Source organism: Blastocatellia bacterium (genome assembly GCA_025055075.1).
In the GTDB taxonomy this organism is placed as follows: Bacteria; Acidobacteriota; Blastocatellia; order HR10; family HR10; genus HR10.
The window spans coordinates 1-115,343 of the sequence record JANWYV010000020.1 but is presented as its reverse complement, the minus strand read 5'-3'; the positions used below and the strand labels follow the sequence as shown (position 1 = coordinate 115,343).

At 60.6% G+C, this 115,343-nt stretch carries 81 protein-coding genes, 6 tRNA genes and 1 pseudogene (1 of these 88 running past the window's edge); 34 read left to right on the top strand and 54 right to left on the bottom strand.

Features of this window, described 5'->3' with window-relative positions; genetic code table 11:
• The 4 genes from NZ746_05535 to NZ746_05520 form a co-directional block, all read left to right on the top strand.
• A protein-coding gene (locus tag NZ746_05535) for a CusA/CzcA family heavy metal efflux RND transporter (GenBank protein ID MCS6816824.1) crosses the window boundary here: on the top strand, positions 1–5 show its 3' portion. Its footprint begins 3,259 nt before the window's first position; only the last 5 of its 3,264 coding nucleotides appear in the window; its start codon lies beyond the left edge, outside the window; it ends in the stop codon at positions 3–5.
• Between the two features lie 2 nt (positions 6–7).
• Positions 8–808 (top strand): hypothetical protein, encoded by an 801-nt coding sequence (locus tag NZ746_05530; GenBank protein MCS6816823.1) that lies wholly within the window; start codon positions 8–10, stop codon positions 806–808.
• Positions 809–871: 63 nt separating this feature from the next.
• Positions 872–1,261 (top strand): hypothetical protein, encoded by a 390-nt coding sequence (locus tag NZ746_05525; protein MCS6816822.1) that lies wholly within the window; start codon positions 872–874, stop codon positions 1,259–1,261.
• 152 nt (positions 1,262–1,413) lie between these two features.
• Positions 1,414–3,876: a heavy metal translocating P-type ATPase gene (locus NZ746_05520; GenBank protein ID MCS6816821.1), complete on the top strand. Its 2,463-nt coding sequence runs from the start codon at positions 1,414–1,416 to the stop codon at positions 3,874–3,876.
• A 99-nt stretch (positions 3,877–3,975) separates the two neighbouring features.
• Here the strand turns inward: NZ746_05520 and NZ746_05515 are convergent, their stop codons facing one another.
• Positions 3,976–4,275 carry an HU family DNA-binding protein gene (locus NZ746_05515; GenBank protein MCS6816820.1) on the bottom strand — a complete coding sequence of 100 codons (300 nt, stop codon included), beginning with the start codon at positions 4,273–4,275 and terminating at the stop codon, positions 3,976–3,978.
• Positions 4,276–4,333: 58 nt separating this feature from the next.
• On the bottom strand, positions 4,334–4,957 hold the full coding sequence (locus NZ746_05510; GenBank protein ID MCS6816819.1) for an ATP-dependent Clp protease proteolytic subunit: 624 nt from the start codon (positions 4,955–4,957) through the stop codon (positions 4,334–4,336).
• Between the two features lie 130 nt (positions 4,958–5,087).
• Between NZ746_05510 and NZ746_05505 the strand changes: the two genes are divergently transcribed.
• The 7 genes from NZ746_05505 to NZ746_05475 all read left to right on the top strand — a co-directional run bounded on the left by NZ746_05505 (position 5,088) and on the right by NZ746_05475 (position 17,858).
• Positions 5,088–6,626 carry a sigma 54-interacting transcriptional regulator gene (locus NZ746_05505; protein ID MCS6816818.1) on the top strand — a complete coding sequence of 513 codons (1,539 nt, stop codon included), beginning with the start codon at positions 5,088–5,090 and terminating at the stop codon, positions 6,624–6,626.
• A gap of 175 nt (positions 6,627–6,801) precedes the next feature.
• The gene (locus NZ746_05500) at positions 6,802–8,880 is read left to right on the top strand and encodes a S9 family peptidase (GenBank protein MCS6816817.1); all 2,079 of its coding nucleotides are present in this window, start codon (positions 6,802–6,804) and stop codon (positions 8,878–8,880) included.
• Positions 8,881–8,918: 38 nt separating this feature from the next.
• A complete protein-coding gene (locus NZ746_05495; GenBank protein MCS6816816.1) occupies positions 8,919–10,472 on the top strand; it encodes a serine hydrolase in 1,554 nt (517 codons plus the stop codon).
• 78 nt (positions 10,473–10,550) lie between these two features.
• Complete coding sequence (locus NZ746_05490; GenBank protein MCS6816815.1) at positions 10,551–14,411, top strand: carboxypeptidase-like regulatory domain-containing protein; 3,861 nt, start codon at positions 10,551–10,553, stop codon at positions 14,409–14,411.
• 453 nt (positions 14,412–14,864) lie between these two features.
• Positions 14,865–15,071: a hypothetical protein gene (locus NZ746_05485; protein MCS6816814.1), complete on the top strand. Its 207-nt coding sequence runs from the start codon at positions 14,865–14,867 to the stop codon at positions 15,069–15,071.
• Positions 15,072–15,158: 87 nt separating this feature from the next.
• On the top strand, positions 15,159–16,544 hold the full coding sequence (gene glnA / locus NZ746_05480) for a type I glutamate--ammonia ligase (protein MCS6816813.1): 1,386 nt from the start codon (positions 15,159–15,161) through the stop codon (positions 16,542–16,544).
• A 222-nt stretch (positions 16,545–16,766) separates the two neighbouring features.
• Positions 16,767–17,858 carry a radical SAM protein gene (locus tag NZ746_05475; protein MCS6816812.1) on the top strand — a complete coding sequence of 364 codons (1,092 nt, stop codon included), beginning with the start codon at positions 16,767–16,769 and terminating at the stop codon, positions 17,856–17,858.
• A gap of 96 nt (positions 17,859–17,954) precedes the next feature.
• On the opposite strand, the gene nadA is transcribed toward NZ746_05475, so the two are convergent.
• The 4 genes from nadA to NZ746_05455 all read right to left on the bottom strand — a co-directional run bounded on the left by nadA (position 17,955) and on the right by NZ746_05455 (position 24,673).
• A complete protein-coding gene (nadA, locus tag NZ746_05470; GenBank protein ID MCS6816811.1) occupies positions 17,955–18,995 on the bottom strand; it encodes a quinolinate synthase NadA in 1,041 nt (346 codons plus the stop codon).
• A gap of 196 nt (positions 18,996–19,191) precedes the next feature.
• Positions 19,192–21,312: a prolyl oligopeptidase family serine peptidase gene (locus tag NZ746_05465; protein MCS6816810.1), complete on the bottom strand. Its 2,121-nt coding sequence runs from the start codon at positions 21,310–21,312 to the stop codon at positions 19,192–19,194.
• A gap of 103 nt (positions 21,313–21,415) precedes the next feature.
• Positions 21,416–23,500 (bottom strand): S9 family peptidase, encoded by a 2,085-nt coding sequence (locus NZ746_05460; protein MCS6816809.1) that lies wholly within the window; start codon positions 23,498–23,500, stop codon positions 21,416–21,418.
• 78 nt (positions 23,501–23,578) lie between these two features.
• On the bottom strand, positions 23,579–24,673 hold the full coding sequence (locus NZ746_05455; protein MCS6816808.1) for an alanine racemase: 1,095 nt from the start codon (positions 24,671–24,673) through the stop codon (positions 23,579–23,581).
• Between the two features lie 176 nt (positions 24,674–24,849).
• Between NZ746_05455 and NZ746_05450 the strand changes: the two genes are divergently transcribed.
• A complete protein-coding gene (locus NZ746_05450; GenBank protein MCS6816807.1) occupies positions 24,850–25,584 on the top strand; it encodes an MBL fold metallo-hydrolase in 735 nt (244 codons plus the stop codon).
• A 355-nt stretch (positions 25,585–25,939) separates the two neighbouring features.
• On the opposite strand, the gene NZ746_05445 is transcribed toward NZ746_05450, so the two are convergent.
• The 14 genes and pseudogenes from NZ746_05445 to tsaB all read right to left on the bottom strand — a co-directional run bounded on the left by NZ746_05445 (position 25,940) and on the right by tsaB (position 37,036).
• Positions 25,940–26,017, bottom strand: a tRNA-His gene (locus NZ746_05445).
• A 31-nt stretch (positions 26,018–26,048) separates the two neighbouring features.
• Positions 26,049–26,231, bottom strand: coding sequence for a hypothetical protein (locus NZ746_05440; protein MCS6816806.1), 183 nt, complete (start codon positions 26,229–26,231; stop codon positions 26,049–26,051).
• A gap of 59 nt (positions 26,232–26,290) precedes the next feature.
• Positions 26,291–26,587, bottom strand: coding sequence for a hypothetical protein (locus tag NZ746_05435; protein MCS6816805.1), 297 nt, complete (start codon positions 26,585–26,587; stop codon positions 26,291–26,293).
• Positions 26,588–26,674: 87 nt separating this feature from the next.
• Complete coding sequence (gene purH / locus NZ746_05430) at positions 26,675–28,267, bottom strand: bifunctional phosphoribosylaminoimidazolecarboxamide formyltransferase/IMP cyclohydrolase (protein MCS6816804.1); 1,593 nt, start codon at positions 28,265–28,267, stop codon at positions 26,675–26,677.
• A 221-nt stretch (positions 28,268–28,488) separates the two neighbouring features.
• Positions 28,489–29,445 (bottom strand): VWA domain-containing protein, encoded by a 957-nt coding sequence (locus NZ746_05425; protein ID MCS6816803.1) that lies wholly within the window; start codon positions 29,443–29,445, stop codon positions 28,489–28,491.
• Between the two features lie 30 nt (positions 29,446–29,475).
• A complete protein-coding gene (locus NZ746_05420; protein MCS6816802.1) occupies positions 29,476–30,384 on the bottom strand; it encodes a site-2 protease family protein in 909 nt (302 codons plus the stop codon).
• Between the two features lie 51 nt (positions 30,385–30,435).
• A complete protein-coding gene (locus NZ746_05415) occupies positions 30,436–30,696 on the bottom strand; it encodes an integration host factor subunit beta (GenBank protein MCS6816801.1) in 261 nt (86 codons plus the stop codon).
• A gap of 149 nt (positions 30,697–30,845) precedes the next feature.
• Complete coding sequence (locus NZ746_05410; GenBank protein MCS6816800.1) at positions 30,846–31,388, bottom strand: hypothetical protein; 543 nt, start codon at positions 31,386–31,388, stop codon at positions 30,846–30,848.
• A gap of 459 nt (positions 31,389–31,847) precedes the next feature.
• Positions 31,848–33,263, bottom strand: a pseudogene (locus NZ746_05405) (S8 family serine peptidase).
• A 563-nt stretch (positions 33,264–33,826) separates the two neighbouring features.
• Positions 33,827–34,750, bottom strand: coding sequence for a CDP-diacylglycerol--serine O-phosphatidyltransferase (gene pssA / locus NZ746_05400; protein ID MCS6816799.1), 924 nt, complete (start codon positions 34,748–34,750; stop codon positions 33,827–33,829).
• Positions 34,747–35,367: a phosphatidylserine decarboxylase family protein gene (locus NZ746_05395; protein MCS6816798.1), complete on the bottom strand. Its 621-nt coding sequence runs from the start codon at positions 35,365–35,367 to the stop codon at positions 34,747–34,749. Before NZ746_05395 ends, pssA begins: the two co-directional genes overlap by 4 nt.
• A 78-nt stretch (positions 35,368–35,445) precedes the next feature.
• Positions 35,446–35,682, bottom strand: coding sequence for a DUF465 domain-containing protein (locus NZ746_05390; GenBank protein ID MCS6816797.1), 237 nt, complete (start codon positions 35,680–35,682; stop codon positions 35,446–35,448).
• 132 nt (positions 35,683–35,814) lie between these two features.
• On the bottom strand, positions 35,815–36,285 hold the full coding sequence (gene rimI / locus NZ746_05385) for a ribosomal protein S18-alanine N-acetyltransferase (protein MCS6816796.1): 471 nt from the start codon (positions 36,283–36,285) through the stop codon (positions 35,815–35,817).
• A 4-nt stretch (positions 36,286–36,289) separates the two neighbouring features.
• Positions 36,290–37,036 (bottom strand): tRNA (adenosine(37)-N6)-threonylcarbamoyltransferase complex dimerization subunit type 1 TsaB, encoded by a 747-nt coding sequence (gene tsaB, locus NZ746_05380; protein MCS6816795.1) that lies wholly within the window; start codon positions 37,034–37,036, stop codon positions 36,290–36,292.
• A gap of 173 nt (positions 37,037–37,209) precedes the next feature.
• On the opposite strand from tsaB, the gene mutS reads away from it, so the two are divergent.
• The 3 genes from mutS to guaA all read left to right on the top strand — a co-directional run bounded on the left by mutS (position 37,210) and on the right by guaA (position 42,001).
• Positions 37,210–39,879, top strand: coding sequence for a DNA mismatch repair protein MutS (gene mutS / locus NZ746_05375; protein MCS6816794.1), 2,670 nt, complete (start codon positions 37,210–37,212; stop codon positions 39,877–39,879).
• A 68-nt stretch (positions 39,880–39,947) separates the two neighbouring features.
• Positions 39,948–40,451 (top strand): transcriptional repressor, encoded by a 504-nt coding sequence (locus tag NZ746_05370; GenBank protein MCS6816793.1) that lies wholly within the window; start codon positions 39,948–39,950, stop codon positions 40,449–40,451.
• Entirely contained in the window at positions 40,448–42,001 is a 1,554-nt protein-coding gene (gene guaA / locus NZ746_05365; protein MCS6816792.1) for a glutamine-hydrolyzing GMP synthase, read from the top strand. The genes NZ746_05370 and guaA overlap by 4 nt, the downstream gene beginning before the upstream one ends.
• Positions 42,002–42,025: 24 nt before the next feature.
• Here guaA and NZ746_05360 read toward each other — a convergent pair whose 3' ends face one another.
• The gene (locus NZ746_05360) at positions 42,026–42,835 is read right to left on the bottom strand and encodes a prephenate dehydrogenase/arogenate dehydrogenase family protein (GenBank protein MCS6816791.1); all 810 of its coding nucleotides are present in this window, start codon (positions 42,833–42,835) and stop codon (positions 42,026–42,028) included.
• Between the two features lie 372 nt (positions 42,836–43,207).
• Here NZ746_05360 and NZ746_05355 point away from each other — a divergent pair, with 372 nt between their 5' ends.
• The 9 genes from NZ746_05355 to NZ746_05315 all read left to right on the top strand — a co-directional run bounded on the left by NZ746_05355 (position 43,208) and on the right by NZ746_05315 (position 59,449).
• Positions 43,208–45,475, top strand: coding sequence for a VWA domain-containing protein (locus tag NZ746_05355; GenBank protein MCS6816790.1), 2,268 nt, complete (start codon positions 43,208–43,210; stop codon positions 45,473–45,475).
• Positions 45,472–46,482: a C13 family peptidase gene (locus NZ746_05350; protein MCS6816789.1), complete on the top strand. Its 1,011-nt coding sequence runs from the start codon at positions 45,472–45,474 to the stop codon at positions 46,480–46,482. The genes NZ746_05355 and NZ746_05350 overlap by 4 nt, the downstream gene beginning before the upstream one ends.
• A gap of 5 nt (positions 46,483–46,487) precedes the next feature.
• Positions 46,488–49,160, top strand: a complete 2,673-nt coding sequence (locus NZ746_05345) for a tetratricopeptide repeat protein (protein MCS6816788.1) — start codon at positions 46,488–46,490, stop codon at positions 49,158–49,160.
• 18 nt (positions 49,161–49,178) lie between these two features.
• Positions 49,179–49,934 (top strand): DUF4159 domain-containing protein, encoded by a 756-nt coding sequence (locus NZ746_05340; GenBank protein MCS6816787.1) that lies wholly within the window; start codon positions 49,179–49,181, stop codon positions 49,932–49,934.
• Positions 49,935–50,003: 69 nt separating this feature from the next.
• Positions 50,004–51,032 carry an AAA family ATPase gene (locus NZ746_05335; protein ID MCS6816786.1) on the top strand — a complete coding sequence of 343 codons (1,029 nt, stop codon included), beginning with the start codon at positions 50,004–50,006 and terminating at the stop codon, positions 51,030–51,032.
• Positions 51,029–51,946 carry a DUF58 domain-containing protein gene (locus NZ746_05330; protein MCS6816785.1) on the top strand — a complete coding sequence of 306 codons (918 nt, stop codon included), beginning with the start codon at positions 51,029–51,031 and terminating at the stop codon, positions 51,944–51,946. Before NZ746_05335 ends, NZ746_05330 begins: the two co-directional genes overlap by 4 nt.
• A gap of 10 nt (positions 51,947–51,956) precedes the next feature.
• Complete coding sequence (locus NZ746_05325) at positions 51,957–54,059, top strand: BatA domain-containing protein (GenBank protein MCS6816784.1); 2,103 nt, start codon at positions 51,957–51,959, stop codon at positions 54,057–54,059.
• Positions 54,056–57,637: a hypothetical protein gene (locus NZ746_05320; GenBank protein MCS6816783.1), complete on the top strand. Its 3,582-nt coding sequence runs from the start codon at positions 54,056–54,058 to the stop codon at positions 57,635–57,637. Before NZ746_05325 ends, NZ746_05320 begins: the two co-directional genes overlap by 4 nt.
• Positions 57,638–57,814: 177 nt before the next feature.
• Complete coding sequence (locus NZ746_05315) at positions 57,815–59,449, top strand: D-aminoacylase (GenBank protein MCS6816782.1); 1,635 nt, start codon at positions 57,815–57,817, stop codon at positions 59,447–59,449.
• A 133-nt stretch (positions 59,450–59,582) separates the two neighbouring features.
• On the opposite strand, the gene NZ746_05310 is transcribed toward NZ746_05315, so the two are convergent.
• The 4 genes from NZ746_05310 to NZ746_05295 are packed head-to-tail and all read right to left on the bottom strand — an operon-like array spanning position 59,583 to position 66,803.
• Complete coding sequence (locus NZ746_05310) at positions 59,583–61,364, bottom strand: acyl-CoA dehydrogenase family protein (protein ID MCS6816781.1); 1,782 nt, start codon at positions 61,362–61,364, stop codon at positions 59,583–59,585.
• A gap of 23 nt (positions 61,365–61,387) precedes the next feature.
• Positions 61,388–62,569, bottom strand: a complete 1,182-nt coding sequence (locus NZ746_05305; GenBank protein MCS6816780.1) for an acetyl-CoA C-acyltransferase — start codon at positions 62,567–62,569, stop codon at positions 61,388–61,390.
• Positions 62,570–62,591: 22 nt separating this feature from the next.
• Complete coding sequence (locus NZ746_05300) at positions 62,592–64,997, bottom strand: 3-hydroxyacyl-CoA dehydrogenase NAD-binding domain-containing protein (protein ID MCS6816779.1); 2,406 nt, start codon at positions 64,995–64,997, stop codon at positions 62,592–62,594.
• A 6-nt stretch (positions 64,998–65,003) separates the two neighbouring features.
• A complete protein-coding gene (locus NZ746_05295) occupies positions 65,004–66,803 on the bottom strand; it encodes a long-chain fatty acid--CoA ligase (GenBank protein MCS6816778.1) in 1,800 nt (599 codons plus the stop codon).
• 233 nt (positions 66,804–67,036) lie between these two features.
• On the opposite strand from NZ746_05295, the gene NZ746_05290 reads away from it, so the two are divergent.
• Positions 67,037–68,278, top strand: coding sequence for a S41 family peptidase (locus NZ746_05290; protein MCS6816777.1), 1,242 nt, complete (start codon positions 67,037–67,039; stop codon positions 68,276–68,278).
• 21 nt (positions 68,279–68,299) lie between these two features.
• Here the strand turns inward: NZ746_05290 and lpxK are convergent, their stop codons facing one another.
• The 4 genes from lpxK to recO all read right to left on the bottom strand — a co-directional run bounded on the left by lpxK (position 68,300) and on the right by recO (position 74,283).
• Positions 68,300–69,364, bottom strand: a complete 1,065-nt coding sequence (gene lpxK / locus NZ746_05285) for a tetraacyldisaccharide 4'-kinase (GenBank protein ID MCS6816776.1) — start codon at positions 69,362–69,364, stop codon at positions 68,300–68,302.
• The gene (locus NZ746_05280) at positions 69,361–70,680 is read right to left on the bottom strand and encodes a glycosyltransferase (protein MCS6816775.1); all 1,320 of its coding nucleotides are present in this window, start codon (positions 70,678–70,680) and stop codon (positions 69,361–69,363) included. The genes lpxK and NZ746_05280 overlap by 4 nt, the downstream gene beginning before the upstream one ends.
• Before the next feature lie 60 nt (positions 70,681–70,740).
• The gene (gene ppdK, locus NZ746_05275; protein MCS6816774.1) at positions 70,741–73,455 is read right to left on the bottom strand and encodes a pyruvate, phosphate dikinase; all 2,715 of its coding nucleotides are present in this window, start codon (positions 73,453–73,455) and stop codon (positions 70,741–70,743) included.
• 90 nt (positions 73,456–73,545) lie between these two features.
• Entirely contained in the window at positions 73,546–74,283 is a 738-nt protein-coding gene (recO, locus tag NZ746_05270; protein MCS6816773.1) for a DNA repair protein RecO, read from the bottom strand.
• 105 nt (positions 74,284–74,388) lie between these two features.
• Between recO and NZ746_05265 the strand changes: the two genes are divergently transcribed.
• Positions 74,389–74,464 (top strand) — tRNA-Phe (locus NZ746_05265).
• A 120-nt stretch (positions 74,465–74,584) separates the two neighbouring features.
• Here NZ746_05265 and purL read toward each other — a convergent pair.
• The gene (gene purL / locus NZ746_05260) at positions 74,585–76,825 is read right to left on the bottom strand and encodes a phosphoribosylformylglycinamidine synthase subunit PurL (protein MCS6816772.1); all 2,241 of its coding nucleotides are present in this window, start codon (positions 76,823–76,825) and stop codon (positions 74,585–74,587) included.
• 123 nt (positions 76,826–76,948) lie between these two features.
• Between purL and efp the strand changes: the two genes are divergently transcribed.
• Complete coding sequence (gene efp / locus NZ746_05255) at positions 76,949–77,509, top strand: elongation factor P (GenBank protein MCS6816771.1); 561 nt, start codon at positions 76,949–76,951, stop codon at positions 77,507–77,509.
• A gap of 3 nt (positions 77,510–77,512) precedes the next feature.
• On the opposite strand, the gene NZ746_05250 is transcribed toward efp, so the two are convergent.
• Genes NZ746_05250 through NZ746_05230 form a run of 5 tightly spaced genes read right to left on the bottom strand, consistent with a single transcriptional unit; the run spans position 77,513 to position 84,693 of the window.
• On the bottom strand, positions 77,513–80,059 hold the full coding sequence (locus NZ746_05250; GenBank protein ID MCS6816770.1) for an LptF/LptG family permease: 2,547 nt from the start codon (positions 80,057–80,059) through the stop codon (positions 77,513–77,515).
• Entirely contained in the window at positions 80,056–81,252 is a 1,197-nt protein-coding gene (gene lipB / locus NZ746_05245) for a lipoyl(octanoyl) transferase LipB (GenBank protein MCS6816769.1), read from the bottom strand. Before lipB ends, NZ746_05250 begins: the two co-directional genes overlap by 4 nt.
• A 5-nt stretch (positions 81,253–81,257) precedes the next feature.
• Positions 81,258–82,622, bottom strand: coding sequence for a dihydrolipoyllysine-residue succinyltransferase (gene sucB / locus NZ746_05240; protein MCS6816768.1), 1,365 nt, complete (start codon positions 82,620–82,622; stop codon positions 81,258–81,260).
• A gap of 51 nt (positions 82,623–82,673) precedes the next feature.
• Positions 82,674–83,648 carry an alpha-ketoacid dehydrogenase subunit beta gene (locus NZ746_05235; protein ID MCS6816767.1) on the bottom strand — a complete coding sequence of 325 codons (975 nt, stop codon included), beginning with the start codon at positions 83,646–83,648 and terminating at the stop codon, positions 82,674–82,676.
• 16 nt (positions 83,649–83,664) lie between these two features.
• Positions 83,665–84,693, bottom strand: a complete 1,029-nt coding sequence (locus NZ746_05230) for a thiamine pyrophosphate-dependent dehydrogenase E1 component subunit alpha (protein ID MCS6816766.1) — start codon at positions 84,691–84,693, stop codon at positions 83,665–83,667.
• Positions 84,694–84,943: 250 nt separating this feature from the next.
• On the opposite strand from NZ746_05230, the gene NZ746_05225 reads away from it, so the two are divergent.
• The gene (locus NZ746_05225; protein ID MCS6816765.1) at positions 84,944–85,438 is read left to right on the top strand and encodes a transcription elongation factor GreA; all 495 of its coding nucleotides are present in this window, start codon (positions 84,944–84,946) and stop codon (positions 85,436–85,438) included.
• Between the two features lie 53 nt (positions 85,439–85,491).
• Here the strand turns inward: NZ746_05225 and thiC are convergent, their stop codons facing one another.
• The gene (gene thiC, locus NZ746_05220; protein MCS6816764.1) at positions 85,492–87,333 is read right to left on the bottom strand and encodes a phosphomethylpyrimidine synthase ThiC; all 1,842 of its coding nucleotides are present in this window, start codon (positions 87,331–87,333) and stop codon (positions 85,492–85,494) included.
• A gap of 272 nt (positions 87,334–87,605) precedes the next feature.
• Here thiC and NZ746_05215 point away from each other — a divergent pair, with 272 nt between their 5' ends.
• From NZ746_05215 to NZ746_05205, 3 genes are all read left to right on the top strand, one after another.
• Entirely contained in the window at positions 87,606–89,225 is a 1,620-nt protein-coding gene (locus tag NZ746_05215; protein ID MCS6816763.1) for a radical SAM protein, read from the top strand.
• A 64-nt stretch (positions 89,226–89,289) separates the two neighbouring features.
• Complete coding sequence (locus NZ746_05210) at positions 89,290–89,787, top strand: adenosine-specific kinase (protein MCS6816762.1); 498 nt, start codon at positions 89,290–89,292, stop codon at positions 89,785–89,787.
• 225 nt (positions 89,788–90,012) lie between these two features.
• Positions 90,013–90,089: transfer RNA gene (locus NZ746_05205), tRNA-Glu, on the top strand.
• A 198-nt stretch (positions 90,090–90,287) separates the two neighbouring features.
• Here the strand turns inward: NZ746_05205 and NZ746_05200 are convergent.
• The 8 genes from NZ746_05200 to NZ746_05165 all read right to left on the bottom strand — a co-directional run bounded on the left by NZ746_05200 (position 90,288) and on the right by NZ746_05165 (position 101,584).
• Positions 90,288–90,366 (bottom strand) — tRNA-Glu (locus NZ746_05200).
• 91 nt (positions 90,367–90,457) lie between these two features.
• On the bottom strand, positions 90,458–91,594 hold the full coding sequence (locus tag NZ746_05195) for a hypothetical protein (protein ID MCS6816761.1): 1,137 nt from the start codon (positions 91,592–91,594) through the stop codon (positions 90,458–90,460).
• A 10-nt stretch (positions 91,595–91,604) separates the two neighbouring features.
• On the bottom strand, positions 91,605–92,981 hold the full coding sequence (locus tag NZ746_05190) for a cytochrome ubiquinol oxidase subunit I (protein MCS6816760.1): 1,377 nt from the start codon (positions 92,979–92,981) through the stop codon (positions 91,605–91,607).
• A gap of 151 nt (positions 92,982–93,132) precedes the next feature.
• Positions 93,133–94,140 carry a dihydroorotate dehydrogenase-like protein gene (locus NZ746_05185; protein ID MCS6816759.1) on the bottom strand — a complete coding sequence of 336 codons (1,008 nt, stop codon included), beginning with the start codon at positions 94,138–94,140 and terminating at the stop codon, positions 93,133–93,135.
• Positions 94,133–97,780: a pyruvate:ferredoxin (flavodoxin) oxidoreductase gene (nifJ, locus tag NZ746_05180; protein MCS6816758.1), complete on the bottom strand. Its 3,648-nt coding sequence runs from the start codon at positions 97,778–97,780 to the stop codon at positions 94,133–94,135. Before nifJ ends, NZ746_05185 begins: the two co-directional genes overlap by 8 nt.
• Entirely contained in the window at positions 97,777–99,177 is a 1,401-nt protein-coding gene (locus NZ746_05175; protein ID MCS6816757.1) for a 4-hydroxybutyrate CoA-transferase, read from the bottom strand. Before NZ746_05175 ends, nifJ begins: the two co-directional genes overlap by 4 nt.
• Positions 99,161–100,309 (bottom strand): alanine dehydrogenase, encoded by a 1,149-nt coding sequence (locus tag NZ746_05170; protein ID MCS6816756.1) that lies wholly within the window; start codon positions 100,307–100,309, stop codon positions 99,161–99,163. The genes NZ746_05175 and NZ746_05170 overlap by 17 nt, the downstream gene beginning before the upstream one ends.
• A gap of 567 nt (positions 100,310–100,876) precedes the next feature.
• Positions 100,877–101,584, bottom strand: coding sequence for a Crp/Fnr family transcriptional regulator (locus NZ746_05165; protein MCS6816755.1), 708 nt, complete (start codon positions 101,582–101,584; stop codon positions 100,877–100,879).
• A 137-nt stretch (positions 101,585–101,721) separates the two neighbouring features.
• Between NZ746_05165 and NZ746_05160 the strand changes: the two genes are divergently transcribed.
• Positions 101,722–102,966 (top strand): radical SAM protein, encoded by a 1,245-nt coding sequence (locus NZ746_05160; protein ID MCS6816754.1) that lies wholly within the window; start codon positions 101,722–101,724, stop codon positions 102,964–102,966.
• Here the strand turns inward: NZ746_05160 and NZ746_05155 are convergent.
• The 5 genes from NZ746_05155 to NZ746_05135 all read right to left on the bottom strand — a co-directional run bounded on the left by NZ746_05155 (position 102,960) and on the right by NZ746_05135 (position 106,984).
• Positions 102,960–104,492: a cytochrome c biogenesis protein ResB gene (locus tag NZ746_05155; GenBank protein ID MCS6816753.1), complete on the bottom strand. Its 1,533-nt coding sequence runs from the start codon at positions 104,490–104,492 to the stop codon at positions 102,960–102,962. The two genes, NZ746_05160 and NZ746_05155, sit on opposite strands and share 7 nt — an antisense overlap.
• Before the next feature lie 41 nt (positions 104,493–104,533).
• Positions 104,534–104,776, bottom strand: coding sequence for a hypothetical protein (locus NZ746_05150; GenBank protein MCS6816752.1), 243 nt, complete (start codon positions 104,774–104,776; stop codon positions 104,534–104,536).
• 266 nt (positions 104,777–105,042) lie between these two features.
• A tRNA-Asp gene (locus NZ746_05145) sits at positions 105,043–105,121 on the bottom strand.
• A gap of 53 nt (positions 105,122–105,174) precedes the next feature.
• Positions 105,175–105,249: transfer RNA gene (locus tag NZ746_05140), tRNA-Val, on the bottom strand.
• Between the two features lie 307 nt (positions 105,250–105,556).
• Complete coding sequence (locus tag NZ746_05135) at positions 105,557–106,984, bottom strand: sigma-54 dependent transcriptional regulator (GenBank protein MCS6816751.1); 1,428 nt, start codon at positions 106,982–106,984, stop codon at positions 105,557–105,559.
• Positions 106,985–107,120: 136 nt separating this feature from the next.
• On the opposite strand from NZ746_05135, the gene NZ746_05130 reads away from it, so the two are divergent.
• Positions 107,121–108,905, top strand: coding sequence for an ATP-binding protein (locus NZ746_05130; protein ID MCS6816750.1), 1,785 nt, complete (start codon positions 107,121–107,123; stop codon positions 108,903–108,905).
• Positions 108,906–109,417: 512 nt separating this feature from the next.
• Here the strand turns inward: NZ746_05130 and NZ746_05125 are convergent.
• From NZ746_05125 to NZ746_05105, 5 genes are all read right to left on the bottom strand, one after another.
• Positions 109,418–109,858: a WG repeat-containing protein gene (locus tag NZ746_05125; protein ID MCS6816749.1), complete on the bottom strand. Its 441-nt coding sequence runs from the start codon at positions 109,856–109,858 to the stop codon at positions 109,418–109,420.
• A 184-nt stretch (positions 109,859–110,042) separates the two neighbouring features.
• Positions 110,043–111,677, bottom strand: coding sequence for an FMN-binding glutamate synthase family protein (locus NZ746_05120; protein MCS6816748.1), 1,635 nt, complete (start codon positions 111,675–111,677; stop codon positions 110,043–110,045).
• Positions 111,674–112,393, bottom strand: coding sequence for a 2Fe-2S iron-sulfur cluster-binding protein (locus tag NZ746_05115; GenBank protein ID MCS6816747.1), 720 nt, complete (start codon positions 112,391–112,393; stop codon positions 111,674–111,676). The genes NZ746_05120 and NZ746_05115 overlap by 4 nt, the downstream gene beginning before the upstream one ends.
• A complete protein-coding gene (locus tag NZ746_05110) occupies positions 112,390–114,237 on the bottom strand; it encodes an NADH-quinone oxidoreductase subunit NuoF (GenBank protein MCS6816746.1) in 1,848 nt (615 codons plus the stop codon). Before NZ746_05110 ends, NZ746_05115 begins: the two co-directional genes overlap by 4 nt.
• The gene (locus tag NZ746_05105) at positions 114,234–114,710 is read right to left on the bottom strand and encodes an NAD(P)H-dependent oxidoreductase subunit E (protein ID MCS6816745.1); all 477 of its coding nucleotides are present in this window, start codon (positions 114,708–114,710) and stop codon (positions 114,234–114,236) included. The genes NZ746_05110 and NZ746_05105 overlap by 4 nt, the downstream gene beginning before the upstream one ends.
• A gap of 441 nt (positions 114,711–115,151) precedes the next feature.
• Here NZ746_05105 and NZ746_05100 point away from each other — a divergent pair.
• A partial coding sequence (locus NZ746_05100; GenBank protein ID MCS6816744.1) for a citrate (Si)-synthase occupies positions 115,152–115,343 on the top strand: 192 nt, incomplete at its 3' end.

Sequence of the window (115,343 nt, the reverse complement as noted above, 5' to 3'; positions counted from 1 at the left end):
GATGAGCATGATGCGGAGTGGTCATCTCTCGTTCGCGATGAAGAGAAGGCGATCCTTCGTTCGTCCCTTCTATGTCTTCGGAGAGGTGGGAGCCTTATGTTCTCGGTGGCGAATGATCGCTGTCGTCGCGCTCTTACTGATGGGACGCGCGGCAGCAGGAAGCAGTCAGGAATTCCGCCTTCCCGCCCGGCATGATCACGCGATGCGTTCATGTCAGGGAGAGTTGATCCTCACCTCCGAGGGCATCGAATATCGGACTGCCCATTCTGAGCATGCGCGACGTTGGGCATTCGAGGACGTTCGCCTGATCGTGCTCGCCTCTCGCCGAGAGATCACCCTCCATACGTATGAGGCTCACTGGTGGACGTTAGGACGAGATCGAGTCTTTCGATTCACGACGCTTTCGGAGATCCCAGAGGAAGTGAGCGCGTTCTTGTTAGCGCACATCTCGCGACCTCTGGCGACGAGCTTCGTCGTTGTTGAAGAGAAGTCACTTCACGAATTCCCAGCGCGCCATCGCCATCGTTTGGGCGGATGCCAAGGGACGATTCGCGTCTACGCCGATCGAATCGTCTACGATTCGCGCGATCGTCCTCGGGATTCGCGCTCCTGGCGGTGGTCGGATATTCAGCGCGTGGGACGCTTCGGTCCGTATCTCTTGGAGATTGTGACGTACGAACCCGAGTTCGGTGGGCCGACGCGCGCGTATGTGTTCGACCTGAAGGCGAGCTTGCCGGACGAAGTGTATGACTTCGTGTGGGGGAAGGTCTATCGAATAGTTCCTCGCGTCGGCGAGGAGGGCCGGTGATGGAGAGCCGTTGTTCGCCTTCGCGAGCGCGCGTCGGTATTTCTTCTGGATGGGAGGGAGGAGATGAAGACGACACTGGCGTTGCTACTTTTCAGCACCGCGATGATCGTCGGCGTGAATGCGTGGGGACAGCACGCGCATTCGAGACAGGGGACAAGCCGCGAGACGACGATCGTCGGCGAGGTGATTGATCCCGTGTGCTATCTCAGCCACGGCTCGACGGGGAAGGCGCATCGCCGATGCGCCGAGTATTGCGTGCGGCAGGGGATCCCCCTCGCCATCTTGGAGGAGAAGACGGGGCGGGTGTACCTCTCGCTCCCCGTGGACCACTCCAATCCCAACGCGAAGTTGCGCGACTTCATCGCTGAGAGGGTGAAGGTAACTGGAGTGATCTATAGCAAGGGAGGCCTCACGGGCATCCACGTGAAGCGCGTCGAGCGCGTCGGATCATAGACGTTCGACGGCTTTCGGGAAGATCTCGGCTGAGCGATCGCGCCGAGCGGTAGGGGGATCGCTCCGAGATCGCGCTTTTCGGTTGCTCCTCGTCGGAGGGGCGGGGAAAATTATAGCCTTCGCCCGATGAGGTGGGAGCGAAAGGAGGGAGCATGCACGAAGTGATGGGTTCGGGTCGCGGATCTGAAGCCGTTGCGAGAGACCCGGTCTGCGGCATGCGGGTGAATCCGGAGCAGGCGGCGGGTTCTCAGGAGTATGCGGGGCGGACGTACTTCTTCTGCTGCCAGCATTGCTGGGAGCGGTTTCGCGCGGAGCCGGAGCGCTATGTGGCGTCGGCTGGCCCTCCCATCGCCCTCAAAGTCATTCGAAGACGGCCAGAGCCGCTTCGCGTGGGAGGAAATGCATACACCTGTCCCATGCATGCGGACGTGCGACAAGCGCAGCCCGGAGCCTGTCCGGAGTGTGGGATGACTCTGGAAGCATTCTCCAGCATCGCAGCGACTTGGGAGTACACCTGCCCGATGCATCCGGAGGTCATGCGCCGCGAGCCCGAAGCGTGTCCGATCTGCGGGATGGCGCTGGAGCCGAAGATGGCGATCGGTGAGGAAGCTCCCAGCCCGGAACTCAAAGACATGAGCCGCCGATTTTGGTTCAGCGCCATGCTGACAGCGCCGATCCTCTTGCTGGCGATGTCGGAGATGATCGGTGGAATTCCCGGCCTCTCGGTCCGTCGGGCGATCGCGGTTCAACTCGTTCTAGCGACGCCCGTTGTGCTCTGGGGAGGATGGCCCTTCTTTCAACGCGCGTGGGCCTCAGTGCGGAATCGGCGCTGGAACATGTTCACGCTCATCGCTTTGGGCACGGGAACGGCGTATCTCTACAGCGTGATCGCTGCGCTCCTTCCGGGGATCTTTCCCCCCTCATTCCGCGGTCCGCACGGTGAAGTCGCCGTATATTTCGAAGCGGCGGCTGTGATCACGACGCTCGTTCTCCTTGGGCAAGTGTTGGAGCTGCGCGCTCGTCAGCGTACGGGCAGTGCGATCCGGATGTTGTTGGGGTTAGTGCCTAAGACGGCGCGCGTGATCCACGAAAGCGGAGAGGAAGAGGACGTCCCGCTCGAACGCGTGCGCGTGGGCGATCGCCTTCGGGTTCGTCCGGGAGAACGCATCCCCGTGGATGGCCTCGTGCTCGAAGGTTCCAGCTTCGTGGACGAATCCATGGTGACGGGCGAGCCGATGCCGGTCGAGAAGGGACCGGGCCATTGGGTCATCGGGGGGACAGTGAATGGGACGGGCAGCTTCATCATGCGCGCCGAACGCGTCGGTCGCGAGACGCTGCTGCAGCAGATCGTGCAGTTAGTGAGCGAGGCGCAGCGGAGCCGCGCGCCGATTCAACGGTTGGCCGATCGCGTGTCGGCATACTTCGTCCCAGCCGTCGTGTTCATCGCCGCAGTCACCTTTGTGATCTGGGGCCTCATTGGGCCGGAACCGCGCATGGTCCACGCGTTGGTGAACGCCGTCGCTGTGCTGATCATCGCTTGTCCGTGCGCCTTGGGATTGGCTACGCCAATGGCAATCATGGTAGGAACGGGGCGAGGGGCGATGGCGGGCGTGCTCATGCGGAATGCCGAAGCGCTGGAACTGCTAGAACGTGTGGACACGCTCGTCATTGATAAGACGGGGACGCTCACGGAAGGGAGACCGCGCCTGGTCTCCATCGTCGCGTTGGCGGAGTTGACTGAGGCTGAGATATTGCGCTTCGCCGCGAGTCTTGAGCGAGGGAGCGAGCATCCTCTGGCGCGCGCGCTCTTGGAAGCCGCCGAGCAACGTGGGATCTCCCTGGCTCACGTGAGAGATTTTCGTTCATCTCCCGGGAAGGGGGCGATGGGAAATGTCGAGGGACACACGGTCATGGTCGGCAGCGAGAAGGGAGCCGTGGACCTCGGTTTGGAGACCGAAGTTGATATGGTGCGCCCGCAAGTGGAGGCGATGCGGCGCATTGGACAAACGGTCCTGTTCGTCATTGTGGATGGAACGCTCGTCGGACTCTTAGGGATCACCGACCCCCTCAAGGCTTCAGCGCGCGAGGCCATCACGGCCTTGCATCGGGAGAAGTTGCGGATTGTGATGGTCACCGGCGATCATCGCCAGACGGCCGAAGCAGTAGCTCGCGAGCTCGGTCTCGATGAGGTGATTGCTGAGGTCTTGCCGGACGAGAAAGCCGAAGTGGTGAGGCGCTTGAAAGCGGAGGGACGCCGAGTAGCCATGGCCGGGGATGGCATCAATGACGCTCCGGCGTTGGCCGAAGCGGATGTGGGGATCGCGATGGGGACGGGCACAGACGTCGCCATCGAGAGCGCTGCCATAGTCTTGGTGAAGGGCGACCTGCGCGGAATTGTGCGGGCCCGACGATTGAGCCGCGCGACGATGCGCAATATCCGGCAAAATCTCTTCTTCGCCTTTGTGTACAATCTCCTCGGCGTGCCGATCGCCGCTGGCGTCTTCTATCCGGTCTTCGGTCTGCTCTTGAGCCCGATGATCGCGGCGGCCGCGATGACATTCAGCTCGGTCTCAGTCATTGCGAATGCCCTGCGCTTGCGTCGGCTCGTTCTCTGAAGCCGAGATCCCCTCGTGGGCCGGGAAGGCTATCGAAAACCAAAAGGCGCGTGGAGTAGAGATCTCCCACGCGCCTTCATTGCAAGGCGTCAGGCAACGTCACTTCTTCGCCGGGAGAACGGAGTTCTTCAGCGCCCTTGCGATCCGGAATTTCAGGACCGTCTTGGCCGGGATCTTGATGGGTTCGCCAGTTCGAGGGTTGCGACCCATTCGGGCTTTCCGTTTGGAGAGAACGAATTTCCCAAGTCCCGGCAAGGCAAAGACGCCCGCCTTTTTCACCTCTTTGGCCACGAGCGTCGAGAGCTCGTCGAGGAAACCTCGCGCCGTCGCTCGATTCACTCCAAGCTTCTCAGCCAGATGTCCCACCAATTCAGCTTTCGTCAGTCCCTTTTTCGCCATATCTTCCTCCTCACGCGTGAGATGCTCACTACACGGACGCCCTTATCTTAGCACGAAATCACGAGCGCGTCATCGAAATTGTTTCCTCCTCGGGGACTTCGCGCCGGTGCAGGACCTTGTCGATCAAGCCGTAGGCAACGGCTTGATCGGCCGTGAGGATGAAATCGCGCTCCACATCCCGCTCGATCTGCTCGATCGAGCGCCCCGTGTGTTTGGCCAGGAGCGAACTGATCAAGCGGCGCAAGCGCATCAGCTCCTCAGCATGAATGCGGATATCGGTGGCCTGGCCCGAAACGCCATAGATGTACGGTTGATAGATCACGATCCGAGAGCTGGGGAGCGCATACCGCTTTCCTGGCGTCCCGGCCGCCAAGAGCAAAGCGGCAATGGCCTCTGCCTCTCCCGTGCAGATCGTGGCTACGTCAGGGCGAATGAATTGCATCGTATCGTAGATGGCAAGACCTGCGGTGAGGGAGCCGCCAGGACTATTGATGTAGAGATTGATATCCCGATCCGGATCCTCCGCCTCCAAATAAAGCAATTGGGCGATGATCAGGTTGGCCACCTGATCGTCAATCGGTGTTCCGAGAAAGACGATGCGCTCTTTCAAGAGGCGAGAGTAGATATCGTAAGCGCGTTCCCCGCGACTCGTCGTCTCCACAACAATCGGCACGAAGTGCATAGTCTCACCTCCCGCTCTGCAATTTTAGCATGAATTTTCGTCCTGGCAATCACTGTCGTGCGTTTCTGAGGCGTGGTGCCTTGCTTTTTGAGAGGAAATGGACTATCACTCACAACATAACGAAGTGACCATGAGAGGCGACGTGAATCAAGAGGTACAGAAGCTGGCGACGCTGCTCAACATCAGTCAGACATTGGGGACGACGCTCAACTTGCGGCAGGCGTTACTGCGGGTGCTGGAGATCTTGGAGGAGAATCACGGCGTCGTCTCCGGCGTGATCGCCCTCTTTGAGGAAGGGGGCGATGAGGTGGCGATCGAGGTCTCGGTGGGGTTGACGCGCGAGGCGCAGCAGCGCGGGCGCTATCGAGTGGGTGAGGGGATCATCGGACGCGTGGTCGAAAGCGGCAAGCCCATTGTCGTCCCAAAGGCGAGCCAAGAACCCCTCTTCCTGAATCGCACGGGTGTGCTCAAGGCATCTCGCGAAGAATTGACCTTCATCTGCGTGCCCGTCTCCGTGGATCAGCACACCATCGGCGCCATGGGCATCGTGCTGCCCTATCGTCCGGATCGGGATTACGATCAAGCCACGAAGTTCTTCAGTATCGTCGGCTCCATGGTGGCGCAGGCTGTGAAGGTGAACCAGCTCATCGAAGCGGAGAAGCGCCGCCTGTTGGACGAGAACCTCGCCTTGCGCCGAGAACTCAAGGAGCGCTATGACTTCAGCAACATCATCGGCACGAGTCGGCCGATGCAGGAGGTTTACGCTCAGGTCGCGCAGGTCGCTCGGACGAATACGACGGTCCTCATTCGTGGAGAGTCAGGAACGGGAAAGGAGTTGATCGCGCGGGCGATCCATTACAATTCGCTGCGGGCCGATCAGCCGTTCATCAAAGTCAGTTGCGCCGCTTTGCCGGAGAGCCTCATTGAGGCCGAGCTGTTCGGGTATGAGAAAGGGGCCTTCACGGGAGCGTATGCACGAAAGAAAGGACGATTCGAGCTGGCCGATCGCGGGACGCTCTTTTTGGACGAGGTCGGCGACCTCCCCCTCTCAGTACAGGTCAAGCTCCTGCGCGTGTTGCAGGAGCGAGAATTCGAGCGGCTCGGCGGGACGGAGACGATCAAGGTGGACGTGCGGCTGATCGCGGCTACGAATCGCGATCTGGAGCAAGCGATGCGCGAGGGGGCATTCCGCGAGGACCTCTATTATCGCCTGAACGTCTTCGCGATCTACCTGCCGCCGCTGCGGGAGCGAAAATCGGATATTCCACTTCTGGCCGATCATTTTCTCGAGAAGTACGCGCGCCTGCACGGCAAGGACATTCGACGCATCTCGACGCCAGCCATTGATATGCTCATGAGCTACCACTGGCCGGGGAATGTCCGCGAGCTGGAGAATTGCATCGAGCGCGCGGTCCTCGTTTGCGAGGGGAACGTGATCCATAGCCATCATCTGCCGCCCACGCTTCAAACGGCCGAGGCTTCGGGAACGGTCCCGCGCCTCTCCCTGAGCGAAGCTGTGGCCGCGTATGAGAAGGATCTGATCCTGGATGCCTTGAAGACAGCGCGAGGAAACATCTCGCGGGCGGCACGTTTGCTCAATACCACTAAGCGCATCCTCGGCTACAAGGTCAAAAAGTACGGGATCAATCCCCGCCGCTTCAAAGAATAGCTCGATTTCCCTTACCCCTCGTGAAATAGAGCCCCTTGTGGGAGCGAGCCGCGGATGCTCTCGTGAGCGCTTTTGAAGCGAAAAGGAGAGTTGTGCACGCGAGCTTGTTGACAGAGGGAGATGGGCTTTGGTATACGTGTCGCCTCCTGTGAGCGATCATCGAGGAGGAGGTCGTATGAACGAGCGTTCGTGGGTGCGTCGCGTTTTCGTCGGGGTGAGCCTTCTGGTCGTCCTCATGGTTGGACTTCCGGTGATCGCACAAGATCGAGAGGATCGGCTCACCCCGATGGATCTCTTCGAATTGGAGTATGCCAGTGATCCGCAGATCTCGCCCGATGGGCGCTTCGTCGTCTACGTGCGACGAGCGAGCGACGTCCTGACAGATCAGCGCTATTCCAATCTCTGGATCGTCTCCTTCGATGGGAAGGAGCATCGGCCGTTGACGACAGGCCTCTCTCGGGACGTTTCGCCACGCTGGTCGCCCGATGGCACACGAATCGCATACGTTTCAGATCGAGAGGGCTCGCCGCAGATCTACGTGCGGTGGATGGATACAGGGCAGACGGCGCGGATCACGAACGTACCGTTTCCACCGGAGGGAATCGCCTGGTCTCCGGATGGACGCTACATCTCGTTCGCGATGTTCGTCCCAGAGCCGCCGCGACAGATCGGCCGTTTCCCCTCACCTCCTCCCGGAGCCAAATGGGCGGAGCCTGCGATGGTGATTGATCGGCTCGTCTATCGCTTCGATGGGGCGGGGTATTTGAAACCCGGGTACACGCATGTGTTCATCGTGCCCGCGGAAGGGGGAACGCCTCGGCAAATCTCCAGCGGGAAGTTCCATCACGGCGGCGTCGGCTTCCGCGCGAGCGAAGCTGTGTGGACGCCCGATGGGAAAGCTCTGCTCATCTCGGCCAACCGTCGGCCGGATTTCGAGCTGGAGCCGCTCGACACGGAGATCTACGAGTTCTCCATCGCCGACGGCTCGGTTCGAGCTTTGACCAATCGAAGAGGACCGGATAACGCTCCGGCGATCTCTCCCGATGGGCGTTATATCGCATACGTCGGCTTTGACGACGCCTATCAGGGGTATCAAGTGACGCGCCTCTATGTGATGAATCGGGATGGAAGCGGCTCGCGCGTTCTCTCCGCCGCGCTCGATCGAGACGTCGTGCGGCCGCGCTGGACTCCGGATGGGCGCGCGATCCTCTTCCTCTACGACGATCAAGGCACGACGAAGCTCGGCCTCTATACGCTCGACGGTGCTTTCCGAACGCTCGCCGCTCATATTGGGAGCGGAGACTTGGCCTACAGCATGGGCGGCGCTTTCAGCGTAGCGAGCAATGGGGCTTTCGCGGTGACCTATACGCGCCCGGATGTGCCGGGAGACATCGCCGTGGGAACGCTCGCCAATCCCGCACTTCGGGTGATCACGGCCTTGAACGCGGATCTCTTCGCGCGAAAGAAGCTCGGACGTGTCGAAGAAATCTGGTACACGTCTTCGCTCGATGGACGAAAGATTCAGGGATGGATCCTCACGCCTCCCGATTTCGATCCGTCGAAGAAGTATCCCCTGATCTTGGAGATCCATGGCGGGCCGTTCGCCAATTACGGCGACCGATTCGATGTGGAGAAACAGATGTGGGCGGCGCGCGGATACGTCGTCCTCTATGTGAATCCGCGTGGGAGCACGAGCTACGGTCAGGAATTCGGGAATCTGATCCACCATGCGTATCCCGGGGACGATTTCTACGACTTGATGTCCGGCGTGGACGCTGTCCTCGCGCGCGGCTATGTGGATCCGGAGAATCTCTTCGTCACAGGCGGCAGTGGGGGTGGCGTCTTGACCTGTTGGGTGATCGGACGGACGAATCGGTTTCGAGCGGCGGCGGCCGCCTATCCCGTGATCAACTGGTACAGTTTCGTGCTGACGGCCGACATCGCCGCATTCGCCATCAAGTATTGGTTCCCGGGCTTTCCGTGGGATCACGTTGAGCACTATGAGAAGCGATCGCTTCTCTCGGTGGTCAAGAACGTGCGCACCCCGACGCTCATCATCACAGGAGAAGAGGATTATCGCACGCCAATGTCCGAATCCGAGCAGTATTTCACGGCGTTGAAACTGCTGGGCGTCGAAGCGGTGCTCGTCCGCGTTCCCGGAGAACCGCACGGGATTATGAGGCGGCCGAGCCACCATATGGCCAAGATCTTGTACATCGCGAATTGGTTCGATGAACACCGAAAGCGTGAGTGAGCGAGCGCGCTCGCTGAAGACACAAGGAGGAGTGTGAGATGAAAACCGTGCGAAGGATCATCGTCCCCATCCTTTTGCTCGTCCTCATGAGCTCCTTCCGCGTCGGTCTCGCTTATCCGAGATCGCCGCGGGAGGACCTCCAGGATCTGGAGGCCTATATCGTTCGCGCGATGCGCGAATGGGAAGTCCCAGGGCTGGCGCTGGCCATCGTCAAGAATGACGCCGTCGTGCTCGCGAAGGGCTATGGCGTCAAGCAGCTCGGGGAGAGCGCTCCGGTGACCGAGCGCACGATCTTCGCCATCGGCTCGGCCTCGAAAGCGTTCACGACGGCCGCGCTGGCTATGCTCGTGGAGGAGGGGAAGCTTCAATGGGATGATCCGGTCGTGAAGTATCTCCCCGACTTCCAGTTGTTCGATCCCTACGTCACCCGCGAGTTGACGATCCGCGATCTAGTCACCCATCGCAGCGGGCTCGAGCGCGCGGACCTGCTCTGGTATGGCTCGATGTATGAGCGGGAAGAGATCGTGCGGCGGATTCGATTCTTGAAACCGCGCTGGAGCTTTCGCAGCCGCTTCGGCTATCAGAACATCCTCTATTTGGTGGCTGGTCAGGTCATTCGTGCCGTTACCGGAAAGACATGGGATGAGGTCATCCGCGAACGCATCTTCCAGCCTTTGGGCATGACGGCGAGCACGACCAGCGTGAAGGCGCTGCGCGCGGCCACGGATGTCGCCACGCCGCACGCCAGAGTCGAAGACGTCGTCCGACCAATCCCCTGGCGGGACATTGATAACATCGCTCCAGCGGGGTCTATCAACTCCAATGTCCTGGAGATGACCGAGTGGATTCGGTTGCATTTGAACGAGGGGACGTATCGTGGGCGGCGGTTTTGGAGTGCGGCCATGGAGCGCGAGATGCAAACACCGCAAACGATCGTTCGTCCCGAGCCGCCATATTCCGTGCTCTTTCCAGAAGCGCGATTTCTGACCTACGGGTTGGGCTGGTTCCTCCACGATTATCGAGGCCGCAAGATCGTCGAACACGGAGGCAACATTGACGGGATGAGCGCGCTCGTGGTCCTCGTCCCGGAGGAGAAGTTCGGCTTCGTCATTTTGACGAACATGAATGGAACGCTGCTTGTGCATGCGCTCAAGTACCGAATCCTGGACGTCTTCTTTGGGGCCTCACCGCGAGATTGGAGCGCAGAGTTCCTCCAGCGGGCGAAGGCCTTACAAGAACAGCAGCAGGCCGCCGTGAAGCGGATCGAAGAGGCGCGCGTCACGGGGACGCAACCGGCTTTGCCGCGAGCGCAGTACATCGGGACGTATGAGAACGATGTGTATGGCCAGGTGAGCGTTGAAGAGGAGGCGGGAAAGCTCGTCCTACGATTCGGTCCGACTCGCGTGGGCGACCTGGAGCATTGGCATTACGAGACGTTTCGGGTACGCTGGCGTGATCCTCTCTTACCTCGGGCCTTCGCTATCTTCGTGCCGGATGTCGAGGGGAAAATCAGCGAGCTGCGGATGAGGATCTCTGGACTCTTCGAGGACCTCGCGTTCAAACGGATTTCGCCGAGAGAAGGGGAGCGCTAGCGCTGAAGGGCTTGTCTTCGGATAAGCCATGTGCTATATCTGCAGGGCGTCGAACATCCAAACGGGGGAGGGAAAGCTATGGCAAGGCGAGGCTATGTCGTCGGGGTGATCGTACTCTCCTTGTGCGCTCTTTGGAGCGCGGCTTTGGGACAGACGGCGGCGACGGCCATCGTGAGCGGGACGGTCACTGATCCGGCCGGAGCTGTCATCGCAGGCGCCGAGGTCACGGTGACCGAGACGGCGACGAATATCAGCCGGACGGTCAAGACCAACGAAAATGGGCAGTACGTGGTGACGAATCTTCCTCCTGGGGTGTACAAGGTTGCGGCGACGGCTCCGGGATTCCGTCAGGCGGTTGTCTCCGCGTTGAAGATCGATGTCGCGAAAGGGTACACGGTGAACTTCACGCTCGAAGTCGGAGAGATCGCCGAGACGGTCGAAGTCACGGCCGGAGCCGGTGTGGAATTGCAGACCGTGGACGCGACGGTTGGGAACGTCCTCAAAGGGGAGACGCTTTTGCGCCTGCCCAACATCAATCGGAGTGCGGTCTCGATCTACTTGCTGCAGCCGCTGACGATGCCCTATCGCGGTGTCGGCGTCAACGATAACATTGGGGGACAAGTCGCCGGTGCGCGAAGCGATCAGAATACGTTCATCCTGGACGGAGTGGACATCACAGACAACACCGTTGGGACGCATCCGGTGAAGCCGCTCTCCAGCGGACCTGAACCCATCATTCCCGTTCCGGTCGAGAGCATCGAAGAATTCCGCGTGGGGACGACGAATCCCAATGCGACCTTCGGTCGCAGCTCGGGCGGACAGATCGCCTTCATCACCAAGCGCGGGACTAACGAGTTTCACGGTTCGGCCTACTGGTACCATCAGAACGATAACCTGAACGCGAACACGTGGACGCGGAACCGAACGCGGCAGCCGGATCCGGAATTGAAGGATAATCGATTCGGATTCTCGGCCGGGGGGCCGATCTTCAGGAATCGCACGTTCATCTTCGCCAACTACGAGGGACGGCGATTCCCGCAATCGCAGGACATCGTTCGCATTGTGCCGACTGAGACGCTGCGCGCTGGGATTCTGCGCTTCCGCGATGCCACGGGTCAGATCGTCAGCTATGATCTGAGGACCTCGCGACTCTGTGGCCCGACGAATTCCGATCCGTGCGATCCGCGAGGGATCGGGTTGAATCCGGTGGTCAGAGCCCTGTGGGACTTGCTACCTCCGGGCAACGATCCTTCGGCGGGCGATGGGCTGAATACGATTGGATTTCGAAGCGTGGCCGATGCCTCGATCACGAACGATTTCGCGGTCGTTCGCTTGGATCACCATCTGAGCGACCGCTGGCGTTTCGAGGGGAGCTATCGGTACTTCCGGCAGATCTCAGCCTCACCGACGCAGTTGGACATCGGAGGACTCTTGAAGGGGAACACCAAGGGCGTTCCAGCTTCGTTGGCCAAAGTGCCGGTGCAGCCGCGTCTGGTGACTGCCGGAGTGATCGGGCAGATCACGCCGCATCTGACCAACGAATTTCGATTTTCGTTCCAGCGGAACTTCTGGTGGTTGCAGCGGGTCTCTCCGTTCCCCCAAGTGGCGGGGACGAATGTGGCCCTTCAGGTAGCGGGCCATCCCTCGTTCGGGGGATTGGTCTCCGAACCGATCGACGTGCACGCGCAAGTGGCGCGCACACAGGGCGTCAACGATCATGTGACGCAGTTCGTGGATAATGTGACGTGGATCAAGGGACGGCATACGATGCAGTTCGGGACGTCCATTCGTCGGCTGAAGCTCTACCATCTGCGCGATGACAAGGTCGTAGGATCGCTGACAGCGCTGGTCGCCGAACTGGATGTGGCGGGGGCTGTGACGATCCTGCCATCAAATCGGCCGCCGAGCTGTTCGGAGACCGTGCGGACGAATTGCCTGCAGCCCGGTGATGTGACTCGATGGAATCGGCTCTACGCTGGAGCGCTCGGGATCATTGATAACGTGGGGGTCATGATCGTGCGCGATGGGAAGTTGAATCCGCGTCCCATCGGCGCGCCGCTTGAGGTGGACGCACGAATCAACGCCTACGAGTTCTATTTCAACGACATTTGGAGGATTCGTCCTTCCCTGACGCTCACGCTCGGCGCGAGCTACCAGTGGCAGACACCTCCGGTGGAGAAAGATGGACGACAGACGTTCTTGATCGAGCAGGCGACGGGAAAGATCCTGACTTCGAGCCAATACTTCGCCGCGCGGCGGCAAGCGGCCTTGCGCGGGGAGATTTATAATCCCGCCCTTGCCTTCCAGCCAATTCGGAATTCCAGTCGCGATCGCATCTTCGACGTGGATCGGACGAACTTCGGTCCGCGCGTGGCCGTGGCCTGGAATCCAGCATTCGAGCGCGGCGTGGGGGGAGCGTTGTTCGGGAACCGCAAGGGCGTCATCCGGGCTGGATATGGGATCGTCTACGATCGGTTGAATACCGTTCAGACGATCGTCATCCCACTTCTTGGAGTCGGATTCGCACAAACGATCAACTGCCGCGGACCGCGCATTGGCGGCGTCTGCGCGGGAAACAATGATCCCTCGAATGCATTCCGCATCGGCGTGGATGGACCAGCGCCGATCCCCACAATTCCGGCCGTGACCCCTCCCGTTGTCCCCAGCGTTCCCTTCGGGGAGATCCTCTCGTTTCAGGTCGACCCGGACATCAAGGTCGGACGCTCGCACAGCTTCGATCTGACTATTCAACGCGAGTTGCCGGGGAGCTTCCTCATCGAATTCGGCTATGCTGGGCGATTGGGGCGGAATCTGAATCAGAACGTGCAATTGAGCGCCGTGCCATTCTTCATGCGCGATCGGGCGACGCTCCAAACCTTCGCGCAAGCGTTCGATGCGGTAGCTGAGCAATTGCGGGCGGGCGTGGCCCCGGATCGCGTGACGCCGCAGCCATGGTTCGAAAATCTCCTGGGACCAGGAGGAACGGTTCGTGTGGCCACGGCTCGCACGGCAGCCTTTCGAGACGGATTGTTGAACGATCTCTGGACGTTCATCCAGACATCCTTACTAGCAGCGGGGCAACCAACAATCACCAACATGCAGGTGCTCGACCTCTGGATGAGGACCGACGGTGGGCGGTCGAACTATCACTCGTTCTTCGTGACCGTGCGAAAGGCCTTCTCGCGGAACCTCACCTTCGACATCAACTACACGTTGTCGAAAGCCCTCGATCAGGCCGGACTCATCCAGAATTTCATCGGCACGTTCTCCTCCTCCTACGATCCCGATATCGACTACGGCCCAGCTTTCTTCGATCGCCGTCACGTGATGAACGCGCTGGGATTCTATGAGCTTCCCTTCGGACGAGGGCAGCGTTGGAGCACAGGGACGTGGTTCGATAAGGTCGTCGGGGGATGGTACTTCTCCGGGATCTTCACAGCCAATAGTGGATTGCCGCTCACCTTCGTGCAGAGCAACCAAGTTTGGGGAGGAGATCCGCTCAACTTCTCCGTGGGCGCTGGGGCGATCCCGCTCCGGAAGCCCGACTTCCCGAATAAGGTGCATCGGAATGTCGCCGGATCGGGCGGCATCGGAACGGTCGGTGATCCCAAGCGCGGAGGGACTGGACTGAACCTCTTCGCTAATCCGGAGGCGGTCTTCAACAGCTTCCGAAAGATTCGCATCAGCGAAGACGGACGGCAGGGGCGAGGGGTGCTCCGCGGATTTCCGCGCTGGAACTTCGATCTCTCCATCGGGAAGAAGACGGCGATCACTGAGAGTATGCGCTTGGTCTTCACGTGCGACTTGCTGAACGCGTTCAACCGATTGGAGCTGGCCGATCCCACACTCAGCATGCTCGATCCGGCTTCATTCGGCGTCTTGACCACACAGTTCAATACGCCTCGCTTCATTCAACTCGGGTTCCGATTCGAGTGGTGATGGAAGGGCGGGGCGGAGGAGAAGGCTCCTCCGCCCCACTTGAGATATGGGTTCTGGATTCCCGCATGGGACTTGATCCGGGCGCTTATGGAAAACTGTTCGGATGTGGACGAACTTGTAAAAATTGGCGGAATTCGTGACAATATTAGCCCTATGTCGAGGCCATTTGAATGGCCAGATCTTTCGGATTCGAGGGGAGCCTTGCGAGATTCCCGTGAGGATGCGCGAGGCGGGGCGGCTTGTGGATGAATATCGTGGGGCAAAATTGTCTCTTGATCTTCTCGATGAGACATCATTGTGCCAATCTATGGCTAGTGCACGACTCGGCCGAGAAGTGAAACAAGCATCGCGATTCCAATGGATTATGGTGATCGCGGCGCTCGCTCACTCCTCTCTGGCACGCCGTTTGCTGAAATCCCTCCAGTTAAGCTCTGTTTGAGAGAGGAGCGACCGATGAGAAGCGAGCACGGGGAGATCATGCAATTTCTGCTTCACTTTCGGGAGCGTTTCTCCTCGGAGGAGGAGTTTCGCGTATTCCTGGTCGAGGAAGTGCGACGGTTCGTCAAAGATGCCAGGGCGTATGGCATCGTGATCTCGATTTTACCCGAGTGCCTCACGCCGAGATCAGCGTTCGTTGGGGAAGGACGTCATCGCTTCTGAAGCATCCTTCGGGGAGGGGCTTCGGGATGGCGTCCTGAGGGCTTTCGGGCGCACTCGTGATCTTTTCGTCCCATGAGGAGGGAGATTATGACACCACAGAAAGTCTTCGAATACGCGCGCGCGCACGGAGCCAAGTACGTGGATATTCGATTCACGGACTTGGTGGGGCAGTGGCAGCACATGACGTTTCCCATCGAGCAGTTGAAGGAAGAGAGCTTCGAAGAGGGCTTCGGATTCGATGGATCGAGTATCCGAGGGTGGGCAGCGATCCATGAGAGCGACATGTTGCTCATCCCGGATGCGCGATGGTATTGGATGGATCCGTTCTATGAGGAGCCCACGCTCTGTCTGATTGGGGACATTGTGGATCCAATTACGCGGCAGGGGTACGAGTACGATCCCCGAGGAGCTGCCAAGCGGGCCGAGGCATACATGCGATTCACAGGAATCGCCGACGAGGCCTATTTCGGTCCGGAGGTCGAATTCTTCATCTTCGATGAAGTGCGCTACGAGGTGAATGGCGTGCGGAGCGGATACGAAGTGCGAAGCCAGGAGTGGGGAGACCGAGGCTACCGCATGCGGGGGAAGGAAGGGTATGTGCCGATTCCGCCTGTGGATCAGCTTCAGGACGTGCGAACGGAGATCGCCGAGCGCCTCCGACAGATCGGCATTGAGGTGGAGTGCCATCATCACGAGGTGGCGAGTGGCGGGCAAGGCGAGGTGGATTTTCGCTATGGGGGATTGGTGGAGACGGCCGATCATGTGATGGCGTTCAAGTACATCGTCCGGCAAGTGGCCTGGCGGCGTGGGAAAGTCGCGACGTTCATGCCGAAGCCTATCTTCGGGGATAATGGCAGCGGCATGCATTGCCATCAGTCGCTTTGGAAGGGAGGGCGCCCACTCTTCGCGGGCGAGGGATATGCGGGACTCTCGCAGGAAGCGCTCTGGTACATTGGCGGATTATTGCGTCATGGACCGGCCTTGGCCGCCTTCGTCGCGCCGACGACCAATAGCTATCGCCGATTGGTGCCTGGGTTCGAGGCGCCGGTGAACCTTGCATATTCGCGTCGGAATCGCAGCGCGGCTGTTCGCATCCCCATGTATTCGGCCAATCCCGCAGCGAAGCGGCTAGAATTTCGGCCTCCAGATCCGAGTTGCAATCCCTATCTGGCCTTCGCGGCGATGCTGATGGCCGGATTGGACGGGATCCAGCAGCGGATCGAACCGGGAGAGCCGCTCGATCGCGATATCTACGATATGAGCCCGGAGGAGTTGAAGGACGTACCGAAACTGCCGGGTTCGCTCGAAGAGGCGCTGGCGGCTCTGGAACAGGACCATGAGTTCCTGCTCAAAGGGGACGTCTTCACACCGGCGTTGATTGAGCGGTGGATCCGATACAAGCGGGAGCGCGAAGTAGACGCCGTGCGCTTGCGCCCGCATCCGATGGAGTTCTATCTGTATCTGGACGTGTGAGGCGTTTGAGACCTGCGTGGAAGGGGGAGACTCCGATTCCTCTTCGGGATCGAGTCTCCCGATGCTAGTATCGTCTCGAATGAATTCCCCTGATCCTCGATTCGAAGGTGGCTGTGGGCTTTGTGAACCGGAGGAGGGAGACCACTTGCCGAGGGGGCATGCTGAGGGCGGGGAGGGCATTCGCTCTCATGTCCGTCGCATGGCAGGGTATAATTCGTCGAGATGGGACGATGTGAGAACTGCGGCATTCGCTCTCGTTTAGTGGCCGAGCACCTCGGAGTATGCGGGACGTGCCTTCGACGCGGGAGTGTCGAAGCGCTAGAGCGAACGACGCGCATTCATAGCCTTACGCGGCGCGCGTTCGGACTTCCAGAATCGCCGCCTCGGGATCCACGCGGACGGCTTTGTTCGATCTGCGTGAATGAATGTCGGTTGGTCGACGATCGTCTCGGGTATTGTGGGCTTCCCTTCGCCGGGCGCAAGATGGCTGTCGTTCGATGGTATTATGATCCGCTTCCCACCAATTGCGTGGCCGATTGGGTGTGCGCTGGAGGGACGGGGGCCGGATACCCTCGATTTGCCTATCGCAACGGCCCCGAGCTGGGATACAAGAACTTGGCCGTCTTTTACGGAGCGTGCACGTTCGACTGTCTGTTTTGTCAAAACTGGCATTATCGCTGGGATCGCATGCGGGGGATGAAGTCGAGCGCGAGCGACTTAGCTCAAGCCGTCGATGCCCGGACGTCATGTATCTGCTTTTTTGGAGGCGATCCGACTCCTCAATTGCCTCACGCATTGGAAGTCGCGCGCGAAGCCATGGAACGAGCGCAAAGAGCAGGGCGAATTTTGCGCATTTGCTTTGAGACGAACGGGACGATGCATCCGCGGCTCGCCGCACGGATGATGGATCTCTCGTTGACCTCCGGAGGATGCGTGAAGTTCGACTTGAAGGCGTGGAACGAATCTATCCACATCGCGCTGACGGGCGTGACGAACGCACGCACATTGGAGAACTTCGCCCAGTTGGCGCGGCGCATCTCGGAGCGTCCTGATCCTCCGCCCCTTGTCGCGAGCACACTGCTCGTGCCCGGATACGTGGACGAGGAAGAGGTTCGCGCTCTCGCTCGATTCATCGCCGCATTGGACCGCACGATCCCCTATCGGCTTTTGGCCTTCCACCCCACCTTTTATCTCGCCGATCTTCCTCATACCTCGCGGGAACATGCCGCGCGTTGCTATCGAGCAGCCCGCGAGGCGGGTTTGGAGCGCGTCAGTGTTGGGAATCTTCATCTCTTGCGGGAAGACACGTATTAATCGAGGTTGCCGAAGTGGCGCAACGATTCGTCGATGGCTCGCCGTGGGAGAAGTCCGTAAGGATCAAGGCGATCCTGAGTGGGAGCGCGTCGAGCGTCACGTGATAGCGAGCATGCGCGCGATAGCGCCTCGGGCGCGCGCGGCGATCTCCTCCGGGACGCGGATCGGGTGAATCAACTCTTTGAGCGAGCGCAAGACCTTCGGCAGCGTGATACATTTCATGTACTCGCAGAGCGCATCATGCGAGACGGGATAGAATGTGCGGTCGGGATAGAGCACGCGCAGGCGATAGACCATCCCTTTCTCGGTCGCAACAAGGAAGGTCTTCGCGTTGGAAGTCTCGATGTGGCGCACCATGCCTTCGGTCGAGAGGAAATAGGCATTGCGCGGGAGCTGTCCGGAGACAGCTCGAGCCAGGCACGTCGTCGCGCATCCGCATTCGGGGTGGATGAGGATCTCCGCTTCCGGATGCTCCTCCAAAGCGCGCTCGATCGCCGTCTCAGCGATCTTCGCGTGGACGTGGCACTGGCCAGGCCAAAGCGTGAGCGGGCGTCGAGTGAGTCCGCTGATGACCGCCCCCAGGTATTGGTCTGGAAGGAAGAGGATCTCTCGATCGTCGGGAATCGCCTCGATGACTTTCTGCGCGTTGCGCGACGTGCAGCAGTAGTCCGAGAGGGCTTTGACGTCGGCCGTCGAGTTCACATACGTGACCACGACCGCATTGGGGTTTCGCTCGCGCCACGCGGCCAATTGCGGGGCTGTCACGCATGCTGCCAGGGAGCACCCCGCTTCTAGATCGGGCAAGAGCACAAGCTTATCGGGACAAAGGATCGCGGCCGTCTCGGCCATGAAGTGAACGCCGCAGAAGACGATCACCTGAGCCGAGGTCTGAGCAGCCTGCTGACTGAGCCCCAGAGAGTCGCCAATGAAGTCAGCGATCTCTTGGACCTCGGGGAACTGGTAATTGTGAGCAAGAAGCACGGCGTTGCGCTTCTCTTTCCACTCCAGGATCTCATTCGCCAATTCCGCCAGTTCTTCGCAAAAACTCAAGCTCTCATATCGCCCGGGGTACAGATCTGCCGCATAGCGGGTGAACCGTTCGTGAAACGTGCGGCCGTCGAAACGTTTCGGTCTCATCTCGCCCACTCCTTCGGAAGGAGAAAATTGTATCAGACGAGGCGATCATCTGCGAGCCGTGAGAGAGCCATGAGGCGAGCGGTCAGCTCCCCGAAAGCCAAGCTTCGAAAAGAGCGACGGCGCGCGACCGTTTTTTCATCCCCGGCGGGCGCGCCGTCGCTGGACGAGATGCTCCCTCCGCCAGTGATAGCGCGGATCAGTTCTCCGACATTGGAACGCCGAGCTGCCAGAAGAGGAAGCTCAACTCATCCGTCAAATCTTCGATCTGCTTGCTGAGTGGCAAGCCTCCCGAATGCCCGGCTTTCGTATCGTAGCGGAGGAGGATCGGCCGATCTGAAGCGGTCGCCGCTTGAAGTCGTGCCGTCATCTTCCGCGCGTGAAGCGGATCTACTCGCGTATCAGCATCCCCAGTGATGAAGAGTACGGCCGGGTACCGGGTACCGGGTTTGACCTGATGATACGGCGAATACGCGAGCAGGTATTTGAACTGCTCCGGATCGTCCGACGATCCATACTCCGGGATCCAGAAGCGAGCGACCAGAAACCGATGGTATCGGATCATATCGAGCAACGGGTAGGAGCAAACGACGGCAGCGAACAGCTCCGGACGCTGCGTGAGGGCTGCTCCGACAAGGAGTCCTCCGTTGCTTCCACCGGAGATGGCCAGACGCGAGGGATTGGTGTAGCCGTTTCTGATGAGCCATTCGGCGGCCGCTAGGAAATCGTCGAAGACGTTTTGCTTCTTCTCCAACATCCCCGCGCGGTGCCATTCTTCGCCGAACTCTCCACCACCTCGGAGATTCGGCAACGCGTAGACGCCGCCCATCTCCATCCACAGGACGGCGCGCGCGGAGAAGCCTGGCAGCAAACTGACGTTGAATCCGCCGTAGCCGGTGAGCAATGTCGGACGCGCGCCATCGAGTCTCAGATGACGGGCATGAGCGATGAACATTGGGACGCGCGTCCCATCGCGCGATTCATACCAGATCTGTTTGACTTCGAACTGTTCGCTGCGGATCGGCACCTTCAACGCCGCCCACACTTCTGATGTCCCCGTGTTCATGTCGTAGCGATAGATCGTCGTCGGGATGTGGAAGGAGGAGAAGGCGTAGAAGACCTCGGGGTTCGTCCAACGGCCCCTCACGCTACTGACGGAGCCGATCGTCGGCAGGGGGATTTCGGCGAGGAATCTTCCATTGGGATCAAACATCCGCACGCGCGCTTGCACGTTCTCCAGGTAGTTCACTACGAGTCGCCCTCCGACCAAGGCGAAGCCGTTGATCACCGCGGGCGATTGAGGGATGACCTCGCGCCATCGCTCGCGCGCTGCAGCCTCTCGCACGTCCACAGCCAAAAGACGGCCGCGCGGAGCATTCCAGTTCGTCAAGAGGTAGAGCGTGTCGCCGACGATCTCCCCACTGAATCGCGCCTGGAGATCATTGACGACTACGATGGCAGGACCGCCGCGCGCCACATCCTGGAGATAAAGCTCCGTTCGACGGGCCCCAGCACCATGCGAGACCGTAAAGAGCAAGTACCGACCATCTTCCGAGAGCTCGGCATTGATGATCTTATCTACACCGTAGCCGCGACCGAAGATCTCGCGATCGCGTGCCGGATCCTCGCCCAACCGGTGAAAGTAGACGCGTGGGCCTTCAGGGGTGTGACGCGTGTAGTAGAAACCGCTTTTGTCCGGCGTCAGTGAGAGGCCAAAATATCGGCCTTTGGGAAGGACATCGGGGAGATCGCGACGCGCTTCGACATCGAAGATCCGAATGGTGATCTCATCCTCACCCCCTTGACGCACGCCATAGGCGAGCAGGGTCCCATCGTCAGAGACATCCAGCAGCGTTACACTCGTCGTGTGATCGGGACTCCACGGATGCGGATCAATCAACACCTCATCCGGCCCCTGGCGTCCCTTCCGCATGTAGAGGACGAATTGCTCCTGATCGGCGCGTCGCTTGGAGAAGAAATATCGACCGCCGCGTTCGATGGGAAGTCCGATGGCTTCCACTCTCATCAGCTCGGTGAGGCGCCTTCGGATCCTCTCGCGCCCGGCGACCGTATCGAGCAACGCGCGGGTGTACGCGTTTTGTTCTTCGATCCAAGCCCGCGTCTTCGGACTCCATTGATCTTCGAGCCACCGATAGGGATCGACGATCTCAACGCCGTGCAGGACTTCTTTGACATTGTCCGCCGAAGTCGTCGGCGGCTTTCGAGGAAGTTGTGTCCTCGCTCCTCCCCATGTTGGGAGGAGAACAAAAAGAAGGAGGAAAAGCCCGAAAACCGAACATCGAACTCTCAATCCACTCATAATGACCCCTCCCCGGAGAAAATCTCGAAGAATCCCACGCGGTTCTCACACCGGCGCGTCGTCGACGTCCGAGGCGAGCCCGCGTGGGCCGATCGTTAACGATTCAGGGTTCCCGTCGTGCGCGCCCGCTCTGCGGTTCGGCGCTCTCAACAGGCTCCTCTTTATCCTTTCGCTTGTACTTCTCGAACCAGGCAAGCAGATAAAGTTGCTGAGCCAGTTGGTGAGACGGTCGGCGCCAACTGTGATACTCCTCGGGCATGCGGATGAGGAGCGTCTCCTTCTTGAGCATCTTCAGGGCGCGATAGAACTCCTCGCTTTGACCGATCGGCGTGCGAAGATCGGCTTCGCCCGTCATGATCATCGTCGGCGTCTTCACATTAGCGACGTAGTGCAACGGAGAGCGGAGCGCGTATTCCATCGGGTCTTCCCATGGGAATTTTCGGAACTGATAGTACCAACTGGGGCCGTCGGTCGTCCCCACGAACGAATGCCAGTTAGTGACCGGACGCATGGAGACGGCCGCGGCGAACCGATCCGTATGCCCGACGATCCACGCCGTGAGAACGCCTCCTCCACTGCCGCCACAGACGAAGAGGTTGCGTTCGTCAATCCAGCCCTTGGCGAGCGCGGCATCTACCCCCGCCATCAGGTCGTCGTAATCCTTGCCCGGATAGGCGTACTGAATGCCGTTGACGAACTCTTGCCCGTATCCCGTGCTCCCACGCGGGTTCGTGTAGAGGACGGCGTAACCGTTGGCCGCGAAATTCTGGAAGGCCCAGTTGAACGCCACGCTGTACATCGCCCAGGGACCGCCATGAATCCAGAGCACCATTGGATATTTCTTCGTCGGGTCGAACTCGGCGGGTTTGATCAACCAGCCTTGGATCTTCCATCCATCCGTCGAAGTGAACCACAGCTCTTCGACATCGCCAAGCTTCACGCCAGCGAGCACGTCCTCGTTGACGTCTACGAGTTTCTTCATCGTCGCCGGATCGCGCAGGTTGAAGGTGACGAGCACACCCGGTTCCTTGAACGTTGAGCGGACGGTGGCGACTTGCCCGTTCCTGGCGAGCGAGAAGCCGGAGAGAACGTGCGTTCCTTCCAGGACCTTTCGGATTTTGCCGTCAAGCGAGGCGAAGTAGATGCTCGTTGTCCCCTTTTCCCCAACGAGAAAGTATACGCCCGATCCATCGGGCGCCCACGTCACGGCCATCGGCGAGCTGGGCAGATTGTCGGCGAGGACGCGCTTATTCCCGCCATCCTTGTCCATGAGGTAGAGGTTGGAGATGTGGAACGTGTAGCCCTTCTCATCATAGCCCGTGTAGGCGATCCATCGGCCATCAGGAGAGACCGTCGGATTCGCGTCCGGGCCTCGGCGATCCGTGAGCGGTTTGATGTCGAGCGTCTGGAGGTCAACGGCGTAGATCTCCGTGTCGCCACGCAAGTACTCCCAATCGGGCTTGCGGATGGCCGAGACATAGATCGTCTTCCCATCGGCCGACCATTCGGGATCGGTGTGGTTGTACTTGCCGCTGGTGATCTGACGGGGCGTGCCCCCGAGCGTCGCATCAATCACGAACACGTGGGTGTAGCCGCGCGGCAGTAAGCCTTGGCCATCACGCGCCCACGTGAGCCGATCCACGACGATAGCCGGTCGCGCCCATTGTGCCCCGGCCGGTCGCTCGGGCATCTTGATCGGCAGGATAGGATCGTTATCCGGGACGAGCATCGTGAAGGCGAGATATTTCCCGTCGGGCGACCATCGGAGGTTGCTCGGCGCGCGCTCCAAATGCGTCAATTGGGCGACCTCGCGCGTGTCTACCCACATCACGTGAATCTGCGTCGTGCCATCGCGATTCGAGAGGAAGGCGATCCGCTTCCCGTCTGGAGACCAAACCGGTGAGCTGTCGCGCCAGTTCCCGGACGTCAACTCGCGCACGCGCGTGCCGGCAACGTCCACGATCCAGAGGTTGCTGTTATACTCGTCCCGCATCTTGTTCACCCAGGTTCGAGTGAAGATGATATGCTGGCCGTCGGGCGAGATGTTCGGGTTCCCGACGGATTCCATTTCCATGAAGGTCTCCTTGTCCAGGAGTTTAACCTTCTGTTGGCTGAAGACTGGGGCGATCGCACCGATGAGCCCCAGGGCGAGCGTGAGAGCAAGGATTCGTCGAACGACGTTGGTCATAGGCCCCTCCTTCAAAGTTGGGCTTGAAAGCACATGCGCATCGATGACTACGACGGAAGCGCTATTTTCGGTTTCGCGCTATCGCACGCGGCCTCGGGCGGCGACGCGCCACACGACCTCCACCCGATCGCCTCGAACACCGTAGACCTCATCATGCAGGTTCATGACGGTGCAGACGTGATTCGGGATGATCGTCAAACGCTCCCCCACGCGATAGCGACGAGAAGAGCGCGAGATGTCCAAATGCCCGTGTTCTTCAGAGAGCGCCTCCACCTCGGCTTCCGGATCCTCTCGCACGAGGCCAAAACCACGGCCATCGCCGGCGCGATACCGATCATTGGAGAAGGTCTTTGATCCCCCGTCCACGATGGCGCGTCCGGAGACAGACGTGCTGACAACAGTCACCAAAACCGAGAGAGCGCAATCCTCAAGACGAGCGACGCCTAGGCCGACCATCGTGCGGTCATTGAAGATGTACATCCCGGGGCGAATCTCTGTCACCCCGACGAACTCATGGGAGAGATAGGCGGTTGGGGTAGATCCTCCACTCACGATGGCAATCGGAAGGTCCACTCGATCGAAGGCTTCGTAAAAGCGGAGGAGACGGGCATTGACGTCTTCCAGGAGTCGTCGCCGTTCGGGTTCAGGGACCATAAAATGGCCTGGGTAGAACATCAAGCCACGAAATTCTACGTTCGGCAAATCCTGGATCACGCGAGCCAGAGCGATGGCGTCCTCCGGGCGCGAGACGCCGCATCGTCGGAAACCGACGTCCAGCTCGACGAGCAAACCGACGCGCACACCACGCTCCCGGGCGCTTGTGGAGATATCGCGAGCAGCTTCTTCGGAGTCGAGCGAGACCATGAGCGAGGTTCGCTCGGCCAACGCCGCCACGCGTGTCGCCTTCTCTCGCCCCACGATCGGATAGGCGATCAAGATGTCGGTGAGCCCTGCCTGGCTCATCACCTCCGCTTCCCCCACCTTGGCGACGGTGATACCTGAAGCGCCGCTTTCGATCTGCCGGTGGGCCAGCTCCGGGATTTTGTGCGTCTTCGTATGCGGGCGCAATGCGAGCCCGTGCCGTCGGCAGTATTCGGCCATGCGGGTGAGATTGCGTTCCATCACATCGAGATCAATGAGAACCGCTGGCGTCTCCAGATCCTGAATGCGCATCCCCCCTCCCCAGCCCGGCGATATCTTTCGGCGGAATTCTAGAGGGGGGACACGCACTTGTCAATCGCGGGGAACCCGCGCGCTCTGCTCGTCGGATGGATTCGGCTTGCCCGACGAAAGCGCTCCCCCTAGTATTGAGTCCGTGTGAGCCTTTGGAAAACGGAGGAAAGGGAGCTATGAAGAGCATGATCTCGATCCTCATGCTGGCGATCGCGTTAGGAGGAGTTGGGGTCGTCTGGCCTCAAGAAGAGAGCGTGGACGTCGTGCGCACCGATGAGGGGGAGCTACGGATCCGACCCATTATACATGGGAGCCTGATGCTCGAATTCCGGGGGAAGGTGATCCACGTGGACCCTTGGAGCCGAGGGAACTACGCGGGCTTGCCGAAAGCTGATCTCATCCTCATCACCGACGTTCATTCGGACCACATGGATCGGGCGATGGTAGATCAGCTGAAGAAAGAGACGACGGTGATTCTGGCACCGGTTGCTGTCGCCGAGACCATTCGCGAAGCGCAGGTCATCCGCAATGGCGAGCGGAGGACCGTGGATGGGATCGCTATCGAAGCAGTCCCAATGTATAATCTCGTCCGTGGTCCGGGTCCCGGACAGCTTTATCACACGAAGGGGCGTGGCAACGGGTACGTGCTCACGCTCGGCGGGAAGCGCGTCTATATCTCCGGCGACACCGAGTGCGTTCCAGAGATCAAGGCCTTGAAGGGGATAGACATCGCCTTCATTTGCATGAACTTGCCCTTCACGATGCCGCCGGAAGAGGCCGCTGAGTGCGTGAAGGCATTTCGGCCCAAGATCGTCTACCCCTATCACTACCGCAATTCCGATTTGAACGTCTTCTTGAACGCGCTCAAGGAGGAACCGGGAATCGAAGTCCGCCTGCGAAAGTGGTATTAGGACGCTGGTGCCCGGGGAAAAGGGCGGGGGAGGGAGAACGCCGAGCGAAATGACGTGTCGTCGCGTTGCCTTGAGGAGTTTCGCATCCCCGTAATACCGCGGAGCCCAGCTAGACAGCACGCTCTTCTTTGATAGCCGCCTCGCGTGATCGAGGACACGTCGGCTCCGAGAGCCACCGGCCTCTGAAGCGCGCTCGAGGCCACGTGGTCCTAGCCCCTCGTTTGGGCCGACGTAATTCCTCCTCGTTTTGTACCACCGGAGCGCCATCAGAAGTCGTTCAGACGTTTTGGAGAATAAAAAGCCGTTTCCCCAGCGCGGAGGAGAACTCAGGGGAAAAGAGTTTGGCAGTCTTCAGTGGGGCGAGCAGCGGGATTTGAACCCGCAACCCCTTGATCCACAGTCAAGTGCTCTGACCAGGTTGAGCTATGCTCGCCACCGCTTGCGATAGGAAATTTTACAAAACTTCAGATCGTTTGACCAGTCCCCGAATGGGGCCGCAATTGCGGCACCCAATCCCGCTGTCCAGGAAACGTCATCGTGGTATCTCTCGGTCGTCCTTCCGGGACGAGATCATCCCCACTGGGGATCACCGAATTTTCGGCTTTTTTCGGCCCTTCTTCGCCGATTCGGAAAAAGGCGCCTCTCACCAGTAACTCCCATTCTGATGAGAGGCGAAAGTACATCAGCGATGTCCGCGCGCAAGAGCTTACTTCTTCTTCTTCGCGCTCGCCTTCTTCGTCCCTTTGGCAGTCTTCTTCGCGGCCGCTTTCTTCGCCGCCGGCTTCTTGGCCGCGGCCTTCTTTGCTGGTTTCTTCGCCGCCGGCTTCTTAGCCGCGGCCTTCTTCGCCGCCGGTTTCTTCGCGGCCGGCTTCTTGGCCGCCGCCTTCTTTGCCGCTGCTTTCTTGGCGGGCTTGGTCACAGGCGGCGCTGCTGGAGCAGGTCCTGTTTCAGATGGCATTTCGGGCGAAGGTGTCGTGGTCAAGGCCTCGGGTTCTAGTTGCATAGGCTCTTCTCCTCCTCAACGGGATTTTCGCTTGTCGAATCGTCGTCGGGAGCGCACCCCCGATCGTCCGATGACAACAAGCGGACATCAGTGCTTAAAATGCCTGATCCCAGTGAACACCATGGCCAGGCCATGCTCATCCGCAGCTCTGATCACTTCCGAGTCGCGAATTGAGCCACCTGGCTGGATGATCGCACGCACGCCATGTCGAGCAGCCTCGTCTATCCCATCCCGGAAAGGGAAGAAGGCGTCCGAAGCGAGGACCGATCCTTCCGTAGGAAGGATGGCTTTCATCGCGGCGAGCTTGACAGAGTCCACGCGGCTCATCTGTCCAGCTCCGACGCCAATGAGCTGATCCGGGCGGGCGAGGACAATCGCGTTCGACTTCACGTGCTTACACACGATCCAGGCGAAGCGCAGGGCTTCCATTTCCTCAGTCGTCGGCTCCCGTCGGGTGACGACCCGGAGCGTCGAGGGATCCCAGGAGAGCCGATCGCGCGTCTGCAGGAGAAGTCCTCCGCTGATTCGCTTCAGGTCATAGGGGCTCCATCTCCGCTCAGGCGAGGCGCCATGGAGAGGCAGTTCCATGAGCATCACTCGCAAGTTCTTCTTTTGAGCGAGAATCGCCAGGGCTTCTGGTTCATACCCGGGAGCGATGACTGCTTCCAAGAACAGCTCCACGAGAGCTTGGGCAGCCTCGACCGTGACCGGACGGTTAAAGCCAACGATCCCGCCAAATGCCGAGACCGGATCCGTCGCCAGAGCTTTTCTATAGGCGGCGGCTGGAGTCTCACCCGTTGCGACCCCACATGGGTTCGTGTGCTTGATGATCGCGCACGCGGGTTCTGAGAACTCCGTCACGAGCGCCCATGCGGCGTCTAGATCCAGATAGTTGTTGAATGACAGGTCCTTTCCTTGTAGCTGTCGAGCCGTGGCCACTCCCGGCTCATCCTCAGGCAAGCGATAGAGCGCGGCCTTCTGGTGAGGATTCTCCCCATACCGTAGCCCCTGCTGCCGATATAGGGTGACAGCCAATCGAAGAGGAGTTTCCGTCTCTGGCTCAATGCGCACACCATCCTCTCCAGCAGAGAGCCGGTTGGCGAAGAAATCAGCGATCGCGGCATCGTATTCGGCGACATGAGCGAAAGCTTTTTGAGCTAAACGCAGCCGCGTGGCTAAACTCACGCTTCCCTGGGCGTGCAACTCTTCAAGAAAGGGGGCGTAGTCCGCCGGATCCACCAGGACAGCGACATCATGGAAGTTCTTCGCGGCAGCACGGATCAGTGTGGGACCACCGATGTCAATCTCCTCAAGCGCCTCGGTCAATGTCACTTCATTCCGGGCTACCGTTTGAGCAAAGGGGTATAGGTTCACGACGACCAAATCAATCAGTGGAAGACCATAGGTCTCGACTTGGCGTTGATGGTCCGGATCCTGGCGCACAGCGAGCAGACCTCCATGGATCATCGGATGAAGGGTCTTGACTCTTCCACCCAGGATCTCCGGGAATCCGGTCACTGTAGAGACATCCCGAACCGGGAGACCGGCGGCGCGCAAAAGGGCAGCCGTCCCTCCTGTGGAGATCAACTCAACTCCTTGAGCATGAAGGCCTTGGGCGAGTTCGAGGAGCCCACTCTTGTCCGAGACGCTCAGCAATGCGCGTTTGATCGTCAACGTCATTCGCGACCCTTGCCTCGTGATCCCCCGCGATCACGCATCCCGATCTTCTGTTCCCCCCTCCTTCATCTGCTCGCACAGTGCGACACAATTATAGTGCGATTCATGCGATTTGGGAATCCCCCCTCAGCTTCAAAAATGCAAAATTGCGCACCCAGAAAGCTCGAGAAGGAGATTTCAGGATCCGAAGGCGCGTTCACGATACGTGAAATAGTCGGTGAGACTCATTCTCTGGAGATGTAGGTTTGACGAGCCACCTCGACCCGTAGCCCTCGTCGTCTCACCCGCACCTGGATGCGGTGGCGCGTGCCGCCGGGGGACGTTGGGGCGTAATACCCGATGTAGTACTGGTTCCACAACTCCTCCACAATATCTTGGAGGACAGGGGTGAGGTCGAGGGTCGCTCGAGGATCAAGGATTTGACGGACATCACCAGCGAAGATGAGCCGTCCTCCGGTCCGACGGGCGATCTCGGCCAGGCCAGGAGCGATCGGGCGAGGGCGAAGTCGTCCTTCGACGGGAACATAGATGGGGATGATGATGACATAGAGGGTGATGCCGGTAGCCTCTGCTACCCGCAGGCATTGGTCGGGGCTCACCGTGCTCGCCGTGTCCAGGCCGTCTGTGATCAGTAGGGCGACCTTTCGGACGTGGCCTTCAGGAACCATGGCCAGTTGCTGAAAGGCGAAAAAAAGCGCGTCGAAGATAGCCGTCTGGCGCCACACGGGATGATGGCGTTCCAGAACGCGTTCAAGGAGGGCCTTGTCCGTTGTGAACCCCTCTGTGAGAGACTCAGGGCGTTCGTGGAAGCGGAGGAGGTGTGCCCGAATCTCAGGTCCAAGCCAGCGAAGGAGACTTCGAAGGGCCGATGCTTGGGCGTGCCAGGTCGCAGCGGCGCTTCCACTCGCGTCTAGCAAAACGCTCATCACCAATGGGCGAGAGAGCATGCCCGATGCGGGTTCCCTGGAGAAGAACGCGATGGGCTGCTTGCGACCGTTGTCGAAGACTTCGAAATCCTCCTGCGTGAGATCACGGACGAGGCGGCCTTGTCGATCTCTCACGGTCACCGGCACGAGGACTAGGTCCGAACGTAAGGTGATTTGCGCCGAGCCTTCGAGGACCAGCAGAAGGCTCAATCCATATGCTTCCAAGGAGTGGAGGTTTTGGAGGAAGCGTCGCATCGTCTGAAACTCATCAGGGAACTCTCACCCTCAGGTGATCGTGATGGGGAAGGGCATGAAGCTGAGGGCGAAGACAATCAGGGCGATGATCCCAAGGACTTTCCGTCTTCGGTCGAGGGATTCCTGTTCATCTTCAAGCGGAGGATGCTTCAAGCCGATCAATAGCCCGATGAGACCGACGTAAACGAACCATCCGATCCATCGGTGGCGATCATAGGCGTAGAACGCCAGACCGATCATCAGGAAGAAGATCCCTCGCGCCATCCACCGGTGGCCCCGGGGGCCTAAGAGCGCATAGGCAATGTGGCCACCATCAAGTTGCCCCAGTGGCAGCAGGTTCAAGCTCGTCGCCAGCATTCCCACCCAGGCGGCGAAGTGTACGGGATTCCACTGGATCATGACCGGAAGGTCAAAAACTCGCTGCAGGAGGATGAAGAGAGCTGGGTCATTGAAAGTGATCACTCCTTCGGAACGAGGGATTGGGGGAGCCGGATCGGCAAACCAAAGACCGACGATCGTTGCAGGCAAGGCGACCACGAAACCGGCGAGTGGGCCAGCGATCCCAACGTCGAAGAGAGCACGACGCGAACGAATCGGTTCTTGAATGCGAATGAAAGCGCCGAACGTCCCAATGCCAATGATCGGTGGAGCTGGGATGAAATATGGCAGACTCGCTCGAATCCCATAGCGTTGGCACATGAGATAGTGGCCCAGCTCATGGGCCAGTAGGATCGCCAGAAGGGTGAAGGAATAGGCGAGACCACTGGAGACGACCGCCGGGTGGGTGAACGCCGTGCTCAGTTCCTCCCAGTCTACGTTGCTCAATGCGAAGAACGCTCCAGCCAAAAAGGTCGTCACCAGTGTACTCAACAGAAGGGCGACATGAAGCAGCAAGCGTCGAAGCGGAATACGTGACTCCCGCGCCGGGAGAATCTGCACGGGAAATAAAGGTTCCGTGGAATGCCATGCGCGTCCATTCACGGCGTCTGTTCAACGCAATTCCTTGCTGGGTTTGAACCGAATCGTCTTCCCTTCGGGGATGGGGACCACGTCCCCCGTCTTCGGATTTCGTCCAATGCCGCGCTTGCGTGGTCGAACCAGGAAGACCCCGAATCCTCGCAGCTCAATGCGGTATCCGTTTTTCAACGCTTGCTTCATCGCCTCGAAAAAGGCATCCACCGCCATCTCGACCCGACTCTTGGGTAAGCCCGTTCTCTCGGCCACGCGGTTGACGATGTCTTGTTTGATCACGCTTGGCTGCCTCCTTGACTCAACTCGTTGAACATGGGCCATTTGACTAAAGGGTCATTATAGGGGGCAAGTTCCCCTCTGTCAAGGATCTCGAGCGTGATGCGCGCTCATCGCTAGTGAGCTCTCCGGCAAAACAGCACGGCGCGCGGCTATTTCTTCTTCGGCTTGGCGAAGCGCGCTTCCCCCTCGCGAGCGTCAGCATTCGCCAGCTCCGTCGCTTCGATCGCGCGATCGAGGGTCTCTTGAGCCTCGGGGCTTTTGAGCCCATCTTTAAGCGCCTTCAGGCGGAGCAGATACCGATCGGTCGCCTCTCGGAACGCCTTCAGCGCCGAGTGCAAGAATTCGTTCTCCGGATCCTGGCTATGGGCGTCCTCGATATTGAGGATGGTCTCATCAATGGCCTTGATGTAATGCTGCAGCAGTTCCTCGGGCGTTCCTTTCGGGAGCGGTCCCCAGGCCTCTTCTTCTTTTTTCTTCGAAGGGGATGTCGCCGTTTGTTCGAGAGCCTGAAGGCGACGCTCGGCGATCTTCATGAGCACCTTCACGCGCAGGTCAATGCGCTGTGCCTCCTTCATCTGTTCGATCTCTTTGCTCGTAAGGTACTCGCCGGATTCTTGCATCGGAAAGGCCAGAGGTATGTACGCGAGCACGCTCGCGGTGAACATCACGGGAAGCGTTCTCCAAGCTCGCATAGGCGTTCCTCACATGGTTCACTGGAACCGCAGGAGGCGGATCCAGAATGGGATGGCGATTTCCCCAGGGATCGTCCGATCGCCATCGGAGACCAAAATGTAGCCTTCGGCATCGGAGGTCCCAAGGGGAGGCAAGGAGTCCACGGTGAGCCTCACGGTCACCGTCGTGCTCTCACCGGGCAGCAGACGAAATTCGGTCGTGCTGAGCGCAGCGCGCACAAGTTGAACGCCAGAAGCGAGGGCAATGCGCAAACGATACTCCGTTGCCGTGGCGGATTTGTTCGTCAGGCGGAAGGCTCGCTCGAACGCGGTCGGCGCCGTCACAAGCTGTCGGCCGAAGCTGAGGCTGGCCGGGAGAGCGATGGTTTGTAAGCGCGCGGCAGCCGGGAGATTCAATAGACCCGCTCCGCGATCCATTACGCCCAGCGTCGCGATTTCCGGAGGACGCACCGCAGTCGTCACAAGAGCAGCCTTGATTTCGGCCGGCGTCCAATCCGGATGAAGTTGACGCAGGAGCGCCGCCGCTCCCGCCGCTCGCGGAGCGGCGAAGCTCGTCCCTTGCGAGAAGGCGAATCCCGAGGGGTCATACATGGCGCTCTGCCCAATGTCTGGAGGAGAGGTGGGGAAGCGATTTTCGCCCCGGGGATCGTCATCTTGGACAGCAGCGTAGCTCCCTGTCCCGACGGTCACTAAATCCGGCTTGATTTGATAATCGTTGCTCGGCCCGCGCGAGCTAAAACTCGCTAGAAGGTTCGGTGTGTCCGGAAAGGTCCGAGGCTCTTGGATGAACAAACGGACCGTAGGCCAGCGCTCACGACCGAGGCTTCGGGCGAGCACAGCCTTTAGCCACAACCCGTCAGAGCGTATGATGGAGATGGCAGGAAGTGGAGCGCCCTGTAGGTCCATGCGGAAAAATAGGTCACCGCCCTCTGGAGAGTTGTAAATCACGGCGGCGATAGCTCCCGCTCGAGCAGCATTAGTGACCTTCGTCTGGAAGGTACATACTCCCCTCTGGATAAGAGCGAGTGCATCTTGGAGCGATCCGGCCGGAAGCGGATCGCAAAGGAGCCCAGGCGCCTCGCCATCTATGAGGTCCACATCCACGAGCGGTCCGACGAGCTGTGCGGGAAACGGAGCCGCGCCATTTGCTCCGCGAATGCCAGAGATCTCGAGGCCGTGCTCTTCCAGACGAAGCGCGGCGCGCTGAATTCCATCGCTCACGTGGAGATTGGTCGAGGCCCCGACCGTCAACGCTTCGCTTGATTCTGCCGCCCCACCGACGGTTCCTCCGGCGGAATTGAAAGGGGGCGAGATCCCTCTGTTCCCAGCCGCGATGACTGAGAGGACGCCAGCTCGCGCGGCATTATTCACGGCGATCACTTGCGCATTGAGGGAAGGGTCGCCCGTCGGCGGCGTGCGTGGACCGAAGCTCATGTTGAGAATATCCATGCCGTCTTGCACGGCCTCTTCGATCGCCGCCACAACGTTATCAGTGAAAGCCCGGGGAGCGAAGATGCGGTAGCTGCCGATGTAAGCTTTCGGCGCGACGCCGCTCATAGTGACCGGACGTGCACCGGGGATGTCATGAAGGTTCACCGTCGCTCCAGCCGCGCAACTGGCGACGTGCGATCCATGTCCGACCAAATCTTGCGCCGTTCGGTGTCCTGGATCCAGCCGTGGATCGGTCTCGTCGAAAATCGAACGGATGACCTTAGCCACAATAACCTTGCTCGTGGCGAGCGCGAGATCACCGCGCGGAAATCCCGGTGGGGGAAGGAGCGTGGGATCGTGAAACATTGGATTGCTGAAGTCTATGCCCGTATCGAGGACGCCGATCTTCACTCCGCGGCCCGCGTTCTCTCGGCCGCCGAGCATCTCCCAGACGAGAGGAACCCCCATCAAATCGTTGCTCACATCGAGCATGGGCGGCGGGGCGGGTTCAGCCGTCAGTTCGTACTCGACAATCGGGAGCAAAGCTTTCACGTCCGGGTGACTGATCAAGGCCGGGACGTCCGCGGGGGGAACGAGGGCGACCAAGCCGTTGAGCACGATGTGATAGTGGCGAAAGACCTGTACGCGCGGCAGGCGTTGCTGCAGATCGCGGAGGAACGCCGCATGTCGTTGTTCCAGATACTCCAAGTATCGTTGGCTCGCCAGCGAGCGCACGTCCAGTTTCCCTTCGCGCTGATTATGTGGAGCGGCGCGAAGGCTCGTCGCCTCAAAGCCCGGCACCTCTCCCGCATATGTGGCCAGCGGCTCATCGCGAAGCTGAATAATGAAGGCTTTTCGCTCGCCGAGACCCGTCGTTTGCTCGGCGGCCTGCCAGGCTTGAAGGAACTTCACAGGAAGCGGCGGATTCGCCGACGTGAGCCCTGCCGAGAGCGGCAGGGTGATTCGCAAGAGCAAGCCAATGAGATCGAAGACACTCATTCCACCCATCATGGTTCGGATTTGATTGGAGTGGAGACTTCCGCCGAAGCCGGCTCTTTCCGCCCCAGGCGCAGAAGCGCCAGGCCTTTCATGGCGAGCCCGTGCACAACGTACGCACTGGCCAAGAAGATCAACACCCACTGGGAGTAGAAGTAAATGCCAGCCACAAGCAAAGAGAGCAGCAGCAACGTCCAGCGCGGACTGAGAGCACCAACGCCGAGATCTTTGAAGCTCCGGTATCGGATCGTGCTGATCATCAGACCGCTCAGCGCAGCGACCAATAGGAGCATGAGGAAACCGAGAACTGCGCTGTCCACTAGAACATGATTGCCCCAGACTTCGAACGAGCGGGCCGATTGCGCCAGAAGTGGCGTTGGAGAGAAATGCACGATGGCGGCGATCAAGCCAGCCGCCGCGGGGATCGGCAGACCAACGAACTGACGTCGGTCTTTTGCGGTGACCGTGCGCCGGGCATGCACATTGAATCGCGCCAGGCGGAAAGCCCCGCAGACGAGATAGAGAAAGGAGATGACCCACGCTGCTTTCCCCATCTCCAACCCGTAGATATCCGGCGTCACCCCATAGCCCCACGCGTAGGCGAGCAGAGCCGGAGCCAGGCCGAATGAGAGCACATCAGCCAGGCTGTCCAGCTCCACTCCGAAGTCGCTCGTCGTCTTCGTCATGCGCGCAATGCGTCCATCCAGTGCATCGAAGAGCACGGCGAAGCCAATGGCTTTGGCCGCGTTGTCGAAGAGACGCGTGGCTTCCCCAAGATCCGTTCCGAGCGCCTGATACCCCTTCAGCGCCGCGATCACCGCGTAGAACCCGCAGAAGATGTTCGCCGTCGTGAAGAGACTGGGGATGGCATAAGCGCCGCGCCGTCGCCGCCCTTCCTCCGCCGGGAGATAACCGGGAATTGGATTCTCGCTCATTCGCGTATCCTCGCCACAATCGTGCTTCCGCCTCGGACGCGATCGCCCACGCGCACGAGCACCTCGACGTCCGAGGGAAGAAGGAGATCCGTGCGAGAGCCGAATTTAATCAAGCCAATCCGTTCCCCTCGGTGCACGAGATCGCCTGAGCGCTTCCAACACACGATCCGTCGAGCGAAAATGCCGGCGATCTGCTTGAGGACCACCTCCGTGTGCGCTCCGAGGATCCGAATCTCCGTTTGTTCGTTCTCAATAGAAGCCTCGGCGCGCATGGCAGGAAGGAAGCGACCCGGGCGATGTCGCAGCTCGACGATGCGTCCGGTCATCGGTGCACGATTCACGTGAACGTCCAGCGGGGAGAGGAAGATCGAGAGGCGCGTCGGCGAGCGCGGATCATTCGGATCGAGCTTCGTGAGCGCGACCACACGTCCATCAGCCGGTGAGACGATGGCGCGCTCGTCTTCGGGAGGCGTTCGATCCGGATCGCGGAAGAAATAGGCGAAGAAAAGGGCAAGGCCCAGACCGCCCAGGACCAGGGGCCAGATGTGGAGCCAAGCGCCGATGAGCGCCGGAAGCGAAGCGCCCGCGATGTATGGCCATCCTTCTCGAACGATCACGATGTTCTTCTCCTGAGGAGGCCGGAGACTTCCTCCGTGGCTCTCGATGTCGGCGTTCAGCCAACCGCTGGATCGGAGTTACTTCAACCCCATCTGTCGCTTGTAGCGGTTGAGCATAGCCTCCATCTTGTCCTTCACGAGCAGCTTCTTCTTCTTCAAGATCGTTTCTTCCATCAACTCCTCCGGCGTGGGGTAGGGCAGCGCCGTCAGTTCGCTCAAGCGGGCTTCATACTGCTGATGCTCTAAGACGAGGGCACGGAACTCCGGATCAATAGACATCAGGTGTTCTTTGAGCGACACGGAGTTGGCGTCCATCTCCTCCCTCCTCGTGAAGTGATCGCGGATTGCTGTCGTGCTCGTCCCCATGTGCCGAGCGAATCATAATATGAAACCCACGTGGGCGCAAGAAGAAGCCCCCGCATTTATGGGCGCGCCTGGCCTGAGCGCTCAAGGGGCAATTTCTTCCAATGTCGAAGTCTCAGAGAGGTTGCAGCGCATCAGGAGGGCATCTTCAGGGGGATCCGCGTAATAGCCCTTTCGGCGGTGGAACACGTAGAATCCGAGCTGTTGATACAGTCGTTGGGCTGGGAGATTGGAGGCGCGCACTTCCAGTAGGGCGTACCGCGCCCCGCGCTCTCGGGCCATTGCGCGTCCGTGAAGGAGCAAAGCGCGCGCGATGCCCTGGCGGCGGAAGTTCGGATGCGTCGCCAGGTTGTGGATGTGCCATTCGTCGAGCACGAGGGTAGAACAGAGGAAACCGAGGACGCGGCGCGGAACGTGCGCCTCCATCGGCCGTGCGACGAGAAGGATCGAACGCTCCGGCAAGGCGAGTTCGCGCGCATATCCTTGGGCGCCCCACCGACTCAGATGGGACAGCTCTTCGATCTCGACCACTTCCGGAAGATCGTCCGTGTTCATACGATCAATCCGGAAGGGGACCCGCGCGCAATCGCCATCGGACTTCGGCATCGGCAGGCCTCACATAAAGCGCATCGAGGGTCGCCCCTTCGGAAATAATCCCCTGCGGGAACCGACGCGCGGCCAGTGCAGCGACGGCCGGAGCCAAAAAGGGCGAAGGTTCAACGAACACCCATCCGTACTCGTCGTGCGGCACGCGCACAAGTGGGACGAGGGGATGCCCCTTACGTCTCGCGGCTTCCTCGAGCTCCGCTCTCAGCGAAGCCGTTGCTTCGCAGACGAAGATGAGCGTCCTCTCTTCGAGCGCGGCGACCAAAGCCTCGGGCCGCATGAGTTGAGGCTCACTGAGTGCTCGCAGCTCGCCGTCGGCCATGAGGTGAAAGAGCTGCGCGTACACCTCCCCACGCAGCGCATCGCGACAGGCGCAGATCGTCCCGCTCACGCCCACGCCGTAGGCCAACGCTTCGAGAGCGCCAATTCCCATGACCGGCTTGGCCAGCGCGTGCGCAAGCCCTTGGATCGAGGCGATCCCCACGCGCACGCCGGTGAAGGAGCCTGGGCCGATCGTGACAGCCAAAAGCGAGACGCGTTCGAGAGTCACACCCGCGCGGCGCAGCAAAAAATCTATATCCTCGTGGAGCATCTGCGAATGCGTGCCCGGGCGCCAGCTTCCCAAGACGGCCAGAAGCTCCTTCCCGCGCTGAAGCGCTATGCTCCCTCGCTCCGAGGTCGTATCTATGGCGAGAATCAATGGCGCCTCCCTGGCGGACAGATTCACTCCCTGTGCGAATCCCTCGTTTGACACGTTCGACGGGCAAATTATATATTCTGCTTCCCTATGGGGACAATCCGCGCGCGCGTCGTGCTAGGAGCATCGGGCATCTCCAAGACGCGTTCGATCCTCGTCGAGAAGGAGCAGGTGGGATGAATCCCAATCAATTCACGCCCATGCTGAAGCAGTATCATGAGATCAAGCGACGCTATCCGGGCACGTTGCTCTTTTTCCGATTGGGCGATTTTTACGAGCTGTTCTACGAAGACGCGATCATCGGCGCGCGCGAATTAGAGATCACGCTCACGGCGCGACACAAGGAGCGTGGGACGCCCGTTCCGATGTGCGGGGTGCCGCATCACGCTGTGATGGGCTATATCGCGAAGCTCATTCGCAAGGGGTATCGAGTCGCCATCTGTGACCAGGTCGAAGAGCCGAAAAGTTCCACGAAGCTCGTGCGGCGGGAGGTCGTACGAATCATCACCCCGGGCACAGTTCTGGAAGGGCCATTGTTGGAAGCGAGCGAGAACAATTACCTGGCCGCCGTGTTCGGGACGGCCGAAGCGGCTGCCGTCAGCTTCCTCGATGTCTCGACGGGCGAGTTCGTCGTCGCCGAGTTCATCGGGGAACGCGCGTGGGAGCGACTCTTGGAACAGATGGAGGCATTCGCGCCGCGTGAAGTGCTCTATCCGAGGGGGCTCGAGCCGATCCTGAAAGCTTATGCGGGGAGCGAGCGGACTTCCTCCGAGGACGCCGTGGATCGAGACCTTCCCCTTGGGAGTACGGTCTTCGATCGAGCGGCGCGGACGCCGCTGGAGGATTGGATCTTCGACTTCGCCTACACCCATGCGCTCTTGTGCCAGCATTTCGGTGTCTCGACGCTCGAAGGCTTCGATCTGGTGGGGCATGATCTGGCTGTGCAAGCTGCCGGAGCAGCGTTGCATTACGCGCGAGAGACGCAACGGGCGCAGGCTGCGCACATTACGGAGATCTCCTTCTTCCGGCCTTCGGAGTTCATGATCCTGGACCCGACGACGGTTCGAAACCTGGAACTCGTCGAAGCATTGGATGGTTCGCGCGAACACACGCTCTTTGCCGTTTTGAATGCGACGGAGACGGCGATGGGGGCGCGGCTGCTGCGACAGTGGATTTTGCGCCCGTGCTGTCGGCTCGCCGAGATCATGGCGCGGCTGGATGCCGTCGAGGAGTTGGTGCGCCAGACGATGTGGCGCGATCAAATGCGCGCGCAGTTGAAGCGGATCCAGGATTTGGAGCGCGTACTCGCGCGTGTGAACGTGGGAACGGCCACGCCCCGTGACCTCGCCGCTCTGCGCAATAGTTTGGCCGTCGTGCCGGAGATCAAGGGGCTGCTCGGTGAAGCCACGGCTTCGCTCCTCGAGACTTTGCGCGAGAGTCTCGATGAGCTTCAAGATGTGCGCGCGCTTCTCGATGCCGCGCTCGTTGAGAATCCTCCGGCGGCGCTTGGCGATGGCCCGACGATTCGCAATGGCTTTCATGCGGAATTAGATGAGCTGCGCGCGCTGGCGACCGACGGCAAGAGCTACATCGCTCGCCTCGAGCAACGTGAGCGCGTCCGCACGGGCATCCCCTCGCTCAAGGTGAAGTTCAATCAGGTCTTCGGCTACTTCATTGAGGTGAGCAAGGCGAACCTCCATTTGGTCCCTCCCGATTACGAGCGGAAGCAGACGCTCGTCGGAGTCGAGCGCTTCACGACGCCGGAGCTGAAGGAATACGAGGCGAAGATCCTCGGAGCCGAAGAACGTATCCTCGAATTGGAGCGCGAGTTGTTTCACGAACTGCGCCAGGAAGTGGCGCGCGCCACGCGACGCATTCAAGCCACGGCCCGCGCGCTCGCCCATCTGGATGTATTGGCCGCCTTGGCCGAGACCGCCGTCCGCCGCAACTATCGGCGCCCCGTTCTCACCGAAGGGGACGAGTTATACATCCGCGCCGGGCGCCATCCGGTCGTCGAGGTGCAGCTCGGGCGCTTCGTGCCGAACGATCTCTACATGAACAACACCACCGATCGGCTCCTCATCATCACTGGGCCGAACATGGGCGGCAAGAGCGTTTACCTGCGGCAGACAGCCCTCATTTGCCTCATGGCACAGATGGGATCGTTCGTCCCTGCCGAAGAAGCCCGCTTGGGCATCGTGGATCGCATCTTCACGCGGGTGGGGTCCTCCGATAGCGTGGCCCGAGGACGCTCCACGTTCATGACAGAAATGATCGAGACGGCGAAGATCTTGAACACGGCTACGCCGCGCAGTCTCGTGTTGCTGGACGAAGTGGGGCGTGGCACGGCTACTTTCGACGGTCTCTCGATCGCTTGGGCCGTGGCCGAGTATCTCCACAACAACGCCAATCATGCGGCCAAGACGTTGTTCGCGACGCACTATCATGAGCTGACGGAACTGGCGCGCGTCTTACCGGGCGTGCGGAACTATCAGGTCTTGGTCAAGGAATCCAAGGGGGAGATCCTCTTCTTGCACAAGGTCGTCGAGGGGAGCGCGAACAAATCCTATGGGATCGAGGTCGCGCGCCTGGCGGGGTTGCCGCGCTCAGTCGTCGCGCGCGCGAGAGAGATCTTGGAGAACCTGGAGGCGAACGAGTTAGATCCGATGGGACGGCCGCGATTGGCCGAGCATCTGCCCGGGCACCAGGGCTGGAAGCGACAGCCGACGCTCTTTGAGGCTATCCAACGGTCGTTGTTGGATGAACTGCGCGCCCTCGACGTAGATCGACTCTCTCCGGAAGAGGCGAAACGTTGGTTGCAGGAAGCCAAGCGGAAACTCCTTTGACGAATTCCGCGAAAGGCGAAGGACGGAGGCGATGGATGTGGTAGAATAGCGGAGCGAGGAGATCGCCGATGGTCGAGAAGAAGGAAACGTCGCGTGCGAAGACGACGACCCCTTCGTCCCAAGAGCGCCCGGAGAAGCAGCTCTTCCACGAATACTTGCGGCGCAAAGGATTGAAGCGAACGACACAGCGCGACCTCATCCTGGAGACGTTCCTGGAGAGCGAGAAGCACATCACAAGCGAAGATCTCTATCGCAAGGTCCGAGAACGCGATCCCAGCATCGGCTTCACGACGGTTTATCGCACGCTCAAGCTGCTCACCGAGTGCGGGATCGCGCGCTCCATGCAACTGGGAGATCGCTACACGCATTATGAGCTGGGACTCAATGAGCAGCATCACGATCATCTGATTTGTCTGGAGTGCGGCGGGATCACGGAGTTCTTCAGCCAGCAATTGGAGACCATCCAAGCCGAAGTCGTGCGGCGACACGGTTTTCAGATGGTTGATCACAGTCTTCGCATCTGGGGGATTTGCCGAGAGTGTCAACGACGACGCGCACACCGACGCTCATGAAGGAGCATGGAGTTCCGGGCGAGCCCGAAGTCGTTCTCGTCTTAGACTTCGGCTCGCAGTATACGCAGCTCATCGGCCGACGGATTCGGGAATTGGGCGTGTATTCGGAGATCGTGCCTTTTTCCATTCCCCTCGACCAAATTCGCGCGCGACGCCCGCGTGCGCTCATCCTCTCGGGCGGACCGCGCTCGGTGTACGAGGAGGGAGCGCCGCGCTGCGATCCGGCGATCCTGGAGATGAGGCTTCCCGTCCTCGGCATTTGCTACGGCGTGCAGTTGATGGCGCATCTGCTCGGTGGAGAGGTCGTCCCTTCGGATCGAAGGGAATATGGCGCGGCGCAGCTCACCGTGATGGAGGAGGGCTCGCTCTTCGCTGGGCTCCCTCGGGAGATGACCGTTTGGATGAGTCACGGCGATGAGGTGCGTCGTCCGCCAGACGGGTTCCGCATTCTCGCCCGTACGGACCGATCCATCGGCGCGATCGCTCACCCAGAACGCGGTCTCTATGGAGTGCAATTTCATCCCGAAGTCGCGCACACGCCCTATGGGCGTGAGATCCTCCGTCGGTTCCTGTTTGACATCGCCGGCTGTCGCGGCGATTGGCAATTGAGCGCGTTCATCGAGTCGGCCATCGCGCGAATTCGAGAGGAGGTCGGATCGGGACGCGCCCTTTGCGCGCTCTCTGGTGGCGTGGATTCCTCGGTAGCTGCCGCGTTGGTCGCGCGCGCCATCGGGTCGCGCTTGATCGGTCTGTTCGTGGATAATGGGCTATTGCGAAGGGGCGAATTCGAGGAGGTCTTGTGCGCCTACGAACGTATGGGAATACGCGTGCGTGGTGTGCGCGCTGGCGAACGCTTCCTACGCCGATTGCGCGGCGTCACCGATCCCGAGCAGAAGCGAAAGATCATCGGCGCGGAATTCATCGCTGTCTTTCGCGAAGAAGCCGCTCGGCTCGGTCCCATCGAGTTCCTCGTGCAGGGGACGACCTATCCCGACGTCATCGAATCCACGTCGGTGCGCGGGCCTTCGGCCGTCATCAAGAGCCATCACAATGTCGGGGGGTTGCCCGATCAGCTCGGTTTTCGACTGATCGAGCCGCTGCGCGAGTTGTTCAAAGACGAAGTCCGCGAGGTCGGGCGGCAGTTGGGCGTTCCCCGCGAGATCATCGAACGCCATCCATTCCCCGGTCCAGGGCTGGCTGTGCGCGTGCTGGGCGAAGTCACTCCGGAGCGATTGGAGATCGTGCGCGCGGCCGATGCCATCGTCGTGGAGGAGATCCGACGCGCCGGGCTTTACGAACAGGTCTGGCAAGCCTTCGCCGTCTTGCTTCCGGTGAGCAGCGTCGGCGTCATGGGCGACGAGCGAACGTACGAACAAACCATCGCCATTCGGATCGTCAGCAGCGTGGATGGGATGACGGCCGATTGGGTCCGCGTTCCCTACGAGGTGCTTGAGCGCATGGCGAATCGCATCGTCTCTGAGGTGCGCGGGGTCAATCGCGTCGTCTACGACATCAGCTCCAAGCCCCCGAGCACGATCGAATGGGAGTGAGGCCAATCCCTCCCTGAAGGGCCCTCATCGCTCCAGCTTCGATCTCCGTCGCGCGCGTTGCGCTCGCCGGAGCGCCTTCAACGTCGGATCATCCGGGTAGAGCTTCAGCATGACGTTCGTGAAGGCGCGGATGAGATCCTCTCGCATCTGCGGCGTGTAGGGATTGTAGTGCTGCAAATCGTGGAAGAGTTGCCAGGTATCGTGTGTCGTCTGCTCGATCACGCCGCGGATGGCTTCGAAGCCTTTGGTCGTGATCTCTCCCGGTTCGAGCCGGAGCTCCCCGAGCACGCGACCGACGAAGTGAGTGATCCCTTGTGAATACGCCGCTTGGCGATCGTGTTCGTCCGGGGACATTTCAAGCACGCGGACGCCGCGTCGTTCCCAAAACGAGCGCCAGAAGTTCAGCGTGGTGGCGCTCACGCGCAGCGGACAGAAGACGATGCGCAATCCCCGTATGCCGTCCTTCGCGCTGTCGGGACCGAAGAGCGGATGGGTTCCCAAGACCTCCACATCCCCGGGCAGCTCGCGCCGCATCACTTCGATCGGGTAGAGCTTCACCGAGCAAGTGTCCATGATGACCGTGCCGGGATGCAGGTGAGGGCGCGCTTCCCGAATCGCGGACTCGAGCTGAGAGATGGGAACGCAAAAGAAGAGCGCATCGGCGGCGCACGCGGTCGCGAGCGAGACCACCTCCGCGCCGATCTCTCGAGCGGTCGCGTGATCGGGCTGCCGATCGTACGCGAGGACGGAGAACTCCTCGCGGAGAATGCGCGCGAGCAACTGGCCGAAGCGGCCGAATCCGACGATCGCGCACGTCAGTGCCTCGCTGCCCATCGTCCGGAGGAGCAAGGTAGCAGAGAGTGGACGAATTCGTCCAGGGGAGCATTGTCGAGCGCTCCTCGCTTCATATCGCGATGCGGACGAGCTGTGATATAATCGCCGAGGCATGCGAGAGCGCCGGGATCGAATGTCCATGCGCGATCTGAGGATCGCTGGGACATCGGCAGATGTTGTTTGAAACGGTTCGCTGTCGCCACGATGCGCAGGAAGAGGTGGGCGTTCGCCGAGAGCTTCCAGTGAACAGCACTGAGCGCTGAAGTCCCCACTCCTGCCGCAGGAGCCCAGACGCGCTTCGTGCGAGAGCGCGGGAAAGGCGCAACCGATGAGCGCGCCGGAACGTTCCTTGTGTGTGGAATCGGGGCGCATATGGATCGCGTGTTTGAATGGCTCTTCAAATATCCGCCGGTCGTTTTCGAGCGCGGCGAGTTTTCATTCGCAGCGTTCTCCTCGACGGGCGCATGGGTAGCGCTCGTAGCGGCGACAGTGGGCGGCGCGTATGTGATCACTCGGCGCGCGCGTCAGCCGCTTCCGCGACGGATGAAGATCGTCACGATCGGTCTTCGACTCGGCGCCCTGGCGCTGCTGATCTTCTGCCTGCTGCAGCCGGTAGTGAGCGTCCCTTCGATCATTCCCCACACGGCGACGATCGCGATCCTGGTGGACGATTCCCTCAGCATGCGAATCCCGGATATGGACGGCCGATCTCGCGCGGAGGCCGTTCGGGCCTTCCTCGATCCTGAGGGAGGATTCTGGCGCGGGCTCATGGCGAGATTTGCAGTGCGCGTCTTCACGCTGAGCGGTGAAGAGCTGACGACTCAGCCGACCGTCCCGCGAACGGATCTCGCGATGGGACTCGAACGTGTGCTCGCGAGTCTTCAGGGAGAGCCGCTGGCTGCTGTCATCCTCATCAGCGATGGCGCGCATAATGCGAAGCGAGATCTATCGGCTCTTCTGCCGATGTTCACGACGCGGCGCGTTCCCATCTACACCGTCGGCGTGGGACAAGAGCGGATCGAGCGCGATGTCGAGTTGGTGCGCGTGAGCGTCCCTCGGCGCGTCCTCAAAGGGTCGTCGGTGAAAGCTGATCTCCTCCTCCGCTGCGGACGTGGATTGGAACGTCGCGTGACAGTGCGCGTTCTGGAAGGCGAGCGCACGCTTCAGGTGAAGCCGATCGAGTGCGACGGCGAGGCGGGGACCTCGGCCGTCGCGTTGGAGTTCACGCCCTCGGAGGCCGGTGTGCATCGGTACGCCTTCGTCGTTGATCCCCAATCGCGGGAATTGATCCTGGAGAACAATCGGTTGGAGGCCATCGTGGACGTGCGCGACGAAGTCGTGCGCGTGCTCTACATCGAGGGGGAACCTCGATGGGAATACGGGAAGCTGCGCGCGGCCGTCGCTGATGACGAGCAGCTCAACCTGGTCTCGGTCGTGCGCACGGCCCGAGGGAAATTCTATCGGCAGGGCGTCGAGAGCGGGGAAGAGTTGGTCAAGGGATTCCCGGAGCGTCCGGAGGAACTCTTTCGGTTCAAAGGGCTGATCCTTGGGAGCGTGGAGGCCGGGTTCTTCACCCGGGAACAGTTGGAGTGGATGGAGGCGTTCGTCGCGCGACGCGGCGGAGGATTGCTTATGCTCGGCGGTCGGCGTTCGTTCTCGGCGGGAGGGTATGCGCTGACGCCGCTCGCCGATGTCCTTCCCGTGGAGGTTCGGCGAGAACAATTGGAGAGCTCGCGCGAGGACGAAGTCGCCGTCTATGCGCCGACACTGACGGAAGCCGGACGAGACCATCCGATCACTCGCTTGAAGGAGGATCGCGCGGCGAACGAGCGCGCGTGGCGAGCGATGCCGCGCGTGACCGTGCCCGAGATCTTCGCGCGCGTCAAGCCCGGTGCCCTCGTCTTGCTCGAGGGCACACACGCTTCGCGCGCCGGGAGGCGACCCGTCCTACTCGCCGTACACCGATACGGTCGAGGGGTCGGGCTGGCCTTCACTCCTTCGGATTCGTGGCGATGGCAGATGGAGATGGACTCGAGCGATCTCTCGCACGAGACGTTCTGGAAGCAGATGCTGCGATATATGGTCAGCTTCGCCGAAGATCCGGTCACTGTGCGGACTGATGCGGATGCTTACGAAGTAGGGGACGAAGCTCCTCTTCGCGTGGAGGTGCGGGACGAGCTGTTCCGACCCGTTCTCAACGCCACTGTTGATGTCGAGGTGACTACGCCACGCGGCGCGACCGAGCGCATGCGCGTGGAGCCGTCTTTGGAGAACGAAGGCGAATATGTCGGTATGCTTCGCACGCCGGAGCCCGGCGTCTATCGTCTTCGAGCGCGCGCGCGGCGCGCCGATCGCGAGTTGGGAGAGGCGGAGATTCAGTTGATCGTGCGCGAGCCGGATCGAGAGTACCGAGGAGCCGAGCAAAACGTCGGACTGCTGCAATGGCTCGCGCGCGAGACCGGAGGGGAATACCATCCGATCACCGACGCCAAAGCCCTAGTGCCCGAGCTGGAGTATTCGGCCGGCGCGCATTCGATCCGCGTGACTAAGGAATTGTGGGACATGCCGATCCTCTTCCTGCTCCTTGTGAGCTTCCTCTCGCTGGAGTGGGCGCTGCGGCGGCGATGGGGAGGGATATGATGCGAGCCTTCTTCGAAAAGGTGGGAATCAGCGTGGCGTTGGGATTGCTTCTCCTCGGCGGGGCCCACGCACAGGAGGAGCGACGCGCACCCGATGAACGGTTCGCTGTGCTCGTGCGTGGCCTTGGCGGCGACCCAGCATTCGAGCGTCGGTTTGCCGAATGGACGGAGCGCCTCTGTGGACTCCTCACCGAACGCTGGCGGTTTCGCCCTGAGCATATCTTCGTGCTCACCCCTGACGGCCGCGGGTGTTCGCCGAACGCGGCGCGCGCGACGGCCGATGCCGTTCGCCGCGCGCTGGAGCGCGTTCGCAGCGAGAGCACACCCGAGAGCCTCGTCGTCATCTTCCTGATCGGGCATGGGAGCTTTGATGGCGAGCGCGGATATTTCAATCTGGTCGGGCCAGATCTCTCGGCGGAGGATTTCCGCGCGCTCTTGTCGGAAGTGAGGGCTCGTCACATCGTCTTCGTGAATACGGCTAGCTCCAGCGGCGCGTTCCTCCCGATCCTGAGTCGGCCGGGAACGGTCATCATCACGGCCACGCGCAGCGGGCGCGAGCAGCAAGCGACGATCTTCGCGCAGTATCTCCTCGAAGCTTTCGCCGATGCGCGGGCAGACACCGACAAGGACGGACGCACGTCGCTCGCGGAAGCATTCGCCTTCGCCACCAGGTTGACGGCGGAGCATTATGCGCGGCAAGGAGTCCTGGCGACCGAACATCCGCTCCTCGACGATAATGGCGATGGCATCGGACACGGGGAAATCGGTGAGGGGGATGGACGGTTGGCTCGAACCGTGTATCTGGAAGCGCCCGTCGAGATCGGCGAGGAAGATGAGGAATTGCGCGCGCTGCTTCGCCAACGGCAGGCGCTCCTTGAGAAGATCGAGGCGGTGAAAGCGCGGAAAACCGAGATGTCGCCGGACGAGTACGAGCGGGAGTTGGAACGATGGCTCTTGGAATTGGCCAGGCTCACTGAACGCATCAACGCGCGGAGGGGGAAGCCGTGACCCGAATGCGCATGACGTGGTCGCTGTGGACGCGATCGAGCGTCGGAAACCGCGCGTGGCGGACGGGAGGTCGTCTCCTAGTTCTCTTCGTTTTGCTGGCAGTAGGCGAACGAGCGGCGGCGCAGTCGTCGCTCGACGCGGGATGGGAGAAGCTGCGGCGCGGGGAATATGCGGAGGCGATCGCTCGACTTCAAATGGCGCTCGATCAGCAACCAGCCCGCGCGGCGGAAGGATTGATCACGGCTTATGCGGAGACGGGGCGATATGAGGACGCCGAACGGACCGCCCGCGAGGTCCTCGCGCGTGCGGACCGCGCTCTCACCACCGGCGAAATAGCGCGCTTGGAGATGCTGCTCGGGGAGATTCATCTGATGACTGGCCGATACGAGGACGCGCAGCGAGCGTTCGATCGCGCGCTCGCGCACGAAGGATGGCCGGGCCGCCTCCGCGCGGGCGTGCAAAAGGGGTGGGTCTTGTGGCAGATGGGACGCGTTGAGGAAGCACGCGAATGGCTGCGCCGTCTCACCGCACAAGCTCTCGCGCAAGGGCTGCAATCGGCGGAAGACCTGACGTGGGCGGCGCGCGCGTTCGCCTATTTGGACCGTCCGCATGAGGCGAATGAGTTGTATGCCGAGGCCATCGAGCGCGATCCCGCATTTCGGGAAGCGTATCTGCAAGCCGGCGATCTCTTCGTCGAAAGGTACAACTACGCGGAGGCCGCGAGCTTCTTCCGCGACGCCTTGCGGATCAATCCCCATTGCGCGCGGGCGCATCTGGGGCTTGCTCGGAGCACGCGGATCAACGGTGGAAGCGAAGCATTCGCCCATGTGCAACGGGCGCTCGCAGTGAATCCGCGGCTGGTCGAAGCTCACGATCTCATGGCAGCGCTGTTGCTGGAAGTGGGCGATATCGAGACGGCCGAGCGGCATCTCGGGGAGGCACTTCGCGTGAATCCGCACTCGCTCTCGACGCGCGCGTTGCGCGCTGTGGCCTTTTATCTGGAGGATCGCGCGGCCGAGCTGGCTGAGGAGATTCAGCGCGTGCTGAGATCGAATCCGCGCTATGGCGAGCTGTACGCCACGCTCGCCGATTTCGCTGTGCTCAACCGCCGATATCCTGAAGCCGTCGAGTTCGCGCGGCGCGCCGTTGAGCTGTCGCCGTGGCTGTGGCGAGCATGGGCGACATTAGGATTGAACCTCTTGCGCCTCGGGCGCGATGCAGAGGGGCGCGAGGTCTTGGAGCGCGCCTTCGCCGGAGATCCGTTCAATGTCTGGGTGAAGAACACGCTCGATCTGCTCGACAGCATGCGCGCCTATCGGGAGACGATCACAGAGCATTTCCTCATTCGCATGGCGCCTTCGGAGCATCCCGTCGTCGCGCCGCTTGTGGCAGATCTGCTCGAACGCGCGTATGGACGGCTCAGCGAACGGTATCAGTTTCGACCCGATGGGCCGATCATCGTCGAGCTGTTCCCCAATCACGAGGACTTCGCCGTGAAGACCGTCGGGCTGCCGGGGCTCGGAGCGCTCGGCGCGTGCTTCGGACGGGTGATCGTGATGGATTCCCCTTCGGCGCGCCCGCAGGGATCGTTCAACTGGGCGAGCACGGCATGGCACGAGTTCGTGCATGTGATCACGCTGCAGGCGACGGCCTATCGTATCCCGCGATGGTTCTCCGAGGGCATCTCGGTTTATGAAGAGCGGCGGGCGCGACCCGGATGGGGGCATCAATGGACGCTCGAATTCGCGCACGCTTTCGCGGAAGGGCAGTTCGTCCCCTTGCGCCATTTGGAGGCGGCGTTCCTTCGCCCTTCGTCTCCGCAGGCGCTCTCCCTCGCCTATTTTCAGGCTTCGCTCGTCGTCGAGTTCATCGTGGAGCGATTCGGGTTTGAGCGACTGCGCCATATGCTCGCGCTTTATCGCCAGGGGGAGCGCACCGAAGGAGTGTTTCAGAAAGCGCTGGGCATGAGCGTGGAGGAGTTGGATCGGCTCTTTCGTGAGCATGTGGCGCGAGAGATTGGGCCTTATCTCTCGCGACTCGATCTGCATCTGCTCAGGCGACCGCAGGTCTCGGAGGAAGAGGCTCGAGCGGCGCTCGCGCGTCATCCGGAGAATTTCGCCGCGCATTTGCGCCTGGGGCGGATACTCCGCGCGCGTGGAGATTTGGAAGCGGCCATCGTCCATTTGCGCGAGGCGATTCGCCTCTTCCCCTTCTACACGGGACCCGAGAATGCCTACGAAGCGCTGGCGGCGATCTTCGAGGCGCGTGGGGACGAAGCCGAGGCTTTGTCGGTGCTCCAACAGTGGGCGACTCGCGAGGAGGCGAATGAAGAGGTGTTGCGGCGCGTCCTTCGACTGGCGCTCAAGCTGGGGAAGAAGGACATTGCTGAGAATGCATTGGAGGCCATCCTGGCGATTTCTCCCTTGGATCGAGACGTGCAGGCGCAGGCCGGAGAGTTTTATCTGGAGCAGAATCAACCGGAGCGAGCCGTGCGCGCGTTCTCCGCTGTCTTGCATCTGAACCCGCCGGATCGCGCGGAAGCGCATTATCAGCTCGCGCGAGCTTTGTTGGCGAAGGGCGCGCGCGCGGAGGCGCGACGCGAAATCCTGCGGGCGCTGGAGATCGCGCCCGGATTCGAGAAAGCGCAAGCGCTCCTTTTGAAACTCGTCGAGCATTGAAGCGTGGGAGGGAGAGGGATGAGACATCGAAGCCGTTCTCATCATCCGCGCGTGTGGCTCATCGGGTGCGCGCTCGCGGTGCTCCTGAGCGGAGCGCCGCGCAAAGAGGCGCAGCCGAGCGCGAACCTGGACGCGCATTCGAATCGGTTCACCTTCGCCCGCATTCAGTACGGCGGGCGATTCTCCTCGCGCGCGTTCTTTGGCGGCGTGCCGCCTTGGGCGCACGATTATCCCCGCGGCGGGCGCCACTTGATGAAGATCTTGAGCGAAGTGAGCCTCGTGGACCCCAATCCCGATGAAGTGATCCTCCGTTTTGACGATCCGCGACTCTTCAAATATCCTTTCGCTTACCTCTGCGAGGTCGGATTCATGAGCTTGAGCGATCGAGAGATCGAAGGCTTGCGCGAGTATCTGCTGCGCGGAGGCTTCCTCATCGTGGATGATTTCCGAGAGGAGTGGGCCTTGGAGAATCTTCGCGCGCATTTGCGCCGTGCATTCCCCGATCTGGAGCTTCAGGAGTTGGACATCTCGCATCCCATCTTCAATTGCTTCTTCAGCATCAAGACGCTGGAGGTGCCCCCTCCTTATGGCGAGGGGGCGCCGAAGTTCTTCGGACTCTCGGACAAGAAGGGGCGCTTGATGATGATCGTCAACTACAACAACGATGTGAGCGAATACTGGGAGTGGTCGGACGATCCCTTCGCGCCTATCGAGTATACGAACGAGGCGTTTAAGTTCGGCGTGAATTACGCCATCTATGCCTTGACACATTGAGCGGCATTTCGCCATTTGAGGCGAGCTTCATCGGCTCGCCGGATTTCCGGAAGGGAAGGAGAGAACGCGATGCTCATCAATAAGGCCGTGGATCAAACTCGCGATGAGGAATTGCTGGAGAAGCTCGTCCGAGCGAAGGAGCAGATCCTGCGGGAGATCCGGAAGGTGATCATCGGACAGGACGACGTGATCGAACAGGTGCTCATCTCGCTCTTCGTCGGCGGCCATTCGATCATCACAGGAGTGCCGGGATTAGCCAAGACACTCTTGATCAAGACGATCGCCAATGCCCTCGATTTGAAGTTCAAGCGCATTCAGTTCACTCCCGATCTCATGCCGAGCGACATCACGGGGACGGAGGTCATCGAAGAAGATCGAGCGACGGGCAAGCGGCATTTCCATTTCGTGCCCGGGCCCATCTTCGCCAACATCGTCTTGGCGGATGAGATCAATCGAACGCCGCCGAAGACGCAGGCGGCGTTGCTGGAGGCGATGCAGGAGGGGGCGGTGACGGTGCAGGGCGTGACCTACGAGCTGCCGAAGCCCTTCTTCGTGCTCGCGACGCAGAATCCGATCGAGTTGGAGGGAACATATCCGCTTCCGGAAGCGCAGTTGGATCGCTTCATGTTCAACATCAAGATCGGCTACTTGAGCGAAGAGGAAGAAGTGGAAGTCGTGCGAGCGACGACGGTGCCGCAAGACGTCGTCTTCGAGCGGCAGATCACAGGACGGGACATCATCGAATTCCAGCGCTTGATTCGCCAGGTGCCGGCGGCCGACTCGGTCATCCGCTATGCCGTGCGCTTGGTGGGGGCGAGCCGGCCGGGGAACGGCGCCTTCGACTTCGTCCGCAAGTGGGTCAATTGGGGAGCGAGCCTGCGCGCCTCGCAGTTCCTCATCCTCGGGGGGAAAGCCCGCGCGATCTTGAACGGTCGCTATCATGTCTCGTGCGAGGATGTGCGCGCGCTCGCATATCCGGTCCTGCGCCATCGCATCCTCGTGAATTTCCAGGCCGAATCCGAAGGGGTGAATTCGGAGGAGATCATCCGCCGCCTGTTGGAGGCGGTGCCGGAACCGACATCGGGTCTCTCGGTATGAATCGGTCCGCTGAGGGATCGCGTCCGACATTTCGATTCTTGCGTCCGGAAGTGCTGGCGAAGATCTCGTCGCTGGAACTGCTGGCGCGCACGGTCGTCGAGGGATTCCTCGCTGGCTTACATCGTTCACCCTACATCGGCTTCAGCGTGGATTTCGCGGAGTATCGTCCATATATGCCCGGCGACGATCTTCGGTATCTCGACTGGAAGGTCTTGGCGCGGACCGACCGGACTTACATCAAAAAGTTTCGAGGCGACACGAACACGCGCGTGTATATCCTCCTGGATGTGAGTGCCTCGATGGCCTATCGGCAACCGCCGGCCATCGAGAAGCGTGAGTATGCATGTTATCTGGCCGCGTCGCTCGCTTATCTGGCGACGCGACAGAACGACGCTGTCGGCTTGATCACTTTCGATCGCGGAATTGTGGAGTACATTCCGGCGCGATTGCGACCAGGGCAGCTCCATCTCCTATTGAGCACGTTGGAACGGCTGAAGCCGGGGGGGACGTCAGCGATCGCGGACGCACTGCGGCGCATCGCCGAGCGCGTGCGGCGGCGCGGCATCATCATCCTCCTCTCGGACCTGTACGAGCCGCCGGATGTGTTGGGATCCGCCTTGCGGCTTCTCCGAGCCCAAGGACAGGACCTCATCGTCTTTCACCTCCTGGATGCTTCGGAGGTGGAGTTCCCGTTCACGGAAGCTGCGCGCTTCGTGGACATGGAGACGGGGGAGGAGATTCCCATCGCGCCCGATGCGCTCAGCGCTGACTATCGCGAGGCCGTTCGCCGACATCTGGATGAGGTGGAGCGCTTTTGTCGCGCTCATGGGATCGCGTATCAGCGGGTGCTCACGACGCAACCGCTCGATTGGGCGCTCTACACCTATCTCGGACGGCGGGCGCGCCTTCAGTGAGGGGCATGCGATGTCGTTTCTGAGTCCATGGTTTTTGCTCGGCGCGCTCTCGCTCCTCATCCCAGTGCTCATTCATCTGATGCGGCGGGAGCCGAAGCAGCGCATCCCTTTCGCGTCGGTCCTATTCTTGCGACGACTGCCAGAACCCGTGCACAAGCGGAGACGTTTGAGGCATTGGCTCCTCTTCCTGTTGCGCGCGATGGCTCTGTTGCTGCTCGTCTTCGCCTTCGCGCGCCCGTATCTGCGGGGTCACAGCGGGGAAGGGCGTTTCGGAGCGGCGCTCGTCCTGCTTGTGGATTGTTCGCTCAGCATGCGCTATGATGCGCGCTTCGCACGAGCGCGCGAGAAGGCGGAGGCGATCATAGCGAACGCTCCCCTCGGGGCTCGCATCGGCGTGATCGGCTTCTCCACGCGCGTGGATGTGCGCGCGCCCCTCTCACCCGATCGCGCGAACGCGCGCGCCGCCGTGCGATCGCTTCGTCCCACATTCCGCGCGACCGATTATGCGCGAGGAGTACAAGCCGCCCTCTCTCTTCTGGAAGAGGCCGAAGGCGGGGAGAGGGTCATCTATCTCATCTCCGACTTTCAACGCGCGGGATGGCGATCTGCGGAGTCCCAGATCCGTCTCCCTCCCGATGTGAAACTCGTTCCTGTGGACATCGCTTCCGAAGGCGGCGAAAACCGCGCCATCTTGGATGTGCGCGCGCTCGCGCGGGTCACGACACCGCAATACGCGGAACGACTCCTCGTGCGCGTGGGGAATTTCCATCGTTCGGCGACGTCATCGTCCGTTCGCCTTTTCGTCAACGATCGGCTCGTCCAGGAGAAACGACTGGTGCTCGATCCGGAGACCGTCGCGACCGTCGAGTTCGCTGGATTCCCCCTCGACCCCGGATTCAATCGCGTGCGCGTGGAGCTTGATCCCGATCGATTGCCCGAGGACGATCGCTTCTTCGCGATCATTCGACGCGAGCCGCCGCGACCGGTACTCGTGCTCGAAGGCGCGCGATCGCGCGCATTGGCGGAGAGCGCGAGTTTCTATGTGCAGCAGGCGCTTCTAGCCGATGAAGCGTTCGGTCCCGGGCGCGTCGTCGTGCGAGCGCTCGCAGACGCGACGCCGGAGGAGGTGAAGCGAGCGGAGGCTGTCGTAGTCACAGCTCCCTCGATGCTCGATTCAGCCTTGGAGACGGCGCTGCGCGAGTTCGTCGCAGCGGGCGGGGGAATGATCCTCGCGCTTGGCCCTCAAACGAACGCGAGCACGTTCAATCGAACATTCGGCCCTTGGCTCGGCGTGAGGATCGAAGGTGAGCGCTCTGAGCCGTTCTCTCTCTTGACCGAGATCGAGACCGATCATCCGCTCTTCCGCCTTTTCGCCGATCCGCGGCGAGCGAACTTCTCCGCCGTGCGATTCTCCGGCTATGCGCGGCTTGCACTGGAGCCAAAGGCCGAAGGGAAGCGCGATGCCTCGCCGCTCGTTCTCGCGCGATTCCATGATGGATGGCCGGCGATTCTGGAGGTCGCGCGCGGACGCGGAAAGGTGCTCCTTCTGGCGTTCGGATTGGATGCGCGGTGGAGCAATCTGCCGCTCACACCGCTTTATGCGCCGCTCGTTCATGAAATGCTCGTGTCGGTGAGGGCCGCCTCGCTGCGGTCCTTCTTCCGCGTCGGGGAGAACGTCGCTCTCGCGGATGCGGAGCCCGCCGCTCCACTCGCCGTCTTCGCTCCCGACGGAGAACGCCTCCATCGCGGAGGGGAGGAGGTATCCGAAGATTCGACTCGGTTCATGCCGGAGCGCATCGGCGTCTATCGCATACGACGCGTGGGCGGAGAAGAGCCTGTGGCCGTCAATGTCGAAGCCGGAGAGTCGGATCTCACGAAGATGGACGAAGCCGAGCGCGAGCGCATGATGGCGGCGATGGGCGGAAGGGAGATGAGCCGACGCACTGCCGACCCGGGTGAAGAACGCGTTCAAGCGGAGCGCCAGACCATGTGGCGCGCTTTACTTCTCGCGGCGCTCTTGTTGCTGATCTCGGAGGCCGTCTTGGCCGACCGAACGATGGGGAGAGTCCGAGGAACACTCGGAATCTCTTCGCCGAAGGAGGAAGGACGATGACCATGCCTTCATCGGAGATGTTGCTTCAGTTCGTCCATCGCCTGCGTCGGCGATGGCTGTGGGGATACTGGCTGCGACAGGCAGCTCTTGCTGGCTCGGCGCTCGTTGGGTGGTTCACCTTCGCCGGGCTCATGGCGGCGCGCGTGCCCGTAGCGCCGGAGGTTCTGACAACGCTCCGCGTAGCTACGGCGTTCGTCGTGCTCGGGATCGTCTACGCTTTCGTGTGGCGACCGCTACGCCGAATTCCCGACGAGGTGACCTTCGCGCGCTTCATCGAGGAGCGCGAGCCTCTTCTTGAAGATCGGTTGGTGACGGCCATCGAGATTCTCTCTCGATCGGGCGCGGCTGTCGCGGGGGCTTCGATCGCAGCTTCGGCGCGCTCGTCGGAACCCGTGCAAGGCTTTTCTCCCGCGCTCGTCCACCGATTGCTCGCCGACGCGCTCGCGCAGTGTTCGATGGTGCGCGAAGAGAGCGTGCTTTCGACGCGCCGGTTGCGCCTTCGCGCGCTTCTGGCGGTAGCGCCTCTTGCACTCTTCGCGATGCTCCTCGCCATCGGACCGGAAGCGCTGCGTATCGGCCTGGGGCGACTCTATGTGCCGGGGGGAATCGCCGTGGCCCCAGACCCGGCGATTCGCGTGTATCCTGGTGATGCGCGTATCCCACGCGGCCTCGATCAGGTCGTGACCGCCACACTACAGAATTTCGAGGCTGACTCGGCGCGTATTGTCTTCCGATCGGAAGGCGAATCGAATTGGCAGGAGCAACCGATGGAGGCTTCGGAGCCCCGCACTTTCCGTTTTCTCTTCGCGAACGTCCAACGTTCGATCGAATACTATGTGACGGCGCGCGCCATCCACTCGCCGACTTTTCGTCTGGAGGTTGTAGATTGGCCACGCGTGAGTCGGCTCGAGTTGCTCTATGTCTATCCGGCGTATACGGGACAACCTTCGCACAAAGTCGAGGACGGTGGGGACATCGCGGCCTTGAAGGGAACGCGCGTGACGGTGACGGCCCAGCTCAACGGGCGCGTGCGGGAAGCGCAGCTCGTCTTCGATGATGGGAGCACGCTGGCGATGGCGCCGAGCGGAACGTCGTCGAGCTTCACCGCTTCCTTCATCATCTCTAAGAACGCTCGGTACCACGTTCGGGTGCAACCTCTCGCGGGAGAGGCCTATGCCGCCTCGCGCGAGTATTCGATCGAAGCGTTGGAGGATGCTCCTCCGACGATCGCCATCGAGAAGCCGGGGCGCGATATGAAGGTGACGGCCATCCAGGAGGTCTTCACCGAAGCGCGCGCCGAAGACGATTACGGGATCGCGCGTGTGGAGCTTCGTTATTCGGTCAATGGCGGGCCGGAGCAAACGGTGACGCTCTATCAATCCCGCGGCACGCCCTCGCGATCCATCACTGGATCGCACACGTTCTTCCTCGAAGAGTGGAACTTGCAACCCGGCGACGTGGTCAGCTATTACGTCACCGCCCGTGACAACAATACGGCGACTGGTCCTGGCGTTGCGACGAGCGATATCTACTTCCTCGAAGTCCGACCGTTCGATCGGCGATTCCGCCAGGCGCAGCAAACGCCCACGGGCCAAGGGATGGGAGAGCGCGAGAGCGCGTTCGCCGAACGACAGAAAGAGATCATCGCGGCGACCTGGCGCGTCCTTCGGGAGAAGGATCGCGTCTCGGCCGAGGAATTTCGAGAGAACGTGAATACGCTCGAGCTGGCGCAGTCGAAGCTGCGCGAGGATGTGCAGACGGTCGTGGATCGCATGCGACGGCGACTCGGCGAGGGCTTGGAGGAGATGGAGGATTTCAAAAAGCTCTTCGATGCCTTGAGCGCGGCCGTGGGGGAGATGGGACGCGCCATCGAGGAATTGCGAGCGCGCCGTCTCAAGGAAGCCCTGCCTTTTGAGCAGCGAGCCTACCAGCAACTTCTGCGCGCCGATGCCATCTTTCGAGAGATCCAGGTCGCGTTCGCCGATCGCGGACAAAATGGAGGCAATGCGCGCGCGCAGGATCTGGCTGATCTCTTCGAGCTGGAGCTGGACAAGATGAAGAACCAGTACGAGACGATCCAGCGGGATCGCGGACAAGCGCGCGATCGGCAACTGGAGGAGCTGGAGCGACGGTTGCGGGAGTTGGCCGAGCGGCAGCAGCGGCTTCTGGAGCAGCGCTTGCGGCAAGGGGCCTCCGGTGGGGGCTCTGGGGACGACGGGCAGATGGCCGAGCAAGTGCGCGAGCTGGCGCGACAGCTCGAACGATTGACGCGGGAACGGCGCGACGCGCGCTTGGAGCAGGTTCGGCAGCAATTGGAACGAGCAGCGCGCGAGATGCAGCGCGCGCGCAGCGCATCGGATGGCCGCGAGGCCACGGCGCATCGAGCGCAAGCCTTGGAACATCTGCAGGCGGCGCGGCGTCAGCTCCAATCGGCCCAGCGTTCGCAGTTGGCTGAAGAGATTCGTCGGCTGCGAGACCGCGCTCGCGAAGCGCGCGAGCATCAGGAGCGGATCGCGCGCGAAGTCGAACGCCTCGCTCGTGAATCCGATCGCGCTCCCTTGGAGGCCGCGCGACCGTCGCTCCGCGATCGGAAATCGGCGCTCGCCGAAGAGGTCTCTCGCTTGAGACAACAGATCGAAGACGCCGCGCGACGAGCGCGGCAGGAGAATGACGCCGCTGCGGCGAGAGGGCTCTCGGCGGCTGCTGAGACGATTCAGCGCGAGCGCGTGCCCGAGCAGATCGAGCAGGGAATTCAGTTGCTCGAAAATCGGTGGCTCGAATATGCCGCCGAGCGCGAGCGTGCGATCGCTCGAGCGCTCGGCGAAGTCGCCCGCCGACTCGATGAGGCGGCGCGCAACGCGGGATCGCGATCGCCCGATGAGCGTTTGGCCGAGGCTCAAGAGCGTGCGCGCCGCCTGGCCGAAAATCTCCAGTCGCTCAGCGACCGATTGTCGGCCGAGCGCGGGAATGCTCGTCCCCGCGGAGAAGAGTCGCGAGGCGAATCGCGCGCTTCGGCACAAGGGACTTCGCGCGCGGGCGATCAGCGGGGACGGGCAGATCGCTCGGGAGAGCGAGCATCGGCGACGCCGGAATCTTCGCGAGAGCCTTCGGGCGGACAACGCACGGGAGAAGTGCGCGTGAACCCTCTGGGGAGTCGCGGTCCAGCTCGGGATTCCACAGCCGATGCCACCGCTTTCGGGAGACCGTCGCCCTCGCAGGGCCGCGATCTCGGCGAGGCCCTTCGACAGCTTCGGCGCGAACTCGATGAACGCGTGGAGGAAGCCGAGGAATTGCGTCGCCTCATGCCCTTGCGCGATCTTGTGGATGACGTCAATCGGATCATCGCCGAACTGCGACGCCTCGATGAAGCGCGATTGTTCCACGATCCGGAGGAGATCGAGCGGTTGAAGCGCCAGGTGCTCGATCCACTTCGACGCTTGGAATGGGAATTGAGTCGTCGGCAGCAGGAGCGTCTGGGAGCGGATCGGCTGCGACTGGCCGAGGAAATGGCTGTTCCGCCAGAGTACCGGCGCCTGGTCGAAGAATATTATCGCCGCCTCGCCCGCCAGCCGAAGTAAGCGAGTGCGTGGTCTCAACGTCATCATCCGCCGGCGCCCGGGAGGAACAGAAGGAGCGCCGGCGCGCGGCGGCGAAAATAATATGTGCGAGATTCGGGCTTGCTCCCTTGCGAGAAGCCTCGACGCCAGCTTTTATTCCCTCGGCCCAATGCGCATGTTGATGGGAGGAAGAGGCATATGCGGAGATCGCCCGGCATGTGGATTTGCCGATTCGCTATAAGTGTCCTGGTCGGGATCGTGCCCATCAGCGCCGTGTCACCGGCGTTTGTCGAGCGTCCTTACGACATTCTCATTCGCGGCGGGATCGTCGTGGATGGAACTGGAGCGCCCCGCTTTCGGGCAGATGTGGCCATTCGGGGGGATCGAATCGCGCGCGTGGACCGGTCGGGGATTCCGGCCGATCAAGCTGCTGTGGTGCTCGAGGCTGATGGGCTCATCATCGCGCCAGGCTTCATTGATCATCACGCCCACATCGCGACGAATATCCACGAATATCCGCTCGCGGAGAACTTCCTTCGTCAAGGCATCACGACCATCCTCGCGTCCTTGCACAGTGGCGATCAACCGTGGCCGCTCGACGCATACGCCGCCTCGCTGAAGATCGCTCCGAACGTCGGCTTTTTCGCCGGGCATACGTGGATTCGGAAACAGGTGCTCGGGCTGGAGAATCGTGCGCCCACGCCATCGGAGCTGGAGCGGATGAAAGCGCTCGTCGAAGAGAGCATGAAGCAGGGTGCGCTTGGTCTCTCGACGGGATTGCTCTACGTTCCAGCGTTCTACGCTACGACCGAAGAGATCATCGAGCTAGCGAAAGTCGCCGCGCGGTATGGAGGGATTTACGTCACCCACATGCGCGATGAGGGGCCTGGGCTTATTCGTTCGGTGGAGGAGACGATTCGCATCGCCCGCGAGGCGGGAATTCCGGCGCAGATCAATCACCACAAGGTCGTCGGTGCCGCGCAATTCGGTTGGAGCCGTCGGACGCTCGAACTGATTGATGCTGCGCGCGCCGAAGGCCTCGATATCAAACACGACCTCTATCCTTACACGGCGTCGAGCACGGGCTCGAGCATTCTCTTTCCCCAATGGGCTTTGGCCGGAGGAGCGAGAGCATTCGCCGAACGGATTGCGGATCCTCAAACGCGCGCCCGAATCGAACGGGAGATGCGCGCGATCTTTCGCGAGCGTGCCGGTCAGGACTTACGCAGCATCCAATTTCGCACTGTGCCTTCGGCTCCGCAATATAACGGGAAGACGCTGGCGGATATGGTGCGCGATCGAGGATTGCCGCCGACCATCGAATCCGGGATTCAAGTCGTGATCGAACTGCAACTGGCGGGCGGGTTCAGCGCCATCTACCACAGCATGGATGAAGAGGACGTGAAACGCATCATGCAGCATCCGTGGGCCATGTTCGAGACCGATGGTGATCTGGTGGGATATGGCGAGGGCTTCCCCCATCCTCGAAGTTATGGGGCGTTCCCGCGCGTGCTCGCGCGCTATGTGCGAGAGTTGAAGGTCTTGACGCTGGAAGAAGCGATTCGAAGAATGACGTCGCTCTCAGCGGCGCAGATCGGGCAGTTCGAGCGCGGGGTGATTCGCGAAGGGATGTACGCCGACATCGTCGTCTTCGATCCCGAGAGGATCCAAGACCTGGCGACCTACACCGATCCGCATCGGTATTCGGTAGGAGTCGTGCATCTGCTCGTAAACGGCGTGCTGGTGATCCGGAATGCCGCGCTCACCGGAGAGAAGCCCGGTCGCGTGCTCAGAGGGCCGGCGCGACCCGTGCGCCGTGACTCAAAGGCATGAACGATGTCGTCGCCCTTTGCTTCAGTGAACCGTCGTTCATCGCCGCACTTGCAGAGGCGAAGTCGCCACGGACTCTCGCACGGAGTCCGAAGCTGCGTCTTTCGCAGGCATCGGTCTCTGGCGAGAAGAAGGCTCAGTCGTTGAGCATGTATCGTCCGGCTTGAATGAAGGCGTCGGCGATGCGGCGTCGTGCGGCGACTGTGTTCATCGGAGTGAACTTGGTGAAGCGGCGCAATGCCGCCAGTTGCATCCGCAGCTCGTCGCCTTCAGCCAACGCGCTCACGGCTTGACGAGCGAGTAGCTCGATCCGTCCCATCGCGTCGTGAACATATGTGCGCGCGATATCCAATTGGACAGAGCACGAGTCCGCGCCACGTCGGGCGCTCAGCTTCAGCGCGCGCAGCAGAGCGCTCTCCATGAGGAAGATTTCGATGACCATATCGCTGATGGCCGCGACGATCTCTTGCTCTTCGGCCAATTGCTCTCGGTACTTCTGAGCCGCCACTCCGGCGACCAAGAGCGCGACCTTCTTTGCTTGCGCGACGATGCGCTTCTCGCGTTCCAGAAGGCCTTCGGCCTCCGGTTCCGGCATCGCGGGAGCGAGCACCTCTTGCGTCACGCGCTGGATCGCCCCAAGCAAGGGGAGATGTCCCGAGAGCGCGCGCCGCATGAGCATCCCGGTGATGAGCAAGCGGTTGATTTCGTTCGTCCCTTCGAAGATGCGATTGATGCGGGCATCGCGATAGGCGCGTTCGACGGGATACTCCGCGCTGTAGCCGTTCCCGCCGAAGATCTGCACGGCTTCATCGGCGACATAATTGGCGAATTCGCTGCCAACGACTTTATTGATCGCGCACTCGATGGCATATTCTTCGACGGCCTGCATGCGAGCGGGTTGATCGTCCTCATCGAGTCCGGAGAGCGCAGCATCAATGAGGCCTGCTGTGCGATAGACGGCGCTCTCGGCCACCCACGTCCGAATGGCCATCTCCGAGAGCTTGTGTTTGATGAGGCCGAATTCGCAGATGGGACGACCGAATTGGCGACGCTGTTTCGCGTATTGGAGCGCCGTCGTCAGACCGATCTTACAGCCGCCGACGCAACTGGCGCCCAATCGAAGTCGACCGAGATTCAGGACGTTGAACGCGATCTTATGCCCTTTGCCGATCTCACCGAGCAGATTCTCGACCGGCACGCGCGCGTTCTCAAACAGTAGGGCGCGCGTCGAGGAGCCTTTAATGCCCATCTTCCTCTCCTCCTGACCAATGGTCAGGCCCGGCGTATCTCGGGGAACGATGAAGCAAGAGAAGTGTTCGCCGCCGACTTTCGCGAAGGTGATGAAGAGATGGGCGAACCCGGCGTTCGTGATCCAGATCTTTGAACCGTTCAAAAGATAATGGCGGCCGTCGGGGGCCAAATCCGCGCGCGTCTTTCCGGCCAGCGCATCCGAACCCGCCTCCGGTTCGGTCAGGGCGTAGGCCGAGAGCCATTCGCCGCTGGCGAGCTTGGGGAGATATTTCCGTTTCTGCTCCACCGTACCGAAGAGGACGATGGGCGCTGTGCCGATCCCCGTATGTCCACCGTACGAAACGGCGAAGGAACTATTGGCGGCGACCTTTTCGGAGATGATCATCGCGCTCACCTTGTCCAGTCCGAGTCCACCATAGCGCTCGGGGATCTCGGCGGCGAGCAAGCCCACGTCGGCCGCGCGTCGCAGTAGCTCGGCCATCAATTCCAAGTTTTGATGTTCGATCTCTTCGGCGTTGGGCACGACCTCGCGCTCCATGAATTCCTCAGCGGTGCGAGCGATCATCCGGTGCTCTTCGCTGAAATCCTCGGGGGTGAACACATCCTCAGGGGATGCCTCCCGGATCAAAAAGCTTCCCCCTTTCACGCGCTCATCCTCTCTCGTCATAGCTGTTTCCTCCTGGAATGGACTCATTCCACGCGCTCGAAGATTCCCGCGGCGCCCATGCCACCACCGATGCACATGGTGACCATGCCGTAGCGAGCACCGCGCCGCCGCATCTCGTAGAGCAAGGTCGCCGTCAGTTTCGCTCCCGTGCAGCCGAGCGGATGGCCGAGGGCGATCGCGCCCCCGTTGACATTGACCTTGTTCACATCCAACTCCAGGAGCTTGATGACGGCCAATGCTTGGGCGGCGAAAGCCTCGTTCAGCTCGATCAGATCCACGTCGTCCAAACTCAATCCCGCCATACGCAGCGCCTTGGGAATCGCCGCGACCGGGCCGATCCCCATCTCTTCGGGAGGAACGCCAGCAACCGCGTAGGCGACGAGCTTCCCTAGGGGCCGAACGCCCAAGGCGTCCGCCTTCTCGCGCGACATGACGACGACGGCTGCTGCTCCGTCGCTCATCTGAGAGGAATTACCGGCGGTGATCGTCCCCTCAACGTGGAAAACGGGCTTGAGCTTCGCCAACGCTTCGAGCGAGGTATCGCGACGCGGACCTTCATCCGTGTCGAAGAGGATCTCATGCACGCGCGGGCGACCGCGCTCGTCCATCTCCTCGATGGGGACGCGAAGAGGAACAATCTCCTCTTTGAACTTCCCCGCATCTATAGCGGCGATGGCGCGCTCATGGCTTCGCAGCGCGAACCGATCCTGCTCTTCACGGGAGATGCCGTATTTCCGCACGAGATTCTCGGCCGTCAAGCCCATGCTCAGATACACGTCCGGATAATGCTCGATGAGGTAGGGATTGGGCGCGATCTTATACCCCCCCATTGGGACGAGGGACATGGATTCCGTCCCCCCAGCTAAGATGACATCGGCGAATCCCGCGGCGATCCGTTCCGTCGCGAGGGCGATCGTCTGCAGGCCCGAGGAGCAGAAGCGGTTCACCGTCATCGCGGGCACCGTGTAGGGAAAACCCGCGCGCAGCGCCGCAATCCGCGCGACGTTCATGCCTTGTTCGCCTTCCGGCATGGCGCATCCCAGGATGACGTCATCAATGTCCTCCGGGCGCAATCCGGGGACGCGCTGCACAGCTTCCGTGAGGACAGCAGCCGCCATATCGTCCGGGCGCACATGGCGTAATGTCCCTTTGTGCGCTTTTCCAACGGCCGTTCGCACGGCGGAGACGATCACGGCTTCGCGCATAGCTCCCTCCTTTCTCGATCGCTCAATTCCTGAGCGGCTTCCCCTCAGTGAGCATGTGCCGAATACGCTCGCGCGTCTTCGGCTCGCCGAGCAGTGAGAGAAAGGCCTCGCGCTCGAGATCGAGCAAATACGTCTCGCTCACCGAACGCGGCGCTCGGAGATCACCGCCGCAAAGCACCCAGGCGAGTTTGCGCCCGATATGGGCATCGTACTCGGTGATCTGTCCAGCCCGCTGAGCCAAATGAATACCCAGCTTGAGCGCGGCCAGGCCCGGCTCGCCGAGTACGGGAATCTCGGCGGGTGGACTCGGCGGCTCATATCCCTCGCGCGCGAGCGCCAGCACGGTCTCCTTCGCATCGGCGATGAGCCGATCGCGATTCATCGTGATGGCATCAGTCGGACGCAGCAGTCCCAACTTCTTCGCCTCGTGAGCGCTGCCGGAGACCTTCGCCAGAGCGATCGTCTCGAAAGCTTGCCGGACATAGGGGAACAAATCCACCGAGTCTCCACGGGGTGCGCGCTCGAGCATACGAAGCAGCATCTCCTTCGTTCCCCCTCCGGCGGGGATCAGGCCGACGCTCGTCTCGACGAGCCCGATGTACGTCTCGGCAGCCGCCCGCACTTTCGGCGCGTGCAATGTGATTTCGCAGCCTCCGCCAAGCGTCAAGCCAAACGGCGCCACGACCACCGGCTTCTCGGCGTATTTCAGCGCGAGATTGACCTGTTGAAAGGCACGAATCATCGCGTCCAGCTCTTCCCACTCTCCTTCCTCGGCGGCCAGCAACAACAACACGAGATTCGCGCCCGCCGAGAAATGTTCGCCTTGATTGCCGATGACCAAGCCCTCGAAATCGCGAGCTACTTGTTCGAGTGCGTACTGCAAGAGCTGGACCGTATCGGCGCCGATCGTGTTCATCTTCGAGTGGAACTCCAAACAAACGACGCCATCGCCGAGATCAATGAGACTTGCGCCCGGATTCGAGCGGATGATGCGCCGTTGCGCCTTCAGCGAGGAGAGCAACAGAACGCCGGGCGGCAATTCGATCTCGCGATAGGTCGCACTCGCCATATCGAAGTAGCGCTGGCGTCCGTCATCCTCACGATAGAAGGTCTCGTTTCCCGACTCGAGCAACGCTTGCACAAGCGGCGGAATCGCGCGACCTTCGCGCTCCAACCGTTCGACCATCCAGCGGACACCGAGCGCATCCCACGTCTCGAAGGGGCCGAGTTCCCAATTGAAGCCCCACTTCATCGCGCGATCCACTTGCACGATGTCATCGGCGATCTCCGGAATTCGATGGGCCGCATAGAGCAACGTCTCACTCACGATCGTCCAGAGGAACCGTCCCACGCGATCCGAGCCGCGAACGAGCGTCCGCAAGCGCTCCCGCACATCTTCGATCGTGCGCGCCATCTCGAGCGCAGGAAGAGACGTCTTCTGACGCGGCCGGTATTCGAGCGTCCGGTAGTCGAGGGCGAAGATCTCCCGACTCGCCGGATCCCGGCGGTAGAAGCCCTGCCCAGCCTTTTCTCCGACCCATCCGCGGCGGATCATCTCCAATACGAAATCGGGAAGGGCGAAGATCTCCCGGCGTTCATCGTGCGGTACATTCGCGGCGATATTCTCGACCACGCGCGCGAGGACATCGAGACCAGCGAGATCGGCCGTCCGAAAAGTCGCGCTCTTCGGATGACCAATGGCTGGCCCCGTTACCGCATCCACCTCCTCAATGGTCAACTCATGTTCCAACATCGCGCGGAGCGTGCAGAGGAAGGAAAAAGTGCCGATACGATTGGCGATGAAATTCGGCGTGTCTTTGGCGAAGACGACGCCCTTGCCGAGAATGCGATCGCAAACATCGGCGATCGTGTGCACGACCTCTGGATCGGTCTCCGGCGTCGGGATCACTTCGACGAGTCTCATGTACCGAGGAGGATTGAAAAAGTGCGTGCCCAGGAAATGCCGTCGAAAACCTTCCGACAGCCCCTCTTGCAATTGCGCGATTGGAATGCCCGAGGTGTTCGAGCTGACGATGGCATCAGAGCGCCGATGAGGTTCCAAACGCTGGAAAAGCGCTCGCTTGATCTCCCGATCCTCGACGACAGCCTCGATGATCCAATCGGCCTCGGCGACTTTCGCCAGATCGTCCTCAAAATTCCCCACCGTGATGAGGCGCGCTCGATCCAGATCGAAGAAAGCGGGCGGATGAAGCTGCTTCGCTCGTTCCAGTCCCAAGCGCGCGATCCGATTGCGCACCTCCGGGCTCTCCAGCGTCAGACCTCGCGCCCGCTCCTCTTCAGTGAGAGACGTTGGGACGATATCGAGTAGCAGGACCTCGATCCCGGCGTTCGCCAAATGCGCGGCGATCTGAGCTCCCATCACTCCCGCACCCAGCACTGTCGCTCTCTTGATTCTCCTCTTCGCCATGATGACTCACTCCGCGTACAGGCGTTCGATGACATCTCGGTATTTCTCCGCGATGACGCGACGACGCACTTTCAGCGTCGGCGTCAGTTCTTCTTCGGCGATGGTGAATTCGCGCTCCAGCAAGGCGATCTTCTTCACCCGTTCATAGGGCGAGAAGTCCGCCATCAGGCGCTCCACCTCCTCCTCGTAGAGACGTTGAATCTCCGGATGCGCGCACAGCTCGCGCTCCTCTCGAAACGGAATGCCTCGTTCTTCGGCGTACCGTCGGAGCACAGCGAAATTGGGGACGATGAGCGCGGCTGGGAATTTCCGTTCATCTCCCACAACGACAGCCTGAGCGATCCACGGACTGGCCACGAGCCGATTCTCGAGCGCTTGCGGCGCCACGTACTTCCCCCCGCTCGTCTTGAGCAAGTCTTTCTTTCGGTCCGTGATCGTCAAATAGCCGTCCGCATCCAGGAACCCCACATCGCCGGTGCGCAGCCAACCATCCTCGGTGAAAGCCGCGGCTGTTTCCTCCGGGCGATTGTAGTATCCGAGCATGACGTTCGGGCCGCGCACGAGGATCTCACCGTCATCGGCGATCTTGACTTCGACACCGGGGATGGGGCGACCGACCGTCCCGATCTTGTTCGCGCCAGGGGGATTCACCGTGACGACGGGCGAGGTCTCCGTGAGACCATAGCCCTGGAGGATCTCCAGACCCAGGCCCAGGAAGAAATATGCCACATCGGGGGCGAGCGCAGCCCCTCCGCTGATAAGTGAGCGGATGCGGTCCAATCCAAGCTGGTGGAGAATGCGCGAGAGGACCAAGCGCCGGGCTGCCGAGTACGACCATCGTCGCCACGGAGGGACGACACCCACAGTTCGCCATGTGCGCTGATACCATTCGCCCGTGCGCAATCCCCAAAGCACGAGGTGGCGTTTGAACGCAGGAAGTGCCAGGCTCGCTTCCAGAATTCGCTCGCGCATCTTCTCGAAGAGACGCGGTACGCCAACCAAGACCGTCGGACGGACATCCCGCAAATTCTCGGCCACTTTATCGAAGGATTCGGCGTAATGGATGCTCATCCCGCTGTGCAGATAGCAATAGAACGCCATTCGCTCGAAGCTGTGCGAGAGCGGGAGGATGGAAAGGACGACATCGTTAGCGGAATAGCTGAGGACGCGCATGGCCGCCGTGACATTCGAGGCGATGTTCCCATGGGTGAGCATCACCCCTTTCGGTTCGCCCGTCGTTCCTGAAGTGTAAAGCAGTGTCGCCAAATCCGTCGGGCGAACAGCGCGACGCAAGCGCTCATAAAGCTCCGGCTCGCGCACCGCCCATTGGCGCCCATGCTCGAAGAGCTGAGAGAAAGGGAGCACCCGTTCGTCCGCGATGGGATCGAACGCGATGATCTTCTCCACCGATTCCACACGAGAGATCGCCTCGCGCACGCGCCGCCACTGCTCGCCGGTCGAGATCAGGAGCAAGCGCGCTCCCGAATCGCGCAGGATGTGCGCGACTTGCGCCGGAGCTTGTGTCGCGTGAATCGGCACATCCACGGCGCCCAACGCCAGAAGCGCCAGGTCCGAGAGCGTCCACTCCACGCGGTTCTCCGATAACATCGCGACGCGATCGCCCGGACGAACACCTTCAGCGTAAAATCCAAAGGCGAGCGCGCGCACTTGTTCGGCGAGCGCAGGGGCCGAGAGGGCGATCCATCGACCTTGAGAGCGATAGTTCAGAACGTCGGGCTTCGATCCATAGCGCGCGAGCGCACCGTCGAAAAGCTCATTGAGCGTCATTGGCTCCGCAGATGTCATCACCGTGCCCGCTCCATCAGGTCCTTCGCCCTACGTTGTGCTGCTCTACTATAGTCGGTCCCAAAGTCCTGAGGCAAGCGGCTGAGAGAATCAAAGACCGCTGCATCGAGAGGGAGGGCGCACCGTTCTTCGGCTGCTCGTCCGCAGTTGCCGGGACCTCGCCATGTGGTGTACCATTGCTCCGCATGATGGAGCAAAGTTCGAATTCGAAGCCGTGGGTGAGGAGCGCGCGCATGGCGATGAAATTTAAGGTGAGCGTCCTGATTGTCTCGGTCGTCGTCGCCCTCTACGTGGTGATCGGGGGATTGCTGCCCCGCAGTGGGGTGATCGCCAGCTATAACGACCCTTACTCGCAGCTGACGATCTTTCAAGAAGTCCTCGCGCGCATCATCAACGATTACGTGGACGAACCTGATCTCGAGAAGGTGCGCGTGGGCGCTCTGCGGGGGTTGGCCGAGGGCTTGGATCCCTATAGCGCCTACCTGACGCCGGAGCAGGTCCGACGATTGAACGGAGGGCGCGCGGAGGCTGAGGCCGAGAGCGGTCTGATCCTCTCCAAGGTCGCCGGATACGCTTATGTGGTCTCCGTCGTGAAAGGATCTCCCGCCGAGATCGCTGGTCTTCGCTCCGGCGATATCATCGAGTACATTGGGACGCGCGCGACGCGCGATATGAGTCTCTACGAGGCTCGGGAATTGCTGGTTGGACCTGTTGGGAAAGACATCGAGCTGAAGGTGTTCCGCGAAGGACGATCGGAGACGTTCAAATTCAAACTCGATCGCTTCCCGCGTCCGAAGCCCGAGGCGAAGATCCTCGAGCGAGGAATGGGGTATCTTAAGCTTGCCACCCTCGATGAAGGAGAGTCGCTTCGCATTCGCGAAGAGTTAGAGCGCTTGATCGCTCAAGGGGCGACTCGATTAATTCTGGACTTGCGGGGGGTCGCCACGGGGACTTTGACCGAAGCGCTCACTGTCGCAAACTATTTCATCGGCTCGGGCACGCTGGCGAAGACGATCGGGCGAGAGGGACGAACTTTGCAAACCTTCACGGCGGATCCCAAACGGCAGCTCTATTCTGGAGAATTGGCCGTGTTGATTGATCGGAGCACGGCCGGAGCGGCGGAGGTCGTTGCCGCGGCCGTCTTGGAGAACAAACGCGGCGAGCTCGTGGGGGAGCGAACGTTCGGGGCCGGAGGCGAGCAGAAGCTCTTCCCGTTACGAGATGGTGGTGGACTCTACATCACCGTCGTGAAATATGCGACTCCCTCGGGCAAACCCATCATGGGGAGTACGTCGGCGACCAGTGGCATCGTCCCGACCGTTGAAGTACCACGACCGGACCGTGGTCTGGCACTGGAGGAACTCGAGGAACGGGAGGAGTTGCCTCCTGAGGAGCCGTTGGCGCAACCGCCAGCTCAGCCGCCTTCGGAAGATCTCCCCTTGAAGAAGGCCATTGAGATCCTTCGGAAGAAGTGATGGGGGGGACCATTCGTCCCCTCAGGCGCGAGCCCTCAGGTGGCGAACGAGGAACGTTCGGAAAGCCTCAGCGTCCTCAAATCGGGCTTCAATCCGTGCGACATAAAGCGGAAGGGTCTCTGGCAGCGGAAGAGCATCCAGTCGAACCCAATCCTTCTCCGTCGTCACGAGGAATTCGGCGCCAGCGGATTCTGCCTCTTTGAACACGCGCGCGAGATCCCGCGGTGCATACCAATGGTGATCGCGGAAGGACCGAAAGTACGCGATCCGAGCGCGATAGTGCGCCAGGTCATGCCGGAAGAGATGGGGATTCCCCACTGCGCAAAAGGCACCGATCGTACGCCCATAGAGTTTCTGCGGAAAGAGGGTGTCGCCGGTGCGGGGGGCGAAGAGTTCGACGATCTCATGATAGCTGTAGAAGATTGGGATCGGACCGGCCAATTCCCGTAGGCGCGCTTCGAGGGAGAGCTGATCGAACGGATGATCCGCTCGCGTGACGACAATGGCTGAAGCCCGCGCGATCTCGCTAAGGGGCTCGCGCAAGCGCCCGAGCGGAAGCAGCTCCTCGCCCCCGAAAGGATCGAGGGCATCAATGAGCAACAGATTGAGATCTCGATCGAGCGCCAAATGTTGAAACGCATCGTCGAGGATGTGAACGTCTGGCTGAAACCAATCGTCAAGGTGACGCGCGACGGTATGGCGGCCAGCGCCAACGGCGATGACGACTCCTGGGAGACGACGGGCCAGAAGGAGCGGCTCGTCGCCGGCGTCGAAGACCGTCGCTTGCACACGGGCACCATCAGAGACGAGCACGAGAGGGGCACGAGAGCGCCGGCCATATCCCCGACTGATCACAGAGGGACGATAGCCTTCTGCTAAAAGCAGGCGGGCAATGTATTCAACCAGCGGTGTCTTTCCCGTTCCTCCGACGGTGAGATTCCCAACGCTAATAGTGAAAGCGCGGGCGCGCTTGGGCTTCACGTAGCCCGCCTTGTACAGCGCGAGCCGAAAGGCGACGCCAAGCTTGAACAACAGGGCCAGGCCTTTTCGGATCGGTCGCGGGAGTCGCAACAGCCGTTCGATCATCTCTTTATCCCTGACTCGGCGAAGATCGGTTCGAGATGGGCGAGGATGCGCTCCGTCGTCCCGCGATGCTGCGCGAGAAAGCGCTGTGCGGCTTCCCGAAAGCGCGCTCGCCACCGATCGTCGAGGAGGAATCGGCCAATCGCCTGAGCGAGAGCGTGAGCGAGCGCTTCCGGGTGCGCTTGAGCAGGGATGCGCCACACGCAAGCCTCATAAGCCGGGAAATTCGGATCACTATATCGCGGGCCGACGATCACGCACGCGCCGCGCACAAGCGGTTCGATCACATTGTGGGCGAGAGCCGTAGAGAAGCTCCCTCCGATCACCACCACGGCAGCCATCCGATAAAGAGCGGCCAGCTCCCCAATCGTGTCCAAAAGAATGACTGCCGCCCGCTCGATCTCCTCTCGATCGTGAGCGCGCGTACGGCGGATGAACGACACGCCCGATTTCCGCAGCAGCTCTTCCACTTCGTCGAAACGTTCCGGACGTCGGGGAGCCAACAGGAGACGCGCGGCGTGAAGACTCGTATGCTCGGCTCGAAGGATCGCGAACGCGCGCAGCAGCAGGGCTTCTTCGCCCGGCGCCGTGCTCCCAGCGATAATGAGCGGTCGTTCGGCAGAGAGTCCGAGGCTGCGCGCTAACTCTTCCGCTTTCGCCGCCTCATCGGTCGGAGGGCGCGCGTCCCATTTCAAATTCCCGACGACATGCACGCGTTCTGGGGGAGCGCCTAACGCCCGCATCCGGCGGGCATCTTCCTCGCTCTGCATGAGCAGAAGGCGGAAGTTCTCGAGAACGCGCCGTATGAACGGACGGATCCATCGGTATCGGCGGAACGAGCGACCCGAGAGTCGTCCACTGACGAGCACAATGGGGATGTGGCGTCGGGAGCACGCGCGCAAAAAATTCGGCCAAATCTCCGTCTCGAGGATGAGGACTAGATTCGGATGCACCCGCTTCAGCGCGTGCGCGACGGAAAGAGGCCAGTCGAACGGAAAATAGATGATTCGCGCTCGAGCCCCATAGCGGCGGCGCGCGATCTGTTGCCCCGTCTCGGTCACCGTCGAGAGCACGAGTTGAAATGCCGGAGGACCCTCGGCCGAGGCGACGAGGGCTTCGACGAGCGGCTCGGCCGCGAGGATCTCGCCGACCGAGACCCCGTGAATCCACAGGACCGGCTTCTCCAGCGGAAGCCGTGGAGGGAAACCGAAGCGCTCGCGCCATCCTCGGCGCTCTCCTCTTGCAATCGCCGCGATCAAAGACGGGAGGAGGAACACGGTCGCCAGAAGGAGCAGCAGATTGTAAAGCGCATAGCCCATGTGCGGTGGTCGGGAAAGGGGAGACCTCCCGCCCGAGAGCGCGGGAGGTCGTTCGGCGCATCATTCCAAGACGGCGGCCAGTTCCGTGACGGCCGCTTGCGCAGCGGCGAGCATGGCGATGGGCACGCGATACGGCGAACAGCTGACGTAGTCCAGGCCAATGCGGTGGCAGAATTCGATGGAATTCGGCTCGCCTCCATGCTCACCGCAAATGCCCGTCTTCAAATTCGCGCGCGTGGCGCGTCCGCGTTCCACGCCTATCTTCATGAGCTCGCCCACGCCCGCGCGATCGAGGATGAGGAAGGGATCGGTCTCCAGGATCCCGCGACTCAAATAGGCCTCGATGACAGCCACCGTGTCGTCACGAGAGAAGCCGAAGGTCGTTTGAGTGAGATCGTTCGTGCCGAAGCTGAAGAATTCAGCCGAGCGCGCGATCTCACCAGCGGTGAGCGCGGCGCGCGGCAATTCGATCATCGTCCCCACCAGATACGAAATGTGCACACCCGTCTCGCCCATGACCTCCTCAGCAACACGATCAATGATCTCGCGTTGCGCTTCGAATTCGCGCGCCGCGCCGACCAGCGGCACCATGATCTCCGGCAGCACGCGAATGCCCTCGCGCGCGACCTGACAGGCGGCCTCGAAGATCGCGCGCGCCTGCATCTCGGTGACCTCCGGATAGAGGATCCCAAGCCGGCAGCCACGCAACCCGAGCATCGGATTGAATTCGTGCAATTCCTCGACGCGCGCCAGCAGCTGTTCCTTTTCTTCCAGACCCTCGGTCTCTCCCTTCGCCCGCAGGACGGCGATCTCCACCATGAGCTGTTCCCGTTTGGGCAGGAATTCGTGCAGCGGAGGATCGAGCAGTCGGATCGTGACCGGGTATCCATCCATGACGCGGAAGATCGCTGCGAAATCCTCCCGCTGCATGGGGAGCAAGCGCGCGAGCGCGTCGCGTCGCTCCGCCTCCGTGCGGGCGAGGATCATCGCTTGCATGTGCGGAAGCCGATCCGGCGCGAAGAACATGTGCTCCGTGCGCGCCAGACCGATCCCTTCCGCGCCGAAGGCTCGCGCCAAGCGGGCATCTTCCGGCGTATCGGCGTTGGCGCGGACGCCAAGCCGTTTGACCTCGCGCGCCGTGTCCATCACCCGTTTGAAATATTGATAGACCTTCGATTGCTCCGGCGCCAGCGTTCCATTCAACACGCGCACGATCTCCGATTCGACCTTGGGAACGTCGCCCAGCAAGATCTCGCCCGTCGTCCCATCTATGGAGATAAAGTCGCCCTCGCGAAGGAGGACATCGCCCAGGCGAGCCGTGCCCGCCTCTTCATCAATGATGAGTGCTCCGCAGCCAACGACAGCCGGCTTACCCATCTGGCGCCCGACGACGGCCGCGTGTGAAGTGGCGCCGCCGCGCGCCGTCAGAAAACCTTCGGAGGCTTGCATGCCGGAGATGTCATCGGGCGATGTCTCCATCCGCACGAGCACGACGCGCTCGCCCTGTCGCCGCAATTCGACCGCGCGATGCGCTGTGAAGGCGATGCGTCCGGCTGCGGCTCCGGGCGAAGAAGCTAATCCCCGGCCGATAACGCGAAATTCCTTTCGCTTCACCGGATCGAACGTGGGATGCAGGAGTTGATTCAGCGTCGGCGCTTCGATGAGTCGCAGCGATTCCTCTGGCGTCACCAATCCTTCGTCCACCATGTCGCAGGCAATACGAATGGCCGCCAGCCCCGTGCGTTTAGCGCTTCGCGTCTGCAGCATGAAGAGTTTCCCCTCTTGAACCGTGAACTCGAAGTCTTGCACGTCGCGGTAATGGCGTTCGAGACGCTCGGCGATCTCCTCCAGTTGATGGTAGACGTCGGGGAGGATTTCCCGCAGCTTCTCCAAGGGAAGCGGCGTCCGAATCCCTGCGACGACGTCCTCACCTTGCGCATTCGGTAGGAATTCTCCGAACAGTTCCTTCTCTCCCGTTGCCGGATTGCGCGTGAATCCGACGCCCGAGCCGCTCGTCTCGCCCATATTGCCGAAGACCATCGCCTGGACGTTCACCGCCGTGCCGAGATCGTGCGGGATGTTGTGGATCTGCCGATACGTGATCGCTCGCTCATTATTCCACGAGCGGAAGACGGCATCGCGCGCCTGCCGCAGTTGTTCATGCGGGTCCTCGGGAAAAACGCGCCCCGTTTCTTCCGTGATGAGGCCTTTGAACTCCTGCACCAGCTCCTTGAGATCCTCGGCCGTCAGCTCCGTATCCTGTCGCACACCTCGTGCCCGCTTCTTCGCCTCGAGCACCTCTTCGAACTTCCTTTTCTCGACGCCGAGGACGACGTTGCCGAACATCTGGACGAATCGGCGATAGCAATCGTAAGCGAAACGAGGATTCTGCGTGCGGCGGGCAAGGGCTTGGACGGTCACATCGTTCAAGCCGAGATTCAAGATCGTGTCCATCATCCCCGGCATGCTGAACTTCGCACCGGAGCGTACTGAGACTAAAAGGGGGCGCTCCGGATCCCCCAATCGCTCTCCGCGTATCTCCTCTAGTCGTCGCAACGCGTCCTGAATCTCTTGCTCGATCTCCACCGGCAGGCGGCCCTCATTCTCATAGAAGATGCGACACACTTCGGTCGTGATCGTGAATCCCGGAGGGACCGGCAGTCCCGCGTTAGTCATCTCTGCGAGTCCCGCCCCCTTTCCCCCGAGGAGATCTTTCAACCGGGCCGAACCTTCCGCCTGACCATTCCCGAAGAAATAGACGTATTTTTTCCCCATATTGCCTCCCCCTCCACAAAGATTCTTCTCTGAGTTTCGAGGGCGTGTCCGTCACGCGTGTTCCTTCTCCTCTCTCCGTGCCCTCGAAATTCAAACATTCAATAATAGCTTGGTCTTCAGCTCACGTTCAAGAACATCCTGGAGGAGTCGCGTGAGGAGGCGATGAAGATGGAGAGCTTCCTGCGATATGGGAAGAGACGCCCACTCATTCGGCGGACGTTTGAGCATCTCCGCAAGGAGCGAACGGTAGTGAGCAGAAATCACATGCCCACCGAGAGCCGCGCCGCAGCGCTCGCATCGAGGCGTTCCATCGCGAGCGATCCATACGGGATCCTCGGAGCGAAAAGCCCTTCCGCAAGCAGCGCATGCTTCCAGAGGGGCGAAGAAGCCGCTAAGTTTCAGCATCCACATCTCGACATACACGGCCAGGGGAAGAAGTGGCGCTCCTTGGAGAAAAGCATCCCGCGCCGCCCGAATCAGCCGATAAACGGAAGGGTGGGGTTCCGACGGCGGCTGGAAAGCATCCACAAGCTCCGCCACGTGATAGAGGAAGGCTTCGCCCTCGGGGGTCGCCGCGCGCTCAAACGGCGAGCATAGAAGCTCACACCGTCTCAATACGGCGAGTTCCCGTGCCTCCTTCTCAAAGAAAGAGGCGAAGATCTCCGAGAGAGGCTCCAAGCATGCTCCGAATCGGCTCTTCGGCCGACGCGCGCCGCGAGCGACAGCACGAATCTTCCCGTAAAGGCGAGTGAAGAGAACAACGATCTTATCCGCCTCCGCGAGCGGATAAGTCATCAAGACGAACGCTTCGCTTTCCTTCACGGCCATCGCTGTATCTCGGCGGCACGCCGCGGTGCCGGATCATTCCCGGATTCTCGTTTCGTCGAGTTGACAGCCAGCCCCTTCTCCCATTAAGCTATAGCTCGTGTATGTGGCCAGGTAGCTCAGTCGGTAGAGCAGGGGACTGAAAATCCCTGTGTCGGCGGTTCGATTCCGTCCCTGGCCACCAAAGATCCTCTCGTAAATTCCCCGCGCTCGACGATCGCACAGAAGGGCTTTGGGAGCATTATCGGAGAAGCAAGCTCTTCTATGGAGCGAACCGCGCGGATCTTCTCACTCGATGGGCCACTCATGGGCCGAGATATTCAGGAAGGACGTTCTGCCAGATAGCTTCGAGTTCATGGACTGGGATGCTGATGACCATATTCCCATCAATCGTCACCCTGAAGTGAGATCCCCCGACGCGCCCGAGGACGGCGTAAGGGATGCGAAATTCACCAGCGATGCGTTCCAGTGTCGGCAAATGCTCAGGTTCAAGCGTCACAAGGATGCGCGAGGGCGTTTCGCTGAAAAGTAGCGAAATCGGCGAGCGAACACCTTCGGTCGTCAAAACGAGATCAGCACCGATGGCCTCGCGCCGATGGCTGGAGAAACAGCATTCGACCAGCGCGATGGCCAAGCCTCCATCCGAACAATCGTGCGCGGACTTGATGATTCCCTCAGCGATGGCCCTCAAGCACGCGCGTTGAACGGCGCGTTCCAATTGGAGATCGAGCCTCGGCACGCCTCCCCCGACGAGTCCATGTATCCAGGCTAGGTATTCACTACCGCCCAGATCATCGCCCGTGCGGCCGAGCAGGACGATGAGATCGCCTTCGGTTTTAAACCACGGCGTGATTGGCAACGAGGGACGATTCCTCCGCTCGACGTCCCCGTGATTCGCGGGGAAGTAATTCACGCCTTCAATGAGGCCGAGCATGCCGATGACCGGCGTTGGATAGACGCCGCGTCCTTCGGTCTCGTTATAGAAGCTCACGTTTCCCCCCGTCACGGGCGTCTCGAACACCGCGCACGCCTCGGCCATGCCGTCAATGACCTCGCTGAATGCCCACATGACCTCGGGGCGCTCCGGAGACGCGAAATTCAAGCAATTCGTGCAGGCGATAGGAAGAGCGCCGGTCACGACGAGATTGCGACAAGCTTCGGCAACGGCCAATCGAGCGCCCGCGCGTGGGTTCAGGTGGCAATATCTTCCGTTGCCATCTAGCGTCAGCGCGATCGCTTTGCGCGTCTCCTTGATTCGGAGCACAGCGGCGTCGGCCCCGGGCAGCAGGATCGTGTTCGTCCGCACCATGTGATCGTACTGGCGGTAGACCCATTGCTTCGAAGCGAGGTTCGGCGAGCGGAGCATCTGGCGAAGGACCTCTTCAAGCGGCGCCGGTTCAGCATGAACCCGATCCCATTCCACCTCATCTCCAGTTGCGACTGGCTTCATCGGGCGGTGATAGACGGGAGCTTCTTCAGCCAAAAGACGATTGGGGAGATCGGCGACAAGATGTCCTCGATGGAACACGCGCAATCGGCCATCGTCGGTCACGCGCCCGATCTCGACAGCGTCCAATCCCCATTTCGCGAAGATCTCCTTCACCTCGCGTTCATGGCCGGCACGAACGACGAGTAACATGCGCTCTTGGGATTCCGAAAGGAGAATCTCATAGGCGGACATGCCAGCTTCGCGTTGCGGCACGCGATCGAGATCGAGTTCGATGCCCGTGTGGGCGCGCGCGCCCATTTCGCAACTGGCGCAGGTGAGGCCAGCCGCCCCCATATCTTGAAGACCGACGATGGCGTTGGTGCGCAGGGCTTCCAAACAGGCTTCCAACAGGAGCTTCTCCATAAACGGATCGCCCACTTGGACGGCCGGACGTTGTTCCAGTGCCGATTCTGTGAATTCGGCCGAAGCCATGCGCGCTCCGTGAATGCCATCGCGTCCGGTTTTTGCGCCGACATAGAGGACCGTGTTGCCGGGACCACTGGCGCGCGCGTAGAAGATCTGCTCGCGCCGCGCCAGGCCGACGGCCATGGCGTTCACCAAAGGATTCCGCGCGTAACACTCGGCGAAGAAGACCTCACCGCCGACAGTGGGGACGCCGAAACAGTTCCCGTAATCGGCGATGCCACGTACGACGCCGTCCATGATCGCGCGATTACGAGGATCCGTGAGCGGGCCGAACCGCAGCGAGTCCAAGACGGCGATGGGACGCGCGCCCATCGTGAAGATGTCGCGCAAAATTCCCCCCACTCCCGTCGCCGCCCCTTGATACGGTTCGATGAAGCTCGGGTGATTGTGCGACTCGATCTTGAAGACGATGCACCATCCATCGCCGATGTCCACGACTCCGGCGTTCTCACCCGGTCCTTGGAGGACGCGAGGCCCGGAGGTCGGTAAGCGTCGGAGATGCACCTTCGACGATTTGTACGAACAATGTTCCGACCACATCGCTGCGAGCATCCCCAACTCCACAGGGTTGGGGTCTCGACCCAATCGCTCGACGATCCGTGCGTACTCCTCTGGCGTGAGATCGCTCATATCTTCCGCGCTCTTGGTGATGATCGCTCTAAAGGCGAGATTATAGCGGAAATCTTGACCGAGCCAAAGGCGTGCGCTAATTTTGATCTCCTCGAAAAGGCTCACGATTCCGGAGGACATGCGATGATACAAGCGACGCGTATCCGGCGCGGGATGATCATCATTCACGAAGGCGATCCGTGTCTGGTTCTCGACTTTCGACACGTGACGCCGGGGAATTGGCGCGCGATGGTGCAAACGAAGCTGCGGAATCTGCGGACGGGGATCTCGTTCGAGCATCGCTTCCGCTCGACCGATACGGTGGAGAAGGCCGTCTTGGAGGAACAAGAGTTCGAGTACCTCTATCAGGATGGGACGAGCTATCACTTCATGAACACAGAGACCTTCGAGCAGATCGCGCTCGATGAGGAGCTTTTGGGGGATGCTGTGAAGTTCCTCATCCCGAATCTGCGCCTGAAGGTCGTGTTCTATCAAGGGAAGCCGATGGGCGTTGAGTTGCCCCCTACCGTGGATCTCCGTGTCGTTGAGACGGAGCCCAGTTTGAAAGGCGCTACCGTAACCGCCGTCAACAAACCGGCGACGCTGGAGACGGGGTTGGTCATTCAAGTTCCTCCCTTTGTCGAACCCGGTGATATCGTCCGCGTGGATACGGCCGAAGGGGTTTATCTCGAACGCGTGAAGTAATCCTCACGTCCGAACGCGAAAGAGGAGGTAGAGGCCGAGGGCCAGCAGGAATCCGTTCGGACTCCACGCGGCCACTCGGGGAGAGAAATACTCGTATCGTCCCAGTTGTTCGAAGAGGCCGAGGGCGAGCCAATACAGCAAACCGATCGCAATCCCAAGACCGATCGCGTGACGAGCGCCCTTCCGACCGAAGGTCGCCCCAAAGGGGAGGCCAAAGAGCGCCATGATGAAGACTGCGGCGGCATTGGCGGATCTCCGTTCCACGGCGATGCGAAGATCCGTGGGATCGAGTCCGCGTTCGGTGAGGATGCGAATTTGCGCGCGTAGTTCTCGGGAGGTCATGGCCTCCGGTTTTCGAGGTGGGAGCGTAAGGAGTTCCGATTCGCCTTCGTCGTCGAGCCAGAGCTGATCGAGGTGTCGCTCGGAGAGAAGGTGAGCGCCCTCGAAGTCCCAAACGGAAACGCGCGACAAGTGCCACGCCGCGCGCGCTTCATCCCACTTGGCGAACTCGGCCTCCAGACGACGACGCACCAGGAAGCGATCGGGGGAGAGATCGAGAATCAAGAGGGTGTTCAAGCGTCGCGCCGCGCGGTCGAGGGAAGCGAAGTGCAAGATGCGTCGAGGCATCTGGGCGCGGCTTCCGGAAACGGCGCGAGTCATCGGAGGGAAACTCGATGCTTCAGACGAAGGTTCGGCGATCGCCTCTCTCCTATTCGGCCAGACGACCATCCAATTCACCATCGTGGGCGAGAGCTCCACAGCCGCAGGAAAGCGCCCTTTTTTGATGTAGAAGCGCAGCAGCTCCTGCCGCGCGTTGGCCCGTGGCACGACATGCTCCTGCCAAATGGCGACAGCGCCCGCCAAAAGCGCGCTCGCGACGAGGATGGGAATCGCCGTGCGGGGAATCGAGATCCCAGCCGCCCGCAAAGCCGTGAGTTCCCCCGATTGGCTCAGGATGCTCATGCTCACCAATGCGGCCATCAGCGCAGAGGGAGGAGCGAGATAACTGAGCACCGAGGGTGTGAGGGCGACGAGATATTCGGCCACGAAGCGGGCCGGGATCTGATTCGTGAGGATGTCCGACGATAGTTCGAAGACCGTGAAGATGATGAAGAGCGTCCAGAGGCCAACGAGGGTCGTCAGGTAAAGGCTGAGGAATCGGAGGGCGATGTATCGGTCGCCGATCGGAAGGCGCAGAGGAAGCTCGGTCACCGATCCGAGATGCGTTGGAAATGGGAGAATTTTTGCGCGTGGGCGGAAGAGGCGAGACAAGCGATGGAGCATCTTCTGTTCGACCTGCTGCGCGCGCGCTCGCAGCGCATCCCATGTCAGAGCGATCTGAGCGCGAAGCGGGGGAGAAGCCGTCGAGGTCAACCGAAGCCGCTCAGCTATTCGCTCGATCGTTCGAGTTAGGGAGAAGCGCTCCGATAATCGGAGAGCGCTATAGCTCGCCATGGCGATGTTCCCTAGCCATAAGGCGACGAAAGGCGGAAGGCGTCCGGCGCGAGCCAGATTCTCTCCACCGAGCAGCAAGAGGTAATAGATGGCCGCCAACAAGAGGCTGAGCCAGAAGCCATAGCTGCGTCCCCCTCGCCGTCGGGTCGTCGCTAAGGCAACACCCACCGCGACGAGGACGAGGGGGGAAGCGCTCACGGCCACGCGCTTATGAAATTCCGTGAGGGCTCGCCGGCCGAGGAGCGGATCGTGCCGTGCAGCCCACAACTCGGGAAGCGTCATCTCTTGGATTTTGCTCCGCACCGGGACCGTACCCGTTTCCAATTCCGTGCGAAGTTGCTCGGCCTCTCGCGATTGAGCATCAAAGCGAATCGTCGTGCGCTCGAAAGCTTCCACTTCGTAGCGGGAGCCATTGTCAGTGCGAAGACGTCGGTGAACGATACCATCGTACAAACTCAGGCGCGAATCCTCAGGCGTCTTCCCGAGCTCCAAGCGACCGCGGGAAGCCGTGATGAGCGTAGGACCAATGGCCGAATTCGGATCGGTGCGCTGTCCTTCGAGAGCGAGGAAGAGATAACGCCACAGATCTGCTTGCCGATCCACCTCGCCGATGTAGAGGATCATGCCCGCGAACCGATCATCAAAAGTGCGGGGTTTCACCTGAAGGCGAATCCCTTGCAGGATCAACTCTGCTCGGATCTCCTTCACGCGGCGTATTGCGTGCGGCATATCGAAAGCCGCCAGATAGAAAGTCACGGCGCTTGTCGGAAGAGCCAAAAGGAGCAACGGAGCGAGGAGATGTCGTCGGCCGATCCCACTCGTGAATAGGACCGCCAGTTCATGATCGCCATGTAGACGGCTGAGCCCGGTCATCACGGCGACAAGCAGTGAGAGTGGAAGCGTGAGTACGAGGATGCGCGGAATGAGAGAGGCGAGCAGCGTCCGCACGAGCATCGGAGGAACGTCGCGCTTCACGAAGAGTTCGGCGAACTGGGCCATTTGACTAGCGAGCACCAGGACCGTGAGGACGAGGAGAGCGAGGACGAAGTAGGGGGTGATCTCGACCAAGAGGTACCGCTCGATTCGCCGCGTCATAGGCGCAAGGCCTGAGGCGCATTCGCCGGGTGAACGCTGCCGGTCGTGCAGAAGCGTTCGCTCAAAATCAGCGCGCGACGGTTTCCCTTCCATCGCACGAGGGCGAGCGCCGTGGTCACCTTTTCGAATCGGAAGGCGTCATGCTCCAGTGGGTTGATGCGGATCGCCGGACGCATCGGAAGGACGGCCAGGAAGGAGTACTCGCGAATGAAGGAGGGAAGGGGATCGGTGGACGAGAACGCGAAAGCATGCACATAGGGGAGGGGGGAGAGCGACGAACCGCCAGGCGGAGTGGCATCGGCGAGGTCCAGCCCCGTCTCCTCTCGAACTTCCCGAAGGGCGGCTTCCACAGGCGATTCACCGAATTCGATCAATCCCGTGACGGGTTGCCAAAATCCACCATCGCGCTCAGTGCGTTTCAGAAGAAGATACTCTCCCTCCAGCGTGCGCAGGAGCACTTGGACGGATTCCATCTCGATGGGGCGCTCGATGAGATGACAGTCGAAGACCTCTTGGAAATGGACAAGTAAGCGCTCCTGCACGTGCTCCATCGAGACCGAAGCTCCGAGGAGTTTCGCCATCGAGGTCATTTGCACGTCCGGGAGTCCACACGGGACGATGAGGTCGAAGAATCGAAGATCCGTATTGACGTTGAGGGCCAGCCCATGCGTCGTGACCCAATGGGAGAGATGAACGCCAATGGAAGCGATCTTCTGGCGCCCTACCCAAACCCCCGTCTGTCCGAAAATTCGCTCCGCCGTGATTCCGAAATCATCGAGGGTACGGATAATGACCTCTTCCAAATCGCGCAAGTATCGGTGGACGTCGCGGCGGCGCCCAACGAGCTTCAGGATCGGATAAACGACCAGTTGTCCCGGGCCGTGATAGGTGACAGCTCCTCCGCGATCCGTCTCATATTGCTCCACATCGTAGTGCGCGAGCACCTCGGGAGAGACGCGGAAATGATCGTTCATGTTCCCGCCCAAATGGCGCGTCCTTCGCCCGATGGTCACCACATGGGGATGTTCGAGCAGCAGTAGCTGATCCGGGATGAGGTCGGCCTTCCGGGCCGTCGCCAACAGAGATTGCGCTTCGAGGCCGTCTTCGTACTCGACCAGTCCCAGTCGTCGAACGTGACATGTGCGCGCGTCGGCGAGAGGCATCTGGTCATCTGGTCGGTCGCGGACCGCCATGGGCCTCAAGCTCCCGTCAGCTCGAACGATTCGAGCGTTCGTTTGATGTGCGCCATGAATTGATCGGCGACAGCCCCATCAATGAGCCGATGGTCGAAGGAGAGGGAGAAATATGCCATCGCGCGAATCGCAATGGCGTCATCCTCCACGACGACGGGGCGCTTAGCGATGCGCCCGACCCCGAGAATGGCGACCTGGGGCTGATTGATCACCGGAGTTCCGAAAAGCGAGCCGAAGACGCCCGGATTCGTGATGGTGAACGTCCCTCCCTGGACCTCCTCCGGTTTGAGCTGCTTGTTCCGCGCGCGCGTAGCCAGATCGTGAATCGCTTTGGCCAATCCAACGAGACTGAGCGCATCCGCGTTTTTAATGACGGGGACGATGAGGCCCCACTCCAAGGCGACGGCGATGCCGATGTTGATGTCCTTCTTGTAGACGATCTTGTCGTCGGCGATCGAAGCGTTCAGAATCGGGAAGGCTTTGAGCGCGCTCACGCAAGCCTGGACGATGAACGGTAAATACGTGAGTTTGACGCCATGGCGCTGTTCGAAATCCGGTTGTAGCTGATCTCGCAATCGGCTGACGCGCGTCATGTCGATCTCGAAGAACGTCGTCACATGGGGAGCGACGCGTTTGCTGTAGACCATGTGTTCGGCGATCTTCTTGCGCATGACGCTCATCGGGACGATCTCGACGCGCTCTCCGGGGAGATAGGGAGGATAGAGCGGCGTCTCCAATTCCGGGGCCTCGATCGGCTGCGGACGCGCCTCTGACGGCCGAGCAGCGCGCTCCTCCAGGTATCGCAGGACGTCGCGCTTGGTGACGCGTCCGCCGCGGCCCGTCCCCTCGATCTGCGTGAGATCAATACCGTACTCTTGGGCCAGCTTCTCCACGACCGGCGATGAACGCACAGCCTTTCGCTCAAGGCGCTCGGCCGGGATGGTGATACGGATTTCTTGCTTTTGCTTCTCCCACGGATGAGGGGGAATGATGATCTCGCGCATGGATGGCTCTTCGGCAGCGGAAGGGGCGACGCGCGCCGGTTCGGGCGTCGGTTCTCTCCGCGGTGTCGCTTCTGCCACCGGAGTCGCACGTTCGCTCACCTCGCGCGGCGGAGCCTCGACGGCTTCCTTATCCGTCTCGATATAAGCGACGACAGTTTGAATGGGGACGGTCTCCCCTTCATGGACGAGCACCTCGGCCAAAACTCCTTCGGCCGGTGAAGGGATCTCCGCATCCACTTTATCCGTGGAGATCTCAAAGAGCGGTTCATCACGACGGACGTGCTCACCTGGCTTCTTGAGCCATTTGGTGACTGTTCCCTCGGCGATGCTCTCACCCATTTGAGGCATGATGACTTCGACTTTCATGCCACACCTCCTTTGGAGCGCGCGAACGCGCTCCTCGGCCTTCCTCCTTGATCAATAGTTGGCGACCCATCGGATGGCTTGAACGATCTCCTCCACTTGAGGGAGGAAGAATTCCTCCAACGGGGGACTGAACGGGATTGGCGTGTCCGGAGCCGTGACGCGAACGACGGGCGCTTCAAGATACTCGAAGATGCGCTCGTTAATGCGCATGGCGAGCTCTCCGGCGATCCCTCCCGTGCGCGTGTCTTCGTGAACGATGACGGCACGACCCGTTTTGGCCACTGAGCTGAGGATCGTCTCGTCATCGAGGGGGAGGAGCGTCCGCAAATCCACGACCTCGACTTCAATGCCCTCCTGCGCGACAAGCTCCGCCGCTTCGAGCGACTTGTGGAGCATCCATCCGTAGGTCAGAATGGTGACATCCCGACCAGGGCGCTTGATGTCCGCCTTCCCGATGGGAACGATGTAGTCCCCCTCGGGCACTTCCCCTCGGATGCGGCGGTAGAGATACTTGTGCTCGAAATAGAGCACGGGGTCCTCATCCCGGATGGCGGCCTTGATGAGGCCCTTGGCATCGTATGGCGTAGCGGGCTCCACGATCTTCAGCCCAGGCGTGTGGAAGAAATACGCCTCGACGTTCTGCGAATGAAAGGGGCCACCGTGCACGCCGCCGCCACAAGGGCCGCGCACGACGATGGGGACGCCCGCCCCCCAGCGATATCGGCACTTCGCGGCAAAATTCGTCAATTGGTCGAAAGCGATAGAGATGAAATCAATGAATTGCATCTCAGCGACTGGGCGCAATCCCACCAGCGCCGCTCCGATGGCCGCGCCCACGATGGCCGCTTCCGAGATCGGCGTATCAATGACGCGCTCTTCGCCGAAGCGCTCGAGGAAACCCTCGGTGACCTTGAAGGCGCCGCCGTAGACGCCGATGTCTTCACCGAGCAGGAAGACACGCTCATCGCGCTCCATTTCTTCCCAGAGTCCCTGGCGAATAGCCTCCAAATAAGTCAACACGGGCATAGGTGACGGTGCCTCCTCAAGATCGCGTCTTCGCCGCGTGCTCACGCGGTCGAGGAGCCCCTTCCAGAACGGAAGGGGCTTCGGCATACACATCTTCTAAGGCGATCCGCGGGTCGGGCATTGGCGATTGCTCCGCATATTGAAGATCGGCCTCGATCTCCTCCTCGATGCGACGAGTGATCGCTTCGAAATCGGTCTCGTCGGCCATGCCATGCTCTTTCAGATAGGTCTCCAAGCGCAGGATCGGATCGCGCTTCTGCCAATATTCGAGCAGCTCGCGAGGAACATACCACGCGTCGTCGTGTTCGGCGTGTCCGCGCATGCGAAAGGTCTTGACCTCGAGCAAGGTCGGCCCCAGGCCCTCGCGCGCTCGTTGGATAGCGCGGCGCGTGGCCTGATACACGGCGATGACATCGTTGCCGTCCACTGTCTCGCCGAAGATCCCGTATCCGATCGCGCGATCGGCGATGTTCTCGATGGCCATTTGCTTATGCTTGGGCGTCGAGTAGGCATACCCATTATCTTCGGCAATGACGATCAGAGGAAGCTTTAAGACGGCAGCGAAGTTCAATCCTTCGTGGAACGCCCCTGTGCTCGTTCCGCCGTCGCCGATATAGGTGAGAGCAACCGAACGCTTTCGTTGCATCTTCGAAGCCAGCGCGATGCCAGCCATTACCGGGATGAGATCGCCGAGGTGGCTGATCGGAGGGATGATGCCGCGCTCTACGCTCCCAAAGTGAACGATGTTATCCTTGCCGCGTGTTGGACTCGTTCCTTTGCCCATGTACTGAGTGAAAATCTCCCAAGGGCGGACGCCGCGCACAAAGAGCGCGCCCAGATTCCGGATCATCACCGCCAAGAAATCTCCCTCTTCGAGGGCATAGGCGCTGGCGACGGACTCGCCCTCTTGTCCGAGACTGCGATAGAGCCCTCCCACGATCTTCCCCTGTCGGTAGAGGCGTTGCAGGCGTTCCTCCACCATCCGGGTCAGTTTCATGTAGTAGTACATGTCCAGGAGTTGTTCGCGGGTCAGCGTCGCTTCCATACGTGGCCCTCTCCGTGTGAAAGAAAAACGAGGTTGAAGAGCGGGTCGAAAGACCGCGCTCCGCAGGCCCAGCTTCCCCTGCTTCGCTCATAAAGGCGTGGCGTCATGCCGTCCTCGCGAAGTCGCCTATTACTATAGCGGAGGCGGCAAAGCAGCGACAAGCCGCCCGTTCTCGTTTGAGGAAGCGAACGTCCTCTTGAATTTCCGCGCGGGCGGGCTATACTTAAGATGAAAAATCAGCGTGGGAGGAATGGACGTGCTCACAAAGCTCAAGGAACGGCTTGAGGCCGAACTGCGTGCTTTGGAGAATGAGTTGAAATTCGAACTGCCCAAGGAGTTACAGAGGGCTCTGGCACATGGCGACTTGCGGGAGAATGCGGAGTATCAGGCGGCCCTTCAGCGTCAGGAATTCGTGCGCGCGCGCATCGCGCAGATTCGCAAGCAACTCTCCGATCTCTCGATGCTCAACGTGAGCGCGCTTCCTCGGGATCGGGTGGCCTACGGTTCGACGGTCACGCTCTTGGATCTGGACACGGGTGAGGAGGTGACCTATCGGCTAGCGCTCGGCGATGAGGTGGATCCCGAGCGCGGGGTCATCTCCGTCTCTTCTCCCATTGGTTCGAGCCTCTTAGGGAAACGAGAGGGCGATGAGGTGATCGTTCACACGCCGGCGCGCAAACGCCGGTTTGAGATCATCAAACTCATCACCCTGCCGCAAGAACTGGAAGGGGGAGAAGCCTCCTGAGGCGCGATCCTGCGCGACCGTCGGAAGGTCCTTCACGGCGTCAGATATATCTCCTATATCTCCGCCCCCGACGTCCGAAATTCTTCAGCCTTCTCCCGCAATCCGGCGGCTCGCGCCTCTTCGAGGGAGAGCCCCTTCCGCGCCGCATACTCGCGCAGTTCTTCCGTAATGCGCATGGAGCAAAATTGCGGACCGCACATCGAGCAGAAATGGGCCAGCTTGGCTCCTTCCGCCGGAAGCGTCTCATCGTGATAAGCGCGTGCCGTCTCTGGATCAAGGGAGAGATTGAATTGATCCTCCCAACGGAATTCAAACCGCGCTTTGGATAGGACGTCGTCCCGCAATTGGGCACCGGGATGCCCTCGTGCCAGATCAGCCGCGTGGGCAGCGATGCGATAGGCGATCACCCCATCTTTGACATCCTGCTTGTTCGGCAATCCCAAATGCTCCTTCGGCGTGACGTAGCAGAGCATGGAAGCCCCGTACCAGCCGATGAGCGCTGCGCCAATGGCACTCGTGATGTGATCGTAGCCAGGCGCGATGTCAGTCACCAACGGCCCCAACGTATAGAATGGCGCTTCCTGACAAAGGGCGCTCTCCTTCTCCACGTTCTCCCGAATCAGCTGCATAGGAATGTGACCCGGCCCTTCGATCATGACCTGGCAATCCATCTCCCAGGCAATGCGCGTCAGCTCGCCTAAGGTCTCCAGCTCAGCCATCTGCGCCTCATCGTTAGCATCGGCGATGGAACCCGGACGCAGGCCGTCACCTAGGGAGAACGCCACGTCATAAGCGGCCATAATCTCGCAGATCTCCCGAAAATGCGTGTACAAGAAGTTCTCCTGATGGTGGGCCAAACACCACTTAGCGATGATGGACCCTCCGCGGGAGACGATCCCCGTCACTCGATTCATTGCGAGGGGAATGTGGTGGAGCCGGACGCCCGCGTGGATGGTGAAGTAGTCCACGCCCTGTTCGGCTTGCTCGATGAGCGTATCGCGGAAAATCTCCCAGGTCAGCTCTTCGGGCTTCCCTCCGACTTTCTCCAAGGCCTCGTAAATGGGGACCGTCCCAATGGGGACGGGCGAGTTCCGAATGATCCATTCCCGCGTCTCGTAGATATTCCTCCCTGTTGAGAGGTCCATGACCGTATCCGCTCCCCACCGGATCGCCCAGAGCATCTTCTCAATCTCCTCCTCGATGGAGGAAGCGACGATCGAGGTCCCGATGTTGGCATTGATCTTCACCAGGAAGTTGCGGCCGATGATCATCGGTTCCAATTCGGGATGGTTGATATTGGCAGGAATGATGGCGCGACCCCGAGCGACTTCCTGTCGGACGAATTCCGGAGTGATCTCACTGGGGATGGAGGAACCGAAGGTTTCTCCTCGATGGGGGAGACGGGCTCGGGGATAGCCTCGAGCGATCTCCCACAGGATGTTCTCGCGCAGCGCGACGAATTCCATCTCGGGCGTGATGATGCCTCGGCGGGCATAGTACATTTGAGTGACGCGATGGCCGGGCCGAGCCCGCAAGCGCGGGCGCTGCGAGGAGAGCGGCAGTCGGTCCAAGCATGCCTTCCGGCGCTCGGAGTTCGCGACGACTTCCACATCGCCGCGCTCTTGAATCCACGCCCAGCGAATCGGGGGCAGGCCTTCGCGCACGCTCACTTCGACCAGTGGATCCGTATACGGACCCGTGGTGTCATAGAGGTAGATCGGAGGATTCTCCTGCCGGGTGCCATCTCGACCAATGGTCGGTGTGAGTCGGACCTCGCGCACGGGAACGCGAATATCGGGGCGCGTCCCTTGGATGTACACCTTCCGCGAGGCCGGAAAAGGTGGGATCCGCAACGACACCCCAGTGACCTCCAAGGATTTTGACGCGTTCTTCATGTTCAATGCCTCCAGTTTCGGACTTCGAAAAGGGAAAGTGTATCGAGAGGGCTACCTCGATGCAAGGCGAGCATCCATGTGCGCTTTTTGACGCAGCGGATGCGGGAAATCTCGCTCCGGAGGAGCCGCGCGTCTTTCCCGTATTCACGCGAAGTCCTTGCTCCTACGTAGCTTATTCGCGATCCGAGAGCGCACCGCTTCGGCCCGAAATTTGCTTTCAAGAAATGTGTCAAGGAGTCTTTTTGCCCAAGATATGGAGTGGGAGGAGGCCTATGGCAAGAAGCGTCGTGCGAGAGAGGGCTTGGAGAACCTACTGCGGGGCGCCAGTGGCTCCGCTGCCGAAGGGATTACCGAAGCTCGTCGAGTCTCTCTGTCCGGAGTGTTGTCGCGTCATCCCTGCACGCATCTTCGAGCACGAGGGACGGGTGATGATGGAGAAACGATGCTCGGAGCACGGCGAGTTTCGCGACATCGTTTGGTCTGATGTTCGCCTTTATCTGAAGGCCGAGGAGTGGGCATTTGAGGGGGGGCGAGGCGTCTCCAACCCAGCCGTGCCGGATGCCGTGCTTTGCCCACAGGATTGTGGTCTCTGTCAGATGCATTTGAGCCATACGGGCTTGGCCAACATTGACCTGACGAACCGTTGCAACTTGACCTGTCCCGTCTGCTTCGCCAACGCGAACGTGGCGGGCTACGTCTACGAGCCCTCGCTGGAGCAGGTCTATCGGATGCTGCGGCAACTGCGCGAGATGCGCCCGGTTGCGGCCCGTGTCATTCAATTCTCGGGCGGGGAGCCTACGATTTATCCCCATTTCATTGAGGCCGTGCGGATGGCGCGAGATCTGGGGTTCTCGCACATTCAGGTCGCCACAAACGGCCTCCGATTCGCTACCGAGCCTGGCTTCGCTGAGAGATGTGCCGAGGCCGGATTACATACACTTTATCTCCAGTTCGACGGCGTGAGTGACGAGGTCTATCGCAAGACGCGCGGGCAGCCGCTCTGGGAGCTGAAACAGCGAGCCATCGAAGCCGCCCGTCGGGCGGGATTGAAGATCGTCTTCGTCCCGACGATCGCGCGCGGGGTAAACGATCATGAGGTCGGTCGCATCTTGCACTTCGCCATCGAGAATATTGATGTCGCGTCGGGCATCACGTATCAGCCGGTGACGTTCACCGGGCGAATTGCGCAAAAGAAACGGGAGCAAATGCGGTATACGCTCACCGACTTGGTGAAAGACTTGGCCGAACAAACCGGAATCGTGGACACCTATCATGATTGGTATCCCACACCATGCACCGTCTCATTCTCGCAGTTCTTGAGCGCCCTGCAAGGAGAGGAGACGATCGCCCTGAGCTGTCATCCGCATTGTTCGCTGGCGACGTATCTCTTTGTGGACGCGCGGACGAAGACGGCGATCCCCGTCACGCGCTTCGTGGATGTGGAGGGAATGCTGCGAGCGTTTCGTGAGTGGGCACCACGGATCCGTCAGCTCCCTTCCAAGAAGCTGCGGGCAATGACAGCGTATGTCGTCCTGCAGCGATTCTTCCGTCCGGAGGCGGCACCACCAGGATTGACCTATGTGAAGTTCCTCCGAACCCTCGAAGGACTTGTGGATAAGCGCATCGGGCGCGGAAAGAATGAACAGCAGCTCACCTATCGAACGCTCATGGTCGCTGGGATGCATTTCATGGATGCCTACAACTACCAACTCGATCGCGTCATGCGTTGCGTCATCCATTATTCGGCTCCCGATGGGCGCATCTATCCCTTCTGCACGTATAACTCTGGGATCACATTCCGCGAGAAGATCGAGCAGAGCTTCTCGATCCCGTTGGAGGCATATCTCGCCGGGAAGGAACCGATGGTGACGAGGACCGTCCTGAAGGTGTGAGGCTTGCTTCCAACCTTCGCGCTCGGGCAGAATATGGCTCTATCTTCGAGCGGAGGGGGAGGATATGGAGCTGAAGGTCGTCCCTTTGGAAATCCCATCCGGATGCAACATCATCGTCGGGCATGCGCATTTCATTAAGACCGTCGAAGATCTGTACGAGATCATGGCGACCAGCTCGCCGCACATCAGGTTCGGCGTGGCATTCTGTGAGGCTTCTGGACCATGCCTGATCCGGTTCGAAGGCAATGACGCCGAACTCACGGAGGCAGCGGTCCGAAACGCGCGCCAATTGAGCGCTGGGCATACGTTCGTGATCGTATTGCGGGAAGGGTATCCGATCAATGTCCTCAATGCGATCAAAGCGTGTCAGGAAGTATGCACGATTCACTGCGCGACGGCTAATCCCACCCAGATCATTCTCGTGGAGACCGAGCAAGGGCGAGGAATTCTCGGTGTCATAGATGGGTTCGCCTCCAAGGGGGTTGAGGGGGAGGAAGAGAAGGCGAAGCGGAAGGAGTTGCTGCGAAAAATCGGGTACAAGCTCTCGCAGTCTCATAGCTGATAATTTGGAGAGCTTCTAACTCCCATGGAGCTTCGCGGGGCCGGGTGAAAGAGGAGCCTTAAGCAGCAGCAGGTCTCATCGCCTCGTGAGGCGCCAAAAGAGCCTTCAGGGAACGTTCTCGCCTGCTAGCACGAGAGTGTGGCATGGGGTGATCGTTTTGTGGGGGCTTTGTAGGCGCATTGACGAACAAGAGATGAGACGCTAAAATTTTCTCCCGAAATGGGTGCCGCTATGGTGTAAGTGGTTAACACGCAGGCCTCTCAAGCCTGAGAGTGCGGGTTCAAGCCCCGCTAGCGGCACCAACCCATGCTATCGAGCTCAAATTCCCCGGATAGAAATTTTACGGAGCGCTTCATCAGCTCATGGCCAGCCTCCGGCCAGTTCTTTATGTCCCAAGGCCGTAACACCGTGGTGGTATCAGAAAGGCGGCGCGTGATAGGTTGGGGTGAGAGGGCCAGATCAGAAGGTCATGGGGAATCAACCAGTTCACCAAACATCGGTGGCGTCGCCGGCGGGATTTGAACCCGCGAATCCTGGCTTGAAAGACCAGTGTGTTAGACCTGGCTTCACCACGGCGACGTCAGGATGTATTTTTAGCAAAACTTCACCCTTTTGGCAATCCCCGACCGCGGCGGAGGTATGGTCTTCCTTCTTCGCGAGCGCGACGCACTTATGCGCTCCCGCTCGCGCTCCCGATCACCCTGAGCCTACTGAGCATCCAGGCGACTATACCAAGTCCCATGATGAAGAGCAGGAGAAAGAGGATCAAGGGGCTCCATTCGATCCGAACGGGTTCCGCCGTGACGTCTAGGAATCGGCTGAGCTCCGCGTTTTGCACGATCTGACGGCTGATGGCATTGAGGGCGAGCACGAGGACTTGAGCTAGGGCAGTCACCGCAGCAAGCACCCGCGTCCCTCCCTTTCGCCACTGCCAAAGGATCAAGAGCCAAGGCGCTCCGGGGCTGAGCGCCGTTAATCCCGTGAGCACGCGCAGCGGACTATGGAGCATTTTCTCTTGCAATTCCACAGGCCATGTTCCGAAGACATACCAAGAGCCGGTGATGGCGAATCCGATCACCCCGATCGTGGAAACGATGAAGGCAATGCGTCGAGCGCTGATGCGATAGCTGGCCCCCTCTCGAACGGCGAACCATTCAGCGTCCACGACGATGAAGACCGCCGTCGTCGTCAGGGCCAAGGCGAACATCATGAGCCAACGCGGCCAGAGCGTCGGATCCCCGGTATTCAAGACGGTTCCGAGTGGCGCACCGCTGATGCTGTCACGGAGCCACAGATCAGGCCACGCGCGCAGGTTAGTCATCAAGCTGAAAGCGTTCGAGAAGAAGAAGCCAATGATGAGGAAAAACGCGGCTGTCATCCAGCCGACGCCTTGTCGCCAGCGCGCGATCGTGGCGCTCTCGGTACGCAGTCCAGAGACGTAAATGTATACGCCGTAGTAGGCGAGCGTGAGGAGCACGATGATGCTCACCCAGGGCCAAGCCATCAAGATCGTCGCCGGGTAGAAGACCTTGTAGTAGGCGACTTGGGTGAAGAGTAGGGGAACGATGCCGAAATTGATTCCGAGGGCGATCAAAATCGGCATCGGTCGCATCAAGCGTCGCGAGAGCCGCTGCGCCTCCTCTCCTCCACGCCACTGAAGGAGCATAGCCAGCAGCACTCCCGCGTACCAGATATGCATGGGGATCATGTGGAGCGTAAATCCCAGGACTTTGAACGCGACGAGGAACCAATACGGAGCGGGATATCCCAATGGGCTCGAGGGTCCGATCAAGGTCGTGGGATCCATAAGCCGCCTCCTATTTCTCCTCTCCGAAGTACATCCCAGCCGGGCGCGGCTGGGCGATCCGAATGAGATATTTCGTGAGCAGCTCCGCTTCTTCGGATGTGCCAGCCCAAGGGGGCATGAAGAAATGGGCCTTCTCCGGATGCTTGACGACTGTGCGTACCATGTCCGGCGTCCAACCGCGGATCAACTGCCCGACAGCGGAGAAACCACGTCGTCCTGAGTGACAGTCATTGCAGTGGTAGAGGAAGAGGACTTCGCCAAGCTTCACCTGATCCTCTTCTGGGAGTGTGAGCAATCGCTTAGGATCAATGCGCTCGTCGTTCAAGACTTGAGGATAGTGGTGTCTCACCCACGCCTTCGTCCAAGTTCCTCCTTCGAGATAACCAGTTCGGCGAAGCTCCGGCACCTTCTCCGCGTAAATCTGATTACCCAGAACGACGTTGTAGATGATGTAGGGCTTCCGCACGGCCTCGCGGATGTATTCGCCAGTAGTGATCGCCGTGAGCCCGAAGGTGAAAAAGAGGATGGCGAATCCAGGCGAGAGCCATCCCGGATTTCGATAGGGGCCGAGATAGAACATAAAGAACACGGCGATCGTAACGGCGAAGATGAGCACGACGAGGATGTTCAACGTACTCGCGGCGGCGAGGGCGGCCTTCGCCGATTCCGGGAGGGTGAGATACCATCCGATCCCTCCCAGGATGATCAATAGAGAGCCAAGGAGTGCCGGTCGGGTCGATCGCGCGGCGATCAGATCACGCAGAGCGGGATCCTTCACCTTGAAAGCGGCGTGCAGATAGACGTAGAGCGAGGCGAGCAGGAATGCTCCACCCGTTCGCGCGAGGACTTGCGGGATGAACTGTGGGTTCAGGAAGCCCGTCCAGAACGTGCGCTCCTCCGGCCATCGGCCCGAATGTAACATGAAGGCCGTGATCCCGGTGATCAAGACAAGGCTCATCCACGCCGATCCGGCGTAGATCCATCCTATACGCACATGCGTCTTCGGGTCGAGCCGTCCCCAGAAGTAGTAGAAAATGAACGCCGAGACGATCTCTAGGACGAAGAAGACGTACTCCATCGCCCATCCGAAGACGAAGATGTGGATGAGGGTTTGCGTCGCCAGGGGTGACGCGACGCCAATCGTCCACCAAATGCCGACGCCCGTGATCGCGCCGTAGACGACGGTGATCAGGATGAAGAACCAGGCGTGTTCCTTTAGGTACGCCAGATATTCGCGATGGTTCTGCCGATAGGCGTACTGCGTCTCAACGGCGAGAAAGAGTCCGCCGCCGACGGCGTAGTGGGCGACGAGGACATGGAGGACGGAGATGATGGCGATGAGCATGGGAGCGGTGAGGAAAGGGACATACCACCATGGGTAATGCATCGCTGACCCTCCTTTCTCGTCGCTCTCAGAGGTCCCGCGTCCAATCGGCCCTCCGCGAGCGAACTCCGCTGTGTAATGGTGAGGTTCACATCCCTATATGATCCCGCGACGCCCCAAAGGTTTCAGGATTCCTGCACGCTTTCGCTTCACCTCATTCCGGCAACCGCCAAGCGTAGGAGCTGAGCACGCGGAGATAATTCGCTCTCTCGAAGGCCGCGGGTTCGGCCACGCGTTGTTGGCTCAGGCTCCCCCGCATTTGGTGGAGCGACCCGTATTCGTGCTCCTCCATCCACTGCCGAAGATCGGCCAAAACCGTTCGTAAATATCCGATGCCGTACTTCAAGAGCGCCGATGTCATCATCGCGACATTGGCCCCCGCCATGATGGCCTTCAGGACGTCGTAGACGGTGTGGACGCCTCCAGTGACGGCCAGATCCGCGCGGATGCGCCCGTAGAGGATGGCGACCCAGTGGAGACGCAAAAGCAGTTCGTACGAACGACTAAGGGTCAGTGTCGGAACGACCTCCAGCCGCTCCACGTCGAAATCGGGCTGGTAGAAGCGATTGAAGAGGACGAGCGCGTTCGCTCCCGCTTCATCCAACTGTTGCGCTACGTTCGCGAAAGCGGTGAAAAAGTGGCCGAGCTTGACGGCGACGGGGATAGTGACGCTCGCTTTCACCGCGCGCACCAACTCGATGTATCGGCGCTCGACTTCGGCGCTCGTGAGATTCGGGTTGGTCGGGATGTAGTAGATGTTCAGCTCCAGAGCGTCCGCCCCAGCCTCCTCGATCGCTTTCGCGTAGCGGATCCATCCGCTCGGGGTTACTCCATTGAGGCTTCCGATGATCGGGATGCTCACGGCCGCTTTTGCGCGGCGGATATGTTCGAGATATTCTTCCGGCCCGAGCCTGTAGGACGCCATATCGGGGAAGTAGCTGAGGGCTTCTGCATAGCACTCCGCACCGTGCGAGAGATACCGGTCCAGGAGTTCGCTCTCGATATTGATCTGCTCCTCAAAAAGAGAGTGAAGCACGACGGCGGCCGCCCCCGCTTCCTCCATGCGGCGGATGTTATCCACGCTCTCGCACAACGGGGAGGAGGAGACGACGAGCGGGTTCCGAAGCGTCAGGCCGAGATAGGTCGTCGTGAGATCAGGCATAGCGCACCTCCTTCATCCACTCCTCGACGGGGAGGTTCGCCAGGTGTTCGTAGAGTCGCCAGCGCGCGCGCACGTCCTTCTCAGCTAATTCGAGCAAGGTTCGAGCAGCTTCTGGTCGGCTGTGGACGAGCATCGTATAGCGCGTCTCATTGTAGACATATTGGCGTAAGGGGAGGCTGGGCGCCTTAGAATCGAGGACGAGGGGATTTTTCCCCTCCTTGAGCCGATCGGGATGATAGCGCATCAGGGGCCAATAGCCGGAGAGGACAGCGGCCTTCTGTTGCTCCATGCCGAAGCGCAGATCGTACCCATGAGCGATGCAGTGGCTGTAGGCGATGATGAGCGAGGGCCCTTCGTACGCTTCGGCCTCCAGAAACGCTTTCACCGTATGCGTGTCGTTGGCGCCCATGGCGACGCGGGCGACGTAGACCGTGCCATAGGTCATGGCCATGAGCGCGAGGTCCTTCTTCGGCGTTGGCTTCCCGCCGGCGGCGAATTTCGTTACAGCGCCTCGAGGCGTGGCTTTGGACATCTGTCCGCCGGTGTTCGAATAGACTTCCGTATCGAGCACGAGGATATTGACGTTGTGCCCAGAGGCCAAGACATGATCCAATCCGCCATATCCGATGTCGTAGGCCCATCCATCACCGCCGATGATCCACACACTCTTGCGCACGAGGGCATCGGCGACGCTCAGCAGTTGACGGGCCTCCGGATGGGGGAGCGTGACCAAGTGCTCCTTCAACAGGCGAACCCGCTCGCGCTGGCGCGCAATCCCTTCCTCGGTGGATTGATCAGCTTCCAACAATGCTTCGACCAAGGCTTCGCCGATCTCCGAGGCCAGGCGACGCAGGAGAAGACGCGCATATGCTGCCTGTTGGTCCAAGGCCAAGCGCATCCCAAGACCGAATTCCGCATTATCTTCGAAGAGCGAATTCGACCAGGTCGGTCCGCGCCCCTCGCGATTGAACGTGTAGGGCGTCGTGGGGAGGTTCCCGCCGTAGATCGAAGAACAACCCGTCGCATTCGCGATCAGCAGGCGATCGCCGAAAAGCTGTGTGAGCAATTTGATGTAGGGCGTCTCGCCGCATCCGGCGCAGGCCCCGGAGAACTCAAAGAGCGGCTCTAGAAGCTGGATGTCTTTCACTTGACCGAAATGGAGCTTCTGTCGGTCCACCTCTGGCAAGCGGAGGAAGAATTCCCAATTCGCGCGCTCCGTCTCGCGAAGCGGGGCCTGCGGCTGCATGTTGATCGCTTTATGGCGAGGCTCGCTCTTGCTCTTGGCCGGGCAGACTTCGACGCAGAGGGCGCATCCGGTGCAATCCTCCGGAGCGACCTGCAGCGTGTAGCGCCAGCCCTTGAATTCGATCCATCGTGCCGGTGCCGATTTGAAGGTGGGCGGAGCTTCGGCCAAGAGCGCCGGATCATACACCTTCGCCCGGATGACCGAATGTGGGCAGACGAGCACGCACTTGCCGCACTGGATGCAGAGGTCTTCATCCCACACGGGGACCTCCGTGGCGATGTTTCGCTTCTCCCACCGCGTTGTGCCGCTCGGATATGTGCCGTCCGGTGGAAAGGCGCTCACGGGCAATTCGTCGCCCTCACCAGCGATCATTCGCGCCGTCACGCGACGGACGAATTCTGGCGCCTCCGGAGGCACCGGCGGACGAAGGTCGAAAGCACTCGTCACGCGCCCGGGGACGCGAACCTCGTGGAGATTCTCCAAGGCACGATCAACGGCCGCGAGGTTCTTTTCCACAATCGCCGGGCCACGCTTGCCATAGGTTTGCACGATCGCTTCACGCATGGACGCGAGCGCTTGGTCGAGCGAGAGGGCGCCTTTCAGGTATCCCCCGCGATCGTCTGAACGCGCGGCAGAGTTCGGGTATTCACCGGTCGTGAGCGCGAAGAAGCATGCCTGCATGATCGTATTGATGCGTCCGCCTAAGCCCGCTTCGCGAGCAACCCGATAAGCATCAATGACAAAGAAGCGAAGTCCCTTCTCGATGATCTCGCGTTGGATCGTGCGGGGGAGATGATCCCAGACTTCCTCCGGCCCATACGGGCTGTTGAGCAGGAATGTCGCCCCCGGCTCGGCGACCTTCAGGACGTTGATCCGCTCCAAGAACGGAAATTGATGACAGGCGACGAAGTTGGCCCGCGTGATGAGATATGTCGAGCGAATCGGCCGTGGACCGAAGCGCAAGTGAGAAATGGTCATCGAGCCCGCCTTCTTCGAGTCGTAGACGAAGTAGCCTTGCGCGTAGTAGTCCGTGTGCTCCCCGATGATCTTGATCGAATTCCGGTTGGCGCTCACCGTCCCATCAGCCCCCAGGCCGTAGAAGACGGCGCGCACGGTTTGCGGATCCTCGGTGGAGAAGGTCGGATCATATTCGAGGCTCGTGTGCGTGACATCGTCGTGGATCCCGATGGTGAAGTGATTCTTCGGATGGGCCTTCTTCATCTCGTCGAAGATGCCCTTGATCATGGCTGGAGTGAACTCCTTCGAGGCGAGGCCGTAGCGGCCGCCGAGGATGCGCGGAAGCGCGGCGAAGGGAGCTTGTCCCTCGGCCATTGCTTCGTGCACGGCCGTGACGACGTCCAAGTAGAGCGGCTCGCCGATGCTGCCTGGCTCCTTCGTGCGATCTAAAACAGCCAGAACGCGCACCGTCGAAGGCAAAGCGGCAATGAAGTGCGCGACGGAGAAAGGACGATACAAGCGGACCTTTACGAGGCCCACGGCTTCGCCACGCGCGAGCAAGTGTTCGACCGTCTCGTGTGCGGCCTCCGCGCCCGAACCCATCAGCACGAGCACTCGATCAGCGTCAGGAGCACCGACGTAGTCGAAGAGGTGATAGTGCCGTCCGACCACACGAGCGAACTTCTCCATCACGTTCTGGACGATCGTCGGACAGGCGCGGTAGAAGGGGTTCACAGCCTCGCGGCTCTGAAAATATACGTCCGGATTCTGCGCCGTCCCGCGAATACAGGGACGATCCGGCGAGAGGGCGCGCTCGCGGTGCGCGCGCACCAGCTCGTCGTCAATCATCGCCCGAAGATCATCGGGCGTGAGCATCTCCACCTTCATCACTTCGTGAGAGGTGCGAAAGCCATCGAAGAAATGAAGGAAAGGAATGCGCGCCTCCAACGTCGCCGCCTGCGCGATGAGCGTCATGTCCATGGCCTCTTGCACGGAGCCGGAGGCCAAGAGCGCGAATCCGGTCGCGCGCGCGGCCATAACATCACTGTGATCGCCGAAGATCGAGAGAGCGTGTGTAGCTAGCGAACGCGCCGCCACGTGGAAGACCGTCGCCGTCAGTTCCCCAGCGATCTTGTACATGTTGGGGATCATCAGAAGCAGGCCTTGCGCCGAGGTGAAGGTCGTCGTCAAAGCGCCTGCTTGCAAGGCGCCGTGCACGGTGCCGGCCGCTCCTCCTTCGCTCTGCATCTCGATGACAGTGGGCACCGTGCCCCAAAGGTTTGGTCGTCCTTCGGACGCCCATTGGTCGGCCAGCTCGCCCATCGGCGAGGACGGCGTGATGGGATAGATGGCGATGACTTCATTAAGCTGATAAGCGATGGAGGCGACGGCCTCATTGCCGTCGAGCGTCACCAATGGTCGGGATGATGGCCTCATGGCGTTCTTTCTCCTTCAGATGGCGAAGATTCAGAAGCATGTGTGGGAGACGCTGCAGGTTCTTCGGGAACACGCGGCATCTCCCCGAAGTGGAAGAGAGGAGGCAGCAACCGACGCTCGCGCGCGGCGCGGGCTAATTCCTCGCGGAATTTCGGATGAGCGATACGGATGAGCGCTTGGGCGCGTTCCCGCAGGTTCTTCCCGTGCAGGTCCGCGATCCCGTATTCGGTGACCACATAATGTACGTCCGCGCGCGTGGTCACAACTCCTGCTCCAGGTTTCAAGAGTGGAACGATACGCGAGACCGTCTCCCCGCGCGCTGTCGAAGGCATGGCGATGATCGGCTTTCCGCCGGGGGCGTGCGCGGCGCCGCGCACGAAGTCGAGCTGCCCGCCAAAACCCGAATAAATCTGCGTCCCGATCGAGTCGGAACAGACCTGTCCGGTCAGATCCACCTCGATCGCCGAGTTGATCGCGACCATCTTCTCGTTGCGCGCGATGATGAACGGATCGTTTGTATAATCGCACGGGTGAAACTCAAAGAGCGGATTGTTGTCCAAATACTCGTAGAGGCGTCGGCTCCCGAAAGCGAAGGTGCAAACGACTTTGCCCGGATGGATCGTCTTACGCGCGCCGGTGATGACGCCGGCCTCAATGGCTTCCATGATCCCATCGGAGACCATCTCCGTATGGATGCCCAAATCGCGCTTGCCTCGTAAGGCGACGAGCACGGCGTCCGGAATGCTCCCGATGCCGAGCTGCAGCGTCGCGCCGTCCTCGACCAATTCAGCCACATATTCGCCGATGCGCCGCTCCACTTCGGTGAAGTTCGAACGTGGGAGTTCGGGCAACGGGCAGGAGACTTCGCACAGCCGCGTGATGCGCGAGACGTGCACGAAGCAATCGCCGAGCGTGCGAGGCATTTGGTCGTTGACCTGGGCGAGGATGATGCGCGCGCTCGCGATGGCCGCCATCGTTGCCAGACACTCCACGCCCAAGCTCATGAAGCCGTGCTCGTCCGGGGGCGTCGTCTGAATGAGTGCCACATCCAGAGGCAGACGGCCGCTCTTAAAGAGGCGGGGAATCTCATGAAGGTGAATCGGGACATAGTCAGCACGCCCTTCGTTGACGGCCGCGCGATCTGCCGGCCCGACAAAGAGCGAGTTGTGTCGAAAACGATCCCGCGTCTCCGGACGGGAGAGCGGATCCTCCCCTACCAATAGGACGTGCGTCACTTCGACGCGCTCCAACTCATGAGCGCGTGCCGCCAACGCCTCCAAGAGGACCAGGGGAGTCGCGGCATTCCCGCTCACGAAGAGACGGTCCCCGGACTTCACCAGCGCTACTGCTTCCTCTGCCGTCACGCGCCGCTTTCGGTATTCATCCATCCAGTGCATCATCGGCGTCCTCCACCATGCGTTCCAAGTCGGCTTGCGGAAGGGCCGGAAACGGAAGGGCGTGCGTGAGGTATCCGGCAAATGCGTAGAGGCCGCGCCGCAACGCACTGTTTCGCTTGAGCGCGGACAGAAGCCCACTCTGAACGATCTCCCGCAAGTACGGGAGCACGGCGTTGGTCAACGCGTGTGTGGACGTGCGCGCCACCATAGCCGGCACGTTCGGCGCGCAGAAGTGAGTCACCCCATAGCTCGTGAACAAGAAATCCTCGCTCGGCGTCAACGTCGAAGTCTCCACGCAGCCCCCTTGATCAATGGAGAAATCCATGATCAAGCTCCCCGGACGCATTCGTTGGACCATCTCCTTGGTGACGAGCACAGGGGCACGCTGTCCGGGCACGAGCACAGCTCCGATGAGGACATCGGCGAAGGCCACGAATTTCTCAATATTGCTCGCCGTCGCCAGGGCCGTCACGACTTTCCCCTCGAAGAGCTTGTCCAATTCCATGAGCCGCTTCATATCCTTGTCGAGGATGTAGACGCTGGCTCCGATGCCGAGGAACGACCGCGCGGCGTAATAGCCGAGAGTTCCTCCACCGAGGATCACCACATCTGCTGGAGGAATTCCTGGGATCCCCCCGAGCAAAATCCCACGCCCTCCGAATGTGCTCTCCAGGAGGCGACCGGCGATTTGAACGGCCATCTTCCCCGCGATCTCGCTTGAGGATCTCAAGATCGGGAGGGTACCATCTGGCTCCTGGACGATCTCGAAGCCGATCGCCGTGATTCGCTTCTCCACAAGCGCGCGAAGGAACTCTTTCGGGGCGACGGCCAGATGCAAAAAGGCCATCAACGCCGAGCGCTCCTCGAAGAACTCCCATTCGTCGGAGGTCGGACGTTGCACCTTGAGGATGAGATCAGCTCGCCGAATCGTCTCTTCATTCGAATACACGATGCGCGCGCCGACAGCCCGATATTCCTCGTCAGTGAATCCCGCTCCGAGGCCAGCTCCAGCCGTCACCACGACTTCGGCGCCGAGCGCCGTCAATTCGCGGACTCCGGCTGGCGAGAGGCTCACGCGCTTCTCCTCAACCCCTTTGAGAATCAGTCGCTCCTTAGGAATGCCCACGATCATACGCCCGCTTTCCTCAGAACAGAGACAAGAATATCCGAAAATGGGAGAACGCGGCAAAGGTCGCGGAGATCCCAAAAGCTCAAACCGTGCACCTTTTGTTGGTTCCTTTCCAATAGGGAAAGGTGGGCCTTCTGAACGAGCGGGATATATCGCTTGTTCCAGTGCGCTTGAGCACCGATTAGCTGTCTGCGATCGAACACCATGGAGAGATCGGTCGCGCGCATAGAAAAAGGCCCCTGGTGGCCGGGCCATTTTGTGGTGAGGTCTTTGTGGAAGGCATGCAAGGCGAGGTCGGCCTGCGCCACCAGGCGGCCGATGTCAAAGATCCCAGGATGATGTCCACTTTTGGATTATGCAAGCGGCGTACCAAAGCAGGGAGGGGAAGCCCTCATCCCCCTTCGCCTTGATTTTTCACAACTTGGGGTGTTCGTCTTCGGAGGAAGGCCTCCTGCCAGACGACGCGCTTTGCGCGAAAATCAGCACCGAGTGGGGATTTTCCCCCGCCGCCTTCCTAAGCATTGTGGAGCGGGCACGAATTTGGCTCAGGGCGCTTCCAGAGGAGGAGATTCATTCCCCTTCCGCTTCTTGCTGCAAGCGGTCCAGGTCGAGAAGGACGATCGTGCGGTTCTCAATGGCGAGCAGTCCTTGCTGCTGGAAGCGACGGAGCGTTCGAGAGACCAGCTCGCGTACTGTCCCAATCTGCGCGGCCAATTCGTGATGCGTCACGTCGAGGGCGAATTCCAGGCCACGGGGAGTTCGCTTTCCTTCATGACGGGCCTTTTCCAAGAGCCATCGGGCTAGACGTTGCCCGACTTCCAAGAAAGCGAGGGCTTCGATCAAGCCCACGAGTCGCCGAAACCGTCCAGCGAGTGAGCGGATGATGCCGAAGGCGATCTCCGGATGCTGACGGCAGAGCCGATGAAAATCGCTTTTGGGAATGAGCAGGACCGTCGTATCTTCGACGGCCATGGCGGAAGCCGGGTAGGGACCTTCGTCCAAGACGGCGAGTTCTGCGATCGGGCGCCCTTCGGATTCGATCGTCAGCACCTGCTCGCGCCCTCCAGGCGAAGTCTTGAAAATCTTCACTGCGCCCGAGTGCACCACGAAGAGTCCCGGGCACGGTTCTCCTTCGAGGAAGAGGATCTCACCCTTTTGATACTGCCTCGGCCGACAAGCCTCGGCCAAGGCGCGCAGCATCAGTTCGCTGAGCGTCGAGAAGAAGGTGACCTTGCGCAGCGTGTTCATGCGGGTCGGAATGTCCAATCCCCTCTGCATGGCCGAAGATTATATCATGTCGCGGCCGTGGAAAGCGGCGCACGGCGACCGGGATTCGCGCCGATTCGTCCTCAGGTGGCGAAGGATGGGATCTCCTGATATCCTTCCGAAAGGAAGCTCGACGCCAAGGAGGAACCGTGTACGATACGAACGCCCTCATGATCAGTGCCAAATCGCACTCACTTTCGATCATGGATGACGGTCGGTTCGTCTTCTCTTTCGATCGCGCGGGACGACTGTACGCGGCGTACCGAGACGGGCACACCTTCGTCCGGGGGTTGAGCGGGATCGTCCTGGAGAAGTGGCATGACGAGGGAGCACCTTGGGCTCCCAAGCGCATCCGCGTCCTCACGGAGGAAGAGGCGCGCGCGTTTTTGGCCGAATTGTGGTCGAAGGTGAATGAGATCGTTGTGGCCTTTCGTCGAGGTCGCGTGCGCATCGAAGTCTTTGGGAAGGGGAGGGCGCTCTCGGAGGAGGACCTTGAGTGCTGGCTGGAACGGATCCTCGCGTGGGATATCTATGCCTATGCCCGCGATCGAGAGCGATTTCTCTCCGTTTACAAGCCCGTCAGCATCCTTCCGCCTGATCAGTATCTCGCCCTCGTGCTTCAAGTCACTGAAGGCTGTCACTGGAATAAATGCGCGTTCTGCGATTTCTATCGCGATCGCCGATTTCGGATCAAGACCGATGATGAGGTGCGCCGCCACATCGCAGCCGTGCGGGAATTCCTTGGGGATTCCATCACCCTTCGGCGCTCGCTCTTTCTCGCCGATGCGAACGCCCTCATCATCCCTCAGGAACGACTCGTGCGCCTTCTGGAGATCATTCACGAGGCCTTTTCCTTCGAAGCGAGATCGAACGAGCGGGAGGGAGCACTGGACGGTATCTACTCATTCCTGGACGCCTACAGCGGGATGCGCAAGACCGTCGAGGACTTCGCCGCCCTCAAATCGTGGCATGTCAAACGCCTCTACCTGGGCGTCGAGAGCGGGCATGATGAGCTGCTGCGCTTCGTGAACAAACCGGGCACGGCGCGCGAGGCGCTCGAGGTCGTCTCTCGCATCAAGGCGGCTGGGCTCTCGGTTGGGGTCATCATCCTCATCGGCTTGGGAGGGGACATCTTCTTCGAACCGCACGTCCGAGAGACGATCGCTTTGCTTAATGAGATGCCCCTCGGTCGTGAGGATATCATCTACCTCTCGCCACTCTATGTCCATCCGGGATCGGACTACGAGGAGAAAGCGCGCGCCTTTGGCATTCGCGCGCTCACTCCCCAAGAGCTGAAGCAGCAGATTCGGCGCATCCGTGAGGGGATGCGATTCGCCTCTTCCCTAGAGCGACCGAGAATCAGCCTCTACGATGTACGGGAATTCGTCTATTGAGTCGGTGGGCGCGCGGCGATCTCTTCCGAAAGCTCGCGCACAAGCGCGTGAAAACGCTCTCTCAGGCGCTCCTCATTTCGATTCGCATGAGCGGCGAGATGGATCTTGAGGTCGGACCCTTCTGGTTCCAGGACGGCCCAGACGCGCTCGTGAGCGGAGAAGAAGACGATGGAGAGCGAGAGGGCGAGCAAGGCGAAGCCCACGTAGATGGCGCCGACGCCGGGGTCGTATTGTACGTGAAGGATGTGCTCGAAGCTCACCTTGTCGAAATCCTTGAGGACGAAGCGATATCCTGAAGGGTATCCTTCCCATACCGTCCCGCGCGTCGTCTCCCATCGTCCGGGCGTTTCAGGAAAGACCCAGAACACATGCCGCTCCCCTGAAGCCAAGGTGACCTCAAGCTCCGCCGCTGGATTCTCATAGCCATCTGATCCCGAGGCGGAAGATCCTCGAAAATCGCCAGCGAAGCGAAGGAAGCGAACCTCGCCGAGCTCGGGTACAGTTACAGCTTGGTTCTTCGCGAGAGAGAAGGTGCGCTCCGGTCCCATCTCGGAGCGAATCACGAGCGTGATACGGCTGGCATCGCCCGGACGTCCCGTCCCTGATTGAAAGAAGCGGTACCCGCGATAATCGAATGGCTTATTCACGGCGATGGTCGCCCTTCGCTCATTGCCCGCCTCTTCGATTACGATGTCCGTGTACCAGTTGATGACATTCTGCGGCACGAGCGGACCGCGCGGGTTTTTCAATGCCACGCGCAATGATTCGCATCGGACGGTGAAGGGCAATGGCATCTGGCGTTCCGGGATGCCGCGCCAGCGCGAACCTGGTAGAGTCAGCGATTGGGTTCGCGTGCCCGGCGAGAGGATCATCGTCCCTTCATATCCCCATCGCGCACCGACGAAAGCCGCCCCGAGGATCACAAGGAGCGAACCATGCACGAGGAAGAAGTTCCATCGGCTCCACACCCCCCGCTCGCCGAAGACGGTTGGAAACGGCGTATTCACCGTCTGGCGCGGTCGCCATCCGAACCGGGCGAAGAGATGAGTGAGCCGATCTACAACGTCCGCCGAATGGCGAGCGACCAAGAGCATCTCGTAAAACGGTTGCGACTGGGCGAAGAGCGGGGTGGCCGAGACCTTAGGCTCGCGCAGATATTGAAGCGTCATCGGAAGGCGATCAATCGAGCACAACACGAGGTTCAGGGCGAAGAGAAAGACCGCCGCCGTGAACCACCAGGAATGGTACACATCGAAGAGCCCTAGGTGATCATAGAGGGCGCGTTCAGCCGGCGTCAGTCGTGCGTAGAATCGGTCGAATTCTTCCATATTGTGCTGTGGGATGAGGGTGCCAACGATCGCCGCCACAATGAGAATCAGCATGAGGGCGATTCCCACCTGCAGTGAGCTGAGCCAACGGAGGAACCGATCCACAGTTCCCAGCGCCGACACTGCCGCTGGGCTCGCCGACGGCTCTTGCGGGCTCGCGCCTTCTTGTTCGATCGGTTCGCGCCTTGATTCGTTCATCATTGTTCCTCCGAAGGATCAGAACAGTCTCGACCCTTCGCTCAAGGGAGTCCCTGCTTGTTTGCCCCTTCTCCCACATCGAAGGGGGAATCAAGCCACAACCGCTCGTGCGCGCAGGCGAGCGCTAGGCGGTCGACCACAGAAGGAAGAAGCTGCTTCTGGATCATCCGTTCTTGCTCCGGAGCCAGTCCACGCAGCCATCGGCGATGGCGCTGAAACTGCTCCTCCGCGATCTCCGCCAGCCACTTCCGGAGGTCTTCGATCACTTGGCTCGTTCGTCGCATCGTTTCCTCACCTCCGCCTTCACAGTTTCCTCCAGCTCTCATGGCTCTTGCAAATTGTATGCCGAAGCCTCTCTCCTCTTCGCGAGATCTCCTGCAGAACGCGCTTTGCCACGACTTTCAAAGAAGATGCCGATCTGCGCGCTTCTTCACGGGAAGGCCAAGGAACGAGCATCTTCGCTCCACAAGGTGGGGTAAAACACCCAATGTGAGGGAAACGACGAGACGCATCATGTCATCGCGAGGGGCACTACATCGAGAAGAGAAAGTGGCGGGGCGGACGGGACTTGAACCCGCGACCTCCGACGTGACAGGCCGGCGTTCTAAACCATGCTGAACTACCGCCCCACCGATTCAAAGACCGCACCTTCGAGCTCGGGGGCCTTCCGTCCCGCCTCGCGTGGTGGGCGGTACCGGACTCGAACCAGTGACCCCCTGCTTGTAAGGCAGGCGCTCTACCGCTGAGCTAACCGCCCGCTCACCGAAATGCACATAGTAAAAGGCGCACGCGGCATTTGTCAAGGAGGTCGCTTGGGAAAGTGGTTCGCATCTCCGTTCGATGTCGCGTGAGCAGCGCCGGTGAAGCAGGGACGACATGAGGGCGGCCGAGCGAGATCGCCGAAATCACCTCATTCGCTCCACTCGAAAGGCGAACCTCCAACGAATCGAAATCACCTAAGCTTCCACTACGGGCGCCCTCAACGGAGACGACCGATGTCGGACGTCCGTCCTTCCAAGCAAAGAGGCGAGGAGGGCTCGCGACTTCGCGAACCGACGATCTTTTCACATGGTTCGAGCTTCGCCCGGAAGAGCCCGAGATCGGGCGAGCTTGTATTTCTTGATCTTGTATCGAATCGCATCGCGCGAGATGCCGAGCAGATCGGCGGCGCGCGTCTGATTCCAGCCAGTTGCTTCCAAGGCATGGCGGATCATATCTCGTTCGACTTCTTCCAATGTGAGCTTGCCCACGAGATTCGCCAAGAGCGCGGAGGGATTTTCGTCCTTGCGCGTGAAACCGACCGCGTAAGCGGATGGGCGCAGGATTCGTTCGTGCAGGTATTTCGGCGTGAGATACGGCGAGTCTTCGAAGATCATGGCGTGCTCAATCGTATTCTTCAACTCGCGGACGTTTCCCGGCCAGTGATATTCGAGGAAGAGGCGCTTGGTCTCCGGAGCTAAGCCGAGGATGTTCTTCTTCATCTTCACGTTGAAGCTCTTGATGAGATGCTCAGCGATGAGTAAGATGTCCTCTTTGCGCTCTCGCAGCGGGGGGATCGTGATTTGCACGACGCTCAGCCGATAAAAGAGATCGGCGCGGAAGCGCCCTTCTTTGACCTCCTCTTCGAGATTTCGGTTGGAGCTGGCGATAATGCGCACGTCCACATTAATGTTGCGAACGCCCCCAACGCGTCGGAATTGTTGTTCCTCGATCACGCGCAACAACTTCGCTTGCAATCCGAGCGGCAGCTCGCCGATCTCATCGAGTAGGATCGTCCCACCGTCGGCCAGTTCGAAGACGCCTTTCTTTTGCACGCGCGCGTCGGTGAAAGCCCCCTTCTCATGCCCGAAAAGCTCGGTCTCCATGAGCGTCTCTGGGATCGCCGCGCAATTGACGGCCACGAAGGGGAAATCGGCGCGGCGACTCTGGTAGTGAATCGCTTTGGCGATGAGGTCCTTGCCCACGCCGGATTCACCTTGTAGGACGACGCACGAGGCTTCGCTCTCGGCCACGCGTTTGACGATCGCCAGCAGCTCCTTCATCTGAGGCGATTCGCCGACGATCATGTCGAAGCTGAAACGTTTCTTCGGGAAGGATTGAACGCGCCGCAGCGTGTCGCGTAAGCGGCTCGTCTCCAGGGCGTTACGAACGGCCGCTTCCAGCTCGCCGTAGTTGATCGGCTTGCAAATGAAGTCGAACGCCCCAAGTCGCAAGGCCGCGACGGCGTTATCCACCGTCGTGTTGGCTGTGATGATGATGACCGGAGCATTGGGGTCCTGCTCCTTTATCTTCTGCATGACATCAATGCCGGAACCATCCGGCAGCTTAATGTCCAAGAGGACCAGGTCCGGCATCTCTTCTGCGAACACGCGAAGCGCTTGCTTCGCCGTCTCCGCTTCGAGGGTTTCATGACCCCATTGCTCCAATTTCATGCGAAGCGACCATCGAAGCAAGTCTTCATCGTCCACGATGAGGATCTTTGATTTCGCCATGCTCCTCTCCTCCTGAGGATTTCCAGCTCGCGAAGGGACTGGGAGGAACATTGATCCGGGCATAAGGGGCGCCCAGGCCTTGTCGTCTTGACCACGTCTCCTGAAGCGCGCTACCCTTGTGAAGGTCGCAAACGTTATGGCGATCAAGAAAGCCAGAAGGCAGCAAGGCGTTTCCCGTCGCGTGCCGCCCTCCTCGCCAGTCGAGGGTCGGGAAGAACTCGGCCGCACATCCGATCAAGTGGGATGCCCCGAGGAGGTCACGCGCACGCTGAAGAAGCTGACGGCGCTCAGCTCCTTGGCCGCTGCGCTCAGTCGTGCGCGAGAGCTCGACCCCCTGCTTCAGGAAGTATTGCGGACGATCACCGAAGTCCTCTCGACCGATATGGCCTTGATCATGCTCTTCGATGCAGAGGCGGGAGAATTGCGGGTTCGCGCGGCCCAGGGGGTCTCGTCCGAATACATCGCGGGAGTGGATCGCCTGAAACCTGGTGAAGGTGTGGCCGGACGCGTCTTCGTGAGCGGTGAACCTCTGGTCTTGCGCGATGCGGCCACAGATCCGCAGATCACGCGCCCGATCGTGCGTCAGTCGGGCGTGCATGCTATGGCGTGCGTTCCTTTGCTCGCACACGGGCGGGCGATCGGTGTGCTCGTGACGGCCACCTATGATCCCCAGCGAGAGATCACCAGCGATGTGGACCTGCTCGAAGCTATCGGCCACCAGCTGGGCATCGCGATCGAGAACGCGCGCCTCTTCGAGGAGAACCTCCGCGTGCGCAAGCTCTGGGAGAGCACCTTCAATGCCATTCGGGATGGCATTTCCGTTCACACCCGCGATTTGCGCGTCGTTCAAACCAATGATGCATTCAGCCGCTTGCTCGGGGTGCCCAAAGAGCACATCCTGCAAAATCACTGTTGCATGCTCATGCTCGGGCGGGATAATCCCCTGCCCGATTGCGCCGATCTGCGGGCGACAGCCCAAGTGCCGTGTCAGGTCACTGAGGTCATCGAACGCCCAAATGGTCAAATCTTGCGTGTCACAGTGGACCCGCTTTTGGATGAAGAAGGGCGCGCATATGGAACAGTACACGTCGTCTCCGACATCACCGAACAAGTCCTCCTGGAGCGCCGCATGGCGCGCGCCGAACAGCTCGCGTTGATCGGGGAGATGGCTGCCGGTCTCGCTCACGAAGTGAAGAACCCGTTGGCGGGGATAAAAGGTGCCTTGGAGATCATCTTGGACGACCTTCCCGAGGATAATCCGCATCGTTCGATCTTGCGTCATGTCCTGGAGGAGATTCAACGCATCAATCGCATCATTACTGATTTGCTCGACTATGCGCGCCCGCGTCCTCCAAGTCACGTTCAAACCGATGTGAACCGGTTGATCGAACATGTGGTCTCGGCAACGCGCGTTCAATTGGCGAATAATCACATCGTACTGGAATTTCACCCGGCTCCCGAGCTGCCCTCTCTCATCATCGATCCGGACGAATTGCAGAAGGTCGTCCTCAACCTCTTGCTCAACGCGATCCAAGCCGTGCGCGATCACGGCCATATCCTCGTCCGAACGAGCTATGATCCCCAAGAGCGGGCGATCAAGCTCTCGGTCACCGATGATGGAGAGGGCATCCCGCCGGAGAACCTGGACAAGATCTTCCGCCCTTTCTTCACGACGAAAAAGCGCGGAACAGGCTTGGGATTGGCGACCTGTCAACGGATCGTCACCGGGTATGGGGGGACGATCACCGTCACCAGCGAGGTAGGCAAGGGGAGCACCTTCACCGTTACGCTGCCCTTGCAAGCACCACCAACGCATCGCATCTCGCATTTGGTCGTGCTCTCCTCTTCTGATCCTTCTCCGGATTCGGAGCGATCTGGGGAGACATCCTCCTCCCCCATGCGGGGTCACGAGGGGCGTTGAACCATCTCCACGCCAACCATCCTCGGCAAACCACATCCCTGGCTTCTCGCTCCGGTCTTCACAAGCCATCCGTTGTGGGGAGACTCCTTGAGTCTCCGATCAGATCTCCCTTCAAGCAAGAATTATACCATCGCCGCTTTCGCCTCGAATGCTTCGCTAAGTCGTTGGATGTGACGAGATAAAGGTCAAGAGAGGAGAGCGCGAGCTCTCCTCCGCTCGCTGGGGCATATCCCCCACCTTGGGAGAAATTGCTATCTTCCATTCTCGGGCACAGATGGACTCCTCGGGGGTCATTCTCGGTGAGGCAATGCTCGCTAGGTCCAGGCATCCGTGCAACGCTTTCTGAGCTGGTAAGGAAGAACGCTATGGGCATTCAGCTTCTGAGGCGTTTGTTCATCGTAGTGAAGCATCGGATGATCCGCTTTCCTTGCGGTCTTCAAGTCGCGCTCAAAACCGTCTTCGAACCCCTCACTCGGTGCGGCCCTTTGCTCTCCTAAAAGAACCTCAGTCTTTCACGGAGAGCGAGAGAAATCACTCGCTTCGCTGAATTGAGGAGGGATGACGACCTCCCCTTGACGATTCACATAACCCCATTTCCCCCCGAGCTTCACCCGCGCCAGGCCTTGGGAGAAGTCCCCAGCTTCCTCAAACTGTGGGTTGACGAGGAACCGCCCCGTTCGATCAATGTAGCCCCATTTTCCACCAGTCTTGACGCGGGCCAAGCCTTCAGAGAAATCGCCCGCCTCTTCGAACTGGGGATTGATCACGATCCGCCCCGTTCGATCAATGTAGCCCCACTTGCCAGTGAGCTTGACGCGCGCTAGCCCTAACGGGGCGGTACGTCGTTGGACGAATCGCATCTCGGTCTCCTCTGAAGCAGAGACGATGACCATCGCCAATCCGGCCAAAAGCATCCAGCCGCTGAGCAATGCCCAAGATCGCTTTGTCCCCATAACCCGCCTCCTCGTGGCTGAGGGCCAGAGGCGCTACGTGCGCCATGCCCATTGTGGCAAAGCGCGTAATTTTAGTCGGGGTATCCTGTGAAAGGCAACAATGCTTCCCGCGCTGGGATCTCAGTCAACCTTCACCTGTCTGGCCTACTCCCGGACGTTTTGCGAGGCCGCTCCAGAGCGGCGGTTATCTCATCCCCTGGTGGCCGACCCTGTGCTCGGCGAGCGATTGAGAAACTGGGGAGCCATTGAGGATCCGCTCGGCCACCGCTCGGTCAACGTCCATAACGTATGGGATGCCGCTGATGCGGGCGGCTTCTTCGGTGAGCGCCGCAATGTCGTCACGGCTGATATAGTCAAGGGCGAATTTTCGGCTCCCGCACATGAGCTGTCGCAAGCCTTGGGCCAGGCGCTGCAAATACGTGTACAAGCCGATGGCTCCTGGGGGAATCCGCTTGAAATCCGCGCCGAACCGTCGCTTGAGCTCCGGCGCCGTGATGAAGATCTCCTCCACTGTCTCTCCGAAGCGAGCGATATAAACGGGAAGGTCGCCTTCCTCGATGCTTCGTCCGATGGTTTTGCCCACCATCGCCGCCGCCAGCGGTGCGCGCGCCATGCCGATGAGTTTGAAATAAGGAGCGCCTAGAGCCAAGCCCTTGAAGATCTGGTCCTCGAATGCGAATCCGCCGGCGATCGCGATATCGGGCACGTATTCACCCCGCTGCGCCAGTTGGTCAGCATACCGATAGAGTAGTGAGTGCAACTCGACCGGCGGAATGCCCCATTCGTTCATCATGCGCCAAGGGCTCATGCCGGTCCCCCCGCCCGCAGCATCCACCGTGAGCAGATCAATGCCCGCGAGCGAAGAGAACTTCAGCGCGCGCGCCAGATCGGCGGGCCGATACGCTCCCGTCTTCAGGAAGACGTACTTCGCTCCCGCGCGCCGCAGCTCTTCGACCCGTCGCACGAAGCTCTCCTCATCCACCATACCGATGCGCGAGTGGCGCTCGAATTCATGGAACGAGCCTCGCCGGAATGCTTCAATGACCTCCGGATCCTCGGGATCTGGCAGCACAATGTAGCCGCGACGCTTCAACAGTTGCGCCTTCGCCAGATCCTTGATCTTCACCTCGCCGCCGATGTCCTTGGCCCCTTGCCCCCATTTCAACTCGACGGCTTCCACTCCCAATTCCGAGATGACGTATTCGTGAACGCCGAGCCGTGTGTCTTCCACATTGGCTTGCACGATGATTGCTCCGTATCCGTCCTGCTGCCACTCTTTGTAGAGTTTCACCCGGCGGATCATCTCCGGAGAGCGCACGACGCGTCCGTTCTTGAATTCCGCCGCTTCATCCATTCCACAGATGTTCTCGCCGATGGTGAGGGGGATGCCCGCGATGGCAGCGCCGATGGCCAGACCTTCCCAATTGTTCTTCGCGATGGCCGTTGAACCCAATCCAGGGATGATGATCGGCAGCTTCACCTTGATCCCTTTGTCCCGACCGATGCGCCGCTCCAGCGAGACGGCCGGGAAGATCGCGACGTCGGGATCGGGCGGTACCCCCCAGGCTCCCACGACCGTCCCGAGGATCGTGAAGTGCGACAGATCGACCGGATACCGCTTCTCCGAAGCCGCCGTGATGATCCCGAACGGCTGCGGATAGATGACTTCGGCCCCGCGGTACGCTGATTTCCCGATCTCGCACATCCCGATGCATCCATCCAGGCACGTTGCGCACATCCCACTCAGGGAGACGATCGCTCCCTCCGTGCGATTCTTCGTGAGCGTCGCCGCCGAGGCATTCAATCGTGAGAAGCTCATACGCTCTCCCTCCTTCCTTTAAGATCCAACAGGCGAAGATCAGGCGTCTGCGGTCCTCTCACGCATGTCCCGCATTCGCCCGCCGCCCCCATGTAACACGCGAGATCCTCGTACACAGGGAGGCATGTCGGAGCCGGAGTTGCGCACGAGCCGCAGACGGCGCTTGGGGCCTCTGACCCTTGGCACCGCAGCTCGCACACCGGGCAAATGTAGAGACATCCGCCACACCGGCGGCACACCTCCGACGTCATATCAAAGGGGGTCGTGATCCGGCGTCGGTATCCGCGACTGACGAACCCGATGGCATGAGCCATCATCTGTTCGGCGCACATTCGGACGCAAAGGCCGCAGAAGATACATCGCTCGTCGCGGATCGAAAAGCGTACGCGCTCGACCTGATGCTCGGTAGCCAGATCCTGAAGCCGTTTCGAGCTCGGACAGATCGAAAGGAGCAGCTCGATCAGCATCTGGCGAGCCCGTCGGACGCGTGGCGAGTGTGTGCGCACCCGCAACCCCTCTTGGACAGGATAGGTGCACGCAGAGACGAGCCGACCATCGCTCAACTCAACGACGCAAAGGCGGCACGCTCCATACGGGCTCAACCCCGGATGAAAGCAGAGCGTAGGGATCTCGATGCCCAGATGCTCGGCCACCTCCAGGAGGGTCATTCCCTCCTCGACATCCACTTCGATGCCGTTAATGTAGAGGCGCGTCATATGATCTCCACAGCTCCGAATTGGCAGACCTCATAGCACATGCCGCACTTGATGCAGCGCTCTTGGTCAATGACATGAGGCTGCTTGAGTTGCCCCTGAATGGCTTGTTGCGGGCACGGGGACAGGCACGCCAAACATCCCGTGCAGCGCTCGGCATTGATCACATAGCGAATGAGGGCCTTACACACACCGGCCGGACAACGCCGTTCTCGGATGTGCGCCTCGTACTCGGGACGGAAATAACGCAACGTCGTGAGCACGGGATTCGGCGCCGTCTGGCCGAGCCCGCAGAGCGACGTTTCCTTCACGACCTGAGCCAGCTCTTCGAGCAAGGTGAGATCGGCCTCGGTCGCGCGCCCCTCGCAGATCGCCGTGAGCAGCTCATACATGCGGTTGGTTCCTTCGCGACACGGGAGGCATTTTCCGCAGGATTCATCGCGCAAGAAGTCCATGAAGTATCGCGCGACATCCACCATGCAGGTCTGATCGTCCATGACGATCAGACCGCCCGAGCCCATCATCGCGCCCGCTTCGGTCAAGCTCTCGTAATCAATGGGAAGATCGAAAAGGTCCTTGGGCAAACAACCGCCCGAGGGCCCCCCGATCTGCACGGCCTTGGTCTCTCGCGGAGGAGGCGTTCCGCCGCCGATCTCCTCGATGAGCTCTCGGAGCGTCATTCCCATCGGGATTTCAATGAGCCCCGTGTTCATGACCTTGCCCACGAGCGAAAAGATCTTCGTCCCCTTGCTCGTCGTCGTCCCCAAGCTCGCGAACCATTCGGGGCCTTGCTCGATGATGATGGGGACATTGGCCCACGTCTCGACGTTGTTGATGACGGTGGGGTATCCCCACACTCCCCGATGCACGGGATACGGCGGGCGTTGCCGCGGCTCGCTCACCTTTCCCTCAACGGCGGCGATCAAGGCCGTCTCCTCTCCGGCGACGAAAGCTCCAGCGCCGCGCACGATCTCAATATCGAAGGAGAATGCGGAGCTGAAAATCTCCTCGCCGAGGAACCCATACGCGCGCGCTTGGGCGAGTGCCGTTTCCAACGTTTGAACGGCCAGAGGGTATTCTTCGCGCACATAGATGATCCCCTGCGCCGCACCGACGGCGTAAGCGCCGATGATCATCCCTTCGATGACGCTGTGCGGATTGCCTTCGAGCACACTGCGATCCATGAAGGCGCCAGGATCGCCCTCGTCCCCGTTGCAGATCACATACTTGCGCGAACCTGGAGCCGCGCGCGCCAATCGCCATTTCCTCCCCGTTGGGAATCCCGCTCCTCCACGCCCGCGCAGCCCAGAGCGTTCGACGATCGCGATCACTTCCTCTGGGCTCAGGCGCGTCAGGACCGTGCCCAGGGCCCGATACCCCCCAAGCGCGATGTATTCGCGAATGTCGGTCGGATCAATAATGCCGTTGAAGCGCAACACGATTCGATGCTGCCGCCGGTAGAAGGGGATCTCCTGCTCTCGTCGAACGCGCCGCCCCGTCACCGGATCCTGAGCGAGCAATCGCTCAATGAGCGTACCGTTCGTGAGCGTCTCCGTGACGATCGCGCGCACATCATCGGCCTCGACGCCTTGATAGAAGACCTCGTGAGGAGTGAGCGAGACCAAAGGACCGCGTTCGCACAACCCGTGACATCCAGTGAATTTCAATTCCACCGATTCGGCCAATCCCGTTTCCTGCAAGAGCGCCTTGAAGCGAGCCAGCACCTCTTCGCTCCCACGAGCGCGGCAGCCGGTCCCTCCGCACACGCGCACGCACGGTTTGTGATCGCGCGCCGCGCGAAGCTCCTCTTCCAGCGCCCTCAGTTGCTCGAGCGTTCGAATCTTCATCGAACGATCTCCTCCGCCGGGCGAGCACGGCGCAATCGTGCGAGCACCTGCGTCAGCTTCCGCTGCCCCATCTTGGGATAGTAGCGTCCGTCAATGATGACAAGTGGCGCTAAAGCGCATGCCCCGACGCATCGGACTGTCTCAAACGAGAATTGCCCATCTGGAGTCATCTCCCCTTCGCGCACTCCCAGCTCTCGCTCCAAGGCTTCGACCAGACGCGCTCCTCCCTTCAAGTGACACGCCGTGCCCAAGCACACCCGAATGACATGTTCCCCTCGGGGAACGAGCGAGAAACAGTTGTAGAAGGTCGCGATGCTGTAGAGGTCGATCAAGGGGATACGCGCACGAGCCGCGACCTCAAGAAGCGCCTCTCGCGGCAAGTAATGGAACTGCGCCTGAATATCCTGCAACATGGCGATCACGTGTCGCCGCTCGGCTCCGTACCGCTCGATAATGGCTTCGACCTCTCGCATATCCCCAACTCCCCATTTTGGGAGAAGCAAAGCCTGTGCCACAGGGGATTGCGATTTTGGCCCTGAGCCACAAGGAGTTAGAAGCCCGTCCCGTTGACGCCTTGTCCCTCGCTGCGGAAAACAGCCCGTCCCTGTGGGAAAAGTCGCAATCCCCTCCTTCGCGAAGAGGCCTGCGGCAGGCCGGTGCTCTTGGCCGGATGATGGGGGATTTCTCCCCGTCGGATCGGCTAAATGCCCCAGCTCAGAGGCGCGGCCGCAGCGCTCCCGATTACCCCTCCGCTCTCGTAGGTCAAGCGAGGTGAGCACATAAGACACCTTGGGCGCTTCCGCGGCGACCAAGAGAGGATTGGGGAGAGATGTGGAACAAGAATTGCTTCATGAACCCTCATGGGAAATTTTTCTTTCGAGCGACCGCGCGGGCCGCTCGGGAAAGGAGGACTTATGGCGAAAGATACCTTGACGGTGATCGACAATCGGACGGGGCGGAGTTATGAGGTGCCGATTGAGGAGGGGGCGGTGCGGGCGATGGAGTTTCGGCGGGTGAAGGTGGGGGAGGGGGATTTTGGGTTGATGGTGTACGATCCGGGGTTTCAGAACACGGCGGCGTGTCGCAGTGGGATCACGTTCATCGAT

What these genes read in the sequence shown, in the direction of transcription:
- NZ746_05530 (MCS6816823.1), top strand. Translation starts at nt 8, where the DNA reads ATGATGCGGAGTGGTCATCTCTCGTTCGCGATGAAGAGAAGGCGATCC.
- NZ746_05525 (MCS6816822.1), top strand. Translation starts at nt 872, where the DNA reads ATGAAGACGACACTGGCGTTGCTACTTTTCAGCACCGCGATGATCGTC.
- NZ746_05520 (MCS6816821.1), top strand. Translation starts at nt 1,414, where the DNA reads ATGCACGAAGTGATGGGTTCGGGTCGCGGATCTGAAGCCGTTGCGAGA.
- NZ746_05515 (MCS6816820.1), bottom strand. Translation starts at nt 4,275, where the DNA reads ATGGCGAAAAAGGGACTGACGAAAGCTGAATTGGTGGGACATCTGGCT.
- NZ746_05510 (MCS6816819.1), bottom strand. Translation starts at nt 4,957, where the DNA reads ATGCACTTCGTGCCGATTGTTGTGGAGACGACGAGTCGCGGGGAACGC.
- NZ746_05505 (MCS6816818.1), top strand. Translation starts at nt 5,088, where the DNA reads ATGAGAGGCGACGTGAATCAAGAGGTACAGAAGCTGGCGACGCTGCTC.
- NZ746_05500 (MCS6816817.1), top strand. Translation starts at nt 6,802, where the DNA reads ATGAACGAGCGTTCGTGGGTGCGTCGCGTTTTCGTCGGGGTGAGCCTT.
- NZ746_05495 (MCS6816816.1), top strand. Translation starts at nt 8,919, where the DNA reads ATGAAAACCGTGCGAAGGATCATCGTCCCCATCCTTTTGCTCGTCCTC.
- NZ746_05490 (MCS6816815.1), top strand. Translation starts at nt 10,551, where the DNA reads ATGGCAAGGCGAGGCTATGTCGTCGGGGTGATCGTACTCTCCTTGTGC.
- NZ746_05485 (MCS6816814.1), top strand. Translation starts at nt 14,865, where the DNA reads ATGAGAAGCGAGCACGGGGAGATCATGCAATTTCTGCTTCACTTTCGG.
- glnA (MCS6816813.1), top strand. Translation starts at nt 15,159, where the DNA reads ATGACACCACAGAAAGTCTTCGAATACGCGCGCGCGCACGGAGCCAAG.
- NZ746_05475 (MCS6816812.1), top strand. Translation starts at nt 16,767, where the DNA reads ATGGGACGATGTGAGAACTGCGGCATTCGCTCTCGTTTAGTGGCCGAG.
- nadA (MCS6816811.1), bottom strand. Translation starts at nt 18,995, where the DNA reads ATGAGACCGAAACGTTTCGACGGCCGCACGTTTCACGAACGGTTCACC.
- NZ746_05465 (MCS6816810.1), bottom strand. Translation starts at nt 21,312, where the DNA reads ATGAGTGGATTGAGAGTTCGATGTTCGGTTTTCGGGCTTTTCCTCCTT.
- NZ746_05460 (MCS6816809.1), bottom strand. Translation starts at nt 23,500, where the DNA reads ATGACCAACGTCGTTCGACGAATCCTTGCTCTCACGCTCGCCCTGGGG.
- NZ746_05455 (MCS6816808.1), bottom strand. Translation starts at nt 24,673, where the DNA reads ATGCGCATTCAGGATCTGGAGACGCCAGCGGTTCTCATTGATCTCGAT.
- NZ746_05450 (MCS6816807.1), top strand. Translation starts at nt 24,850, where the DNA reads ATGAAGAGCATGATCTCGATCCTCATGCTGGCGATCGCGTTAGGAGGA.
- NZ746_05435 (MCS6816805.1), bottom strand. Translation starts at nt 26,587, where the DNA reads ATGCAACTAGAACCCGAGGCCTTGACCACGACACCTTCGCCCGAAATG.
- purH (MCS6816804.1), bottom strand. Translation starts at nt 28,267, where the DNA reads ATGACGTTGACGATCAAACGCGCATTGCTGAGCGTCTCGGACAAGAGT.
- NZ746_05425 (MCS6816803.1), bottom strand. Translation starts at nt 29,445, where the DNA reads ATGCGACGCTTCCTCCAAAACCTCCACTCCTTGGAAGCATATGGATTG.
- NZ746_05410 (MCS6816800.1), bottom strand. Translation starts at nt 31,388, where the DNA reads ATGCGAGCTTGGAGAACGCTTCCCGTGATGTTCACCGCGAGCGTGCTC.
- pssA (MCS6816799.1), bottom strand. Translation starts at nt 34,750, where the DNA reads ATGAGCGAGAATCCAATTCCCGGTTATCTCCCGGCGGAGGAAGGGCGG.
- NZ746_05390 (MCS6816797.1), bottom strand. Translation starts at nt 35,682, where the DNA reads ATGGACGCCAACTCCGTGTCGCTCAAAGAACACCTGATGTCTATTGAT.
- rimI (MCS6816796.1), bottom strand. Translation starts at nt 36,285, where the DNA reads ATGAACACGGACGATCTTCCGGAAGTGGTCGAGATCGAAGAGCTGTCC.
- mutS (MCS6816794.1), top strand. Translation starts at nt 37,210, where the DNA reads ATGAATCCCAATCAATTCACGCCCATGCTGAAGCAGTATCATGAGATC.
- NZ746_05370 (MCS6816793.1), top strand. Translation starts at nt 39,948, where the DNA reads ATGGTCGAGAAGAAGGAAACGTCGCGTGCGAAGACGACGACCCCTTCG.
- guaA (MCS6816792.1), top strand. Translation starts at nt 40,448, where the DNA reads ATGAAGGAGCATGGAGTTCCGGGCGAGCCCGAAGTCGTTCTCGTCTTA.
- NZ746_05360 (MCS6816791.1), bottom strand. Translation starts at nt 42,835, where the DNA reads ATGGGCAGCGAGGCACTGACGTGCGCGATCGTCGGATTCGGCCGCTTC.
- NZ746_05355 (MCS6816790.1), top strand. Translation starts at nt 43,208, where the DNA reads ATGGATCGCGTGTTTGAATGGCTCTTCAAATATCCGCCGGTCGTTTTC.
- NZ746_05350 (MCS6816789.1), top strand. Translation starts at nt 45,472, where the DNA reads ATGATGCGAGCCTTCTTCGAAAAGGTGGGAATCAGCGTGGCGTTGGGA.
- NZ746_05345 (MCS6816788.1), top strand. Translation starts at nt 46,488, where the DNA reads ATGCGCATGACGTGGTCGCTGTGGACGCGATCGAGCGTCGGAAACCGC.
- NZ746_05340 (MCS6816787.1), top strand. Translation starts at nt 49,179, where the DNA reads ATGAGACATCGAAGCCGTTCTCATCATCCGCGCGTGTGGCTCATCGGG.
- NZ746_05335 (MCS6816786.1), top strand. Translation starts at nt 50,004, where the DNA reads ATGCTCATCAATAAGGCCGTGGATCAAACTCGCGATGAGGAATTGCTG.
- NZ746_05330 (MCS6816785.1), top strand. Translation starts at nt 51,029, where the DNA reads ATGAATCGGTCCGCTGAGGGATCGCGTCCGACATTTCGATTCTTGCGT.
- NZ746_05325 (MCS6816784.1), top strand. Translation starts at nt 51,957, where the DNA reads ATGTCGTTTCTGAGTCCATGGTTTTTGCTCGGCGCGCTCTCGCTCCTC.
- NZ746_05320 (MCS6816783.1), top strand. Translation starts at nt 54,056, where the DNA reads ATGACCATGCCTTCATCGGAGATGTTGCTTCAGTTCGTCCATCGCCTG.
- NZ746_05315 (MCS6816782.1), top strand. Translation starts at nt 57,815, where the DNA reads ATGCGGAGATCGCCCGGCATGTGGATTTGCCGATTCGCTATAAGTGTC.
- NZ746_05310 (MCS6816781.1), bottom strand. Translation starts at nt 61,364, where the DNA reads ATGACGAGAGAGGATGAGCGCGTGAAAGGGGGAAGCTTTTTGATCCGG.
- NZ746_05305 (MCS6816780.1), bottom strand. Translation starts at nt 62,569, where the DNA reads ATGCGCGAAGCCGTGATCGTCTCCGCCGTGCGAACGGCCGTTGGAAAA.
- NZ746_05300 (MCS6816779.1), bottom strand. Translation starts at nt 64,997, where the DNA reads ATGGCGAAGAGGAGAATCAAGAGAGCGACAGTGCTGGGTGCGGGAGTG.
- NZ746_05295 (MCS6816778.1), bottom strand. Translation starts at nt 66,803, where the DNA reads ATGACATCTGCGGAGCCAATGACGCTCAATGAGCTTTTCGACGGTGCG.
- NZ746_05290 (MCS6816777.1), top strand. Translation starts at nt 67,037, where the DNA reads ATGGCGATGAAATTTAAGGTGAGCGTCCTGATTGTCTCGGTCGTCGTC.
- lpxK (MCS6816776.1), bottom strand. Translation starts at nt 69,364, where the DNA reads ATGATCGAACGGCTGTTGCGACTCCCGCGACCGATCCGAAAAGGCCTG.
- NZ746_05280 (MCS6816775.1), bottom strand. Translation starts at nt 70,680, where the DNA reads ATGGGCTATGCGCTTTACAATCTGCTGCTCCTTCTGGCGACCGTGTTC.
- ppdK (MCS6816774.1), bottom strand. Translation starts at nt 73,455, where the DNA reads ATGGGGAAAAAATACGTCTATTTCTTCGGGAATGGTCAGGCGGAAGGT.
- recO (MCS6816773.1), bottom strand. Translation starts at nt 74,283, where the DNA reads ATGGCCGTGAAGGAAAGCGAAGCGTTCGTCTTGATGACTTATCCGCTC.
- purL (MCS6816772.1), bottom strand. Translation starts at nt 76,825, where the DNA reads ATGAGCGATCTCACGCCAGAGGAGTACGCACGGATCGTCGAGCGATTG.
- efp (MCS6816771.1), top strand. Translation starts at nt 76,949, where the DNA reads ATGATACAAGCGACGCGTATCCGGCGCGGGATGATCATCATTCACGAA.
- NZ746_05250 (MCS6816770.1), bottom strand. Translation starts at nt 80,059, where the DNA reads ATGACGCGGCGAATCGAGCGGTACCTCTTGGTCGAGATCACCCCCTAC.
- lipB (MCS6816769.1), bottom strand. Translation starts at nt 81,252, where the DNA reads ATGGCGGTCCGCGACCGACCAGATGACCAGATGCCTCTCGCCGACGCG.
- sucB (MCS6816768.1), bottom strand. Translation starts at nt 82,622, where the DNA reads ATGAAAGTCGAAGTCATCATGCCTCAAATGGGTGAGAGCATCGCCGAG.
- NZ746_05235 (MCS6816767.1), bottom strand. Translation starts at nt 83,648, where the DNA reads ATGCCCGTGTTGACTTATTTGGAGGCTATTCGCCAGGGACTCTGGGAA.
- NZ746_05230 (MCS6816766.1), bottom strand. Translation starts at nt 84,693, where the DNA reads ATGGAAGCGACGCTGACCCGCGAACAACTCCTGGACATGTACTACTAC.
- NZ746_05225 (MCS6816765.1), top strand. Translation starts at nt 84,944, where the DNA reads ATGGACGTGCTCACAAAGCTCAAGGAACGGCTTGAGGCCGAACTGCGT.
- thiC (MCS6816764.1), bottom strand. Translation starts at nt 87,333, where the DNA reads ATGAAGAACGCGTCAAAATCCTTGGAGGTCACTGGGGTGTCGTTGCGG.
- NZ746_05215 (MCS6816763.1), top strand. Translation starts at nt 87,606, where the DNA reads ATGGCAAGAAGCGTCGTGCGAGAGAGGGCTTGGAGAACCTACTGCGGG.
- NZ746_05210 (MCS6816762.1), top strand. Translation starts at nt 89,290, where the DNA reads ATGGAGCTGAAGGTCGTCCCTTTGGAAATCCCATCCGGATGCAACATC.
- NZ746_05195 (MCS6816761.1), bottom strand. Translation starts at nt 91,594, where the DNA reads ATGGATCCCACGACCTTGATCGGACCCTCGAGCCCATTGGGATATCCC.
- NZ746_05190 (MCS6816760.1), bottom strand. Translation starts at nt 92,981, where the DNA reads ATGCATTACCCATGGTGGTATGTCCCTTTCCTCACCGCTCCCATGCTC.
- NZ746_05185 (MCS6816759.1), bottom strand. Translation starts at nt 94,140, where the DNA reads ATGCCTGATCTCACGACGACCTATCTCGGCCTGACGCTTCGGAACCCG.
- nifJ (MCS6816758.1), bottom strand. Translation starts at nt 97,780, where the DNA reads ATGAGGCCATCATCCCGACCATTGGTGACGCTCGACGGCAATGAGGCC.
- NZ746_05175 (MCS6816757.1), bottom strand. Translation starts at nt 99,177, where the DNA reads ATGCACTGGATGGATGAATACCGAAAGCGGCGCGTGACGGCAGAGGAA.
- NZ746_05170 (MCS6816756.1), bottom strand. Translation starts at nt 100,309, where the DNA reads ATGATCGTGGGCATTCCTAAGGAGCGACTGATTCTCAAAGGGGTTGAG.
- NZ746_05165 (MCS6816755.1), bottom strand. Translation starts at nt 101,584, where the DNA reads ATGCAGAGGGGATTGGACATTCCGACCCGCATGAACACGCTGCGCAAG.
- NZ746_05155 (MCS6816753.1), bottom strand. Translation starts at nt 104,492, where the DNA reads ATGAACGAATCAAGGCGCGAACCGATCGAACAAGAAGGCGCGAGCCCG.
- NZ746_05150 (MCS6816752.1), bottom strand. Translation starts at nt 104,776, where the DNA reads ATGCGACGAACGAGCCAAGTGATCGAAGACCTCCGGAAGTGGCTGGCG.
- NZ746_05135 (MCS6816751.1), bottom strand. Translation starts at nt 106,984, where the DNA reads ATGGCGAAATCAAAGATCCTCATCGTGGACGATGAAGACTTGCTTCGA.
- NZ746_05130 (MCS6816750.1), top strand. Translation starts at nt 107,121, where the DNA reads ATGGCGATCAAGAAAGCCAGAAGGCAGCAAGGCGTTTCCCGTCGCGTG.
- NZ746_05125 (MCS6816749.1), bottom strand. Translation starts at nt 109,858, where the DNA reads ATGGGGACAAAGCGATCTTGGGCATTGCTCAGCGGCTGGATGCTTTTG.
- NZ746_05120 (MCS6816748.1), bottom strand. Translation starts at nt 111,677, where the DNA reads ATGAGCTTCTCACGATTGAATGCCTCGGCGGCGACGCTCACGAAGAAT.
- NZ746_05115 (MCS6816747.1), bottom strand. Translation starts at nt 112,393, where the DNA reads ATGACGCGCCTCTACATTAACGGCATCGAAGTGGATGTCGAGGAGGGA.
- NZ746_05110 (MCS6816746.1), bottom strand. Translation starts at nt 114,237, where the DNA reads ATGAAGATTCGAACGCTCGAGCAACTGAGGGCGCTGGAAGAGGAGCTT.
- NZ746_05105 (MCS6816745.1), bottom strand. Translation starts at nt 114,710, where the DNA reads ATGCGAGAGGTCGAAGCCATTATCGAGCGGTACGGAGCCGAGCGGCGA.